Origin of the sequence: Streptomyces apocyni, assembly GCF_009739465.1 — a bacterium.
In the GTDB taxonomy this organism is placed as follows: domain Bacteria; phylum Actinomycetota; class Actinomycetes; order Streptomycetales; family Streptomycetaceae; genus Streptomyces; species Streptomyces apocyni.
The window spans coordinates 1-115,343 of sequence record NZ_WHOM01000045.1; the positions used below are offsets into that span (position 1 = coordinate 1).

98 protein-coding genes and 1 tRNA gene (1 of these 99 running past the window's edge) are annotated in these 115,343 nt (G+C 69.8%); 75 read left to right on the top strand and 24 right to left on the bottom strand.

Features of this window, described 5'->3' with window-relative positions; genetic code table 11:
* From GCN81_RS10075 to GCN81_RS10140, 14 genes are all read left to right on the top strand, one after another.
* On the top strand, positions 1-1,795 hold a 1,795-nt coding region (locus tag GCN81_RS10075; protein WP_231626594.1), incomplete at its 5' end, for a peptidoglycan D,D-transpeptidase FtsI family protein.
* Positions 1,796-1,807: 12 nt separating this feature from the next.
* Positions 1,808-3,550 (top strand): UDP-N-acetylmuramoyl-L-alanyl-D-glutamate--2,6-diaminopimelate ligase, encoded by a 1,743-nt coding sequence (locus GCN81_RS10080; RefSeq protein WP_407697958.1) that lies wholly within the window; start codon positions 1,808-1,810, stop codon positions 3,548-3,550.
* A gap of 4 nt (positions 3,551-3,554) precedes the next feature.
* Positions 3,555-4,967 carry a UDP-N-acetylmuramoyl-tripeptide--D-alanyl-D-alanine ligase gene (locus tag GCN81_RS10085; RefSeq protein ID WP_156723874.1) on the top strand — a complete coding sequence of 471 codons (1,413 nt, stop codon included), beginning with the start codon at positions 3,555-3,557 and terminating at the stop codon, positions 4,965-4,967.
* Positions 4,964-6,034 carry a phospho-N-acetylmuramoyl-pentapeptide-transferase gene (mraY, locus tag GCN81_RS10090; protein ID WP_156723876.1) on the top strand — a complete coding sequence of 357 codons (1,071 nt, stop codon included), beginning with the start codon at positions 4,964-4,966 and terminating at the stop codon, positions 6,032-6,034. Before GCN81_RS10085 ends, mraY begins: the two co-directional genes overlap by 4 nt.
* Positions 6,031-7,497 (top strand): UDP-N-acetylmuramoyl-L-alanine--D-glutamate ligase, encoded by a 1,467-nt coding sequence (gene murD, locus GCN81_RS10095; protein WP_156723878.1) that lies wholly within the window; start codon positions 6,031-6,033, stop codon positions 7,495-7,497. Before mraY ends, murD begins: the two co-directional genes overlap by 4 nt.
* Before the next feature lie 10 nt (positions 7,498-7,507).
* Positions 7,508-8,911: a putative lipid II flippase FtsW gene (ftsW, locus tag GCN81_RS10100; protein ID WP_407697960.1), complete on the top strand. Its 1,404-nt coding sequence runs from the start codon at positions 7,508-7,510 to the stop codon at positions 8,909-8,911.
* A gap of 6 nt (positions 8,912-8,917) precedes the next feature.
* Complete coding sequence (gene murG / locus GCN81_RS10105) at positions 8,918-10,012, top strand: undecaprenyldiphospho-muramoylpentapeptide beta-N-acetylglucosaminyltransferase (RefSeq protein ID WP_156723882.1); 1,095 nt, start codon at positions 8,918-8,920, stop codon at positions 10,010-10,012.
* 14 nt (positions 10,013-10,026) lie between these two features.
* A complete protein-coding gene (locus GCN81_RS10110) occupies positions 10,027-10,824 on the top strand; it encodes a cell division protein FtsQ/DivIB (RefSeq protein WP_156723884.1) in 798 nt (265 codons plus the stop codon).
* Between the two features lie 285 nt (positions 10,825-11,109).
* Complete coding sequence (ftsZ, locus tag GCN81_RS10115) at positions 11,110-12,327, top strand: cell division protein FtsZ (protein ID WP_156723886.1); 1,218 nt, start codon at positions 11,110-11,112, stop codon at positions 12,325-12,327.
* An 11-nt stretch (positions 12,328-12,338) separates the two neighbouring features.
* Positions 12,339-13,070 carry a peptidoglycan editing factor PgeF gene (pgeF, locus tag GCN81_RS10120; protein WP_156723888.1) on the top strand — a complete coding sequence of 244 codons (732 nt, stop codon included), beginning with the start codon at positions 12,339-12,341 and terminating at the stop codon, positions 13,068-13,070.
* A 6-nt stretch (positions 13,071-13,076) separates the two neighbouring features.
* Positions 13,077-13,796, top strand: coding sequence for a YggS family pyridoxal phosphate-dependent enzyme (locus tag GCN81_RS10125; RefSeq protein WP_156723889.1), 720 nt, complete (start codon positions 13,077-13,079; stop codon positions 13,794-13,796).
* Between the two features lie 121 nt (positions 13,797-13,917).
* Positions 13,918-14,532, top strand: coding sequence for a cell division protein SepF (locus GCN81_RS10130; RefSeq protein ID WP_156723891.1), 615 nt, complete (start codon positions 13,918-13,920; stop codon positions 14,530-14,532).
* A 53-nt stretch (positions 14,533-14,585) separates the two neighbouring features.
* A complete protein-coding gene (locus GCN81_RS10135; protein ID WP_156723893.1) occupies positions 14,586-14,876 on the top strand; it encodes a YggT family protein in 291 nt (96 codons plus the stop codon).
* Between the two features lie 52 nt (positions 14,877-14,928).
* Positions 14,929-16,116, top strand: a complete 1,188-nt coding sequence (locus GCN81_RS10140; protein ID WP_156723895.1) for a DivIVA domain-containing protein — start codon at positions 14,929-14,931, stop codon at positions 16,114-16,116.
* A 215-nt stretch (positions 16,117-16,331) separates the two neighbouring features.
* Here GCN81_RS10140 and ileS read toward each other — a convergent pair whose 3' ends face one another.
* The gene (ileS, locus tag GCN81_RS10145) at positions 16,332-19,478 is read right to left on the bottom strand and encodes an isoleucine--tRNA ligase (protein ID WP_156723898.1); all 3,147 of its coding nucleotides are present in this window, start codon (positions 19,476-19,478) and stop codon (positions 16,332-16,334) included.
* Positions 19,479-20,064: 586 nt separating this feature from the next.
* Here ileS and GCN81_RS10150 point away from each other — a divergent pair.
* The 5 genes from GCN81_RS10150 (at position 20,065) to GCN81_RS10170 (ending at position 24,441) form a co-directional block, all read left to right on the top strand.
* Positions 20,065-21,150 carry a TraR/DksA family transcriptional regulator gene (locus GCN81_RS10150; RefSeq protein ID WP_156723900.1) on the top strand — a complete coding sequence of 362 codons (1,086 nt, stop codon included), beginning with the start codon at positions 20,065-20,067 and terminating at the stop codon, positions 21,148-21,150.
* 79 nt (positions 21,151-21,229) lie between these two features.
* Positions 21,230-21,799 (top strand): signal peptidase II, encoded by a 570-nt coding sequence (gene lspA, locus GCN81_RS10155; protein ID WP_156723902.1) that lies wholly within the window; start codon positions 21,230-21,232, stop codon positions 21,797-21,799.
* Between the two features lie 60 nt (positions 21,800-21,859).
* Positions 21,860-22,804, top strand: coding sequence for an RluA family pseudouridine synthase (locus tag GCN81_RS10160; protein ID WP_156723904.1), 945 nt, complete (start codon positions 21,860-21,862; stop codon positions 22,802-22,804).
* Complete coding sequence (locus tag GCN81_RS10165) at positions 22,801-23,259, top strand: GNAT family N-acetyltransferase (RefSeq protein ID WP_156723906.1); 459 nt, start codon at positions 22,801-22,803, stop codon at positions 23,257-23,259. The genes GCN81_RS10160 and GCN81_RS10165 overlap by 4 nt, the downstream gene beginning before the upstream one ends.
* A gap of 162 nt (positions 23,260-23,421) precedes the next feature.
* Positions 23,422-24,441, top strand: a complete 1,020-nt coding sequence (locus GCN81_RS10170) for a glycoside hydrolase family 5 protein (RefSeq protein ID WP_407697959.1) — start codon at positions 23,422-23,424, stop codon at positions 24,439-24,441.
* 62 nt (positions 24,442-24,503) lie between these two features.
* Here the strand turns inward: GCN81_RS10170 and GCN81_RS10175 are convergent, their stop codons facing one another.
* A complete protein-coding gene (locus tag GCN81_RS10175) occupies positions 24,504-25,604 on the bottom strand; it encodes a mechanosensitive ion channel family protein (protein WP_156723910.1) in 1,101 nt (366 codons plus the stop codon).
* Positions 25,605-25,634: 30 nt separating this feature from the next.
* Between GCN81_RS10175 and GCN81_RS10180 the strand changes: the two genes are divergently transcribed.
* Positions 25,635-26,207, top strand: a complete 573-nt coding sequence (locus tag GCN81_RS10180) for a dienelactone hydrolase family protein (RefSeq protein WP_156723912.1) — start codon at positions 25,635-25,637, stop codon at positions 26,205-26,207.
* Between the two features lie 52 nt (positions 26,208-26,259).
* Here the strand turns inward: GCN81_RS10180 and GCN81_RS10185 are convergent, their stop codons facing one another.
* The 6 genes from GCN81_RS10185 to GCN81_RS10210 form a co-directional block, all read right to left on the bottom strand.
* Complete coding sequence (locus tag GCN81_RS10185; RefSeq protein WP_197287555.1) at positions 26,260-27,855, bottom strand: serine/threonine-protein kinase; 1,596 nt, start codon at positions 27,853-27,855, stop codon at positions 26,260-26,262.
* Between the two features lie 78 nt (positions 27,856-27,933).
* Positions 27,934-28,902: a zinc metalloprotease gene (locus GCN81_RS10190; protein WP_156723914.1), complete on the bottom strand. Its 969-nt coding sequence runs from the start codon at positions 28,900-28,902 to the stop codon at positions 27,934-27,936.
* Between the two features lie 373 nt (positions 28,903-29,275).
* On the bottom strand, positions 29,276-30,922 hold the full coding sequence (locus tag GCN81_RS10195) for an alkaline phosphatase D family protein (protein WP_156723916.1): 1,647 nt from the start codon (positions 30,920-30,922) through the stop codon (positions 29,276-29,278).
* Positions 30,923-31,012: 90 nt separating this feature from the next.
* Positions 31,013-31,807, bottom strand: a complete 795-nt coding sequence (locus GCN81_RS10200) for a DsbA family protein (protein WP_156723918.1) — start codon at positions 31,805-31,807, stop codon at positions 31,013-31,015.
* Between the two features lie 68 nt (positions 31,808-31,875).
* A complete protein-coding gene (locus tag GCN81_RS10205; protein ID WP_197287556.1) occupies positions 31,876-32,577 on the bottom strand; it encodes a hypothetical protein in 702 nt (233 codons plus the stop codon).
* Between the two features lie 55 nt (positions 32,578-32,632).
* Positions 32,633-33,982 (bottom strand): DUF2252 domain-containing protein, encoded by a 1,350-nt coding sequence (locus tag GCN81_RS10210; protein WP_156723921.1) that lies wholly within the window; start codon positions 33,980-33,982, stop codon positions 32,633-32,635.
* 200 nt (positions 33,983-34,182) lie between these two features.
* Here GCN81_RS10210 and dnaE point away from each other — a divergent pair, with 200 nt between their 5' ends.
* On the top strand, positions 34,183-37,722 hold the full coding sequence (gene dnaE, locus GCN81_RS10215; protein ID WP_156723923.1) for a DNA polymerase III subunit alpha: 3,540 nt from the start codon (positions 34,183-34,185) through the stop codon (positions 37,720-37,722).
* Positions 37,723-37,817: 95 nt separating this feature from the next.
* Here dnaE and GCN81_RS10220 read toward each other — a convergent pair whose 3' ends face one another.
* Positions 37,818-37,997 carry a hypothetical protein gene (locus GCN81_RS10220; RefSeq protein ID WP_156723924.1) on the bottom strand — a complete coding sequence of 60 codons (180 nt, stop codon included), beginning with the start codon at positions 37,995-37,997 and terminating at the stop codon, positions 37,818-37,820.
* Between the two features lie 253 nt (positions 37,998-38,250).
* On the opposite strand from GCN81_RS10220, the gene GCN81_RS10225 reads away from it, so the two are divergent.
* The 4 genes from GCN81_RS10225 (at position 38,251) to GCN81_RS10240 (ending at position 42,533) form a co-directional block, all read left to right on the top strand.
* Positions 38,251-39,558, top strand: a complete 1,308-nt coding sequence (locus tag GCN81_RS10225; RefSeq protein ID WP_156724422.1) for an NYN domain-containing protein — start codon at positions 38,251-38,253, stop codon at positions 39,556-39,558.
* A 147-nt stretch (positions 39,559-39,705) separates the two neighbouring features.
* Complete coding sequence (locus tag GCN81_RS10230; RefSeq protein ID WP_156723926.1) at positions 39,706-40,677, top strand: ABC transporter ATP-binding protein; 972 nt, start codon at positions 39,706-39,708, stop codon at positions 40,675-40,677.
* 274 nt (positions 40,678-40,951) lie between these two features.
* Entirely contained in the window at positions 40,952-41,785 is an 834-nt protein-coding gene (locus GCN81_RS10235) for an ABC transporter permease (RefSeq protein ID WP_156723928.1), read from the top strand.
* A gap of 67 nt (positions 41,786-41,852) precedes the next feature.
* Positions 41,853-42,533 carry a DUF2567 domain-containing protein gene (locus GCN81_RS10240; RefSeq protein ID WP_156723930.1) on the top strand — a complete coding sequence of 227 codons (681 nt, stop codon included), beginning with the start codon at positions 41,853-41,855 and terminating at the stop codon, positions 42,531-42,533.
* Positions 42,534-42,671: 138 nt separating this feature from the next.
* Here GCN81_RS10240 and ybaK read toward each other — a convergent pair whose 3' ends face one another.
* The 4 genes from ybaK to GCN81_RS10260 form a co-directional block, all read right to left on the bottom strand.
* Positions 42,672-43,208: a Cys-tRNA(Pro) deacylase gene (gene ybaK, locus GCN81_RS10245; RefSeq protein WP_156723932.1), complete on the bottom strand. Its 537-nt coding sequence runs from the start codon at positions 43,206-43,208 to the stop codon at positions 42,672-42,674.
* A 17-nt stretch (positions 43,209-43,225) separates the two neighbouring features.
* On the bottom strand, positions 43,226-43,975 hold the full coding sequence (locus tag GCN81_RS10250; RefSeq protein WP_156723934.1) for an LON peptidase substrate-binding domain-containing protein: 750 nt from the start codon (positions 43,973-43,975) through the stop codon (positions 43,226-43,228).
* Positions 43,976-43,997: 22 nt separating this feature from the next.
* Positions 43,998-45,041, bottom strand: coding sequence for a hypothetical protein (locus GCN81_RS10255; RefSeq protein ID WP_156724424.1), 1,044 nt, complete (start codon positions 45,039-45,041; stop codon positions 43,998-44,000).
* Positions 45,042-45,198: 157 nt separating this feature from the next.
* Positions 45,199-46,761, bottom strand: coding sequence for an oxidoreductase (locus GCN81_RS10260; protein WP_156724425.1), 1,563 nt, complete (start codon positions 46,759-46,761; stop codon positions 45,199-45,201).
* Positions 46,762-47,139: 378 nt separating this feature from the next.
* On the opposite strand from GCN81_RS10260, the gene hisD reads away from it, so the two are divergent.
* The 8 genes from hisD to hisF are packed head-to-tail and all read left to right on the top strand — an operon-like array spanning position 47,140 to position 52,945.
* On the top strand, positions 47,140-48,480 hold the full coding sequence (gene hisD, locus GCN81_RS10265) for a histidinol dehydrogenase (RefSeq protein WP_156723936.1): 1,341 nt from the start codon (positions 47,140-47,142) through the stop codon (positions 48,478-48,480).
* Positions 48,459-49,640, top strand: a complete 1,182-nt coding sequence (locus GCN81_RS10270) for a histidinol-phosphate transaminase (RefSeq protein WP_156723938.1) — start codon at positions 48,459-48,461, stop codon at positions 49,638-49,640. The genes hisD and GCN81_RS10270 overlap by 22 nt, the downstream gene beginning before the upstream one ends.
* Entirely contained in the window at positions 49,637-50,230 is a 594-nt protein-coding gene (gene hisB / locus GCN81_RS10275; protein WP_156723940.1) for an imidazoleglycerol-phosphate dehydratase HisB, read from the top strand. The genes GCN81_RS10270 and hisB overlap by 4 nt, the downstream gene beginning before the upstream one ends.
* Positions 50,231-50,234: 4 nt before the next feature.
* The gene (locus GCN81_RS31810; protein ID WP_197287557.1) at positions 50,235-50,399 is read left to right on the top strand and encodes a hypothetical protein; all 165 of its coding nucleotides are present in this window, start codon (positions 50,235-50,237) and stop codon (positions 50,397-50,399) included.
* Positions 50,396-51,049, top strand: a complete 654-nt coding sequence (hisH, locus tag GCN81_RS10280) for an imidazole glycerol phosphate synthase subunit HisH (protein WP_156723942.1) — start codon at positions 50,396-50,398, stop codon at positions 51,047-51,049. The genes GCN81_RS31810 and hisH overlap by 4 nt, the downstream gene beginning before the upstream one ends.
* Complete coding sequence (gene priA, locus GCN81_RS10285; RefSeq protein ID WP_156723943.1) at positions 51,049-51,774, top strand: bifunctional 1-(5-phosphoribosyl)-5-((5-phosphoribosylamino)methylideneamino)imidazole-4-carboxamide isomerase/phosphoribosylanthranilate isomerase PriA; 726 nt, start codon at positions 51,049-51,051, stop codon at positions 51,772-51,774. The genes hisH and priA overlap by 1 nt, the downstream gene beginning before the upstream one ends.
* Positions 51,771-52,190, top strand: a complete 420-nt coding sequence (locus tag GCN81_RS10290; RefSeq protein WP_156723945.1) for a RidA family protein — start codon at positions 51,771-51,773, stop codon at positions 52,188-52,190. The genes priA and GCN81_RS10290 overlap by 4 nt, the downstream gene beginning before the upstream one ends.
* Complete coding sequence (hisF, locus tag GCN81_RS10295; protein WP_156723947.1) at positions 52,187-52,945, top strand: imidazole glycerol phosphate synthase subunit HisF; 759 nt, start codon at positions 52,187-52,189, stop codon at positions 52,943-52,945. The genes GCN81_RS10290 and hisF overlap by 4 nt, the downstream gene beginning before the upstream one ends.
* Positions 52,946-53,004: 59 nt before the next feature.
* Here hisF and GCN81_RS10300 read toward each other — a convergent pair whose 3' ends face one another.
* A complete protein-coding gene (locus GCN81_RS10300; protein ID WP_156723948.1) occupies positions 53,005-53,904 on the bottom strand; it encodes a ketopantoate reductase family protein in 900 nt (299 codons plus the stop codon).
* Positions 53,905-54,023: 119 nt separating this feature from the next.
* Between GCN81_RS10300 and GCN81_RS10305 the strand changes: the two genes are divergently transcribed.
* The gene (locus tag GCN81_RS10305) at positions 54,024-54,611 is read left to right on the top strand and encodes an ArsR/SmtB family transcription factor (RefSeq protein WP_156723950.1); all 588 of its coding nucleotides are present in this window, start codon (positions 54,024-54,026) and stop codon (positions 54,609-54,611) included.
* 10 nt (positions 54,612-54,621) lie between these two features.
* Entirely contained in the window at positions 54,622-55,869 is a 1,248-nt protein-coding gene (locus GCN81_RS10310; RefSeq protein WP_156723952.1) for an MFS transporter, read from the top strand.
* Positions 55,870-55,909: 40 nt separating this feature from the next.
* Here the strand turns inward: GCN81_RS10310 and GCN81_RS10315 are convergent, their stop codons facing one another.
* A complete protein-coding gene (locus tag GCN81_RS10315; RefSeq protein ID WP_156723954.1) occupies positions 55,910-56,545 on the bottom strand; it encodes a TIGR03085 family metal-binding protein in 636 nt (211 codons plus the stop codon).
* A 128-nt stretch (positions 56,546-56,673) separates the two neighbouring features.
* On the opposite strand from GCN81_RS10315, the gene hisI reads away from it, so the two are divergent.
* The 18 genes from hisI to GCN81_RS10400 all read left to right on the top strand — a co-directional run bounded on the left by hisI (position 56,674) and on the right by GCN81_RS10400 (position 77,208).
* Positions 56,674-57,042, top strand: a complete 369-nt coding sequence (hisI, locus tag GCN81_RS10320) for a phosphoribosyl-AMP cyclohydrolase (RefSeq protein WP_156723956.1) — start codon at positions 56,674-56,676, stop codon at positions 57,040-57,042.
* 11 nt (positions 57,043-57,053) lie between these two features.
* The gene (locus tag GCN81_RS10325; protein ID WP_156723959.1) at positions 57,054-58,553 is read left to right on the top strand and encodes an anthranilate synthase component I; all 1,500 of its coding nucleotides are present in this window, start codon (positions 57,054-57,056) and stop codon (positions 58,551-58,553) included.
* A gap of 79 nt (positions 58,554-58,632) precedes the next feature.
* Positions 58,633-59,079 carry a GNAT family N-acetyltransferase gene (locus tag GCN81_RS10330; RefSeq protein ID WP_156723961.1) on the top strand — a complete coding sequence of 149 codons (447 nt, stop codon included), beginning with the start codon at positions 58,633-58,635 and terminating at the stop codon, positions 59,077-59,079.
* Positions 59,080-59,134: 55 nt separating this feature from the next.
* Complete coding sequence (locus GCN81_RS10335; RefSeq protein ID WP_156723963.1) at positions 59,135-59,788, top strand: TIGR02234 family membrane protein; 654 nt, start codon at positions 59,135-59,137, stop codon at positions 59,786-59,788.
* A 207-nt stretch (positions 59,789-59,995) separates the two neighbouring features.
* The gene (locus GCN81_RS10340; protein WP_156723965.1) at positions 59,996-60,223 is read left to right on the top strand and encodes an HGxxPAAW family protein; all 228 of its coding nucleotides are present in this window, start codon (positions 59,996-59,998) and stop codon (positions 60,221-60,223) included.
* Between the two features lie 327 nt (positions 60,224-60,550).
* Positions 60,551-60,943 (top strand): DUF2752 domain-containing protein, encoded by a 393-nt coding sequence (locus tag GCN81_RS10345; protein ID WP_231626646.1) that lies wholly within the window; start codon positions 60,551-60,553, stop codon positions 60,941-60,943.
* A 167-nt stretch (positions 60,944-61,110) separates the two neighbouring features.
* Positions 61,111-61,920: an indole-3-glycerol phosphate synthase TrpC gene (trpC, locus tag GCN81_RS10350; protein WP_156723967.1), complete on the top strand. Its 810-nt coding sequence runs from the start codon at positions 61,111-61,113 to the stop codon at positions 61,918-61,920.
* Between the two features lie 7 nt (positions 61,921-61,927).
* Entirely contained in the window at positions 61,928-62,083 is a 156-nt protein-coding gene (gene trpM / locus GCN81_RS31815) for a tryptophan biosynthesis modulator TrpM (RefSeq protein ID WP_197287559.1), read from the top strand.
* A 347-nt stretch (positions 62,084-62,430) separates the two neighbouring features.
* On the top strand, positions 62,431-63,672 hold the full coding sequence (gene trpB / locus GCN81_RS10355; RefSeq protein WP_156723968.1) for a tryptophan synthase subunit beta: 1,242 nt from the start codon (positions 62,431-62,433) through the stop codon (positions 63,670-63,672).
* A gap of 8 nt (positions 63,673-63,680) precedes the next feature.
* Positions 63,681-64,502, top strand: coding sequence for a tryptophan synthase subunit alpha (trpA, locus tag GCN81_RS10360; protein ID WP_156724429.1), 822 nt, complete (start codon positions 63,681-63,683; stop codon positions 64,500-64,502).
* A 101-nt stretch (positions 64,503-64,603) separates the two neighbouring features.
* Positions 64,604-65,377 (top strand): DsbA family protein, encoded by a 774-nt coding sequence (locus GCN81_RS10365; RefSeq protein WP_156723970.1) that lies wholly within the window; start codon positions 64,604-64,606, stop codon positions 65,375-65,377.
* A gap of 125 nt (positions 65,378-65,502) precedes the next feature.
* Positions 65,503-66,513: a prolipoprotein diacylglyceryl transferase gene (gene lgt / locus GCN81_RS10370; RefSeq protein ID WP_156723972.1), complete on the top strand. Its 1,011-nt coding sequence runs from the start codon at positions 65,503-65,505 to the stop codon at positions 66,511-66,513.
* A gap of 166 nt (positions 66,514-66,679) precedes the next feature.
* The gene (locus GCN81_RS10375; RefSeq protein WP_156723974.1) at positions 66,680-67,411 is read left to right on the top strand and encodes a VIT1/CCC1 transporter family protein; all 732 of its coding nucleotides are present in this window, start codon (positions 66,680-66,682) and stop codon (positions 67,409-67,411) included.
* A gap of 303 nt (positions 67,412-67,714) precedes the next feature.
* The gene (gene gltB / locus GCN81_RS10380; RefSeq protein WP_156723976.1) at positions 67,715-72,295 is read left to right on the top strand and encodes a glutamate synthase large subunit; all 4,581 of its coding nucleotides are present in this window, start codon (positions 67,715-67,717) and stop codon (positions 72,293-72,295) included.
* Entirely contained in the window at positions 72,288-73,748 is a 1,461-nt protein-coding gene (locus GCN81_RS10385; protein WP_156723978.1) for a glutamate synthase subunit beta, read from the top strand. Before gltB ends, GCN81_RS10385 begins: the two co-directional genes overlap by 8 nt.
* 295 nt (positions 73,749-74,043) lie before the next feature.
* On the top strand, positions 74,044-75,348 hold the full coding sequence (locus GCN81_RS10390; protein WP_156723980.1) for a sugar ABC transporter substrate-binding protein: 1,305 nt from the start codon (positions 74,044-74,046) through the stop codon (positions 75,346-75,348).
* Positions 75,349-75,361: 13 nt separating this feature from the next.
* Entirely contained in the window at positions 75,362-76,357 is a 996-nt protein-coding gene (locus tag GCN81_RS10395; RefSeq protein WP_156723982.1) for a carbohydrate ABC transporter permease, read from the top strand.
* Positions 76,354-77,208 carry a carbohydrate ABC transporter permease gene (locus GCN81_RS10400; protein ID WP_156723984.1) on the top strand — a complete coding sequence of 285 codons (855 nt, stop codon included), beginning with the start codon at positions 76,354-76,356 and terminating at the stop codon, positions 77,206-77,208. The genes GCN81_RS10395 and GCN81_RS10400 overlap by 4 nt, the downstream gene beginning before the upstream one ends.
* Before the next feature lie 69 nt (positions 77,209-77,277).
* Here the strand turns inward: GCN81_RS10400 and GCN81_RS10405 are convergent, their stop codons facing one another.
* Positions 77,278-78,207, bottom strand: a complete 930-nt coding sequence (locus GCN81_RS10405; RefSeq protein ID WP_156723986.1) for a chitosanase — start codon at positions 78,205-78,207, stop codon at positions 77,278-77,280.
* Between the two features lie 168 nt (positions 78,208-78,375).
* Between GCN81_RS10405 and qcrB the strand changes: the two genes are divergently transcribed.
* From qcrB to GCN81_RS10425, 4 genes are all read left to right on the top strand, one after another.
* Positions 78,376-80,109 (top strand): cytochrome bc1 complex cytochrome b subunit, encoded by a 1,734-nt coding sequence (qcrB, locus tag GCN81_RS10410; protein ID WP_156723987.1) that lies wholly within the window; start codon positions 78,376-78,378, stop codon positions 80,107-80,109.
* Positions 80,110-80,150: 41 nt separating this feature from the next.
* Positions 80,151-80,831, top strand: a complete 681-nt coding sequence (locus GCN81_RS10415; RefSeq protein ID WP_156723989.1) for a TetR family transcriptional regulator — start codon at positions 80,151-80,153, stop codon at positions 80,829-80,831.
* 208 nt (positions 80,832-81,039) lie between these two features.
* A complete protein-coding gene (locus GCN81_RS10420; RefSeq protein WP_009715709.1) occupies positions 81,040-81,243 on the top strand; it encodes a cold-shock protein in 204 nt (67 codons plus the stop codon).
* 192 nt (positions 81,244-81,435) lie between these two features.
* The gene (locus GCN81_RS10425; protein WP_156723991.1) at positions 81,436-83,112 is read left to right on the top strand and encodes a DEAD/DEAH box helicase; all 1,677 of its coding nucleotides are present in this window, start codon (positions 81,436-81,438) and stop codon (positions 83,110-83,112) included.
* An 81-nt stretch (positions 83,113-83,193) separates the two neighbouring features.
* Here the strand turns inward: GCN81_RS10425 and GCN81_RS10430 are convergent, their stop codons facing one another.
* Both GCN81_RS10430 and GCN81_RS10435 read right to left on the bottom strand, forming a co-directional pair.
* Entirely contained in the window at positions 83,194-84,105 is a 912-nt protein-coding gene (locus GCN81_RS10430; RefSeq protein WP_156723993.1) for a tyrosine-protein phosphatase, read from the bottom strand.
* 215 nt (positions 84,106-84,320) lie between these two features.
* The gene (locus tag GCN81_RS10435) at positions 84,321-84,737 is read right to left on the bottom strand and encodes a VOC family protein (RefSeq protein ID WP_156723995.1); all 417 of its coding nucleotides are present in this window, start codon (positions 84,735-84,737) and stop codon (positions 84,321-84,323) included.
* A 116-nt stretch (positions 84,738-84,853) separates the two neighbouring features.
* Here GCN81_RS10435 and GCN81_RS10440 point away from each other — a divergent pair, with 116 nt between their 5' ends.
* On the top strand, positions 84,854-85,531 hold the full coding sequence (locus GCN81_RS10440) for a TetR/AcrR family transcriptional regulator (RefSeq protein WP_156723997.1): 678 nt from the start codon (positions 84,854-84,856) through the stop codon (positions 85,529-85,531).
* 13 nt (positions 85,532-85,544) lie between these two features.
* Here the strand turns inward: GCN81_RS10440 and GCN81_RS10445 are convergent, their stop codons facing one another.
* A complete protein-coding gene (locus tag GCN81_RS10445; RefSeq protein WP_156723999.1) occupies positions 85,545-86,450 on the bottom strand; it encodes a hypothetical protein in 906 nt (301 codons plus the stop codon).
* Between the two features lie 163 nt (positions 86,451-86,613).
* Here GCN81_RS10445 and GCN81_RS10450 point away from each other — a divergent pair, with 163 nt between their 5' ends.
* The 6 genes from GCN81_RS10450 (at position 86,614) to pyk (ending at position 95,057) form a co-directional block, all read left to right on the top strand.
* A complete protein-coding gene (locus GCN81_RS10450) occupies positions 86,614-86,961 on the top strand; it encodes a chorismate mutase (RefSeq protein ID WP_156724001.1) in 348 nt (115 codons plus the stop codon).
* An 88-nt stretch (positions 86,962-87,049) separates the two neighbouring features.
* Complete coding sequence (gene pepN / locus GCN81_RS10455) at positions 87,050-89,548, top strand: aminopeptidase N (protein ID WP_156724004.1); 2,499 nt, start codon at positions 87,050-87,052, stop codon at positions 89,546-89,548.
* A 227-nt stretch (positions 89,549-89,775) separates the two neighbouring features.
* Positions 89,776-91,233 (top strand): pyridoxal phosphate-dependent decarboxylase family protein, encoded by a 1,458-nt coding sequence (locus GCN81_RS10460; RefSeq protein WP_156724006.1) that lies wholly within the window; start codon positions 89,776-89,778, stop codon positions 91,231-91,233.
* On the top strand, positions 91,230-92,684 hold the full coding sequence (locus GCN81_RS10465) for a lysine N(6)-hydroxylase/L-ornithine N(5)-oxygenase family protein (protein ID WP_156724008.1): 1,455 nt from the start codon (positions 91,230-91,232) through the stop codon (positions 92,682-92,684). Before GCN81_RS10460 ends, GCN81_RS10465 begins: the two co-directional genes overlap by 4 nt.
* A 78-nt stretch (positions 92,685-92,762) precedes the next feature.
* Complete coding sequence (locus GCN81_RS10470; protein ID WP_156724009.1) at positions 92,763-93,506, top strand: SIMPL domain-containing protein; 744 nt, start codon at positions 92,763-92,765, stop codon at positions 93,504-93,506.
* A 120-nt stretch (positions 93,507-93,626) separates the two neighbouring features.
* On the top strand, positions 93,627-95,057 hold the full coding sequence (gene pyk, locus GCN81_RS10475; protein WP_156724011.1) for a pyruvate kinase: 1,431 nt from the start codon (positions 93,627-93,629) through the stop codon (positions 95,055-95,057).
* Here pyk and GCN81_RS10480 read toward each other — a convergent pair whose 3' ends face one another.
* Both GCN81_RS10480 and GCN81_RS10485 read right to left on the bottom strand, forming a co-directional pair.
* Positions 95,058-95,840, bottom strand: a complete 783-nt coding sequence (locus tag GCN81_RS10480) for an RNA methyltransferase (RefSeq protein WP_156724013.1) — start codon at positions 95,838-95,840, stop codon at positions 95,058-95,060.
* A gap of 109 nt (positions 95,841-95,949) precedes the next feature.
* Positions 95,950-96,024: transfer RNA gene (locus GCN81_RS10485), tRNA-Leu, on the bottom strand.
* Positions 96,025-96,124: 100 nt separating this feature from the next.
* On the opposite strand from GCN81_RS10485, the gene GCN81_RS10490 reads away from it, so the two are divergent.
* The 6 genes from GCN81_RS10490 (at position 96,125) to GCN81_RS10515 (ending at position 103,401) form a co-directional block, all read left to right on the top strand.
* Positions 96,125-96,778: an ANTAR domain-containing response regulator gene (locus GCN81_RS10490; protein ID WP_156724015.1), complete on the top strand. Its 654-nt coding sequence runs from the start codon at positions 96,125-96,127 to the stop codon at positions 96,776-96,778.
* Positions 96,779-97,730: 952 nt separating this feature from the next.
* Positions 97,731-98,981: a branched-chain amino acid ABC transporter substrate-binding protein gene (locus tag GCN81_RS10495; RefSeq protein WP_156724017.1), complete on the top strand. Its 1,251-nt coding sequence runs from the start codon at positions 97,731-97,733 to the stop codon at positions 98,979-98,981.
* A gap of 122 nt (positions 98,982-99,103) precedes the next feature.
* The gene (locus GCN81_RS10500) at positions 99,104-100,033 is read left to right on the top strand and encodes a branched-chain amino acid ABC transporter permease (protein ID WP_156724019.1); all 930 of its coding nucleotides are present in this window, start codon (positions 99,104-99,106) and stop codon (positions 100,031-100,033) included.
* A gap of 5 nt (positions 100,034-100,038) precedes the next feature.
* Complete coding sequence (locus tag GCN81_RS10505) at positions 100,039-101,826, top strand: branched-chain amino acid ABC transporter permease (RefSeq protein WP_156724020.1); 1,788 nt, start codon at positions 100,039-100,041, stop codon at positions 101,824-101,826.
* A 7-nt stretch (positions 101,827-101,833) separates the two neighbouring features.
* Positions 101,834-102,688 carry an ABC transporter ATP-binding protein gene (locus GCN81_RS10510; RefSeq protein WP_156724022.1) on the top strand — a complete coding sequence of 285 codons (855 nt, stop codon included), beginning with the start codon at positions 101,834-101,836 and terminating at the stop codon, positions 102,686-102,688.
* Positions 102,685-103,401 carry an ABC transporter ATP-binding protein gene (locus tag GCN81_RS10515; RefSeq protein WP_156724024.1) on the top strand — a complete coding sequence of 239 codons (717 nt, stop codon included), beginning with the start codon at positions 102,685-102,687 and terminating at the stop codon, positions 103,399-103,401. The genes GCN81_RS10510 and GCN81_RS10515 overlap by 4 nt, the downstream gene beginning before the upstream one ends.
* A 109-nt stretch (positions 103,402-103,510) precedes the next feature.
* Here the strand turns inward: GCN81_RS10515 and GCN81_RS10520 are convergent, their stop codons facing one another.
* Both GCN81_RS10520 and GCN81_RS10525 read right to left on the bottom strand, forming a co-directional pair.
* Positions 103,511-103,999, bottom strand: coding sequence for a PaaI family thioesterase (locus GCN81_RS10520; protein WP_156724026.1), 489 nt, complete (start codon positions 103,997-103,999; stop codon positions 103,511-103,513).
* A gap of 103 nt (positions 104,000-104,102) precedes the next feature.
* On the bottom strand, positions 104,103-106,385 hold the full coding sequence (locus GCN81_RS10525; RefSeq protein ID WP_156724028.1) for an FdhF/YdeP family oxidoreductase: 2,283 nt from the start codon (positions 106,383-106,385) through the stop codon (positions 104,103-104,105).
* Between the two features lie 133 nt (positions 106,386-106,518).
* On the opposite strand from GCN81_RS10525, the gene polA reads away from it, so the two are divergent.
* From polA to GCN81_RS10550, 5 genes are all read left to right on the top strand, one after another.
* Positions 106,519-109,254, top strand: a complete 2,736-nt coding sequence (polA, locus tag GCN81_RS10530) for a DNA polymerase I (protein WP_156724030.1) — start codon at positions 106,519-106,521, stop codon at positions 109,252-109,254.
* A gap of 67 nt (positions 109,255-109,321) precedes the next feature.
* Complete coding sequence (locus GCN81_RS10535) at positions 109,322-109,750, top strand: hypothetical protein (protein WP_156724032.1); 429 nt, start codon at positions 109,322-109,324, stop codon at positions 109,748-109,750.
* 187 nt (positions 109,751-109,937) lie between these two features.
* Complete coding sequence (locus GCN81_RS10540; RefSeq protein ID WP_156724034.1) at positions 109,938-111,860, top strand: lytic transglycosylase domain-containing protein; 1,923 nt, start codon at positions 109,938-109,940, stop codon at positions 111,858-111,860.
* A gap of 154 nt (positions 111,861-112,014) precedes the next feature.
* Entirely contained in the window at positions 112,015-112,152 is a 138-nt protein-coding gene (locus GCN81_RS10545; RefSeq protein WP_156724036.1) for an SPW_0924 family protein, read from the top strand.
* A gap of 72 nt (positions 112,153-112,224) precedes the next feature.
* On the top strand, positions 112,225-113,217 hold the full coding sequence (locus GCN81_RS10550) for a DUF3068 domain-containing protein (RefSeq protein WP_156724038.1): 993 nt from the start codon (positions 112,225-112,227) through the stop codon (positions 113,215-113,217).
* A 24-nt stretch (positions 113,218-113,241) separates the two neighbouring features.
* Here GCN81_RS10550 and hrpB read toward each other — a convergent pair whose 3' ends face one another.
* On the bottom strand, positions 113,242-115,343 hold the 3' portion of the coding sequence (gene hrpB, locus GCN81_RS10555; RefSeq protein WP_156724040.1) for an ATP-dependent helicase HrpB. Its footprint extends 469 nt past the window's final position; only the last 2,102 of its 2,571 coding nucleotides appear in the window; the start codon falls outside the window, past its right edge; its stop codon occupies positions 113,242-113,244.

Sequence of the window (115,343 nt, forward strand, 5' to 3'; positions counted from 1 at the left end):
CCGGCTCAGGCTGATGGGCGTGGCGATCACCCTGGTGATGCTCGCCTTCGTCGTACGGCTGCTCCAGGTGCAGGCCGTCGACGCCAGCGAATACGCGGCCAAGGCGGAGCAGCACCGCTACCTCAGCCAGCCGCTGGCCGCCAGGCGCGGCGAGATCACCGACCGCAACGGCGCCCAGCTGGCGGTCAGCGCCGACGCCTACGACATCACCGCCGACCCCTCGATGTTCACGCCGGAGGCCACCGGCGTCCCAGACGCCCCGGACCAGGCCGCCGCCCTGCTCGCCCCGATCCTGGACCGCGACGCCGCGGACGTGACCCGCCAGCTCAAGAAGAAGCGCAGCCGGTACGCGGTACTGGCCCGCAGGCAGACCCCACAGGTCTGGCAGCAGGTCAAGGAGCTGAAGGCCACGCTGGCCACGAAGGCCGCGAAGACGGGCGGCACCAGCGTGCTCGCCGGTGTCTTCCCGGACCCGAGCAGCAAACGTGTCTATCCCAACGGCGACCTCGCCGCCGGGATACTGGGCTGGGTCAACGCCGAGAACAAGGGCGGGGGCGGCCTGGAGGCCCAGCTCAACACCGAGCTCGCGGGCAAGGACGGCAAGATCACCTACGCCCAGTCCGGCGGCCGCCGGGTACCCACCGCGGGCAGCAGCGAGACCCCGGCGGTCCCCGGCTCCGATATCGAGCTGACCATCGACCGCGACATCCAGTGGTTCGCCCAGCAGGCCATCGAGAAGCAGGTGAAGGCCTCCAAGGCCGACCGCGGCTACGTGGTGGCCCAGGACACCCGTACCGGCGAGATCCTGGCCCTGGCCAACGCCCCCGGCTTCGACCCGGGCGACCTGTCGAAGGCCAACCCGGCGAACCTGGGGAACGCCGCGCTGCACGACGCCTACGAGCCTGGTTCCACCAGCAAGCTGATCTCGATGGCCGCGGTCCTTGAGGAGGGCGTCGCCAGCCCGGGCACCCATGTGACCGTGCCCAACCGGCTGCATGCGGGCGACCGGGAGTTCAGGGACGATATCGACCACCCGACCTGGTACCTGACGCTCAGCGGTGTGCTGGCCAAGTCCAGCAACATCGGCACCATCCTCGCCACCCAGCAGCTGGGCAAGACCCAGCGGGAGGCCAACAAGGTCCTCTACACGTATCTGCGCAAATTCGGCATCGGCAGCCCCACCGGGCTCGGCTTCCCCGGCGAAACCCCGGGCATTCTCGCCAAGCCCGAGAAGTGGTCCACCTCCCAGCAGTTCACCGTGCCGTTCGGCCAGGGCTACTCGCTCAACGCCGTCCAGGCCGTCTCGGCGTACTCGACCGTCGCCAACGACGGCGTACGCGTGGCACCCACACTCGTACGCGGCACCAAGGGCCCGGACGGCCGCTTCACCCCGGCGCCCGAGCCGAAACAGACCCGGGCGGTGAGCAAGAAGACCGCGCGGACCCTGTCCAAGATGCTGCAGTCCGTCGTGGACGACGACCAGGGCACCGGCAGCAAGGCGAAGATCCCGGGCTACCGGGTCGCGGGCAAGACCGGTACGTCCAACCGGGTAGACCCCAAGACCGGCCGGTACAAGGGCTACACCTCGTCCTTCGCCGGGTTCGCCCCCGCCGACAAGCCGCGGATCGCCGTCTACTGCGCCGTCCAGAACCCGACCAAGGGCAACTACTTCGGTGGCCAGATCTGCGCCCCCATCTACCAGCAGGTGATGGAGTTCGCGCTGAAGACCCTGCAGGTCGCCCCCTCCGGCAGCAAGGCCCCCGGCCTGCCGGTCACCTTCGATCCGGAAGACTGAGCTCGCACTGCCGTGACGACGATCACCCCGCAACCCGGGAACCCCACCCCGCCCCCGGCATCCCCGACGACGCCAGGACCCACCGCGGACCCCGCGACGATCCAGCCGGACGCCGAAGGCGGGCTCCCATTTCGCCCCCCGCACGCCCCGCCGGGTACGCTCACCGCCGTGCCCCACGCTGATCAGTCGCAAACCACCCAGAAGGACGCTCCCGTGACGTACCCGGGACCGCCCAGGCCGGACCAGGTCGCCGCGCGCAGCCTCGCGGACCTCGCCGAGGAGCTGGGCGTCGACGCCCCGGGATCGGCGGAGGTCACCGGCATCACCCACGACTCCCGTGCGGTGCGCCCCGGTGATATCTACGCCGCCCTGCCCGGTGCCCGCTTCCACGGCGCCGACTTCGCCGCGCAGGCCGCCGACCTCGACGCGGCCGCGATCCTCACCGACCCGGCCGGAATCGACCGCGCCGCCGTGACCGGACTGCCGGTCCTGGTGGTGGGCGACCCCCGTGGCCGGATGGGCGAACTCGCCGCGACCATCTACGGGCATCCGGGCCGGGACCTGCTCCAGATCGGCATCACCGGAACCTCAGGCAAGACCACCACGGCGTACCTCATCGAGGGCGGCCTACAGGCCGCGGGCCGCGCCACCGGCCTGATCGGCACCGTCGAGATGCGCATCGGGGACGAGCGCATCAAGTCGGAGCGCACCACCCCGGAGGCCACCGACCTGCAGGCGCTGTTCGCGGTGATGCGCGAGCGTGGCGTCGACTCGGTGGCGATGGAGGTGTCCAGCCATGCCCTGGTGCTCGGCCGGGTGGACGGTTGCGTCTTCGACGTCGCCGTCTTCAACAACCTCAGCCCGGAGCACATGGAGTTCCACTCCGACATGGAGGACTACTTCCAGGCGAAGGCACAGCTCTTCACCCCGAAGCGGTCCCGGCTCGGGGTCATCAACCTCGATGACGAGTACGGGCGCAGGCTGCTGAAGGAGGCGACCGTGCCGGTCGTCAGCTTCTCCGCCGAAGGCCACCCGGACGCCGACTGGCGCGCCGACGCCGTCGAGGTCGGACCGATGGACAGCACCTTCACGGTGCTTGGCCCGAAGGGCGAGCGGATCACCGCGAAGTCCCCGCTGGCCGGTCCCTTCAACGTCGCCAACACGCTCGCCGCGATCGTCTCGCTGGCCGCCGCCGGGATCGACCCGCAGACCGCCGCCGACGGGATCGCCGCCGTCCCCGGCGTGCCAGGACGCCTGGAGCGGGTCGACGCGGGGCAGCCGTACCTCGCCGTCGTCGACTACGCGCACAAGACCGACGCCGTCGAATCCGTGCTGCGCGCCCTGCGCAAGGTCACCGAGGGCAAGGTGCACATCGTGCTCGGCTGTGGCGGCGACCGCGACCAGACCAAACGCATGCCGATGGGTGCCGCCGCCGCACGGCTGGCCGACACCGCCGTACTGACCTCGGACAATCCGCGCTCCGAGGACCCGCTGTCGATCCTCGCCACGATGATCGCCGGTGCCGCCGAGGTGCCGGTCCACGAACGCGGCGACGTCCAGGTCTTCGAGGACCGGGCCGCCGCCATCGCCTCGGCCGTCGCCCGCGCCCAGCCCGGCGACACGGTGCTGGTGGCGGGCAAGGGCCATGAACAGGGCCAGGACATCAACGGGGTTGTCCGCCCCTTCGACGACCGCGACGTGCTGCGCGAAGCCATCCAGGCCCGCCGCAAGGCCACCGAGAACAACCGGGGATGAAGCTGTGATCGCCCTCTCCCTCGCCGAGATCGCCTCCCTCGTCGGCGGGCAGCCGCACGACATACCGGACACCGGCCGCCTGGTTACCGGATCCGTGGTGATCGACTCCCGACGGGTCGAACCCGACGGACTGTTCGCCGCCTTCGCGGGCGCACAGGTGGACGGCCACGACTACGCCGAGCGCGCCATCGCGTCCGGGGCCGCCGCGGTGCTGGCCACCCGGCCCGTCGGGGTACCCGCGATCGTGGTGCCCGACGTCACCGAGGCACTCGGCGCCCTGGCCCGAGCCGTCGTCGCCCGCCTGGGCACCACCCTGGTCGCGCTCACCGGATCGGCCGGCAAGACCTCCACCAAGGACCTGATCGCCCAACTCCTGGAGCGCAAGGCCCCCACCGTGTGGACCCCTGGCTCCCTCAACAACGAGATCGGCCTGCCGATCACCGCGCTGTGTGCCACCGAGGACACCCGGCACCTGGTTCTGGAGATGGGCGCCCGCGGCGTCGGCCACATCCGTTACCTCACGGGCCTGACCCCGCCCAGCATCGGCGTCGTACTCAACGTCGGCACCGCCCACATCGGCGAGTTCGGCGGCCGCGAGCAGATCGCCGAGGCCAAGGGCGAGCTGGTCGAGTCCCTCCCGGCCGACGGCGTCGCCGTATTGAACGCGGACGACCCGCTCGTACGCGCCATGGCCACCCGGACCAAGGCCCGGGTGCTCCTCTTCGGAGAGGCCGACGACGCCGACGTACGCGCCGAGAACGTCCGCCTCACCGAGCAGGGACGTCCGACCTTCACGCTGCACACACCCTCCGGGTGTAGCGCCGTGACCTTGCGCCTGTACGGTGAGCACCACGTGTCGAACGCGCTTGCCGCGGCCGCCGTCGCCCATGAGCTGGACATGTCCGTGGACGAGATCGCCGTGGCGCTCTCCGAAGCGGGAAACCTGTCCCGTTGGCGGATGGAGGTCACCGAGCGCCCAGACGGTGTGACGGTCGTCAACGACGCCTACAACGCGAACCCCGAGTCGATGCGAGCCGCGCTGCGCGCGCTCGTGGCCATGGGCAAGGGACGCCGTACGTGGGCGGTGCTCGGAGAGATGGCCGAGCTCGGTGACGAGGCGCTCGCCGAGCACGACGCCGTCGGGCGGCTGGCCGTCCGGCTCAATGTGAGCAAGCTCGTCGCGGTCGGGGGCAGGGAAGCGTCCTGGCTGCAACTGGGCGCATACAACGAGGGTTCGTGGGGTGAGGAGTCGGTGTACGTGTCCGACACACAGGCGGCTGTCGACCTACTGCGCGGTGAACTGCGTCCAGGGGACGTCGTACTCGTGAAGGCTTCCAGGTCGGTGGGCCTGGAGCGGGTCGCCGCCGCGTTGCTCGAGAGCACGTCCGGCGCTGAGGGGCAGGTCTCCGGCCGATGAAGCAGATCCTCTTCTCGGGTGTGATCGGGCTTTTCCTGACCCTGGTCGGCACCCCGCTGCTGATCAAACTGCTGGCCAAGAAGGGCTACGGCCAGTACATCCGGGACGACGGCCCGCGTGAGCACGCCAGCAAGCGCGGTACGCCGACGATGGGTGGTATCGCCTTCATCCTGGCGACAATCATCGCGTACTTCGCCACCAAGCTGATCACCGGCGAGTCGACCACGTACTCCGGCCTGCTGGTGCTCTTCCTGATGGCGGGCATGGGTCTGGTCGGCTTCCTGGACGACTACATCAAGATCATCAAACGGCGTTCGCTCGGCCTGCGGGCCAAGGCGAAGATGTCCGGACAGCTGATCGTCGGCATCACCTTCGCGGTACTCGCGCTGCAGTTCGCGGACAGCCGCGGCAACACCCCGGCCTCCACCAAGCTCTCCTTCGTCACCGACTTCGGCTGGACGATCGGCCCGGTGCTGTTCGTGATCTGGGCGCTGTTCATGATCCTGGCGATGTCGAACGGTGTGAACCTCACCGACGGCCTAGACGGACTGGCCACCGGCGCCTCCGTGATGGTCTTCGGCGCCTATACGTTCATCGGCGTCTGGCAGTACCAGGAGTCCTGCGCCAACGCCACGACCCTCACCAACCCGGCGGCCTGCTTCGAGGTACGCGACCCACTCGACCTCGCGATCGTCGCCTCGGCCCTGATGGGCGCCTGCTTCGGCTTCCTGTGGTGGAACACCTCGCCCGCCAAGATCTTCATGGGTGACACCGGCTCCCTCGCACTCGGCGGCGCGCTCGCCGGACTCGCCATCACCTCCCGCACCGAGCTGCTGCTCGCCCTGCTCGGCGGCCTCTTCGTCCTGATCACCATGTCCGTGGTCATCCAGGTCGGCTCCTTCCGGCTCACCGGAAAGCGCGTCTTCCGGATGGCGCCACTCCAGCACCACTTCGAACTCAAGGGGTGGTCCGAAGTCCTGGTCGTGGTCCGCTTCTGGATCATCCAGGGCATGTGCGTGATCGTCGGTCTCGGTCTCTTCTACGCAGGGTGGGCGGCCGACAAGTGACGTCCTGGGCAGGCCAGCAGATCACCGTCGCCGGACTGGGCGTCAGCGGCATCAGCGCCGCCCGCGCCCTGGCCGGCCTCGGCGCCACGGTCACCGTCGTCGACGGCGCCGACAGCGACACCCACCGTACGAAGGCCGCCGCGCTGGAGGCCGACGGCATCGGCGTCCGCCTCGGGGACGCGCACACGCTCCCCAAGGGCACCGACCTGGTGGTCACCTCGCCCGGCTGGCCGCCGTCGAGCCCCCTGTTCGCCGCGGCCGCCGAGGCGGGCGTGGACGTGGTGGGCGATGTCGAGATCGCCTGGCGGCTGCGGGGCCCTGCCGCCGCGCCCTGGCTCGCGATCACCGGCACCAACGGCAAGACCACCACCACCCAGATGCTCGCCTCGATCCTGGCGGCGGCCGGTCTGCGCACCCTGGCCGTCGGCAACATCGGCACCCCGATCATCGACGTGGTGCTCGAAGACAAGGCTGTGCGCGAAGCGCGATCCGTTGAGGGTGGTGGTGGGCGACGGGAGGGCGAGCCGTACGACGTCCTGGCCGTCGAACTCTCCAGCTACCAGCTGCACTGGGCGCCCTCGCTGCGCGCCCACTCGGCGGCCGTGCTCAACCTCGCCCCCGACCACCTCGACTGGCACGGCTCCATGGAGGCGTACGCCGCGGACAAGGGCCGTATCTACGCGGGCAACCAGGTCGCCTGCGTCTACAACGTCGCGGACCCGGCCACCGAGGACCTGGTCCGCGAGGCCGACGTCGAAGAGGGCTGCCGTGCGATCGGGTTCACCCTCGGCACTCCGGGCCCCTCCGAACTGGGCGTCGTGGACGGCATCCTGGTCGACCGCGCCTTCGTCGCCGACCGCCAGAAGCAGGCACAGGAGCTCGCCGAGGTCACCGACGTCAACCCGCCGGCCCCGCACAACATCGCCAACGCCCTCGCGGCCGCGGCCCTCGCCCGCGCCTACGGAGTCGAGCCCGCCGCCGTACGCGACGGACTGCGGAACTTCCGGCCGGACGCCCACCGCATCGAGCACGTCGCGGACGTGGCCGGAGTCGCGTACGTCGACGACTCCAAGGCCACCAACACCCATGCGGCCGAGGCGTCCTTGGCCGCGTACGAGTCGATCGTGTGGATCGCCGGTGGCCTCGCCAAGGGCGCGACCTTCGACGAGCTGGTACGGAAGTCCGCGAAGCGGCTGCGCGGCGCGGTGCTGATCGGCGCCGACCGCGCGCTGATCCGCGAAGCCCTCGCGCGACACGCCCCCGAGGTCCCGGTGGTGGACCTCGACCGGACCGACACTGGGGCGATGTCGGCGGCGGTCCAGGAGGCCGCGCGGCTCGCCGGTCCAGGGGACACCGTGCTGATGGCCCCGGCCTGTGCCTCGATGGACATGTTCGTCAACTACAACAAGCGCGGCGAGGCGTTCGCCCAGGCAGTAAGCGAACTCGGGTCCGCGAGCGCCTGACGCGGGCCGTCTGCGCCTGGCGTGGGCGCCGGGTCATTCGGGAGGGACCGTGAGATCGTCGGCAGCGGCCAAACGCCCCGCGCCCCGCGGCGGGCAAGGCGGGCGCGGCAGTACGGCGAGCGCACCGCGCCCGTCGCGCCCGCGGCGCCCACCGCGCCAGAACCCGGTGCGGCAGCTGCACCACCGGCTGCGCAAGGCCTGGGACCGGCCGCTGACCGCGTACTACCTGATTCTCGGGTCCAGCCTGCTGCTGCTCGTCCTCGGCCTGGTGATGGTGTATTCCTCGTCACAGATCGAGGCCCTGCAACTGAACCTGAGCTCCTCGTATTTCTTCCGCAAGCAGTTCATCGCGGCCGCGCTCGGCACCGTACTGTTGCTGGTCGCCATGCGGATGCCGGTCAAGCTGCACCGGGCGCTGACCTACCCGCTGCTCGCGGTCACGGTCTTCCTGATGGTGCTGGTGCAGGTGCCCGGGATAGGGCAGGAGATCAACGGCAACCAGAACTGGCTCCAGCTGGGCGGCCCCTTCCAGCTCCAGCCCAGCGAGTTCGGCAAGCTGGCTCTGGTGCTGTGGGGCGCTGACCTGCTGGCCCGCAAGGGCGACAAGCGGCTGCTGAACCAGTGGAAGCACCTGCTGGTGCCGCTGGTTCCGGTCGCGTTCGTGCTGCTCGGCCTGATCATGCTCGGCGGCGACATGGGGACCGCGCTGATCCTCACGGCGATCCTCTTCGGTCTGCTCTGGTTCGCCGGGGCGCCGCCGCGGCTCTTCGCCGGTGTGCTGACCGTGGCCGGACTGATCGCCTTCATCCTCGTCCGCACCAGCCCGAACCGTATGGGGCGGCTGTCCTGCGTCTTCGCCACCGACCCGGGACCCGGCGACCAGTGCTGGCAGGCGGCGCACGGTATCTTCGCCCTGGCCTCCGGCGGACTCTTTGGTTCCGGTCTTGGTGCAAGTGTGGAAAAATGGGGTCAACTTCCCGAGCCGCACACCGACTTCATTTTCGCCATCACCGGCGAGGAGCTGGGTCTGGCGGGGACGCTGTCGGTACTCGCCCTGTTCGCGGCTCTAGGCTATGCGGGTATCCGCGTGGCCGGACGCACGGAGGACCCCTTCGTGAGGTATGCCGCGGGAGGTGTGACGACCTGGTTCACGGCTCAGGCCGTGGTCAACATCGGTGCGGTGCTCGGCCTGTTGCCGATCGCCGGTGTCCCGCTCCCGCTGTTCTCCTATGGGGGTTCCGCTCTGCTGCCGTCGATGTTCGCCATCGGGCTGCTGATCGCCTTCGCGCGTCAGGAACCCGCGGCGCGAGCAGCGCTCGCCATGCGGTCGTCCGCCTCCGGAAAGAAGCGGGCAGCGGTGAGATGGAACACGATGAGACGGCGCGTCAAGGCGCGACCGTCCGGAGAGCGGTGAAATTCGGTGCATGTCGTACTCGCCGGCGGGGGGACCGCCGGCCACATCGAGCCAGCGCTCGCCCTCGCGGACGCCCTGCGCAGGCAGGACCCGACCGTGGGAATCACGGCTCTCGGTACGGAGAAGGGCCTGGAGACCCGGCTGGTCCCTGAGCGCGGCTATGAACTCGCGCTCATCCCCGCCGTACCGCTGCCCCGCAAGCCCACCCCCGAGCTGATCACCGTCCCGGGACGGCTGCGCGGCACCATCAAGGCCGCCGAGCAGATCCTGGAGCGGACCAAGGCGGACTGTGTGGTCGGCTTCGGCGGCTATGTGGCGCTGCCGGGCTATCTGGCCGCCAAGCGGCTCGGTGTGCCGATCATCGTCCACGAGGCCAACGCGCGCCCGGGCCTCGCCAACAAGATCGGCTCCCGGTACGCGGCAGGGGTCGCCGTCTCCACACCCGACAGCAAGCTGCGCGACGCCCGGTACATCGGCATCCCGCTGCGCCGCACGATCGCGACCCTGGACCGGGCGGCCGTACGCCCCGAGGCCCGCGCCGCCTTCGGCCTCGACCCCGGCCTGCCGACGCTGCTGGTGTCCGGCGGCTCACAGGGCGCCCGCAGGCTGAACGAGGTCGTCCAGCAGGTGGCGCCGGTCCTCCAGCGCTCGGGCATCCAGATCCTGCACGCGGTCGGCCCGAAGAACGAGATGCCGCGCGTGGACAACATGCCCGGTATGCCGCCCTACATCCCGGTACCGTACGTGGACCGGATGGACTTCGCGTACGCCGCGGCCGACATGATGCTCTGCCGCGCGGGCGCGATGACCGTCGCCGAACTCTCCGCCGTCGGGCTGCCGGCCGCCTACGTACCGCTGCCCATCGGCAACGGCGAACAGCGGCTCAACGCCCAGCCGGTGGTCAAGGCCGGTGGTGGACTGCTGGTCGACGACGCCGAGCTCACCCCTGAGTGGGTGCAGCACAACGTGCTGCCGGTGCTCGCCGATCCGCACCGGCTGTACGAGATGTCCCGCGCCGCATCGGAGTTCGGCCGCCGGGACGCCGACGACCTCCTCGTCGGCATGGTGTACGAGGCGATTGCGGCACGCCACAGGGCGTGAGAAGGCAGGGGAGCGTGGCCGGACCCACCACCGCCGAGCGCGGTGCGCGCAAGCGGGAAACCGAACCGGCCCACCCGCCCCGGCCCCCGCGGCGACGGCGGCTGCGGCTGCCGTCGCCGCGTGCCCTCGTCGTCCTCCTCGTCGTGCTGGCCCTGTTCGGCGGGGGCGCTGGCTGGGCGCTCTACGGTTCGCAGTGGCTGCGGGTTGAGCGGGTGGGCACCTCTGGCACACAGGTGCTGACGCCCGAGGAGGTGCGGGAGGCCGCCGCGGTCCCGGTCGGGGCCCCGCTGATGTCTGTGGACACGGATCTGATCGAGGCCCGGCTGCGACGCGAGCTGCCGCGTATCGACTCGGTGGACGTGGTGCGTTCCTGGCCTGATGGAATCGGCCTGAAAGTGACGGAACGTGAGCCGGTTCTGGTGCTGCGCCGGGGCGGCGAGTTCATCGAAGTGGATGCCAAGGGAGTGCGGTTCGCCACGGTCGCGCGTGCCCCCAAGGGGGTCCCGGCCGTGGAATTGGCGGCAGGGCGCTCTCCGAGTCTGCACCGGTTTGGCACCGGACGGCTGGTGCGGGAAGCGGTGCGGGTGACCGGTGACCTGCCAGCCGCTGTCGCCCGTGACATCCGTACCGTCAAAGTCCGTTCATATGACTCCATCTCGCTGGAGTTGACCGGGGGCCGTACCGTCGCCTGGGGGAGCGGCGAGAACGGCGCCGCGAAGGCGGCCAGCCTCACCGCCCTGATGAAAGCCGTGCCCAAGGCCCGTCACTTCGACGTCACCGCCCCCACCGCCCCTGCGGCATCAGGGAGTTGACGCACATTCGTGCTGACCAGCACCCTGGTTGGTCAGCGCAACGGCTGATCACATAGGGTGAAAAGAAAAACGGGAGGTTCGGCGTGTTCGTTGAACGTGCGCCACTTGTCGACTTAGTGTCCTGTTCGGAAGGGTCAGACGAAGCCCAGCAACAGACGCACTGGTAACCCTAAACTTCAGCGTTAGGGTTCGGGTCGGCGTTCGGACCGTCCCAATCGGCATCAGTCGGCGCGGCGCTCACAGAGCGCGGCGACGACACGTAACTCGAGGCGAGAGGCCTTCGACGTGGCAGCACCGCAGAACTACCTCGCAGTCATCAAAGTCATCGGTGTCGGCGGCGGTGGTGTCAATGCCATCAACCGGATGATCGAGGTCGGTCTCAAGGGCGTCGAGTTCATCGCTATCAACACCGACGCCCAGGCTCTGTTGATGAGCGACGCCGACGTCAAACTGGACGTCGGCCGTGAACTCACCCGCGGACTCGGCGCCGGAGCCAATCCGGGCGTCGGCCGCAAGGCCGCCGAAGACCACCGCGAGGAGATCGAGGAGGTCCTCAAGGGGGCCGACATGGTCTTCGTCACCGCCGGCGAAGGCGGCGGTACCGGCACCGGCGGCGCCCCGGTCGTCGCCAACATCGCCCGCTCGCTCGGCGCCCTGACCATCGGTGTGGTCACCCGGCCCTTCACCTTTGAGGGCCGCCGCCGCGCCAACCAGGCCGAGGACGGCATCGCGGAACTCCGCGAAGAGGTCGACACCCTCATCGTGATCCCGAACGACCGGCTGCTGTCCATCTCGGACCGCCAGGTCAGCGTTCTTGACGCGTTCAAGTCCGCGGACCAGGTACTGCTGTCGGGTGTGCAGGGCATCACCGACCTGATCACCACTCCCGGTCTGATCAACCTCGACTTCGCCGACGTCAAGTCGGTCATGTCCGAGGCCGGTTCGGCGCTCATGGGCATCGGATCGGCGCGCGGCGACGACCGCGCCGTGGCCGCGGCCGAGATGGCGATCTCCTCGCCGCTGCTCGAAGCGTCCATCGACGGCGCCCGCGGGGTTCTGCTCTCCATCTCCGGTGGGAGCGACCTCGGCCTCTTCGAGATCAACGAAGCCGCCCAGCTGGTGAGCGAGGCCGCCCACCCGGAGGCGAACATCATCTTCGGCGCGGTCATCGACGACGCACTCGGTGACGAGGTCCGGGTGACGGTCATCGCCGCCGGGTTCGACGGCGGACAGCCACCGTCCAAGCGGGACAACGTCATCGGGTCGACCTCCACCAAGAGGGACGAGCCCGCACCCGTACGAGCCGCCGACGCACGCCCGTCCTACGGGGCGCTCGGCAGCGTGACCGCGCGCGACGACGCGCCGCTTCCCGAGGCCGACCCCGAGCCGGCGCCGGTGAGTGAGCTCCCCTCGACGCAGGCCACGCCGCCGCAGGTTCCGCCGGCCCGCCCGTACCAGGACAGCCAGGCCGAGGAACTGGACGTTCCGGACTTCCTGAAGTGATACCGAGCTCCTTGACCGCCACGCACGACACCGCGAGCGGCGCCCACTTCGCCTTCACCGACCGGTGGGGCGGGGTGAGCGCCGTTCCGTACGAGGAACTCAACCTCGGCGGCGCGGTCGGCGATGATCCGGCGGCGGTGCGGACCAACCGTGAACGCGCCGCCGCGTCACTGGGAATCGACCCGGCCCTGGTCGTCTGGATGAACCAGGTACACGGACGCGAGGTCGCGGTCGTGGCGGGACCCTGGGCCGCGGACGCCGAACTTCCGTCCGTCGACGCCGTGGTGACCGCGCGACGTGGCCTCGCCCTCGCCGTACTCACCGCGGACTGCACTCCCGTTCTGCTGGCCGACCCGGTCGCGGGCGTGGCGGGTGCCGCGCACGCGGGGCGGCCCGGCCTGGTGGCCGGGGTCGTCCCCGCCGCCGTCGAGGCGATGGTGGACCTGGGCGCCGAGCCGTCCCGGATCATCGCCCGTACCGGACCCGCGGTCTGCGGTCGCTGCTATGAAGTGCCGGAGGCCATGCGAGCCGAGGTGGCCGGGGTGGAGCCCGCGGCCTACAGCGAGACGAGCTGGGGAACGCCAGCGGTCGATGTGACCGCGGGAGTGCACGCTCAGCTCGACCGGCTCGGGGTACGCGACCGGCGGCAGTCGCCGGTCTGCACGCTGGAGTCCGCTGACCACTTTTCGTACCGCCGCGAGCAGACCACCGGTCGACTCGCGGGCTATGTCTGGCTGGACTGATCGGGAATGACGGACCGTAAGGCAGAACTCGCCAGAAATCTGGCGAAAGTAGAGGAGCGCATCGCGACCGCGTGTGCGGCGGCGGGGCGCAAGCGGGAAGAGGTGACCCTGATCGTGGTCACCAAGACCTACCCGGCGAGCGATGTGCGGATTCTCTCGGAACTCGGGGTGCGCGACGTCGCCGAGAACCGTGACCAGGACGCCGCCCCCAAGGCCAGAGAGTGCGCGGATCTGCCACTCACCTGGCACTTCGTCGGCCAGTTGCAGACCAACAAAGTGCGTTCCGTGGTGGGTTATGCCGGATTGGTGCAGTCGGTCGACCGCCCCAAGCTGGTCTCCGCTCTCTCCGCCGCGGCGGTCGCGGCCGAGCGCGAAGTGGGGTGCCTGGTGCAGGTCGCCCTGGACGCGGAAGTGGGCGGCCGGGGTGCGCGCGCGGGCGTGGCACCCGACGGAATCGAGGAGTTGGCCCGGCTCGTGGACGAGGCCCCGGGACTGCGGCTCGACGGTCTGATGACGGTCGCCCCGCTCACCGGACCGTACGCGGGGCGCCAACAGGCGGCGTTTGAGCAGCTAATGGAATTCTCAACCCACCTGCGCGCGGCCCACCCGGCTGCGAACATGGTCTCAGCAGGGATGAGTGCGGACCTCGAACAGGCCGTGGCGGCCGGGGCGACACATGTGCGCGTCGGCAGTGCGGTACTCGGAGTCCGACCCAGGCTCGGGTAACGTCGCCAAGCAAGTCGGACCACAGCAGAAAATATGGTCATTTCCGCTGATAGGCGGGGATATCCAGTGGATCGCGGGCACTTGGTGGCAGGCGAATCCCACAGAGCGGAGGACTCAGAGTATGGCCGGCGCGATGCGCAAGATGGCGGTCTACCTCGGCCTCGTGGAGGACGACGGTTACGACGGCCGGGGCTTCGACCCCGACGACGAGTTCGAGCCTGAGCTGGACCCGGAGCCCGAGCGGGACCGCCGACGGCACGAGCCGTCACACCAGCAGCTGTCGCAGGACGAACCGGTACGTAAGGTGCACACGCCAGCGCCCCGCGACCCGATTCCGCTTCCGGCGGAAACCGGACGTCCCGCACGTATCGCCCCCGTGGCATCCATCACACCCGAACGTCACAGCCTGGAGAAGAACGCACCGGTGATCATGCCCAAGGTCGTGTCCGAGCGGGAGCCCTACCGCATCACCACATTGCACCCCCGGACGTACAACGAGGCCCGTACCATCGGGGAACACTTCCGTGAGGGCACTCCGGTGATCATGAATCTCACGGAGATGGATGACACGGATGCGAAGCGACTTGTCGACTTTGCCGCCGGTCTGGTCTTCGGACTGCATGGCAGCATTGAGCGGGTGACGCAGAAGGTGTTCCTGTTGTCGCCTGCTAACGTCGATGTCACGGCGGAGGACAAGGCCCGTATCGCAGAGGGCGGGTTCTTCAACCAGAGCTGAGACGCAGTACCGGATCAACAGAGTTTGAGGCAGGGGAGAGGGAAGCGCGAGTCATGGGCGTTGTCTGGGAAGTGCTCTACATCGCGCTGATGTGTTTCCTGATTGTCCTGATTTTCCGGTTGGTCATGGACTACGTCTTTCAGTTCGCCCGCTCATGGCAGCCAGGCAAGACGATGGTGGTCGTTCTTGAGGCCACCTACACGGTCACTGATCCACCACTCAAGCTTCTGCGGCGGTTCATCCCGCCGCTGCGTCTCGGGGGCGTGGCGCTAGACCTGTCCTTCTTCGTACTGCTGATCATCGTCTACATCCTGATCTCCGTCGTAAGCGGACTTCCGAGGTGACTGTGGACGATACGGTCTTGCCGAGTGCCGATGACTACGTTGAGGTGAAGAGATGCCGTTGACCCCCGAGGACGTGCGGAACAAGCAGTTCACAACCGTCCGCCTCCGAGAAGGCTATGACGAGGACGAGGTTGATGCCTTCCTCGACGAGGTCGAGTCCGAGCTGACCCGACTGCTCCGCGAGAACGAGGACCTGCGCGCCAAGCTGGCCGCCGCGACCCGTGCCGCCGCGCAGAACCAGCAACAGGGCGGGATGCGCAAGCCGCCCGAACAGCAGCAGCAGGACCAGCGGCCAGGCGCCCCGGTGCCCGCCGCAATATCGGGCCCGCAGCCGGTTCAGCCGCAGCAGCACCCGATGGGCGGCCCGCCCCAGCTGCCCGGCGGTGCGCCGCAGCTGCCTCCGGGCCCTGGTGGCCAGCAGCAGGGTCAGGGCGGCCCGATGCAGGGCGGTCCCATGCAGCAGCAGGGCGGCCCCATGCAGGGCGGCCCGATGCAGCAGCAGGGTGGCCCCATGCAGCAGGGCGGCCCGATGCAGGGCGGCATGCAGCAGCACGGCGGCCCGCAGCTGCCGCAGCCCGGCCAGGGCCCCGGTGGCGACAGTGCCGCGCGCGTGCTCTCGCTGGCGCAGCAGACCGCCGACCAGGCGATCGCTGAGGCCCGTTCCGAGGCCAACAAGATCGTGGGCGAGGCCCGTTCGCGTGCCGAAGGCCTCGAGCGTGACGCGCGCGCCAAGGCTGACGCCCTGGAGCGGGACGCGCAGGAAAAGCACCGCGTCGCGATGGGCTCCCTGGAGTCCGCCCGCGCCACGCTGGAGCGCAAGGTCGAGGACCTGCGTGGCTTCGAGCGCGAGTACCGCACCCGCCTGAAGTCGTACCTGGAGAGCCAGCTGCGTCAGCTGGAGACCCAGGCCGACGACTCGCTGGCCCCGCCGCGTCAGCCGGCGGCCGCGTCGCTGCCGTCGTCCTCCTCGATGGCTCCGGCCGGTGCCGGTGCACCCTCGATGGGCGGCCACACGATGGGCGGCAACCAGTCCATGGGCGGTAACCAGTCCATGGGGGGTAACCAGTCCATGGGCGGCCACGGAGGTACCTCCGGCGGCGGCAACTCGTACGGCAGCCAGCAGCAGATGGCTCCGGCGATGACCCAGCCGATGGCGCCGGTGCGGCCGCAGGCCCCGCAGCCGATGCAGCAGGCTCCGTCGCCGATGCGCGGCTTCCTCATCGACGAGGACGACAACTGACCCCACCCGCGCGGACAGCGCGCGTGTAGCGTCGGCGCTCAGGGCCGGGCCCGGAACTCCTTGTTCCGGGCCCGGCCTTTTTGCTTGGCGTACACCTTTGCTTGACGTACATCTGCGCCCACGCACACAACGCCGAAGGCCCGCGCCGGCCCGATCGACCTGATCGGGTGGCGCGGGCCTTCGGCGTGACCGAAAGGAGGTGCTACGGGCTACGGCTACCGCGCCTCGGCCTTGCGGAGGCGGAAGGTGAGCCCGAGCGGCGCGTCCGTGAACGGCTCTCCGTAGCTGTCGTCGCCCTCGCCGGTGGCGAAGTCCAGGGCGAGTACCTCGTCGGAGATCAGACCGGCGTGCTCGGCGAGCGCGGCCGCGGTCGCCTCCTCGGTGGCCGACCACCGCACCGCGATGCGGTCCGCGACGTCCAGGCCGCTGTTCTTACGGGCCTCCTGGATCAGCCGGATCGCGTCCCGGGCCAGGCCCGCGCGGCGCAGCTCCTCGGTGATCTCCAGGTCGAGGGCGACCGTGGCGCCCGAGTCCGAGGCCACCGACCAGCCCTCGCGCGGGGTCTCCGTGATGATCACCTCGTCCGGAGCGAGGGTCACCGTCTCACCGTCGACCTCGACCGACGCCGTTCCCGCGCGCAGCGCGAGCGACAGCGCCGCCGCGTCGGCGTTCGCGACGGCCTTGGCCACCGCCTGGACGCCCTTGCCGAAACGCTTGCCCAGGGCCCGGAAGTTGGCCTTGGCGGTGGTGTCGACCAGCGAGCCGCCCACCTCGGAGAGCGAGGCCAGCGAGGAGACGTTCAGCTCCTCGGCGATCTGCGCCCGGAGCTCCGCGCCGAGCGCCTCGAAGCCACTCGCCCCGACCAGCGCGCGGGACAGCGGCTGGCGGGTCTTGACGCCCGACTCGGCGCGCGTCGCACGCCCCAGCTCGACCAGCCGCCGTACCAGCGCCATCTGCTGGGAGAGCTCCGGGTCGATCAGCGACGGGTCGGCCACCGGCCAGCTCGACAGGTGGACCGACTCCGGGGCGTCCGGGCTGACCGGCACGACCAGGTCCTGCCAGACCCGCTCGGTGATGAACGGGGTGAGCGGGGCCATCAGCCGGGTGACCGTCTCGACGGCCTCGTGCAGGGTGCGCAGGGCCGCCTTGTCGCCCTGCCAGAAGCGGCGACGGGAGCGGCGGACGTACCAGTTGGAGAGGTTGTCGACAAAGCCGGAGAGCAGCTTGCCCGCGCGCTGGGTGTCGTACGCCTCCAGGGCCTCGGTGGTCTGCTCGACCAGGGCGTTCAGCTCGCTGAGCACCCAGCGGTCGAGCAGCGGGCGCTCGGCCGGGGCTGGGTCGGCCGCGCTCGGCGCCCAGGTCGACGTACGGGCGTACAGGGCCTGGAAGGCGACCGTGTTCCAGTACGTCAGCAGGGTCTTGCGGACGACCTCCTGGATGGTGCCGTGCCCGACGCGCCGGGCCGACCACGGGGAGCCGCCCGCCGCCATGAACCAGCGGACCGCGTCGGCGCCGTGCCGGTCCATCAACGGGACCGGCTGCAGGGTGTTGCCCAGGTGCTTGGACATCTTGCGGCCGTCCTCGGCCAGGATGTGGCCGAGGCAGACGACGTTCTCGTAACTCGACTTGTCGAAGACGAGCGTGCCGACCGCCATCAGCGTGTAGAACCACCCACGCGTCTGGTCGATGGCCTCCGAGATGAACTGCGCCGGGTAGCGGCTCTCGAAGAGCTCCTTGTTCTGGTGCGGGTAGCCCCACTGCGCGAACGGCATCGAGCCCGAGTCGTACCAGGCGTCGATGACCTCGGGCACGCGCGTCGCGGTCGACGAGCACTGCGGGCAGTCGAAGGTGACGTCGTCGATGTAGGGGCGGTGCGGGTCGAGCGCGGACTGGTCGGTGCCGGTGAGCTCGCTCAGCTCGGCGCGGGAGCCGACGCAGGTGAGGTGGTCCTCCTCGCAGCGCCAGATGGGCAGCGGGGTGCCCCAGTAGCGGTTGCGGGACAGCGCCCAGTCGATGTTGTTGTTGAGCCAGTCGCCGAAGCGGCCGTGCTTGACCGACTCGGGGAACCAGTTGGTCCGCTCGTTCTCCTCAAGGAGCCGGTCCTTGACCGCTGTGGTGCGGATGTACCAGGACGGCTGCGCGTAGTAGAGCAGCGCGGTGTGGCAGCGCCAGCAGTGCGGGTAGCTGTGCTCGTACGGCGTGTGGCGGAAGAGCAGGCCGCGCGCGTCGAGGTCCGCGGTCAGCTGTTCGTCGGCCTTCTTGAAGAAGACGCCGCCGACCATGGGAACGTCATCGTCGAAGGTGCCGTCGGGGCGGACCGGGTTCACCACGGGCATGCCGTACGCCCGGCAGACCTTGAGGTCGTCCTCACCGAAGGCGGGGGCCTGGTGGACCAGACCGGTGCCGTCCTCGGTGGTCACGTACTCGGCGTTGACGACGAAGTGCGCCTCGGCCTCGAAGGGGACCAGTTCGAACGGCCGCTGGTAGCTCCAGCGCTCCATCTCGGCGCCGGTGAAGCTCTGCCCGGTGGTCTCCCAGCCCTCGCCGAGCGCCTTCTCGACCAGCGGTTCGGCGACGACGATCTTCTCGGTGCCGTCGGTGGCGACGACGTAGGTGACTTCGGGGTGCGCGGCGACGGCGGTGTTGGAGACCAGCGTCCAGGGGGTGGTCGTCCAGACCAGCAGGGCGGCCTCGCCCGCGAGGGGGCCCGAGGTGAGCGGGAAGCGGACGAAGACCGAGGGGTCGACGACCGTCTCGTAGCCCTGGGCCAGCTCGTGGTCGGAGAGGCCGGTGCCGCAGCGCGGGCACCAGGGGGCGACGCGGTGGTCCTGGACCAGCAGGCCCTTGTTGAAGATCTCCTTCAGCGACCACCAGACGGATTCGATGTACTCGGGGTTCATCGTCCGGTAGGCGCCGTCGAGGTCGGTCCAGTAGCCCATACGGGTCGTGAGCTCAGCGAAGGCGTCGGTGTGCCGGGTCACGGACTCACGGCACTTGTCGTTGAACGCGGCGATGCCGTACGCCTCGATGTCCTTCTTGCCGTTGAAGCCGAGCTCCTTCTCCACGGCGAGCTCGACCGGCAGGCCGTGACAGTCCCAGCCCGCCTTACGGGCTACGTGGTAGCCGCGCATGGTGCGGAAGCGGGGGAAGACGTCCTTGAAGACGCGGGCCTCGATGTGGTGGGCGCCGGGCATGCCGTTCGCGGTGGGCGGTCCCTCGTAGAACACCCACTCCGGGCGGCCTTCGGACTGCTCCAGGCTCTTGGCGAAGATCTTCTGCTCGTCCCAGAAGTCGAGCACGGCGTGCTCGAGGGCGGGCAGGTCGACCTGGGCGGGCACCTGGCGGTACTGCGGCGTCGTCATTCGCGTATTCCTCCGACGGGCTGCTGCCTTCCGTCGGAGGGACGAGAGCCGGTCGCCGTACGGCGCGCTCCCGCGGTACCACCCTCCTTGGCCCGCCGGCGCGGGTGTGCCGGTGAGCCCCCTCATTGGGGTCGCGATGCCGGGTCTACTGGCCGTGGGCTGACTGCCGTGGCGTTCTTCCGGCGGCTCCGGGGTGATCTTCACCTCCGCGCTCGCCCCCGGGCTCACACCGTCCCCGGGTCGCTCTGGGCTGCGTACGGACGCTACTCGTCCCCATCCATGCCTGTTCGCTCCGCCCAGTGTACGGGGCTTAGCGCGCGTCGGCCGACCGGTTTTCCCGCGCTGGGTGAGGGCGGCCGGGCTGCGTTCGGTGACCCGAATGGGCATACGTGGCCCGGCGGACCTGGGCTCGCGGTTCCTGGCGGATTACCGGGCGGGGAGCTGGGCACAACGGATGCAGGCCCGTTGTGCGGTACCTGTGGGCGGGCGAATCGGGCGGCGTGCCCCGTTGCCGCGAGCCTGGAGTCGACTTATCGTCCCAGCACGATTCGCGTGCAAGATCACAATTTGTGAAGGGGCCGCGGCCATGGTGGCGAAAAAGACCGCCGGACACAGTTCGGCGTCCGCCAGATCGACCGGTTCCACCGGTTCCGGTTCCGGCTCAGGTTCCAGTGGTGCCTCGGCCAAGGACGTGGGCGGCAAGAAGACCACGGCCGCGGCGAAGAAGACCTCGTCGAGGTCGACCGCGGCGGTTCGGAAGACAACGGCGACCGGGCAGGCGGCGGCGGAGCAGGCGGCCGCCGCGCCGAGGAAGAGCACGGCGAAGAAGGCGACGGCGAAGAAAACCGCGACCCCGAAGGCCACGGCGAAGGCGACGGCGGCGAAGAAGGCGACGACCAAGAAGGCTACGACCAAGAAAGTCGCGGCTAAGAAGAGCGCGGCCGAGAAGGCCCCAGCCAAGGCCGTGGCGAGTAAGAAGGCGACCGCGGAGAAGGCGGCTCCGACGAAGGCCGCCGCGTCTCAGACGGCGGCCACCAAGACGGGCGCGGCGAAAGAGAGCACGGCCAGGGGGGCGTCGGCTCGGGAGAAGGGTGCGGGTTCGGGGAAGAAGGGTGCTGCCAGGAAGACGGCCGCGTCCGGGACCGAGGTCGCGGCGCGGGCCGCGGAGGAGACGGGAGCCAAATCGGTGGTTGCGAAGAAGACTCCGGGTACGGCGACGGCGGCGGACAAGGAGACCGGTGGCGTGCCCAAGGCGCGGGCCGCGGCGACCGAGCCGGGCGAGCTCGCGGTCCGTCCAGGCGAAGACCCCTGGACCCCCGAGGAGGTCGCCGAGGCCCGAACCGGGCTGATCGACGAGGCGGAGCGGCTGCGTACCGAGATCGGCAGCGCCGAGGAGGCGCTGGCGCGTCTGATGCGGGACTCGGGAGACGGCGCGGGCGACGACCAGGCCGACACCGGCACCAAGAACATCACGCGTGAGCACGAGCTGGCGCTCGCGGCCAACGCCCGCGACATGCTCCAGCAGATCGAGCGGGCCATCGGACGGCTTGACGCGGGTACGTACGGCCTCTGCGAGCACTGCGGCAAGCCGATCGGCAAGGCACGCATCCAGGCCTTCCCGAGCGCGACCCTGTGTGTGGAGTGCAAGCAGAAGCAGGAACGGCGCTCCTGACCGCGCTCCTGAGTCTCGGTGACCTTACGTGTGTGTCGTACCCTCATCCTCAGTCGGGTATCGAGGTTGAGGGATTTACGTGGCAGAGGCGGAGCGCATCATCAGTACGCCGGACATCCCTGAGGCGGCAGGCGCGGAGCCGTCGGAGCCGTCCGCGCCGAAGGGACACCGGCGGATCGCCGTGCTGCTCGGCGTGGCCCTGTTCGCGTACCTGCTGGACCTCGGCAGCAAGATCCTGGTGGTCACCAAGCTGGAGCACCACGAGCCGATCGAGGTGATCGGCGACTGGCTGCGGTTCGAGGCGATCCGGAACGCGGGCGCCGCCTTCGGCTTCGGCGAGGCCTTCACGGTGATCTTCACGGTGATCGCGGCGGCGGTGATCGTGGTGATCATCCGACTGGCCCGCAAGCTGTACAGCCTGCCGTGGGCGATCGCGCTCGGCCTGCTGCTCGGCGGCGCGCTGGGCAACCTCACCGACCGGATCTTCCGGGCGCCCGGTGTCTTCGAGGGCGCTGTCGTCGATTTCATCGCACCCAAGGGCTTCGCCGTCTTCAACCTGGCGGACTCGGCGATCGTGTGCGGTGGCATCCTGATCGTGATCCTGTCGTTCCGCGGCCTGGACCCGGACGGCACGGTCCACAAGGACTGACGTAACTGACGCAGAGGACTGGCGTACGAGAACACCTTGCGCGTCCGGCATACTCGTCAGGTGAGCACCCTTCCCGAGAACCGGTCCCTGCCCGTGCCCGACGGCCTGGAGGGCGAGCGCGTCGACGCCGCCATCTCCCGCATGTTCGGCTTCTCTCGTACGAAGGCCGCCGAGCTGGCAGCGACGGGAAAGGTGCTGGTCGACGGGGCCGCGGTCGGCAAGTCCGAGCGCGTGCACGGCGGGGCCTGGCTTGAGGTGGAGCTGCCGCAGGCGGCGCCCCCGGTGCAGATCGTCGCGGAGCCGGTCGAGGGCATGGAGATCGTGCACGACGACGACGACATCGTGGTGATCGTCAAGCCGGTCGGCGTCGCCGCGCATCCGAGCCCCGGCTGGAGCGGCACCACGGTGATCGGTGGCCTCGCGGCCGCCGGATACCGCATCTCGACCTCGGGCGCCGCCGAGCGCCAGGGCATCGTGCACCGACTCGACGTGGGCACGTCGGGCCTGATGGTGGTCGCCAAGTCGGAGCGGGCGTACACCTCGCTCAAGCGGCAGTTCAAGGAGCGCGTGCCCGAGAAGAAGTACCACACGCTGGTGCAGGGCCACCCGGACCCGATGAGCGGCACCATCGACGCCCCGATCGGACGCCACCCGCAGCACGACTACAAGTGGGCCGTGACCGCCGAGGGCAAGCCATCGGTCACCCACTACGACCTGATCGAGGCCTACCGCGCGGCGTCCCTGCTCGACGTGAAGCTGGAGACCGGCCGTACCCACCAGATCCGCGTGCACATGGCCGCCCACCGCCACCCGTGTGTCGGCGACCTCACCTACGGCGCCGACCCGACGCTGGCCAAGCGGCTCGGCCTGACCCGGCAGTGGCTGCACGCCGTACGGCTCGGCTTCGAGCACCCCGCCGACGGCCAGTGGGTCGAGTTCGAGAGCGGCTACCCCGCGGACCTGCGGGAGGCGCTGGACGCGATCGCCGAGGAGACCTACGGGTGACCCAGCCGTCGTACGAGGTCCGGGTCGTCGATTCGCCCGCCGACCGCGAGGCGTGCTTCACGGTCCGTAAGGCGGTCTTCGTCGTCGAGCAGCGGGTGCCCGAAGAGCTGGAGTACGACGCGTACGACAGCGACGCGAGCACCGCCCATGTGGTCGCCGTAGGCCAGGACGGCCCGCTGGGCGCCGGGCGGCTGCTCGTCGGCCCCGAGGGGTACGGGCCCGAGACCGGCAAGCTGGGGCGGCTCGCGGTGCTGGAGTCCGCGCGCGGCCTCGGCGTGGGGGTCGCCCTGGTGCGGGCCATCGAGACCGAGGCGGCCCGTCGTGGCTGCGCCGAGGTCGTGTTGTACGCGCAGACGTCGGCGCTCGGCTTCTACACGCGCCTGGGGTACGAGGCGTACGGCCCGGAGTTCCAGGAGGCGGGCATCCCGCACCAGGCGATGCGCCGCGCTCTCTGACGTCCTGCGGCTCTCTTGACCCTGGCGGGGTGCGCCCAAAGATAGTTAGGAAAGTTTCCAGTCAGTCTTGACGCTAACCGGAAACAACCCTAACTTTCACCCAGGTCCATCCCCCCACCTCCCCCCACGGAGTCAGCGATGAGACGTCAGCACAGTACTGTCATGTCCATGCTTATAGGGCTTCTGATGGTCGCCCCCCTAGCCCTGGCGGGACCCGCACACGGCAGCTCCTCCCACACCTCACCCAGCAGCTCCTCCAGCAGTTCCCCCACCACCCCCCACGGCCGCCTCAAGGTCTGCGGCACTCAGCTCTGCGGCGCGAACGGGCGGCCCGTCCAGCTCACCGGTATGAGCACCCACGGCACCCAGTGGTATCCGCACTGCGTCACCGACAAGTCCCTCGACGCGCTCGCCTACGACTGGCGGGCGGACGTCCTGCGCGTCTCGACCTACGTCCAGGAAGGCGGCTACGCGACCGACCCGGCGAAATTCACCGCCCGCGCCCAGCGGTTCGTCGACCAGGCGCACCGCCGCGGGATGTACGCGATCATCGACTGGCACATGCTCAGCCCCGGTGACCCGCACTACAACACCGGCCGCGCCAAGACCTTCTTCCGCGAGATGGCCCGCACGTACCGCGACAACCCGGGCGTGCTCTACGAGATCGCCAACGAGCCCTCCGGCGTCAGCTGGTCACGCATCAAGTCCTACGCCGAGGAGATCATCCCGGTGATCAGGGCCGAGGACCCGGACGCCGTGGTGCTCGTCGGCACCCGGGCCTGGTCCTCGTTCGGCGTCTCGGAGGGCGGCGGCGAGTGGGAGGTGGTCAACAACCCGGTGCGGGCCAGCAACATCATGTACACCTTCCACTTCTACGCGGCCTCGCACCGTGGGGCGTACCTGGCGGCCCTTGACCGGGCGTCGAGCCGACTGCCCGTGTTCGTCACGGAGTTCGGTACGCAGAACTACGCGGGCGAGGGCGCCAACGACTTCGCGATGTCGCAGCGCTACCTCGACCTGATGCGGAGCAAGAAGATCTCCTGGGTCAACTGGAACTACTCCGACGACCACCGCTCCGGAGCCGTCTTCAAGACCGGCACCTGCGACAGGGACACCACCTGGACCGGCACGTCGGTGCTGAAGCAGGCCGGGGTCTGGGTCCGCGGAAAGCTACGTCAGTAGCCGTACGCCACCCGTACGCGACCCGTACGCGAGCCGGACGCGACCCGTACGCGCGTCCCGCCCTAGCCCCTGCCGGTGAGCGGGGGCTCTGGCGCGGGGTGCTCCGGGTGGTAGTCGGCCGGGGGCACGGCCGCGGGGGAGGTGGCGATGCGGGGGAGGGCGTACGGGTGGTGCTCGGCGAGCCAAGCGATGAGTTGTTCGCGGACCGTCACCCGTACCGTCCAGATGTCGTCCGGATCCTTCGCCGTGGCCACCGCGCGGACCTCCATCGTGCTCGGCGTGGTGTCCGTGACGGCCAGGCTCCAGGCGCGGCCGTCCCACGCCGGGCAGTCGCGCAGGACGGCGTGCAGCTTCTCCCGCATCTCGTGCACGGGCGCGTTGTGGTCCAGGTGGAAGAAGACCGAGCCCGTGATCTGGGGGCCACCGCGTGACCAGTTCTCAAAAGGCTTGCTGGTGAAGTACGACACCGGCATCGTGATCCGCCGCTCGTCCCAGGTGCGTACCGACAGGAACGTCAGCGTGACCTCGTCGATCGTGCCCCACTCGCCGTCCACCACCACGGTGTCCCCGATCCGCACCATGTCGCCGAACGCGATCTGGAATCCGGCGAAGAGGTTCCCCAGGGTGGACTGGGCGGCGACACCGGCGACGATGCCGATGATGCCCGCCGACGCCAGCATCGAGGTGCCGAGCGTCCGCATCCCCGGGATGGTGAGCAGCATCGCGGCCGCCGCGACCACGCCGACCACCGCGGTGACGATCCGCATGATCAGGGTCACCTGGGTCCTGACCCGGCGGACCCGGGCCGGATCGCGGCTCTGGGTGGCGGCGTATCTGGCGTAGGTGGACTCGACCGCCGCGGAGGCGATCCGGATCACCAGCCAGGCGCTCGCGGCGATCAGGACGAGGGTGAGGCTCTGGCCGATCCCGGCCTTGTGATCCTGTATCAACTCCCATTTGGTCTGCCGGTACGTTCCCCGGAGCAGCGCGGTCAGCACGACCACCTGAAGCGGGAGACGGCAGCGGCGCAGCAGATCCCACAAGGGCGTTTCCGGGTGCCGGCCGTCGGCCCGGATCAGCAGGCGGTCCACCAGCCAGCCGAGTACCAGAGTGACGACCAGTGAGCCACCGAAGACGATCAGTGGGCGCAACACGTTTTCCATGGGACCGACCGTAGCTGGCACCATGGGCGCATGAACATCATGCTCTTCCACTCCGCCTACGGCCTGCGGCCTGGCGTGCACGCGGCGGCCGAGCGACTGCGCGCGGCCGGTCACGAGGTGCACGTTCCCGACCTGTATGACGGGCGGAGCGCCCAGACCGTCGAGGAGGGCATGAAGATCAAGGACGAGATCGGTTCGGACGAGCTGCTCAAGCGCGCCGTGCTGGCCGCTGCGCCGCACTCGGACGCCGGTCTGGTCTACGCCGGGTTCTCGCTCGGCGGTTCACTCGCGCAGAACCTCGCCCTGGGCGACGAGAAGGCCCGCGGGCTGCTGTTGCTGCACGGTACGTCGGACATCGCCGAGGACGCGGCGGTCGACGAGCTGCCGGTGCAGTTGCATGTCGCCGACCCGGACCCGTTCGAGCCGGACGACTGGCTGAACGCCTGGTACCTGCGGATGCGGCGGGCTGGAGCCGACGTCGAGGTCTACCGCTACCGGGGCGCCGGACACGTCTACACCGACCCGGACCTGCCGGACTACGACGCGGAGGCGGCCGAGGAGACCTGGCGGCTGGCGCTCGGGTTCCTGGACTCGCTGGACTAGGTCCTGTCGGTCCTGTGGTCCTGTCGGTCCTGTCCAGGTAGGGGCTCGGGTGCTAGGTGCGGGTGCAGCCCCTGGCTACCGGGGCCGCCGGGTCGCAGACGTACTGGCGGTCGGCGGCGCTGTGGCTGATGTACCGGCCGACGCACTGGTTGTTGGTGCCGAGGCCCTGGCCGCGGCACCAGTCGATCGCGGCGTTCCCGTCGCCGAAGCCGGGGCGGTAGAGCATCCAGTAGCCCGGCCGCAGTGAGGCGTAGTCGCCGCTGTCGAGGTACCGCACGCCGTCGATGCCCTTGGCGCGCAGTGCCGTGATGGCCTTCTCGCGCGCGCCGGGGCCCTTGCTCTGGTCGACGGAAGCGAGTTGGGCGACCCAGGTGTCGGCCACCTGCTCGGCGGGTGGGGGTGCTTGGGTGGTCGGGTCCGGGTCGGGGTCCTTGGTGGGATCCGGGGCCTTGGTGGGTTCTGGGGCGGGCCCCTGAGTGACCGTCGAGGTGGAGGCGGTGGCTTCCCTGGTCGGGGCCGTGGGTGAGCTCGTCCGGTCGCCGCCCTTGTCGTCCCCTGCCTGGTCATCGGCGCCCCCGCGCAGCGCGAACACCACCGCTGTCGCGGCCACCACGGCGACGGCCACCGCGATCGCCGCGACGATCACGGGCGTACGGCTACGGGGCCCGGGGTGCGGATGCGGATGAGGCGCCGTCGGCCCGGGCGTCGGGGCCCCGGACGCGGTGGGGCGCGGGCTGTCCAGCTGGGTCGGGGGCGGTGGCGGGGGCGGCGGGGGAGCGTACGCGGTCTGGGTCGGCTGCGCCCATGGCTCCTGCGCCTGCCCACCCGAATCGACCTGGGCCAGCATCGTGTCCAGCCGTTCGGCGTCGGGCCGGGCCGCCGGGTCCCGTACCAGCAGGGCACTCAACACCGGGGCGAGCGGCCCGGAACGTACCGGCGGCGGCACCGGCTCATCCAGGACCGCCGCGAGCGTGGCGAGCGTGGTGGCGCGGCGCAGCGGGCTGACGCCCTCCACGGCCACGTACAGCACCAGGCCGAGCGACCAGAGGTCGGATGCCGGGTCGGTGTCGACGCCACGGATGCGCTCAGGGGCGATGTACTCGGGCGAGCCGATCAGGTCGCCGGTCGCGGTGAGCGAGGCGGAGCCCTGGAGGGCGGCGATGCCGAAGTCGGTGAGGACGGCCGAACCGTCGTCGCGGAGCATGATGTTGGCGGGCTTGACGTCGCGGTGGTGGATGCCCGCCGCGTGCGCCGCGCGGAGCGCGGACAGCACCTGACGGCCCATCCTGGCCGCGTCCACCGGTGGCAGCGGTCCCTGGCCGAGCCGGTCCTGGAGGTTGTGCCCGGGCAGGAGCTCCATCACCAGCCACGGATGCTCAACGCCCTCGCCCGCCTCGACGATGTGATGGATCGTCACCACATGGGGGTGGTTGAGCCGGGCCAGCGATCTGGCCTCGCGCAACACCCGCTCTCCGAGCCCGGCGCGCACGTCGGCGGTCAACGCCGGGTCCGGTGGCCGGACTTCCTTCAGGGCGACCTCGCGGTGCAGCACGGTGTCGCGAGCCCGCCACACCGTCCCCATGCCACCGCTGCCGAGCCGCCGCAGCAGCTCGAACCGCCCGTCGATGATCTCGCCGGGTGTGCTCACGTTCCCCGATCCCTCAAATCCCTCTACCCTGCCCGCGTACTCCAGGCAGGGTAGAGGGTCGTGGCCGGGGGGCGCGCGTCAGCTCCCGCGGTAGGCCGTCCAGTGGTCCTGCATCCGCTGGGCCTGGCCCGCGGTGAACTGGTACATGCAGGCGTCGTAGGTGTAATCCATGAAGTTGTGGATCGGGTCGACGCCCGCCTTGCGCTTGCAGCTGTCCCGGCCCTCGGGGCACTCGTACGCGGGGCTCTTCTCGGGGGCGGTGTCGCTCACGTAGTCGCCCTTGCCGTTACAGCCGCCCTGGAAGGTGTGGTAGAGGCCCATCCAGTGGCCCACCTCGTGGGTGCCGGTGTCGCCCTCGTTGTAGTTGCCCGCGGTGCCGCCGGGCAGCGAGGTGTCCAGGACGACCACGCCGTCCATCTCCGGGCTGCGCTCGTAGGAGTCGGGGAAGGTGGCCCAGCCGAGCAGGCCGTCGCCGAGGTCGGCGGTGTAGAAGTTCAGCGCGTCGGGGCCGCCCTGACGCAGCGTGGACTTCATCTCCTTCTCCTCGGTGGAGCCGTACGCGAGGCCGTTGTACCAGGAGGCGTTGTCGGTGTAGGTGGTCGCCTCCAGCGAGAACTGGAAGCCGGAGTCGGCGTTGCCGTCGCCCTGGCCGCCGAAACCCTCGTTCAGGACGGCCAGCTGCTTGCTGATGTCGGTCGAGGTGAGCTTGCCGTTGGTGCCGTCGTGGATCACATGGAAGTAGACCGGGATCGTGACGGTCGTGGCGGCGGAGACGTCGAACGCTCGGTTGCTCGAACGCGCCTTGTCGAGCTTTTTCTTCAGGTCGGCGTTCATCGCCTTGGCCTTGGCCGCGGTGATGTCGTTGGGCTCGTTCGCGTGGTCGACGTGGCCGTCGTGGCCGTCGCGACTGGGCTTCGCCTTACGGGCGGAGGAGACGCCCTCGTCGTCGCACGCGTCATCGGCGTGGGCGGCACTGCTGGCGGGTGCGGCGCTCGCGTGTCCCGTGGGGGCGGACAGCGGGGCGGCAAGTGCCAGGGTTCCGGCCATGATTGCCGTGCCGAACAAGCGTCTGCCCAGACGTGGGGATATGCGGGCAAAGTGGCGCATAGTGACTCCTCGCGGACGCGGTCGGGGAGGGATTTCCTCACCGCCGCGGCGAGATTACGTGCCCATGTCAGATGTGAGGGAGGAACGATCAGGCCCAATCAAACGTGAGGTGAATCGGGCCAACGGGGAGAAAATTTGAGGCATCAATCAGTGTTTGAAAGATGGCTGAAACGCAGAAGGCCACCAGGGCGGGTGGTGTGTCCGCATTGGTGCCGCGAACGAACACCACGCGCCCCGGTGGCGTGATCTCTCGGTAACAGGCGCGATCATGGCCAAAATTGATAGGTGGATCCGCCGGTTGACCGGTTCGTGGCTAGTGCACCGGCTGGTGGACGCGCTCCATGCGCTGCGTTCCGGTGCGCGTCCGGTACGAGCGCGCCCACTCGGCGGTCGCGCCGGGATCGGTCCGGTCGGACAGGACGTAGTAGTCCATCTGCGCGTGCGCCGGGGTGACGTCCAGGACGCCGTAGCCGTGCGAGTCCATGTCCAGCCACTTCACATGGCGGTTGGCCGCCTTGATCGCCGTCGACGCGGCGAGTGAGACGGTGTGCGGCGGTACACCCAGGATCTCGTCCAGGTTGTCCGAGGTCACCGAGGTGACCACGAACTCCGTCGCCGCTGACCGCGACAGCGGATAGGTCGCGGCCTTCACCGGCAGGTCGTTGGCCCAGGCCATGTGGATGTCGCCGCTCAGGAAGACGGTGTCCCGGATGGCGTTCTGCTCCAGGTGCGCCAGGAGTTCCTCGCGGTCGGCGGTGTACCCGTCCCACTGGTCGGTGTTGACGGCCAGGCCCTGGGTGGGCAACCCCAGCAGCTTGGCCAGCGGCTTGAGTACGTACGCGGGCAGCGAGCCGAAGGCCAACGGCGAGATCATCACCGAGGTGCCGACCAGCTTCCACTGCGCCGAGGACGTGCTCATGCCCTGCTTCAGCCAGTTGAGCTGAGCGCGGCCCGCGATCGAACGCTCGGGTGAGTCCACGTCGCCGCTGCCGACCTTGGCCTGTTCGGAACGGAACGACCGCAGGTCCAGGAGATGAAGATCGGCCAGCTTGCCGTACCGGATGCGGCGGAAGACCGTGCCCTCCGTGGCGGTGCGCACCGGCATCCACTCGAAGTAGGCCTGCTTGGCGGCGGCCATCCGCGCGGCCCAGTCGCCCTCGGTCCCGGGGGTGTGGTTCTCGGCCCCGCCGGACCAGGCGTCGTTGGCCAGCTCGTGGTCGTCCCAGATCGCGACGACCGGGTGGCGGGCGTGCAGGGCCATCAGGTCGGGGTCGGTCTTGTACTGGCCGTGCCGGGCGCGGTAGTCGGCGAGCGTGATGATCTCGTGCCGCGGCTCGTGCTCCCGTACGACGTCCTCCGGCTCCGGGTAGCCGCCGGTCTCGTACTCGTAGAGGTAGTCGCCCAGGTGCAGGACCGCGTCCAGGTCGGCGCGGGCCGCCAGGTGCCGGTACGCGGAGAAGTACCCGGCCTCCCAGTTCGAGCAGGAGACCACGCCGAAGCGGACTCCGTCCGTGGCGGCGTCGTGCGCCGGTGTCGTGCGGGTGCGGGCGATAGGCGAGTGCGTGTCACCGGCCCGGAAGCGGAAGTAGTAGTCGGTCGCCGGGCTGAGGCCCCGTACATCAGCCTTGACGGTGTGGTCGGAGGCGGCCTTCGCGGTGGTCGAGCCGCGGGCCACCACCTTGGTGAAGGACTTGTCCTCGGCTATCTCCCAGTCCACCGTGACGTCGGGGCCCTTGCCGGAGCCGGGTACCGCGTCGGGGGTGGGAGTGATCCGGGTCCACAGCAGGACACCGTCGGGGAGCGGATCGCCGGAGGCGGCGCCGTGCAGGAAGGCCGGGCCTTGTGCGGCTTCGGCGGAGTGGGCGAGTGGGGCGGCCACCAGCGAGGCGGTGGCCGCGGTCGCCGCGGCGGCCTTGACGACCGTGCGGCGGCTGGGAGTTGTGTGGAGTCTACTGGTCACGGCCGATCATATTACTGATCGGTAGTGCAGGTGAAAGGGCGGGCGACAGAAGTGAGTTCGCCCGCCCTTCTCTCAAGCTGCCTCCGTGGGCTACTTCTTGAGCGCCGCGTCGATCGTGCTCTTGTACTGTTCCAGGCTCTGCGGGGTCTCCAGCTTCTCGCCGTCCATCTTGAGGGTGGGAGTGCCCTGGACGTCGCTCTTGCTGAACTTGTCCGACATGTTCAGCGCCCACTTGTCGAAGGTGCCGTCCTCGACGTCCTTCTGGAACGCGCTGTTGTCCTTGAGCGCGGGGACCTCGTTGGCGATCTTGAGCAGGTACGCGTCGTCCTTGAACTTGTCGTCGCTCTCCTCGGGGTGGTTCTCCTTGGAGTAGAGCGCGGCCTTGAAGTCGAAGAACGCGTCCTGGCTCACGTTGAGGGCGGCGCCCAGGGCGCTGAGCGCGTTCTTGGAGCCTTCGCCGCCGAGGCCGTTGTCGAGGAAGGTGGCGCCGATGAACTGGACCTTGTACTTCCCGTCCTTGACGTCCTTGTGCATCTGTTCCCCCGCCGTCTGCTCGAAGGTGGCGCAGACCGGGCAGCGGGCGTCCTCGTACAGCTCCAGGGTCTTCTTGGCGTCCTTCTCGCCCAGGACGACCGTGGTGCCGTCCTTGCCCGTGGCGCCCGCGGGCGAGACCAGCTCGTTGTTCTTGGCCTCTTCCCAGTAGGTGGGCTTGTTGGCCTGCACGATCGCGTAGCCGATGCCTCCGGCGACCGCGAGGACACCGACGACCGAGGCCGCGACGACCAACTGGCGCCGCATCTTGTCCTTCTTGGCCTGGCGCTCGCGCTCGGCGCGCAGCCGCTCGCGTGCCGCCTGCTTCGCCGCCTGGCTGTTGCGCTTGCTCATGGTGGAGTACTCCGTGCTTCGTCTGTGACGTGGATGTCGATGGGGGATGGCCGTGCTCTCGGGCTCGCTCAGGCGAGGGCGGAGCACGGCGGTCCACGCCGTCCGACGGAGTGGGTCAGCAGCCGTATGGGCGCGCTCGGCGTACGGGGCGCGGGGCGCGGTGTGCGGCGGGTCGCCGCGCGGGGGGCCAGGACGACCGCGAACGCGATCAGCAGCGGGCGGAAGGCGAAGGCCCCCACCGCGCGCACCAGCTGGGTGAGCGCGCTCTCGCCGTGCCGCAGCCAGCCCGCGGCGAGCAGCCCGACGCCCAGGTGCGCGCCGAGCAGCAGCCAGGCGGTGGCGGGATCGGCGCTCGCCAGGAGCTCGGCGGCGGGGCGCTGCCCGCCGGTCACCTGGGCCAGCGAGGCGCCCACCTCACCGCCGCCGCACAGCACGTCGAGACCGAGCGCGCGCAGCGGTCCGGCGACGGGACCGCCCGCCGCGCCGTAACAGACGTGCTGGCCGGTGGTGAAGACCGTGTCGGCGGCCAGCTCCAGTGGGATCAGCAGGGCGGCGATCCGCCAGTAGCCTCGCTCGCGCCCGGCCAGCAGATACGCGAGGACGAAGACCCCGGCGGCCACCGCGGCGACGGTGGTCAGCGGGAGCGGTGCCTGGGACAGCAGCACATGGGACGCGGCGGACAGCGTCACGACCAGGGCCGTGAAGAGCGCCGCCCGCAGCACCCGCAGCTGCGTTCCCGAGATGTCGTCCATCGACGCAGAGTGTGCCATGTCGGTAGGTAAGCACCTCCTCAAGGGGCGCTGTGAGCTCCCACCAGAGGGGGCCCTAAAGGCCCGGAATCCGGTCGTTACGGAACAGGTCGACGAAGATCTGGTGGTCCTCGCGGGTCCGCGCCCCATAGCGGTGCGCGAACTCCACCAGGTGCCCGGCGAAGGAGTCCTCGTCGGCCGCGATCGCCGCGTCGATCGCGCGCTCCGCGCGGAACGGCACCAGGTCCGAGTGCGCCTCCTCGTCGTCCGCGACCGCGTGCAGGGCGGCGGTGGCCCGGCCCAGGTCCCGCACCAGTGCGGAGATGCGCTCGATGTCGTCGATCACCGACCAGTCCAGGCGCACGGCGTACGGCGAGATCTCGGCGACCAGCTGGCCCGCGCCGTCCAGCTCGGTCCAGCCCAGCCAGGGGTCGGGGTGCGCCTGGAGGGCGCGCTGCGCCGCCACCGCACGGTGGCCCTCGTGTGCGAAGTGGGCGCGGATCGCGGGGTCCGTGATGTGCTGCGCGACGGCCGGGGTGCGGGCCTGCCGCAGGGAGATCACGACGTCGTTCTCGAAGGCGTCGCTGTGTCCTTCCAGCAGGATGTCGTACGAGGGCCGCTCCGCGAAGCCGCTGCCGCTGCCGCCGATCGCTACGCCGCTGCCACGGCGGCCCACCACGTCCTTGACGCGGTACGAGTCCGGGCGGGTCAGGCTGGACTCGGGAAGCGTCTCCAGATAGCCGTCGAAGGCGGCGAGCACCTTGTACCGCGTCGCCGCGTCCAGCTCGATGGCGTCCGCGCCGGGCGCGAAGCGGCGCTCGTGCTCCCGGATCTCCGTCATCGAGTCGAGCAGGGCGACCCGGCTGCGGGAGCGCGCCGTACGCAGCACGTCGAGCACCGGGCCCTCGGCGGTGTCCAGCGAGAACGGCGGCACCTCGTCGGTCTTGGCGCCGGTCGCGAGGTCGTGGACGCGCTCGCGGTAGGCGGTGGCGTAGTCCCGTACCAGCTCGGTGATCTGCTCGTCGCTGAGCGCCTTCTCGTATCCGATGAGGGCGACCGAGGCCGCGAAGCGGCGCAGATCCCAGGTGAACGGGCCGACGAAGGCCTCGTCGAAGCCCTGGGCATGGAAGATCAGTCGGCCCTGGCTGTCCAGATAACTGCCGTAGCTCTCCGCGTGCAGATCGCCATGGATCCACAGCCGCGCTGTGCGGTCGTCCAGATACGGGCCGCCGTGCCGCTCGCGGTCCAGCTCGCGGTAGAACAGGCAGGCCGCGCCACGGTAGAAGGCGAAGGGGGAGGCCGCCATCTTGCGGAACCTGGCCCGGACGGCGTCTGGGTCACTCGCCAGGAGCTCGCCGAAGGTGGCGCTGAACGCGGCGAGGATCTGCTCACCGCGTTGCTGGGCGGTGAGCTGCGAGAGCGACATCGCGGGGTGCCTCCTGGTGCGGGCTGGGGTTGGGGCGGGGCTCGGGCCTGCGGCGGCCTGACGCGGTACCTCACGGACGGGTGTTCTGCCCCGGTGAACGTGCGACGGCGGCGGTGAGTGCCCGCGGAGTGTCAGTGGCCCCCCGTAGACTTCGAAGCTGTTTCCCCCACCCGCCGCGAGCTTTCCCGGAGGCCTCCGTCGTGACCAAGCCGCCCTTCACGCACCTGCACGTCCACACCCAGTACTCGCTGCTGGACGGTGCCGCGCGGCTCAAGGACATGTTCAAGGCCTGCAATGAGATGGGCATGTCGCATATCGCCATGTCCGACCACGGCAACCTGCACGGGGCGTACGACTTCTTCCATACGGCGAAGGACGCGGGGGTCACGCCGATCATCGGCATCGAGGCGTATGTGGCGCCCGAGTCGCGGCGCACCAAGCGCAAGATCCAGTGGGGTCAGCCGCACCAGAAGCGGGACGACGTCTCGGGTTCCGGTGGCTACACCCACAAGACGATCTGGGCACACAACAGCACCGGCCTGCACAACCTCTTCAAGCTCTCATCGGACGCGTACGCCGAGGGCTGGCTGCAGAAGTGGCCGCGAATGGACAAGGAGACCATCTCCCAGTGGTCCGAGGGCCTCATCGCCTCCACCGGCTGCCCCTCCGGTGAGCTGCAGACCCGGCTGCGCCTCGGGCAGTACGAGGAGGCGCGCAAGGCGGCGGCCGAGTACCAGGACATCTTCGGCAAGGACAAGTACTTCCTGGAGCTGATGGACCACGGCATCGAGATCGAGCGCCGGGTCCGCGACGACCTGCTGAAGATCGGCAAAGAGCTGGGCATCCCGCCGCTGGTCACCAACGACTCGCACTACACGTACGCGCACGAGTCGACCGCCCATGACGCGCTGCTGTGCATCCAGACCGGCAAGAACCTCTCCGACCCGGACCGCTTCCGCTTCGACGGCACCGGGTACTACCTGAAGTCCACGGACGAGATGTACGCCATCGACTCCTCGGACGCCTGGCAGGAGGGCTGCCGCAACACTCTGCTGGTCGCCGAGCAGGTCGACACCTCCGGGATGTTCGAGAAGCGCGACCTGATGCCGAAGTTCGACATCCCGGACGGCTTCACCGAGGTCACGTGGTTCCAGGAGGAGGTCCGCCGCGGCATGGAGCGCCGCTACCCGGGCGGCGTCCCGGACGACCGCCAGAAGCAGGCCGAGTACGAGATGGACATCATCATCCAGATGGGGTTCCCCGGGTACTTCCTGGTCGTCGCCGACTTCATCATGTGGGCCAAGAACAACGGCATCGCGGTGGGCCCGGGCCGTGGTTCCGCGGCCGGTTCGATCGTGGCGTACGCGATGGGCATCACCGACCTCGACCCGATCACCCACGGACTGATCTTCGAGCGGTTCCTCAACCCCGAGCGCGTCTCGATGCCCGATGTCGACATCGACTTCGACGAGCGCAGGCGCGTCGAGGTGATCCGGTATGTGACGGAGAAGTACGGCGCCGACAAGGTCGCCATGATCGGCACCTACGGCAAGATCAAGGCCAAGAACGCGATCAAGGACTCCGCGCGCGTCCTCGGCTACCCGTACGCGATGGGCGACCGGCTCACCAAGGCGATGCCCGCCGACGTCCTGGGCAAGGGCATCGACCTCAACGGCATCACCGACCCGACCCACCCGCGGTACAGCGAGGCGGGCGAGATCCGGGCGATGTACGAGAACGAACCAGACGTGAAGAAGGTCATCGACACCGCCAAGGGCGTCGAGGGCCTGGTCCGGCAGATGGGTGTGCACGCGGCGGGCGTGATCATGTCCAGCGAGACCATCACCGACCACGCGCCGGTCTGGGTGCGGCACACCGACGGCGTGACCATCACGCAGTGGGACTACCCGCAGTGTGAGTCGCTCGGCCTGCTGAAGATGGACTTCCTGGGCCTGCGCAACCTCACCATCATGGACGACGCCGTCAAGATGGTGCGGGCCAACAAGGGCGTCGACCTGGAGATGCTCTCGCTCCCGCTCGACGACCCCAAGACGTACGAGATGCTCTGCCGCGGCGACACGCTCGGTGTCTTCCAGTTCGACGGCGGCCCGATGCGCTCGCTGCTGCGGCTGATGAAGCCCGACAACTTCGAGGACATCTCCGCCGTCTCGGCCCTCTACCGTCCCGGCCCGATGGGCATGGACTCGCACACCAACTACGCGCTCCGCAAGAACGGCGCCCAGGAGATCACGCCGATCCACAAGGAGCTGGAGGAGCCCCTCAAGGAGGTCCTCGGCCTCACCTACGGCCTGATCGTGTACCAGGAGCAGGTGCAGAAGGCCGCCCAGATCATCGCGGGCTACTCACTCGGCGAGGCCGACATCCTGCGCCGCGTGATGGGCAAGAAGAAGCCCGAGGAACTGGCGAAGAACTTCGGCATCTTCCAGGCGGGCGCCCGCAAGAACGGCTACTCGGACGAGGCGATCCAGGCCCTGTGGGACGTCCTGGTGCCGTTCGCCGGATACGCCTTCAACAAGGCGCACTCCTCCGCGTACGGCCTGGTCACCTACTGGACCGCCTATCTGAAGGCGAACTACCCGGCGGAGTACATGGCCGCGCTGCTCACCTCGGTCAAGGACGACAAGGACAAGTCGGCCGTGTACCTCAACGAATGCCGCCGTATGGGCATCAAGGTCCTGCCGCCCAATGTGAACGAGTCCGAGCAGAACTTCGCCGCGCAGGGCGACGACGTGATCCTCTTCGGCCTCTCCGCGGTCCGTAACGTCGGTACCAACGTCGTCGAGTCGATCATCCGCAGCCGCAAGGCCAAGGGCAAGTACGGTTCCTTCCCCGACTACCTCGACAAGGTCGAGGCCGCCGCCTGCAACAAGCGCACCACCGAATCGCTCATCAAGGCGGGCGCGTTCGACACCATGGGGCACACCCGTAAGGGCCTCACCGCCCAGTACGAGCCCATGATCGACAATGTGGTGCAGGTCAAGCGCAAGGAGGCCGAGGGGCAGTTCGACCTCTTCGGCGGCATGGGTGACGAGGCGGCCGACGAACCCGGCTTCGGACTCGACGTGGTGTTCTCCGACGACGAGTGGGACAAGAGCTATCTGCTCGCCCAGGAACGCGAGATGCTCGGCCTCTACGTCTCCGACCACCCGCTGTTCGGCCTGGAGCACGTCCTGTCCGACAAGGCCGACGCCGGGATCGGACAGCTCACCGGCGGTGACTACTCCGACGGCTCGGTGGTCACCATCGGCGGCATCATCTCCGGCCTCCAGCGCAAGATGACCAAGCAGGGGAACGCCTGGGCCATCGCCACCGTCGAGGACCTGGCGGGCTCCATCGAGTGCATGTTCTTCCCGGCCACCTATCAACTGGTGTCCACCCAACTCGTCGAGGACGCCGTCGTCTTCGTCAAGGGCCGCCTCGACAAGCGCGAGGACGTCCCCCGCCTGGTCGCCATGGAACTCCAGGTCCCGGACCTGTCGAACGCGGGCACCAACGCGCCGGTGATCATCACCATTCCGGCGGTCAAGGTCACCCCGCCGATGGTCAGCAGGCTCGGCGAGGTCCTCGGCCACCACAAGGGCAACTCCGAGGTGCGGATCAAGCTCCTGGGCGCCCGGAAGACCACGGTGCTCCGGCTCGACCGGCACCGGGTGCAACCGGACCCGGCGCTCTTCGGTGACCTCAAGGTGCTGCTCGGCCCGTCCTGCCTGGCGGGCTGACGGTGTCAAGCGTCGAGGGGCGCGTCCGGTGTGGACGCGCCCCTCGACGCATGGTGACTGCATAGCGGGCGACGGTGACCGCGGCGCGGCCCGTCTCAGTTATGGCCGAACTTCTTCGACTTCTTGCTGTGCTCCCCGAAGTCGCCGGTCCTGGTGCGGGGTTCGGACGGCGCGTCGGATGCCGAGGGCTGGGCCTGCTCCGCGCCGCGCTGCTCGTGCTGCTGCGCGAAGCGATGCGAATCGCCACCCTTCTTGCGGTGCTTTTGCTTGGCCATGGTGACTGCCTCCTGAGGGGGAACTAGGGGCCAGGGCCTGCACCAGATTCACACAGGTCGACAAAGCGCGCATTTCAGAGAATTACCGTGCGTAATAAGGCCCGACGGAGAGCGATTCACCGTTACGCCACGCCGAAGATCCAGTTCCGGCCGTTAACCCTCGCGCCGTCGGGCAGACTCGAAGGTAACCCGAAGGAAACCCGCTCCCGACGCGTGAAATTCGTCAGAGCCCCAGGGAAAGAGGGTGGAACGCATGGACCGCTGCGTCGTCCTGGTGGACGCCGGCTATCTGCTGGGCGCCGCCGCGAGTCTTCTCGCCGGGGAACCCTCACGGTCACGGATCACCGTCGACCACGCGGCGCTCATCCAGGGGCTGCGGGAGCGCGCCGAGTCGGACACCGCTCAGCCACTGCTGCGGATCTACTGGTTCGACGGCGCGCCCGACCGGGTCCCCCAGCCCGAGCACCGCAGGCTCCGGGTGATGTCCCGGGTGACCGTACGGCTGGGCGCGCTCACCCGCAGCGACGGACGGTGGGCGCAGAAGGGCGTGGACGCCGCGATGCACGCCGAGCTCACCGAGCTGGCCCGTAACCGTGCCTGCTCCGACGTGGTCCTGGTGACCGGCGACGGCGATCTGCTGCCCGGCCTGATGTCCGCCAAGGAACACGGCGTCGCCGTCCACCTCTGGGCCGTACAGGCCGCCGACGGCGACTACAACCAGTCCGAGGACCTGGTCGCCGAGGCCGACGAACGCCGGGTGCTCGACCGGGCCTGGATCACCAAGGCGGTACGGGCCAAGGAACTCACCGGCGCCTGCGCGCCGCAGCCCGCGACCCGCCCGGAGATCGCCGCGATCCTCTCTGCGCCGCTGCCCGAGTCCGCGCTGGCCGCCGCCGAGCGCGCCCCCGAGGAACGCCACGCGGCACCGAACGGCGCGGCGCACACCGGGCACACCGCGCACACGGGGCATACCGGCCACACCACACGCGCCGAGCATGACGGAACCGAGCACGACGGCGCCGCGCACGACGGAACCGACCGCCCCGCGTCCAAGGGCGTACCCACCCCCAAGGACCTGGCCGCCCTGCGCAGCCCCGCTCCGCACGCCGCCCCGCAGCCCACCCCCCAGCAGCCGGCCAACGCCACCCTGCGCTGGTCGTCCGAGAAGGGCTGGGTCGAGCGCCCGGGCCCGGCCCCGGACCCCGCCGACATCGCCGCGCTGCCCACCCTGGCCCAGCTGACCACGGCCGAGCAGCGCTGGGCGGACCGTGAGGAGGACATCACCACCGTCGGCGGCGACCCGTACGAGGTCGGGCAGGTGTTCGCCCGCCGCTGGATGGCCCGGCTCGGAGACCCCGCCGGGCTGCAGAAGCTGTCAACCATGTACCCGCGCATCCCGCACCGCGTCGACGGCGAACTGCTCCGCTACGCCGCGCGCTTCGGGCTGCTCGCCCACAAGGACGACCAGATCGACGAGCACGACCGCTATGCGATCCGGGCCGGGTTCTGGCGCGAGATCGATGTCCGTACGGCGGCGGAGCCCGCCCCCGCCGGGGAGTGACCCGGGGGCGGGGCAGGCCCCACGGCCTGCCTGGGGCTCCCTGAGGCGGCCCCCCGCGGGAACTTTCGGCTCCCGGAACCCGTAGGCTCGTCCCTCGTGGATACACGCACAGGACCCACAGGATCTTCGGCACACGGTGATGACACCGTGTGCCTCGTGCGTGACCTGGTCAAGACCTATCCCGCGACGCGCGGCAGGCGCGGGGTGCCCGCGACGCCCGAGGTGCGGGCCACCGATGGTGTGACCCTCGACGTCCGGCGCGGGGAGGTCTTCGGACTGCTCGGGCCCAACGGCGCCGGGAAGTCCACCCTCGTACGCCAGCTCACCGGCCTGATGCGGCCCGACGCAGGACGCGTCGAGATCCTCGGGCACGACATCGTGCGCCACCCGGAGCGGGCCGCCCGCCTCCTCGCCTACCTCGGTCAGGAGACGACCGCGCTCGACGAACTCACGGTGGCCCTGGCCGCCGAGACCACCGGACGGCTGCGCGGCCTCGACACCCGGCGCGCCCGGTCCGAGCGGGACATGGTCATCGACGAGCTGGGGCTCGGCGACATCGCCGGACGCCCCCTGAAGAAACTCTCCGGCGGACAGCGGCGGCTCGCCTGCTTCGCCACCGCGCTGGTGGGGGAGCGGCCCCTGTTGGTGCTCGACGAGCCCACCACCGGTATGGACCCCGTCGCACGCCGCGCGGTGTGGGCCGCCGTGGACCGGCGCCGCGCGCGGCACGGCACCACCGTGCTGCTCGTCACCCACAACGTCATCGAGGCCGAGACGGTCCTGGACCGCGTCGCCGTACTGGAGACCGGCCGGGTCATCGCCTGCGACACCCCCGCGGGGCTCAAGGACGAGGTCGCCGGTGAGGTGCGGCTCGAACTCGTGTGGCGCGAGCGGGCCCCGCTCGACGTGCCCGAGGTCGCCGCGCTGCGCGCCTTCGCCGAGGAGACCGGACGGCACTGGTCGCTGCGGCTCGCCCCGGACGAGGCGCGGGCCGCGGTGGCCGCCGTCACCGGCGGCGAGGCGTTCGCCGCCCTGGACGACTTCACCCTGGCCACGCCGAGCCTGGAGGACGTCTATCTCGCGCTCGGCGGCCGTACGAAAGGTCTGGTGAAGGCGTGACGCTAGGGGCTGTCCGGCGGATCAGGCCGGGCTGGGCGTGCGGTGCGTTGTCGGTGCTGGTGAGCGGGGCGTGGTGCGTGCAGCTGCAAGGCGGAGGATTGAGGCATCGCGGAGCGATGGTGATTGACGACAACGCCGCGGATGGGCGTGCCACGCCCCGCGACCCCGGCATGATCCGCCGGACAGCCCCTAGGGGCGACGGAGTCGTGAGTGGTGGCGTGGTGAGTGGCGTCGTGGGCGGCGGAGGGTGCGGAGCGGACAGGAGCAGCGTGAGGTGAGTCTCGTACGTCTTCCAGCCGCGACCGACACCAGACGGCGGCCGTCCGGCGACGCGGTGCCCGGGTCCCGTGGCGCGGCCCCGCTGGCGCCGCGCGCCCGGCTGCTGCCCGCGCTCGGGGCCGTGTACCGGGCGCAGCTCTCACGGGCCCGGGTCGCCCGGATTCCGCTGCTCTTCGTCGCGACCTTCCAGTCCATCGGGATCATGGTCCTGATGCGCGGCGTGGTGGACGGCGGCGCTGAGGCGCGCGCCGTGGTCGCCGGTTCCTCGGTCCTCGTCGTGGCGTTCGTGGCGCTCAACCTGCTCGCCCAGTACTTCGGCCAGCTACGGGCGGGCGGCGGACTCGACCACTACGCCACGCTGCCCGTACCGCCCGCGTCCGTGGTGCTCGGCACCGCCGCCGCGTACGCCTCCTTCACCGTGCCGGGAACGGCCGTGACAGCCGTCGTCGGCAGCGTGCTGTTCGGGCTGCCGCTCACCCACCTGTGGGTCCTTATCGCGGTGATCCCGCTGGCCGGTGCCGCGCTCGCCGGGCTCGGCGCGGCGCTCGGGCTGCTCGCGCCCCGGCCCGAGCTGGCCACCCTGCTCGGCCAGCTGGGCATGTCGGCCGCGCTGCTGCTCGGGGTGCTGCCCGCCGACCGGCTGCCGCTGCCCCTCCAGTACGCGCGTGACCTGCTGCCCTCCACGTACGGCGTCGAGGCCTTCGCCCGCACCTTCGGCTCCCAGCCGCACTGGCCCGCCGTCGCGCTCGACCTCGCGGTCTGCGCCGCCGTCGGCGTCGTCTCACTGGCCGTCGCCACCTGGGCGTACCGCCGCGCGGCCGTACGGTGATCGCGTTCGGGGCGCCCGATCGGTGGGCTGATCCCAGGTACTGCCCGCGACCTGGCACGATGGCAGGGTGACCGCACCGTTGACGCCGCCCCACCAGCCGCCCCCGGACCACCAGCCTCCGGACGAGCCGCCCCCGGGCCAGCCGCACGACCCGTGGCAGGCCCCGCCGCCCGGTGCGGCCGTGACCCCGCCGTCGCACGAGGACCCGGGGCCCGGCATGAAGGTCGAACTGCGGGAGGCCGTGCTGATCGTGGTGGCGGTGGCCGCCGTGGGTGGTTCGCTCCTCGGACTGCTGTGGTCGTGGCTGGCGCCGAGGGTGCCGCTGATCTCGGACGGCGAGGCCGTCTTCCTGCGGGACAACGAGGGTGAGCAGGCGATCGGCGCCGACGGCACGTTCATCCTGCTGGCGCTTGTCATCGGGCTGGTCAGCGCGGTGCTGGTCTTTCTGCTGCGCAAGCGCGGCGGGGTTCCGCTGGCGGTCGGCCTGATGCTCGGCGGGCTGCTCGGCTCGGTCGTCGCCTGGCGGTTCGGGATCTGGCTGGGCCCCGGCGGCGACGTGGTCGAGCGCGCCAAGGATGCGGGGGCGGGGGTGCCCTTCGACGCCCCGCTGAAGCTACACGCGAAGGGCGCGCTGCTGGCCTGGCCGATCGTGTCGATGGCCGCGCTGATGGCGCTCATGGCGGCGTTCGGGCCGCGCGACCCGGAACCACCGGGGTATCTGCCGCCGCAGCCGCCGCAGGAGCCCTAGGCGGGACGGCGCCCGTGGTTCGCTCGGCCCTTCCTGACCCGCCACTTCCGCTTGCGTGTCCTCTTCGACATGCTCAGGTGCTTAGTCGAAGCAGGGCACTTCGTCGAGGTGTCGCGCAGGCCAACTACGGGTGAGGCGCTAGAGACGGCCGATCGGCGCCAGTACCGCGTCCGTGAGCCGCGCCAGGTCACCCGGTGCCAGCTCGGCCTCCAGACCGCGGCGGCCCGCCGAGACGCAGATCGTCTCGTGCGCGGTAGCCGACGCGTCCAGCACCGTCGGCAGCTTCCGGCGCTGGCCGAGCGGGGAGATGCCGCCCCGCACATATCCCGTACTGCGCTCAGCGGCGGCCGGGTCCGCCATCGCCGCGCGCTTGCCGCCGACGGCCGCGGCCAGCGCCTTGAGGTCCAGCGAGCCCGCGACGGGAACCACGGCGACGGTGAGCGAGCCGTCCACCTCGGCGAGCAGCGTCTTGAACACGCGCTCGGGCGCCACGCCCATCGCCTCGGCCGCCTCGTCGCCGTACGAGGGGTGCGCCGGGTCGTGCGCGTACGTGTGCAGGGTGTGCGGCGTGCCCGCGGCGCTGAGCGCGACGGTGGCGGGCGTCCCACCGGACTGTGCCTGCTTCTGCTTCTGCTGCTTCTTCGCGTTCTTCGGGTTCTTCGGGTTCTTCGCCAACGTGATCGGGCCTTACGTCAGTTGAGACTGGTCGGACCCCGGGTCAGCTCGACCGCGGGCAACGACGGCAGGTTACGGATCACCGCGGTCTCCGAGCGAAGGAGTTTCAGCTCGTCCCGCAGCCGGGACGCGGTGTCCGGGGCCTGTAGCAGCCGCTGCCGGGTCGGCGTGTCCAGCACCGCGGCCGCGGCGACCAGGTACGACACCACGGACGGCTCGTCCGGCAGCTCCGTACCCGTCGACAGCGACCGCTCACGCGCACCGGCCAGGCGCTTCTGGTAGGCGCGGAAGGCGCGCAGGACCCCCTCGGCGAGTGCGCCCGCGTCGTCCCCCGGCTCCTCGTCGAGTTCCTCGAGCTCGGCCGTCAGATACTCCCCGGACGCGTCGACGGACAGCAGCCGGACGCGGGTGGTGCCGGTGGCGAGCACCTCGAACTTGCCGTCCGCGTGTTCGCGCAGCGTCGCCGCCTCCGCGATGCAGCCCACCTGGTGGAAGGCCTTCATCGGGTCGTCGCCGAACCCGGCGGCGGGACCGCGCTCGACGGTCGTGGTCGGGTCGGGCATGCCGGGCGCCGCCGGGGCGACCTCGAGGCCGTCGCGGATCGCGACGACCGCGAAGCGGCGCGGCTCGTCGGAGTCGTCGGGTGCGGCCTTCAGCAGGTCGCGCATCATGGCGCGATAACGCTCCTCGAAGACGTTCAGCGGCAGCACGAGCCCCGGGAACAGCACGGTGTTCAGCGGGAAGAGTGGAAGTCGGACGGTGGTCACGAGGCCGAAGCCTAATCGCCCCTCAGGGTGGTCCGGGGCGGCGGAGTCCGATCCGGCGGCGCAGTGGGGTCATGGCGGCCACCTGGAGGCGTACGCCGTCGCGCACTTCGAGGAAGTGGCCGAGCGGATCGCCAGAGAGCAGATTCCAGGGGAAGGACGTCGCGTACGGGCCGATCAGCCGCAATTGCTCCAGCGCGTCGGCCGGGCGGCCCAGGCGCACCAGGACGTAGGCGAGGAGGTTGCGTACCTCCGCGGGATACGGGTCGGCCCGCTCGTACGCGTCCGAGAGGGCGATCGCCCGGTCCGCCGCCGCGTCCAGCCGCTCGGTCGGTACGGCGGCGCTCGCGCCCGCGCTCCCGCCCCCGCTCCCGCCCCCGCCCGGGTCCTGCAGGAAGGCGAAGGCCGCGCGCACCGGGAGCGCCTGCACCAGGGAGCCCGGCAGGGCGTCGGCCGCCGCGCGTTCGGCGAAGTCGAAGCAGCCGCGGTGTGAGCCGTACCAGGTGGCGGAGAGGTACTGCAGGGCGGCCGCGTGGCAGCCGTAGTGGTGCGGGGAGCGGCGCACGGCCTCCGCCCACAGCTCGTCGAAGACGGCGTACGAGGCGCCCGCGCCCCGCGCGTGATCCAGGGCGATGCGCCAGGGCACCGGGTCACGGGGCGCGGCGTCCGCGGCGACGGCGACCAGCGGGGCGACCTCGCGCAGCAGCGTGGCGCGGGCGGGGGACTCCCAGCCGCGCCGCATCGCGAGCTCCGCCCTGAGGAGGGCCACATCCGGGTCGAGCGGGGCCTCCGCGCGCCACTGCGTGAGCCACTCGGGACGACGGCGGGCGAACGCGGTCAGACCCAGCACATAGCGGTCGCGGTTCTCCCACTCGGCGGCCTCACGACTGGCGGCGAGCAGCTTCGCGGCCGGGCCGTGGTCGCCGTGCGCCGCCGCCCTGAGCGCCGGGGCGAGCCGTTCGTCCGGCGCGTCGAGCAGGACGTCGCTGTCGGCGGTCAGCGCCTCCGCGAGCCGCGGAGCGTGCCTGATCATCCGGGTCGTCCGCGTGAGCGCGCGCAGCAGGACCATGACGTGGGTCCCTCCCTTGCGCCTGGTGGTTCCGTCCATCCTTCGATGCTTGCGGTGACAAGACGGCGTGCGGACGGCGAGGGTTGTGGGCCCCCGGATAACGATTCGGCCCACCGCCGGTACACGGCCCCGGGTCCGCAGAGACCGGAGACGCCCCCTAGCTGCGGCGTAGGAGGCGCGTCGCGCCCGCGGCGACCGTCGTGGCCAGGACCCAGCCGAGGAGGACCAGGCCCGCCGAGGTCCACTGCCAGTAGCCCGTCATCCGCCACTCGCCCTCCTGGCCCAGGTTGATCACCGGGATCAGCAGGTCCAGGGCGTACAGCGAGGCGCTCCAGGCCGGGCCCTCGTCAGGCCGCAGTTCCGCGGGCTGGTGGCGGGAGAAGGCCACCGCGCCCGCCGCCCACAGCGCCGCCATCCACACCGCGGCGCGCCCCGGCCGATACCCGTACGCGACCGTCCAGTCCTGTACGTACCCCCAGAGCTTGCCCGCAAGCGGCAGGGTCTCGCGGCGGCGGCGCTGTTTGGCGAGCAGTACCTCGCGCGCGTCCGCGTCCTCGCCGCTCTGCCGCAGCACCGTGGCCAGCTTCTCGTAGGGCTCCGGGCTGTACTCGGGTGTGGCCGCCTCCACCCAGGCCAGCCGCTCGTTCAGCGGGAACCTGCCGGTCGGGATGAGGATCTCGTAGCTGAATCCGGCCATCCGCAGACCACCCGGCCCCGGCCAGCTGGCCGCGCTGTCGATGAGGTTGGTCACCTTCGCGCCGTTCAGGACCACCACGCCGCGCGTCGGCTTCTCCCCGAGAAAGCGCAGCTCCGGGGTCTGGATACGGCGTAACGACACCTCCTGCTCAGGCTCCAGGGTGAAGCTGGCCTGTGACAGGTCGAGCGCGTCGCCGATCCGGCCGTCGTCGAGCCGCATCCCGCCGTGGCACTCGAAGCGGCGCACCCGCACCCCCCGGGCCGGGGTCGCCCCACCCGTCGCGATGGGATTGGCGACCGCGGCGGGCGTCAGATACAGCGTGTGCTCGACGGTCAGCTGCGGGGCGTTGAGCGCGCGCTCCCCGTACGGATGCGCGAGCCGACTGCCGCGCAGGCTGAGCGAGCCCCCGACCTGCGCGCCGCGCAGACTGATCTCACCGTCCGCCTCCAGCAGCTCGGCATGCAGGTCCTGGCCCACGGTGAGACCGTCGCCCAGCACCGCGTGATCGCGCTGGTCGCGATGGAGTACGGCCTGGCTGAGTAACAGGTCCGTGCCGATCTGGGCGTCGGCCAGCCGGATGCCGCGGTGGACGTGGCAGCGCGGCAGATGCAGATCGCCCTCGGTGCGCAGCCGGGCCGCCTCCAGCCGGGGGATCGAGCAGTTCACCAGCCGCAGCGTGGTGAACCGGCTCTCCGGCAGCAGCACCTCGTTCTCGAAGCGGCAGCCGGTCAGCTCCACATACGGCGTCACCGTGCCGCCCGCGACATCGAGGGTGCCGGTGATCTGCACCCCGCGGAGCTTCACCGCCGAGACCCGCCCGCGCAGCGCGGGCGGCCCGTCCAGCAGCAGCAGCGCGACGACCCGGGCCCGCACACTGCGCTCGGGGCCCCAGCGGCGGCCACCGTGTGGATCGTCCAGGTCATGGTCCCCCACGGTCAGGTCGTAGCGGCTGCCGTTCTGGAAGGCCTGCCACATGAACCGCTCGGTGGCGGTCAGCCCGAGGTCCTCCGGTGGATCGCCCATGTGCCTGTCGACCACGGCGGTCGTCCCCTCCCCGTTTCGTCCGGTGTCTCCTCGTCCGGTGTCTCCGTTTCCGGGTTCATGCCCGCTCGGTGACCAGGCGAACGCTAGGGCCTGTCCGGCGGATCAGGCCGGGCTGGGCGTGCGGTGCGCTGGCTGTGCTGGTGAGCGGGGCTTGGTGCGTGCAGCTGCAAGGCGGAGGATTGAGGCGACGCGGAGCGTCGGTGATTGACGACAACGCCGCAGATGCGCGTGCCAAGGCTCGCGACCCCGGCATGATCCGCCGGACAGGCCCTAGGTGATGAAGGTTGCCTTCCGGTGCGTGTATCAGCCAGTGATACGGGCGACCGGCGTGCGTCGGCCGTCTGCGAGAATTAACCCGTGATCTCGCGAATCGACCTGCGTGGCGACCTCCTCCCCGAGGGTGGAGCCCTGCGCGACCTGCTGCCCCGTGCCGACTTCGACGTCGCGGCCGCCCTGGACAAGGTGCGGCCCATCTGCGAGGACGTGCATCATCGGGGCACGGCGGCGCTGATCGACTACGCGGAGAAGTTCGACGGCGTACGCCTGGAGCGCGTACGGGTCCCGGCCGCCGCCCTCGCCGACGCCCTGGAGCGCCTCGACCCCACGGTCAGGGCCGCCCTGGAGGAGTCCATCCGACGGGCCAGGCTGGTCCACCGCGCCCAGCGCCGCGCCCCGCACACGACCGAGGTCGTTCCCGGCGGCACGGTGACCGAGAAGTGGGTTCCGGTCGACCGCGTCGGCCTGTACGCGCCCGGCGGACGCTCCGTGTACCCGTCCTCCGTGATCATGAACGCGGTTCCGGCACAGGAGGCCGGTGTCCCGTCCATGGCGCTGGCATCCCCGCCGCAGGCCGACTTCGACGGTCTGCCGCACCCGACGATCCTGGCCGCCTGCGCGCTCCTCGGCATCGACGAGGTGTACGCGGTGGGCGGAGCCCAGGCCGTCGCCATGTTCGCGTACGGCACCGAGCGCCCCGGCGACCCCGACGGCTGCGCCCCGGCCACCATGGTCACCGGCCCCGGCAACATCTGGGTCGCCGCCGCCAAGCGCTACTTCACCGGCAAGATCGGCATCGACGCCGAAGCGGGCCCGACCGAGATCGCGATCCTCGCGGACTCCACCGCCGACCCGGCGCACGTCGCCGCCGACCTCATCAGCCAGGCCGAGCACGACCCGCTGGCCGCCGCCGTACTGGTCACCGACTCCGTGGACCTCGCCGACGCGGTCGACAAGGAGCTGGCGCCCCAGGTCGCCGCGACCAAGCACATCGACGACCGGATCATCCCCGCGCTCAAGGGACGCCAGTCCGCGACCGTCCTGGTCGACGGCATCGACGAGGGCCTGAAGGTCGTCGACGCGTACGGCGCCGAGCACCTGGAGATCCAGACGGCCGACGCGCCGACGGTCGCCGAGCGGGTCCGCAACGCCGGCGCGATCTTCGTCGGCCCGTACGCCCCCGTCTCGCTCGGCGACTACTGCGCGGGCTCCAACCACGTCCTGCCCACCGGCGGCTGCGCCTGCCACTCGTCAGGCCTGTCCGTGCAGTCCTTCCTGCGCGGCATCCACATCGTCGACTACACGCGCGACGCGCTCGCCGATGTCGCCCACCACGTCGTCACACTCGCCGAGGCCGAGGACCTGCCCGCGCACGGCGCCGCGATCAAGGCGAGGTTCGGATGGAAGGTTCCCGGTCAGTGAGGCCCGTACGTATCGACGACCTGCCCATCAGGGACGAGCTGCGCGGCAAGTCCCCCTACGGCGCGCCACAGCTCGACGTCCCCGTCCAGCTCAACACCAACGAGAACCCGTACCCGCTCCCCGAGCCGCTCGTCGAGCGCATCGCCGAGCGGGTCCGCGAAGCCGCCCGCGGCCTCAACCGCTACCCCGACCGGGACGCGGTCGAGCTCCGCACCGAGCTGGCCCGCTACCTCACCCGTACCGGTGGCCACCCGCTCACCCTGGCCCACGTCTGGGCGGCCAACGGCTCCAACGAAGTCCTCCAGCAACTGCTGCAGACCTTCGGCGGCCCCGGCCGCACCGCCATCGGCTTCGAGCCCTCGTACTCGATGCACGCGCTGATCTCGCGCGGCACCGGCACCGGCTGGATCTCCGGGCCCCGGCACGACGACTTCACGATCGACGTGGCCGCCGCCCAGCAGGCGATCACCGAGAACGCACCGAACGTCGTCTTCATCACCTCACCCAACAACCCCACCGGCACCGCCGTCGAGGCCGACACCGTCCTCGCGCTGTACGAGGCCGCCCAGGCGGCCGGGCCCGCGCTGGTCGTCGTCGACGAGGCGTACGTCGAGTTCAGCCACCGGCCCTCGCTGCTGCCCCTGCTCGAAGGCCGCCCGAACCTGGTCGTCTCGCGCACCATGTCCAAGGCCTTCGGCGCCGCCGGGCTGCGGCTCGGCTATCTGGCCGCCGACCCGGCGGTCGTGGACGCCGTACAGCTGGTGCGCCTGCCGTACCACCTGTCGGCCGTCACGCAGGCCACCGCGCTGGCCGCCCTGGAGCACACCGACACGCTGCTCGGGTATGTCGACCAGCTCAAGAAGGAGCGGGACCGGCTGGTCACCGAGCTGCGCGCGATCGGCTGCGAGGTGACCGACTCCGACGCCAACTTCGTGCAGTTCGGGCGGTTCGACGACAGCCCCACCGCCTGGCGGCGGATCCTCGACCACGGAGTCCTGGTCCGTGACAACGGCGTACCGGGATGGCTGCGGGTCACCGCGGGCACCCCGGCCGAGAACGACGCGTTCCTTGACGCGGTACGCGCACTGATGACGGATCGCGGTACCGACCGCAGCACGGAACGCAGCACAGAACGCAGCAAGAGGGAGCAGAGCGCATGAGCCGCATCGGCCGTGTTGAGCGCACCACCAAGGAGACCTCCGTCGTCGTCGAGATCAACCTCGACGGCACCGGAAAGGTCGACGTGTCGACCGGAGTCGGCTTCTACGACCACATGCTGGACCAGCTCGGGCGGCACGGCCTCTTCGATCTGACGGTCAAGACCGAGGGCGACCTGCACATCGACTCGCACCACACCATCGAGGACACCGCCCTCGCCCTCGGCGCCGCCTTCAAGCAGGCGCTCGGCGACAAGGTCGGGATCTACCGCTTCGGCAACTGCACCGTCCCGCTGGACGAGTCGCTCGCCCAGGTGACCGTCGACCTCTCCGGGCGCCCCTACCTGGTGCACACCGAGCCCGAGAAGATGGCGCCGATGATCGGCGAGTACGACACCACCATGACCCGGCACATCCTGGAGTCGTTCGTCGCCCAGGCGCAGGTCGCGCTGCACGTCCACGTGCCGTACGGACGTAACGCCCACCACATCGTGGAGTGCCAGTTCAAGGCGCTGGCCCGGGCCCTGCGCTACGCCAGCGAGCGTGACCCCCGCGCGGCCGGAATCCTCCCGTCCACGAAGGGCGCGCTGTAAATCCATGAACGGTCTGTCCACCGCACTGATCTTCTTGGGGCTCTTCTTCCTCGGCGGAGTGATCTCCTTCATCAAGCAGAAGCAGTCCACGAGCCTGATCGTCCTGGTGTCGATCGGCGCCGCGATGTGCCTCGGCGCGGGCATTCTCCAGCTGGAGGCGTTCCAGTGACCACGTCCGCCACCAAGTCCAAGCGCGTCGTCGTCTTCGACTACGGCTTCGGGAACGTACGCTCCGCCGAGCGTGCCCTGGCCCGGGTCGGCGCCGATGTCGAGATCACCCGCGACTACGAGAAGGCGATGAACGCCGACGGGCTCCTGGTCCCCGGTGTCGGCGCCTTCTCCGCCTGTATGCAGGGGCTGCGCGAGGCGCGCGGCGACTGGATCGTCGGGCGCCGGCTGTCCGGCGGCCGCCCGGTGATGGGCATCTGCGTCGGCATGCAGATCCTGTTCTCGCGCGGCATCGAGCACGGCGTCGAGGCCGAGGGCCTGGACGAGTGGCCCGGTACGGTCGGCCCGCTCAAGGCGCCGGTCGTCCCGCACATGGGCTGGAACACCGTCGACGCGCCCGCCGGGTCCCAGCTCTTCGCGGGCCTGGACGCCGACGCCCGCTACTACTTCGTGCACTCCTACGCGGTCCACGACTGGTCGCTGGAGATCACCAACCCCGCGATGCGCGCCCCCAGCGTCAGCTGGACCACGCATGGCGAGCCCTTCGTCGCGGCCGTCGAGAACGGCCCGCTGTGGGCCACCCAGTTCCACCCCGAGAAGTCCGGCGACGCCGGAGCCCAGCTGCTGACCAACTGGATCGGAACGCTCTGATGTCCAAGCTCGAATTGCTTCCCGCCGTCGACGTCCGCGACGGCCAGGCCGTCCGCCTGGTGCACGGCGAGTCCGGTACGGAGACCTCCTACGGCTCCCCGCTGGAGGCGGCCCTCGCCTGGCAGCGCTCCGGCGCCGAGTGGCTGCACCTGGTGGACCTGGACGCCGCGTTCGGCACCGGCGACAACCGCGCCCTGATCGCCGAGGTCGCCGGGGCCATGGACATCAAGGTCGAGCTGTCCGGCGGCATCCGCGACGACGACACGCTCGCCGCGGCCCTGGCCACCGGCTGCACCCGGGTCAACCTGGGCACCGCCGCCCTGGAGACCCCCGAGTGGGTCGCCAAGGTCATCGCCGAGCACGGCGACAAGATCGCCGTCGGCCTGGACGTACGGGGCACGACCCTGCGCGGACGTGGCTGGACCCGCGACGGCGGCGACCTCTACGAGACTCTGGAGCGCCTCAACTCCGAGGGCTGCGCCCGCTATGTCGTCACCGACATCGCCAAGGACGGCACCCTGCAGGGCCCCAACCTGGAGCTCCTGAAGAACGTCTGCGCCGCCACCGACCGCCCGGTCGTCGCCTCCGGCGGCGTCTCCTCGCTGGACGACCTGCGGGCCATCGCCGCGCTTGTCCCGCAGGGCGTGGAGGGCTCCATCGTCGGCAAGGCGCTGTACGCCAAGGCGTTCACGCTGGAGGAAGCGCTGGAGGCAGTGTCGTCATGACGTCCGATGCGGGTGCCAGTTCTGCCATCCGGCGGGTGCAGAGCGGCAGCCCCTGGGAGGAGTCCTTCGGGTTCGCCCGCGCCGTCGCGGCGGGTGACCGGGTCGTCGTCGGCGGCACGACCTCGTTCGAGGGCCATGTGCTGCACGGCGAGGGCGACCCGTACGAGCAGGCCAGGGTGGCGTTCACCAACGCCCTGGACGCTCTGGGCGAGTTCGGGCTCGGGGCGGACTCGGTCATCCGCACCCGCATGTATCTGACCCACGCGCGCGACGTCGACGCGGTCGGGCGGGCGCACGGCGAGGTCTTCGACTCCGTACGTCCCGTGACGACCATGGTCGTCGTGTCCGGCTTCGTCGACCCGCGCATCCTGGTCGAAGTGGAAGTCGAAGCATTCCGAGGAGCACAGCAGCCATGACCCTGGCGGTACGAGTCATCCCCTGCCTGGACGTGGACAACGGCCGGGTCGTCAAGGGCGTCAACTTCCAGAACCTGCGGGACGCGGGCGATCCCGTCGAGATGGCCAAGGTGTACGACGCCGAGGGCGCCGACGAACTCACCTTCCTGGACATCACGGCGTCCTCCGGCGACCGGGAGACCACCTACGACGTGGTGCGCCGCACCGCCGAGCAGGTCTTCATCCCGCTGACCGTCGGCGGCGGCGTACGCAGCGCCGACGACGTCGACAAGCTGCTGCGCGCGGGCGCCGACAAGGTCGGCGTGAACACGGCCGCGATCGCCCGCCCCGACCTCATCCGGGAGATCGCCGAGCGCTTCGGGCGACAGGTCCTGGTGCTGTCGGTGGACGCGCGCCGTACCGAAGGCGGCGGGTCCTTCGAGGTGACGACCCACGGCGGACGCCGGGGCACCGGCATCGACGCCGTCGAGTGGGCCCACCAGGCCGCCGAGCTGGGCGCGGGCGAGATCCTGCTCAACTCCATGGACGCGGACGGCACCAAGGACGGCTACGACCTCGAGCTGATCTCGGCGGTTCGGGCGCAGGTCACCATCCCGGTGATCGCGTCCGGGGGAGCGGGGCGGCTGGCCGACTTCCCGCCCGCGATCGCGTCCGGCGCCGATGCCGTACTCGCCGCGTCCGTCTTCCACTTCGGCGACCTGCGGATCGGCGAGGTCAAGCAGACGCTGCGCGCGGCGGGCCACCCGGTGCGCTGACGAGGTGACCGTGCCGTCTGCCCCGGGGGTCTGCGTCTCGGGGCAGACGGCACGGTGGTTCAACCACCCAGCGCCGCCACCAGCTTCGCCGTCACCGGCACATCGACCCCCTGCCGCGCGGCCTCGCGCAGCAGCGCCCCGCCGATCGCGTCGACCTCCAGCGGCCGCCCCGCTGCGGCGTCCCGCTGCATCGAGGACCGCATGCCCTCCGGGGCTTCGTCGAGGAACGCGAGTACAGCGTCGGTGTCGACCTCCGCGCCGATCCCGTCCGCGACCTGCTTGAACTCCTCCAGTACCGCGAGAAGTTCGCTCCGGTGCGCGTCGCGCACGCCGCCGATCGGCACCTCGTACCGCGTCGTGAGCAGCGCCAACGGCAGCAGCATCGACAACTTGCCCCAGAGCATCGACCGCTCGCTGTGACACAGGGTGGTGGCGAAACCGGCCGCGTCCAGAACGTACGCGAGCGCCTCCACGCGCGCGTGGGGCGCGGTGTCGCTGGCCACCTCGACCCGGGCGAACGGCGTCGCGTGCTCGATGACGCCGGGCGCGGTGCGGGTCGACTCGGCCCGGATGGTCCCCGGCACCACCTGCTGGGCCGGATAGCGCTCGCGCAGCACGGCGGGGTGCTCGACGCCGTTGAGCAGCGGCATCAGCAGCGCGTCACCGACGACGTGCGGCGGTACGCGGTCGAGCGCGGCCCTTAGCGCGGTCTCCTTGGGCGCGACGATCACCGCGTCGACGGACTCCCGCAGCCGCGTGTCCGCCTCCACCGGCACGGTGAAGTCGCCGAACTTCCCGCTGCGCAGGGTCAGCCCCTGCTCGTTGAGCGCGGCGGCGGTCTCCTCGCGGGCCAGACAAATAACCCGGTGACCAGCGCGGGCCAGAAGAGCGGCGGCGAGACCACCGATACCGCCGGGCCCGAGCACGGCCACGGTCCAGGGTGCGGAGTTCTTGATCATGCCAGCAGGCTGCCAGAAATTCATTCACGGCGGGGCCCCGTTGCCGCTACGTGAGACACGCCACGATGAATCGTGCAGTTTTTATTGCGCAATATTTCTTTCGTATCTACGGTGTGCGCATGGCCGATCACCAGACCCGCAGGATCACGGACCTCGGCACCCTCAAGGCCCTCGGGCATCCGCTGCGCATCCAGCTCTACCGCGCGCTCTTCGTGGCCCGCACCGCCACCGCCTCGCAACTCGCCGAGCAGGTCGACGAGGCCGTCTCGCTGGTCAGCTACCACCTGCGCAAGCTGGCCGAGCACGGCCTCATCGAACCGGCCGAGCCCCAAGGTGCCGACGGGCGTGAGCGATGGTGGCAGCCCGCTCAGGAGACCGTCACCATCCGCCACGAGGACGTCAGGAACGCGCCAGAGAAGCTGGCCGCCCAGTCCGCCGTCCGACACCTCTACTTCGAGCAGCGAGTAGACCTCTTCAAGCGGCATCTCGCCGAGACCGAGTCCTGGGACGCCTCCTGGCGCACCGCCGTCGTCGACTCCGAGTACCTCCCCCGACTCACCGCGGACGAACTCAAGGAACTGGGCGACGCGTTGCACGCCCTGATCAAGAAGTACGACGCCCGCGCGCGGGCCGCCGAAGCGGCTGGCGACACCGAAGGGCGCGAGAACGTCGCGGTGCACCTGTACGGCTTCCCGTTCCGGACCTGAGAGGACTTCCGTGGCCACCACCCACACCGGCCCGGCCGCGCCCGCCACCGAGCGACCCGCCCACCGGGACGGTAACGTCCTGCGCTGGCTGGGCGGTTACACCACCTCGACGGCGGGCGACGCCCTCTACTTCCTCGCCCTCGCCTGGGCTGCGGCTCGCGAGGGCAGTGCTACCCAGGCCGGTCTGGTGCTCGCCGTCGCCGCCGTACCGCGCGCCCTGTTCATGCTCGGTGGCGGGGTCATCGCCGACCGCTATGGGCCGCGCCGGATCGTCATCGCCAGCGACGCCGTACGCTGCCTGGTCGTCCTCGGCGTCGCCGCCCTGCTGCTTCTCGCCACGCCCGGCATCTGGCTGCTCGTCGCACTGGCCCTGGTCTTCGGCGTCGTCGACGCGCTGTTCCTGCCCGCCGTCGGCGCCCTGCCGCCGCGTATCACCACACCGGGCCAGCTCGCCAGGGTCCAGGGCATGCGGGGGATCGCGGCCCGGATCGCGCTGATCACCGGGCCGCCGCTGGGCGGACTGCTGCTCGCGCTTGGCGGCTCGGCCGCGGCGTTCGGCGCGGCTGGTGTGCTCTTCGCCGTGTCGCTCCTGCTCTTACTCGCCGTACGGGTCCGGCCAGGGCCCGTGCGGGACGGGGGAGAGGGGCGTACGGCGTGGCGTCAACTCGGGGACGGGCTGCGGTACATCCGTCGCCACCCGGTACTCGCCCCGCTCGTCGCCGCGACGGCGGTCGCCGAACTGGGCTTCGCCGGGCCCGGCAACATCGGCCTGGTTCTGCTCGTCCAGGAGCGGGGCTGGAGCGCCGCGGCGTTCGGCTGGATCATCGCCGGGTTCGGCGGGGGCGCGGCGGCCGCGTCGCTGTTGATCGCCGTGCGCGGGCGGATACCGCGCGCCGGGGCCGTGCAGGCCTGGGCGTGGCTGCTTGGCGGCTGCGCGCTCACCGGGGTCGCCCTCGCGCCGACGGTGCCGCTCGCGGTGGCCGCGAGCGCGGCGGTGGGGCTGGTGCTTGGCCTCGTCGGTGCCCTGGTCGGGGCGCTGCTGCAAACCTCGTGCGACCCCGCCTACCTGGGCCGGGTCACCTCGGTCTACACCCTCTGCGCACTGGGCCTGTCACCGCTGACGTATCCGGTGGTGGGCGCCGCGATCGGCGCCTGGGGCACCACGCCGGTGTTCGCCGCCGGGAGCGCGCTCTGTGCGGTCGGTGGTCTCGCCGGGCTGCTGTTCGCCCCGCTGCGCCGGGCAGAACTGCCGCGCTGAGTGCGCCCCGTACCGCCGCTGCGTACCGCCGCTTCGCGCGTCAGAGACCGAGCTGCTTCGCGCCGTGCAGCTTCTCGATGGCGTCCTTGTCACCCTCCTGCTGCACATCCGCCACGTCCTGCCGCCCGAAGGCGAACATCGTCAGCTCGCCCGGCTCACCGGTCACCGTGACGACCGGGGTGCCCTTGTGGCCGACCGCCGTCTGGCCGTTCGGGCGGCGCAGCACCAGACCGACCGGAACGCCCCGGCACAGCACCCGGGCCGCCTTCTCCAGCCGGGACCACAGAGCTTCGCTGAAGACCGGGTCAAGCTCGCGCGGCGTCCAGTCCTCCTGGGCGCGGCGTACGTCCTCGGCGTGCACATAGAACTCGACGGCGTTCGCCGCCTCGTCCACCTGCTTCAGGGCGTACGGGGAGAAGCGCGGCGGTCCCGTACGGATGAGCTGGATCAGCTCCTCGTACGGCTTCTCGGCGAACTCGGCCTGCACCCGCTTCAGCCGGTCGGCCAGCGCCTTGATGAGGATTCCGCCCGCGGCGTCCGCGCGTCGTTCGCGCACCACCACATGCGCGGCCAGATCCCTGGTGTTCCAGTCATCGCACAGGGTCGGGGCATCAGGTCCGGCCGCCTCCAACAGATCGGCGAGGAGCAGCCGTTCACGCTTCGCATGGGTCGACATGACCGCAAGCCTACGACCGTACCGCCCGGTCTGCCACGCCGCCACGCCTCAACGCCGGTGTGCCGCTGACGGTGTCCGCTGAGTGGACATCGCCCTGTGGCGCCCGACCCATCGCGCACAATGGGCACATGACCAGCACGCCCTCACAGTCGAGCCACCTGGACCCGGAGATCGCCGCGCGCCTCAAGCGCAGCGCCGACGGGCTCGTCCCCGCCATCGCCCAGCAGTACGACACCGGCGAGGTGCTGATGCTGGGCTGGATGGACGACGAGGCCCTGCATCGCACGCTGACCAGCGGGCGCTGTACGTACTGGTCGCGCAGCCGCGGCGAGTACTGGGTCAAGGGCGATACGTCCGGCCACGTCCAGCACGTCAAGTCGGTCGCCCTGGACTGCGACGCGGACACCGTCCTGGTCAAGGTCGACCAGGTCGGCGCCGCCTGTCACACGGGGGCCCGTACCTGCTTTGACGTCGATGTGCTGCCGCTCGGTCAGTAGGGTCGGCTGCCATGGATCTCGAGACCTTCCGCAAACTCGCCAGCGACCGCCGTGTCATCCCCGTCAGCCGACGGCTCCTCGCCGACGGTGACACGCCCGTAGGCCTCTACCGCAAGCTGGCCGCGGAGCGCCCCGGCACCTTTCTGCTGGAGTCGGCGGAGAACGGCCGCTCCTGGTCCCGCTACTCCTTCATCGGCGTACGCAGCGCCGCGACCCTGACCGAGCGGGACGGCCAGACGCACTGGGAGGGCACCCCGCCCGTCGGCGTCCCCGTCGACGGCGACCCGCTGGCGGCCCTGCGCGCCACCGTCCAGGCCCTGCACACCCCGCATGACCTGGTCGGGGACAGCGCGGACGGACTGCCGCCGTTCACCGGCGGCATGGTCGGCTATCTCGGGTACGACATCGTGCGCCGCCTGGAGAAGATCGGCCCCGGCGAGCGGGACGACCTGAAGCTGCCCGAGCTGACCATGCTGCTCACCAGCGACCTCGCCGTACTCGACCACTTCAGCGGCTCGGTCGTGCTGATCGCCAACGCCATCAACCACAACGACCTGGAGACCGGCGTCGACGAGGCGTACGCGGACGCGATCGCCCGGCTCGACGCCATGCAGGCTGATCTCGCCCGCCCGGTGCCCCAGCAGCCCGCGGTGCTGCCGCCGTCTGAGCTGCCGGAGTTCTCCGCCCTGTGGGGTGGCGCGGACTACCAGGCGACCGTCGAGGACATCAAGGAGCGCATCCGCGCGGGCGAGGCCTTCCAGGTGGTGCCGTCCCAGCGCTTCGAGGCGCCGTGTCACGCCAGCGCCCTCGACGTCTACCGGGTCCTGCGGGCCACCAACCCCTCGCCGTATATGTACCTCTTCCGCTTCGACGGCTTCGACGTGGTCGGGTCAAGCCCGGAGGCGCTGGTCAAGGTCGAGGACGGGCGCGCGATGGTGCACCCGATCGCCGGGACCCGGCCACGCGGCGCGACCCCGCGCGAGGACGCCGAGCTGGCGGACGAACTGCTCGCCGACCCCAAGGAGCGCGCCGAGCACCTGATGCTCGTCGACCTCGGACGCAACGACCTCGGGCGGGTCTGCGAGCCGGGCTCCGTCGAGGTCGTCGACTTCATGTCCATCGAGCGGTACTCGCATGTGATGCACATCGTCTCCACCGTCACCGGCAAGGTCAGCGAAGACCGCACGGCCTTCGACGTGCTGACCGCCTGCTTCCCCGCGGGCACCCTCTCCGGCGCCCCCAAGCCCCGGGCGATGCAGATCATCGACGAGGTGGAGCCTTCACGGCGCGGCTTGTACGGCGGCTGCGTCGGCTATCTGGACTTCGCGGGCGACTCCGACACCGCCATCGCCATCCGCACCGCCCTGCTCCGCGACGGCACCGCGTACGTCCAGGCCGGGGCGGGCGTTGTCGCCGACTCCGACCCGGTCGCCGAGGACACCGAGTGCCGCAACAAGGCGGCGGCGGTGCTGCGCGCGGTGCACACGGCTGGGCGCCTGTACGACGCGTAGATGCGTAGACGCGCGGCAGCCCGGCAGTCCGGCAGTCCGGCAGGCCAGCCTCCCGTACGCGCGTGCGAAACTCTGCGCCATGACGCATGATCACACCGCTGCGAAGCTGAGCATCGGCCACGGTGACCCCGAGCTCAGCGAGTCCCTTTCCAACGGCCTGGACGCGTTCAACTTCCCGGCCACCGGGACCACCGCGGCCGACCAGACCGAGCTGTCGGTGAAGGCCGTGGACGCCGCCGGGAAGCTCATCGGAGGGCTGGCCGCCTGGACCTGGGGCGGGCTGCTCGGCATCGACATGCTCTGGGTGCGCGAGGAGAGCCGTAAGGACGGCTGGGGGAGCAAGCTCCTGCTGGCCGCGGAGGAGGAGGCGATACGGCGCGGCTGCGACCGCGCCTGCGTCTCGTCCTTCACCTTCCAGGCCCCGGCGTTCTACGAGCGCCATGGATACGCCGAGACCGGCAGGACCCTGGGTATTCCCGGCGACGCCGAAGACGTCCACCTGTACAAGACGCTCACACGGGACTGACCAGGCGCTGACCCCGGGCCGCAGGTCACCCAGCGCGGTGATGGATAGTGGAGGGGTGACTTCAGCCGTACCGCAGCCAGCCGTACCCCAGCCCCGACCGACCACACAGCCACCCGCCCGTGAGCGCGGCGGCCGGCGCAGCCTCGCCGCCGCGCTGCTGCTCGGCGCCGTCGGCGCCACCGTGGTGCTGCTCTCGACCCGGCAGACCTGGTCCGAGGGCGCGGCCGCGACCGCGGGCGGCGCCCTGGATGTGATCGCCAAGGGCAGCGATGTCACCGGGGCCCCAGCGGCGCTGGCCATCGTCGGCCTCGCCGCCCTGGTCGCGGTCTTCGCGGTCCGCAGAGCAGGCCGGTACCTGGTGTCCGGGCTGCTCGCGCTGAGCGGCGCGGGCATCATGGCGGCGGCGCTGAACGGCGCGGGCGACAGCGCCGCGCTGGACGAGCAGGCCGCCACCACGACGGGCGACGCCGGGGCCACCGCCGCCGGGATCGCCCACACCGCCTGGCCCTACGTTGCCGCGGGCGGCGGACTGCTGATCCTCTGCGCCGGAGTGCTCGCCCTGTGGTTCGGCGCGCGCTGGCCCGCGATGTCCGGGCGGTACGAGCGCGGGGGCGCGGCGGCCGCGAAGCGCCGCGCCAAGGCGCCGGACCCGGACCGCCCCGAGGACCTCTGGAAGGCCCTCGACCGGGGCGAGGACCCCACGGGCTAGGCCCACCCCACCGGCCAGGACCCCACCGGCCAGGACCCCACCGGCTAGGGCCCGGGCAGCACGTCCCGGCGTGCGGCGGCACCTGATCGGCACCTGATCCGGACGTGATCCGGACGTGATGCGGATGACAGGCCCCCGGCGTCCCGCACTCCATAGCGTGCGGGACAATAGCCGGGAGCGTTCGACTTTTACTACGAGGAGCACGTCATGGCGGGCACTAGCCACGGACACACCCCGGCCGCCTGGACCGGTGTCATCATCGCCTTCATTGGTTTCTGCGTTTCCGGAGCCTTCATGGTGATGGCCAACCCGGTCGGTTTCTGGGCCGGACTGGCGATCGTCCCGCTGGGCGGTGTGGTCGGGATGATCATGCGTGCCGCCGGTCTCGGCCAGCCGAAGCCGGTACGGGCCCAGGTGGCGGCCGCGGAGAGCTGACCCCCTCCTCGTAGGCTGTCCCCGCACTGCGAAGCAGTACGGAAGGGGCGGAACCGGACTACCGGTTCCGCCCCTTCCGCGTTCACCGGTTCCGCGTTCACCGGGGCTGTCCCGGGGGCAGACCGCGCGCCCAGCGACGGGCCGGGGCACAATGCACGGGTGAACGCAAACCACGCAGCGGGCCACGCGGCCGTGAGCCAGGGAGGCCCCGAAGCCACACCGGTCCCGCCGGTCCCGCCGGTCCCGCCGGTCCCGCCGGTCCCGCCGGTCCCGCCGGTCACACCGGTCCCGCCAGTCCCGCCGGACCCGCCCCGCGGTCCGCTCGCGGTGACCCGGTGGCTGCTGGTGCCTGTGGGAACGCTCGGCGCGGTCGTCGCCGCCTTCGCCTACGTGGGCACGGTGGACCCGAACGAGCCCGGCCACTACCCCGCCTGCCCGCTGCTGGCGCTCACCGGAATCCTCTGCCCCGGCTGCGGTGGGCTCCGTAGCGCCCACGCCTTCGCGAACGGAGACATCCCGACGGCGCTCGGCGCCAACGCGTTCGCCGTCGCGGGCTTCGCGGCCTTCGCCGTGATCTGGGTGCTGTGGATGGCACGCGCCGCGCGCGGGCGACCGCTACGGATCGCGCTGCGCAACGCCCACCAGTGGAGCATCGGCGCGGTGCTGCTGGTGTTCAGTGTCGTACGCAATCTGCCCTTCGGTGCCTGGCTGGCGCCGTAACGAAGCAACGTCCACCAAGTGGGACTGGCGTCAACCGGATGCGAATCCTTCGCTCCCCTGCGGATACCATCGCAGTGGTCATCGGGTCACCTGGTCAGACAGGGTCCCGACCGATCTGATCCAGTCCGATCTGTTTCAGTCCGCTGTCAGGGAAGGGGGCCGCTCGCGTGAGTGTGCTCGACGAGATCATCGAAGGCGTGCGCGAGGACCTCGCCGAACGGCAGGCGCGCGTCAGCCTCGACGAGCTCAAGGAGCGTGCGGCGAAGGCCCCCCAGGCCAAGGACGCACTCGCCGCACTGCGTGGCGACGGCGTCAAGGTCATCTGTGAGGTCAAGCGCTCCAGCCCGTCCAAGGGCGCGCTCGCCGCGATCGCCGACCCGGCCGCCCTCGCCGCCGACTACGAGGCCGGCGGCGCCACGATCATCTCCGTCCTCACCGAGCAGCGCCGCTTCGGCGGCTCGCTCGAGGACCTGGAGGCGGTCCGCGCCCGGGTGGACATCCCGCTGCTCCGCAAGGACTTCATCGTCACCGCGTACCAGCTGTGGGAGGCCAGGGCGTACGGCGCCGACCTCGTCCTGCTGATCGTGGCGGCCCTCGACCAGCCCGCCCTCGTCTCGCTCGTCGAGCGCGCGGAGTCCATCGGGCTCACGCCGCTCGTCGAGGTGCACGACGAGGAGGAGGTCGAGCGGGCGGTCGCGGCCGGGGCGAAGATCATCGGCGTCAACTCCCGCGACCTGAAGACGCTGAAGGTCGACCGCTCGACGTTCTCCCGGGTCGCCCCGGAGATCCCGGCGGGCATCATCCGGATCGCCGAGTCCGGCGTCCGGGGCCCGCACGACCTGATCGCGTACGCCAACGACGGGGCGGACGCCGTGCTGGTCGGCGAGTCCCTGGTCACCGGGCGCGACCCGAAGGCCGCGGTGGTCGACCTGGTCGCGGCGGGCGCCCACCCCGCCCTCCGCCACGGGCGGAGCTGACCCCACGATGCCCATCGCCGCCCGCCTCGCCCCCGGCTGCCGCCCACGCGGCTGCCGGGCCCCGGCGCGGCGTGTGCACGGGCGCCGGGTCCGCTACGTGATCGGCTCCGAGCCGGGCCAGGTCAACGGGATGCGATGGCGCCGGGAAGTCGCGTGCGGGTAGGGGTTTCCTTTTCCCCCACCCCGCCCTTTCCCGTAACTGGGGCTCCGCCCCAGACCCCGGTCCTCAAACGCCGGACGGGCTGGATTGTCGCCCGGGACGGGCTGAGATCTTCAGCCCGTCAGGGGGGTACCTCCCGCTCGAGCGAAGCCGAGAGTGGGGGAGCTTGAGGACGAGCCCGAAGCGCGATCCGGGGGTCTGGGGGCTTGCCCCCCCCACGCGGCGAAGCCGCAAATGTCGCAGTCGGGAAGGGGCGGGATGGGGTGGGGTGAAAGAAGCCTCCTCACCCGCGGCGCGCACCCTCAGCTACTCGTGACCACGTCAACCCACGCCACGTAGGAGCATCTCGCATGCCCAGCGAATTCTTCATCCCGGACCCGGAGGGTCAGGTCCCCAGCGCCGAAGGGTACTTCGGCGCATTCGGCGGCAAGTTCATCCCGGAGGCCCTCGTCGCCGCCGTGGACGAGGTCGCCGTCGAGTACGACAAGGCCAAGGCGGACCCCGCGTTCGCGGCCGAACTCGACGACCTGCTCGTGAACTACACCGGCCGCCCCAGCTCCCTCACCGAGGTCCCCCGCTTCGCCGAACACGCGGGCGGGGCCCGGGTGTTCCTCAAGCGCGAGGACCTCAACCACACCGGCTCACACAAGATCAACAACGTACTTGGCCAGGCGCTGCTCACCAAGCGCATGGGCAAGACACGCGTGATCGCCGAGACCGGCGCGGGCCAGCACGGCGTCGCCACCGCCACCGCCTGCGCCCTGTTCGGCCTCGAGTGCACCATCTACATGGGCGAGATCGACACCCAGCGCCAGGCGCTGAACGTCGCCCGGATGCGTATGCTCGGCGCCGAGGTCATCGCGGTCAAGTCCGGCTCCCGTACCCTCAAGGACGCCATCAACGAGGCGTTCCGTGACTGGGTCGCCAACGTGGACCGCACCCACTACCTGTTCGGGACGGTCGCCGGGCCGCACCCCTTCCCGGCCATGGTGCGCGACTTCCACCGCGTCATCGGCGTCGAGGCCAGACGCCAGATCCTGGACCGGGCCGGACGCCTGCCGGACGCCGCCGTCGCCTGCGTCGGCGGCGGCTCCAACGCCATCGGCCTCTTCCACGCCTTCATCCCCGACGCCGACGTACGCCTGATCGGCTGCGAGCCCGCCGGGCACGGAGTCGAGACCGGCGAGCACGCGGCGACCCTGACCGCAGGCGAGCCCGGCATCCTGCACGGCTCCCGGTCCTACGTCCTCCAGGACGAGGAGGGCCAGATCACCGAGCCGTACTCGATCTCAGCCGGCCTTGACTACCCGGGCATCGGCCCCGAGCACGCCTACCTCAAGGACAGCGGCCGCGGCGAGTACCGCGCGGTCACCGACGACGCGGCGATGCAGGCCCTGCGCCTGCTGTCGCGCACCGAGGGCATCATCCCGGCCATCGAGAGCGCCCACGCGCTGGCCGGAGCGCTGGAAGTCGGCAAGGAGCTGGGCAAGGACGGGCTGCTCGTGGTCAATCTGTCCGGCCGTGGCGACAAGGACATGGACACCGCCGCCCGCTACTTTGGGCTGTACGACGGGGAGGGCGACGCCAAGTGAGCAGCACCATGAGCGGCGGCGGGAACATCCAGCTGCTGAGCGACACACTCGCCCAGACGAAGGCCGAGAACCGGGCCGCGCTGATCGCCTACCTCCCGGCGGGCTTCCCGACGGTCGACGGCGGCATCGCGGCGGCCACCGCGGTCCTGGAGTCCGGCGCAGACATCGTCGAGATCGGCCTGCCGCACAGCGACCCGGTGCTCGACGGCCCGGTCATCCAGACCGCCGACGACATCGCGCTGCGTGGCGGCCTGAAGATCGTCGACGTCCTGCGCACGGTCCGCGAGGCGCACACCGCGACGGGTAAGCCGGTCCTCGTCATGACGTACTGGAACCCGATCGACCGCTACGGCGTGGAGCGATTCACCGCCGAGCTGGCCGAGGCGGGCGGCGCGGGCTGCATCCTGCCCGACCTGCCGGTCCAGGAGTCCGCGCAGTGGCGCGAGCACGCCGAGAAGCACGGCCTGGCCACGGTCTTCGTGGTCGCGCCGAGCAGCAAGGACGAGCGCCTGGCGAAGATCACCGAGGCGGGCTCCGGCTTTGTCTACGCCGCCTCGCTGATGGGCGTCACCGGCACCCGTGAGTCGGTCGGCGCGCAGGCCGCTGACCTGGTGCGCCGCACCCGGGCCACTACCGACCTGCCGGTCTGCGTCGGGCTCGGCGTGTCCAACGCCCGCCAGGCGGCCGAGGTCGCGGGCTTCGCCGACGGCGTGATCGTCGGCTCCGCGTTCGTCCAGCGGATGCTGGACGCCCCGGACGAGGCCGCGGGCCTGGCGGCGGTCCGCGCGCTCGCGGGCGAGCTCGCCGACGGCGTACGCAGGGACAGCTAGGCGTACGGGTCGTATGTGCGGGTCATCCGTACGGGTCATCCGTACGAGTGGACCTGGGACCGGGGAGGCACGCTGGTGCCTCCCCGGTTCGTTTGCGGGATGTGAGTGAGAACAGTCATGAGGGAAAGCGCACCGCCCGCGAGCGGCTGGCGATGGAGCGCGAGAAGCACAAGGCGCAGGAGAAACGGCGCCGCACGCTGATCGTGGCCGCGGCGGTGGTGGGTGTCCTGGGCCTGGCCGCCGCGATCGGGGTGATCGCCGCTGGCGGCGACGACAAGAAGGACACCTCGGGTCCCGTGGTCGCCCCGGCGGGTGCGAGCGGTGAGGACAGCCTCGTGATTCCGGTCGGAGAGGACGCCGCCCCGGCGACCCTCACCATCTGGGAGGACTTCCGCTGCCCGGCCTGCGCCCAGTTCGAGCAGGCATACAACCCCACGATCGACGAGCTCACCGACCAGGGGAAGCTCAAGGTCGAGTACCGCCTCGCCACGATCATCGACGGCGGCTTCGGGGGTCAGGGCTCGCTGCGCGCGGCCAACGCCGCGGCCTGCGCCCAGGACGCCGGGAAGTTCAAGCCGTACCACGACGTCCTCTTCGAGAACCAGCCAGCGGAGGCGGACGACGCCTTCGCCGAGAACAGCAAACTGATCGAGCTCGCGGGCAAGGTAGACGGCCTCGACACCACCAGCTTCCAGAGTTGCGTCAACGACGGCACCCACGACAGCTGGGCCGCCAAGTCCAACGACGCCTTCCGCGAGGGCGGCTTCCGGGGCACCCCGACCGTGCTGCTCGACGGCGAGGACATCTTCGGGGACCAGCAGAACCCGCTCACGCCCGAAAAGCTGAAGCAGATGGTCGAGGACGCGGCCGGGTAGCCGGGCCGAAGGGGCTGCGCGGAGGCACCTGCGCTGAGGGACTGCGCCAAGGGATACCCGTTACGCAGCCGTAAGGCGGGCTGAATGCCACACACCGGGCCCGGCACGGTAGCGTCGACATCGCCATGGAAATCCTTGCCTTCATTCCCAGTCCGTCCCAGGGCGAGATCGCCCTCTTCGGCGTGCCTCTGCGCGGTTACGCGTTCTGCATCATCCTCGGCGTCTTCGCCGCCGTCTGGCTCGGCGGGCGGCGCTGGGTCGCCCGCGGCGGCCAGGTCGGCACGGTCGCCGACATCGCTGTCTGGGCGGTGCCCTTCGGCCTGGTCGGCGGTCGGCTCTACCACGTCATCACGGACTATGAGCTGTACTTCAGCGAGGGCCGTAACTGGGTCGACGCCTTCAAGATCTGGGAGGGCGGCCTCGGCATCTGGGGCGCCATCGCGCTCGGCGCGCTCGGCGCCTGGATCGGCTGCCGCCGCCGCGGCATCCCGCTGCCCGCCTACGCCGACGCGATCGCGCCCGGTATCGCCATCGCCCAGGCGCTCGGCCGCTGGGGCAACTGGTTCAACCAGGAGCTGTACGGCCGGGCCACGGACCTGCCCTGGGCGCTGGAGATCACCCGCTCCGACGGCGGCCGGGTCCCCGGCACGTACCATCCGACCTTCCTCTACGAGTCGCTGTGGTGCATCGGCGTCGCCCTCCTGGTGATCTGGGCGGACCGCCGCTTCAAGCTGGGGCACGGAAGGGCCTTCGCCCTGTACGTCGCGGCGTACTGCGCGGGGCGCGGCTGGATCGAGTACATGCGGGTCGACGACGTTCAGATGAACGACGTCCTCGGGCTGCGCCTGAACGTCTGGACCTCGATCGTCGTCTTCACCCTCGCCGTCGCGTACATGGTCGTGTCCGCCCGACTGCGGCCAGGCCGCGAGGAAGTCGTGGAGCCGGTCACGGACCATCCCACCGAGGCAGAGGCAGAGGCAGAGGCAGACGACGGCGAGTCGGCGTCCAGCGACGCGGGCACCGCCGATGACACCGCCGACACCACCAAGCCCACGGACCTGACCAAAAAGGCCGACCCCGACGAGCCGAAGGCGCAAACGTCGGACGGCGAAGCCAAGTCGATCAACAAGGCCTAACGCCTCCAGCAACGGCCATGGGCCCCCGCCAGACCACGGTCAGGCGGGGGCCTTCGCGCGTCGCTGAGGGGCCCTCAACTCCCGGTAAGCCAGGCCTTCCTTGCTGGCGAGAGCCATTTTTCGCGCGTAGGTTCGATCGCGGATACAGGCGAACGAGGGGGCCAGAATGTCGATCATCGACAACGAGGCGGAGCTGCATGCGGCGCACCGCGACAACCACACGCACCGCGATGTGAACGGTGGCTGGCTGCGCCCGGCCGTCTTCGGTGCGATGGACGGTCTGGTCTCGAATCTGGCCCTGATGACCGGTGTCGCGGGCGGCTCGGTCTCGCAGCAGACCATCGTGCTCACCGGACTCGCCGGACTCGCGGCCGGGGCGTTCTCGATGGCCGCGGGGGAGTACGTCTCGGTCGCCTCGCAGCGCGACCTGGTCCAGGCCGAGCTGGACATCGAACGCCGTGAGCTGCGTAAGCACCCCAAGGACGAGATGAAGGAGCTCGCCGCGCTCTACGAGTCCCGTGGTGTCGAGCCGAAGCTGGCCCGTGAGGTCGCCCGGCAGCTGTCCAGGGACCCGGAGCAGGCCCTGGAGATCCACGCCCGCGAGGAGCTCGGCATCGACCCGGGCGGCCTGCCCTCGCCGATGGTGGCCGCGGTGTCGTCGTTCGGTGCCTTCGCGCTGGGCGCGATCCTGCCCGTGCTGCCGTATCTGCTGGGCGCGGGCGCCCTGTGGCCCGCCGTGCTGGTGGCGCTGATCGGGCTGTTCGTGTGTGGTGCCGTGGTGTCCCGGGTCACGGCGCGAAGCTGGTGGTACAGCGGGCTGCGGCAGCTCGCCCTGGGTGGCGCGGCGGCGGGTGTGACGTACGCCCTGGGCACGGCCTTCGGTGCGGCCCTAGGATGAACCACCTGTGGGTCTATACAGGTCCCTGCATAACTAGTCGTTACTCGGCGGTTTCGATTCCTTAATCGCCGGGCATGAGCCGTAAGCGCCGCGGGCAATGACGCTCGCTCGCCATGGGCCGACGGTCATCGACCTGTCCGCATTGGTCCTCACCCACCGCTATGAGCGGTGTCCACATGATGGAACGAAGTATCCGGTTTCCGAGATTCGCTTCATCATGTAACCTGCACGAAATTTTGATCCCTGAGGGCCAACGTCGTCCCTCGGCACTGCACATCTGCCACGACGACGACGGGAGAGCCGATGCGTTCCGACGCCTGGTCGCCCATGGACGGTCGCCCTGCTCAGCAGGGGCTGTACGACCCCCGTAACGAACACGACGCCTGTGGTGTCGGGTTCGTGGCCACCCTGACCGGTGTTGCCAGCCACGAGCTGGTGGAGCAGGCGCTGACCGTACTGCGCAATCTCGAGCACCGCGGCGCCACCGGCTCCGAGCCCGACTCGGGCGACGGCGCGGGCATCCTGCTCCAGGTCCCGCACGCCTTCCTCACCGAGGTCAGCGACTTCCCGCTGCCCGAGGCCGGCGCCTACGCCGTCGGTATCGCCTTCCTGCCGCAGGACACGGCCGCCGACGCGGTCGCGACGATCGAGGCCATCGCCGCCGAGGAGGGACTCGACGTCCTCGGCTGGCGCGAGGTGCCCGTCGCCCCCGAGCTGCTCGGCGCCTCCGCCCGCTCGACGATGCCGGAGTTCCGCCAGCTGTTCGTCGCCGACGGCGCCAGCACCGGCATCGCGCTCGACCGCAAGGCGTTCGCGCTGCGCAAGCGCGCCGAGCGCGAGGCCGGGACGTACTTCCCCTCGCTCTCCGCCCGCACGATCGTGTACAAGGGCATGCTGACCACCGGCCAGCTGGAGCCCTTCTTCCCCGACCTCTCGGACCGCCGCTTCGCGTCCGCGGTCTCGCTGGTCCACTCGCGGTTCTCGACGAACACCTTCCCGAGCTGGCCGCTGGCCCACCCGTACCGCTTCGTCGCGCACAACGGCGAGATCAACACGGTCAAGGGCAACCGCAACTGGATGAAGGCCCGCGAGTCCCAGCTTGTCTCCGACCTCTTCGGCAGCGAGCGCGACATCGAGCGGGTCTTCCCGGTCTGCACCCCCGACGCCTCCGACTCGGCCTCCTTCGACGAGGTCCTCGAGCTGCTGCACCTCGGTGGCCGGTCGCTGCCGCACAGCGTGCTGATGATGATCCCCGAGGCCTGGGAGAACCACGCCTCGATGGACCCGGCACGCCGCGCCTTCTACCAGTACCACTCCACGATGATGGAGCCCTGGGACGGCCCCGCCTGCGTCACCTTCACCGACGGCACCCAGGTCGGCGCGGTCCTGGACCGCAACGGCCTGCGCCCCGGCCGCTACTGGGTCACCGACGACGGCCTGGTCGTCCTCGGCTCCGAGGTCGGCGTCCTCGACATCGACCCGGCCAAGGTCGTCCGCAAGGGCCGTCTGCAGCCCGGCAAGATGTTCCTCGTCGACACCGCCGAGCACCGCATCGTCGAAGACGACGAGATCAAGGGCGAACTCGCCGCGGCCGAGCCGTACCAGGAGTGGCTGGAGGCCGGGGAGATCCAGCTCGGCGACCTGCCCGAGCGTGAGCACATCGTGCACACCCACGCCTCGGTCACCCGCCGCCAGCAGACCTTCGGCTACACCGAGGAAGAGCTGCGCATCCTGCTCACGCCGATGGCCAAGACCGGCGGCGAGCCGCTCGGCTCCATGGGTACGGACACCCCGATCGCGGCCCTGTCCGAGCGCCCCCGGCTGATCTTCGACTACTTCACCCAGCTGTTCGCGCAGGTCACCAACCCGCCGCTGGACGCCATCCGCGAGGAGCTCGTCACCTCGCTGCACTCCTCGCTCGGCCCGCAGGGCAACCTGCTCGACCCGACCGCCGCGTCCTGCCGCAGCGTCACGCTGCCCTTCCCGGTGATCGACAACGACGAGCTGGCCAAGCTCATCCACATCAACGCCGACGGCGACATGCCCGGCATGACGGCCGCCACGCTCTCCGGCCTCTACCGGGTCTCCGGCGGCGGCGACGCGCTGGCCGCCCGGATCGAGGAGATCTGCGCCGAGGCCGACGCCGCCATCGAGGGCGGCGCCCGGCTGATCGTGCTCTCCGACCGGCACTCGGACGCCGAGCACGCGCCGATCCCCTCGCTGCTGCTCACCGCGGCCGTGCACCACCACCTGATCCGCACCAAGCAGCGCACCCAGGTCGGCCTGCTGGTCGAGGCGGGCGACGTCCGCGAGGTGCACCACGTAGCGCTGCTCATCGGCTACGGTGCCGCGGCCGTCAACCCGTACCTGGCCATGGAGTCCGTCGAGGACCTGGTCAGGGCCGGAACGTTCCTGCCGGGCAGTGAGCCCGAGCAGGCCATCCGCAACCTGATCTACGCCCTCGGCAAGGGCGTGCTGAAGGTCATGTCCAAGATGGGCATCTCGACCGTCGCCTCCTACCGTGGCGCGCAGGTCTTCGAGGCCATCGGCCTGGACCAGGACTTCGTCGCGAAGTACTTCAACGGCACCACCTCCAAGCTGGGTGGCGTCGGCATCGACATCATCGCCAGCGAGGTCGCCGCCCGGCACGCCAAGGCCTACCCGGCCTCCGGCGTCCCCTCCGCGCACCGCGCCCTCGACATCGGCGGCGAGTACCAGTGGCGCCGCGAGGGCGAGCCGCACCTGTTCGACCCCGAGACGGTCTTCCGGCTGCAGCACGCGTCCCGCAACCGCCGCTACGACGTCTTCAAGCAGTACACGGACCGGGTCAACGAGCAGTCCGAGCGGCTGATGACGCTGCGCGGCCTGTTCGGCTTCAAGGCTGGCGAAGCTGCCGGTACGGGCCGCCAGCCGATCTCCATCGACGAGGTCGAGCCCGTCTCGGAGATCGTCAAGCGCTTCTCCACCGGCGCCATGTCGTACGGCTCCATCTCCCAGGAGGCGCACGAGACCCTCGCCATCGCCATGAACCAGCTGGGCGGCAAGTCCAACACCGGTGAGGGCGGCGAGGACGCCGAGCGCCTGTACGACCCGGCGCGCCGCTCGTCCATCAAGCAGGTCGCCTCCGGCCGCTTCGGTGTGACCAGCGAGTACCTGGTCAACGCGGACGACATCCAGATCAAGATGGCCCAGGGCGCCAAGCCCGGCGAGGGCGGCCAGCTGCCAGGACACAAGGTCTACCCGTGGGTCGCCAAGACCCGGCACTCCACGCCTGGCGTCGGCCTGATCTCGCCGCCGCCGCACCACGACATCTACTCCATCGAGGACCTGGCTCAGCTGATCCACGACCTCAAGAACGCCAACCCGGCGGCACGTATCCACGTGAAGCTGGTGTCGGAGGTCGGCGTCGGCACGGTCGCCGCGGGTGTCTCCAAGGCGCACGCGGACGTGGTCCTGATCTCCGGACACGACGGCGGTACGGGCGCCTCGCCGCTCACCTCGCTCAAGCACGCGGGCGGCCCCTGGGAACTCGGCCTCGCCGAGACCCAGCAGACCCTGCTGCTCAACGGCCTGCGCGACCGCATCGTCGTACAGACCGACGGCCAGCTCAAGACCGGCCGTGACGTGGTCATCGCCGCGCTCCTCGGCGCCGAGGAGTTCGGCTTCGCCTCCGCGCCGCTGGTCGTCTCCGGCTGCATCATGATGCGCGTCTGCCACCTGGACACCTGCCCGGTCGGCATCGCCACCCAGAACCCGGAGCTGCGGAGTCGCTTCTCCGGCAAGGCCGAGTACATCGTCAACTTCTTCGAGTTCGTCGCCGAAGAGGTCCGCGAGATCCTCGCCGAGCTCGGCTTCCGCTCCATCGAGGAGGCCGTCGGCCACGCCGAGCTGCTCGACACCGACCGTGCCGTCAGCCACTGGAAGACCCAGGGCCTGGACCTGGAGCCGCTGTTCCACGTCCCGGACCTCCCGGACGGCGCCGTACGCCACCAGCTGATCGAGCAGGACCACGGCCTGGAGAAGGCGCTCGACAACGAGCTGATCAAGCTCGCCGCCGACGCGCTGGCCGCCAACTCCGTCGAGGACGCGCGGCCCGTACGCGCCCAGGTCGCGATCCGGAACATCAACCGGACCGTCGGCACGATGCTCGGCCACGAGGTCACCAAGAAGTTCGGCGGCGCGGGCCTGCCCGACAACACCATCGACATCACCTTCACCGGCTCCGCGGGCCAGTCCTTCGGCGCCTTCGTGCCGCGCGGTGTGACGCTGCGCCTGGAGGGCGACGCCAACGACTACGTCGGCAAGGGCCTCTCCGGCGGCCGCCTCGTCGTCCGCCCGGACCGTGGCGCCGACCACCTCGCCGAGTACTCGACCATCGCGGGCAACACCATCGCCTACGGCGCGACCGGCGGCGAGATCTTCCTGCGCGGCCGGGTCGGCGAGCGGTTCTGCGTCCGTAATTCCGGTGCCACGGTCGTCTCGGAGGGCGTGGGCGACCACGGCTGCGAGTACATGACCGGTGGCCACGCGGTGGTGCTCGGCGAGACGGGCCGTAACTTCGCGGCCGGTATGTCCGGTGGCGTCGCGTACGTGATCGACCTCGACCTGGACCAGGTCAACTCCGGCAACGCCGCGGCCGTCGAGAGCCTCGACGCCACGGACCAGCAGTGGCTGCACGACGTGGTGCGCCGCCACCAGGAGGAGACCGGCTCCACCGTCGCCGAGAAGCTGCTCGCCGAGTGGGACACGGCCGTGACCCGCTTCAGCAAGATCATCCCCAGCACCTACAAGGCAGTGCTCGCCGCCAAGGACGCCGCCGAGCGAGCCGGACTCCCGGAGTCCGAGATCACCGAGAAGATGATGGAGGCGGCGACCCATGGCTGACCCGAAGGGCTTTCTGAACCACGGCCGTGAGGTCGCCCAGACCCGCCCCGTCCCCGAGCGGCTCCGGGACTGGAACGAGGTCTACGTACCCGGCTCCCTCCTGCCGATCATCTCCAAGCAGGCCAGCCGCTGCATGGACTGCGGCATTCCGTTCTGCCACAACGGCTGCCCGCTCGGGAACCTGATCCCTGAGTGGAACGACTACGCCTACCGCGAGGACTGGCAGGCCGCGTCCGAGCGCCTGCACGCGACGAACAACTTCCCGGAGTTCACCGGCCGCCTGTGCCCGGCTCCGTGTGAGTCGGCGTGCGTGCTCGGCATCAACCAGCCTGCCGTCACCATCAAGAACGTCGAGGTCTCGATCATCGACAAGGCGTGGGACAACGGCGACGTGGCGCCGCAGATCCCCGAGCGCCTGTCCGGCAAGACCGTCGCCGTCATCGGCTCGGGCCCCGCGGGCCTGGCCGCCGCGCAGCAGCTGACCCGCGCCGGTCACACGGTCGCCGTCTACGAGCGCGCCGACCGCATCGGCGGCCTGCTCCGCTACGGCATCCCCGAGTTCAAGATGGAGAAGGTGCACATCAACCGGCGCATCGAGCAGATGCGTACGGAGGGCACCAAGTTCCGTACCGGCATCGAGATCGGCCGCGACCTGAACGCGACCGACCTGCGCAAGCGCTACGACGCCGTGGTCATCGCCGCCGGTGCCACCACCGCCCGCGACCTGCCGGTCCCCGGCCGCGAGCTGGGCGGCATCCACCAGGCGATGGAGTACCTGCCGCTCGCCAACAAGGTGCAGGAGGGCGACTACGTGACGCCCCCGCTCACCGCCGAGGGCAAGCACGTCGTGGTCATCGGCGGCGGCGACACCGGCGCCGACTGCGTGGGCACCGCCCACCGCCAGGGCGCCGCGTCGGTCACCCAGCTGGAGATCATGCCCAAGCCCGGCGAGGACCGCCCGGCCCACCAGCCCTGGCCGACCTTCCCCATGCTCTACAAGGTCACCTCGGCCCACGAGGAGGGCGGCGAGCGCGTCTACTCCGTCTCGACCACCCACTTCGAGGGCGACGAGGACGGCAACGTCAAGGCCCTCCATCTCATCGAGGTGGAGTTCAAGGACGGCAAGCTGGAGCAGAAGCCCGGCACCGAGCGGGTCATCCCGGCTCAGCTGGTCACCCTCGCCATGGGCTTCACCGGCACCGACACCGAGAACGGCCTGGTCCAGCAGTTCGGCCTGGAACTCGACGCGCGCGGCAACATCGCCCGAGACGCCGATTTCCAGACAAACGTCCCCGGCGTGTACGTTGCAGGTGACGCGGGCCGTGGCCAGTCGCTGATCGTCTGGGCGATCGCCGAAGGCCGCTCGGCGGCTCGCGGCGTCGACCGCCTGCTGACCGGAGCCAGCGACCTCCCGGCCCCGATCCGCCCCACGGACCGTTCCCTGACGGTCTGACCGCTCGACCCGGTACTCGACGAGTACCCCTTGACGTTCCGTACAACGAAGTGCGGACCTGACGCGGCGCCCGCCCTTGTCCCCGACCGGACTGGGTGGGCGCCGCGGCGTTTTCCCGGCAGGAGTCGGCCGGTCCCGTCTCAGGCGTTGCGTGTGGCGCAACGGGTGTTGTAGGTGTTGCGTCTGTCGCAATGCTCATTACGGTTCGGCACGCCGCCCCCAATGGGTCTAGACCGCCCCTCGATGCTGTGACCACAATCACTCACCAAGGACACCCACCGAAGAGGGGGCTGGCATGAAGCGACGTGTCATCGCGGCAGTAGGAATCGGCATGACGCTCGGACTGACCGCGACGGCCTGCGGCGGCGATGACTCGGGCGACAAGGCCAAGGGAAACGGCAGCGGCAAGGGCAAGACCCTCACCGTATGGATCATGGAGGGGACCAACCCCGACCCCGAGCCGTTCTTCAAGGAAGCCGCCGCCGCCTTCAAGAAGCAGACCGGCGCCAGCATCAAGGTCGAGTACCAGCAGTGGGCCTCGGCGCAGAAGAAGTTCACCACCGCCATCGAAGGCGGCAAGGACCAGGTCCCCGACGTCGCCGAGGTCGGCACCACCTGGGTGCCGCAGTTCGCCGAGACCGGGGCGCTCGTGGACGTCACCGACAAGGTCAAGGAATCCGGGCTGAGCGACGACCTCGTCGCGGGGCTCCAGGACGCCGGCACCCTGGACGGCAAGCAGTACGGCATGCCCTGGTACGCGGGCGTCCGCAGCATCGTCTACCGCACGGACGTCTTCGACAAGCACGGCCTCAAGGCCCCGACCACCTGGAAGGAGCTCCAGGCCACCGCCAAGACGCTCAAGGAGAAGGAACCAGGCATGGTCGCCTTCCCCGTCGCGGGCGGCGCCGAGATGTTCGCCGCACCCTTCGTGTGGGGCGCGGGCGGCGAACTGGCCGTCGAGGAGGGCGGCCAGTGGAAGTCCGCCATCAACTCCGCGGACGCCGTCAAGGGCATCGCGTACTACACCGGCCTCGCCACCAAGGACAAGGTCTCCCCGGCCAAGGTCAACACCTGGACCGAGAAGGAGGTCGGCGACGCCTGGAACAAGGGCCAGATCGCGATGGCCGTCGGCGGCAACTGGACACCCAAGGCGATCATGGAGGGCAATCCGGACCTCAAGGGCAAGCTGGCCGCCGTGCCGATCCCCGGCCAGACCGGCGGAATGAGCAAGTCCTTCCTCGGCGGGTCCTACCTCTCCACCTTCCAGACCGACCAGCAGGACCTGGCCTGGGAGTTCGTGAAGATGCTGACCACCGGCGAGTTCGCCACCAAGTGGGCCGAGCAGACCAACTACTTCCCCGGCCAGAACTCCGAACTGGAGAAGGTCGCCGCCCAGAAGGACCCACTGGTCGAACCGTTCGCCCAGCAGATGATGGAGGCGGGCGCGACCGTCCCCAAGACCAAGGCCTACGGCGAGATCCAGGCCTCCAAGGTCATCCCGCGCATGGTCCAGTCCATCCTGAACGGCAAGGCGAACGTCCAGCAGGCCGCCGACAAGGCGGCCAAGGAAATGGACGCCATCTTCGCCAAGGACAAGTAAGAGCGGCGCGCCGGTGAAGGACACACTCACCCGCGGCGGCCCGGACCCCCAGACCCGCCGCCCCCCTCCAGTCCAGCCACCCGCCCCCGACACCCCGGCCCGCCGCCGCAAACGGCTGATCACCCGCACCCGGCCCTGGCTGCTGCTCGCCCCCGCCCTGCTCGTACTCGCCGGGCTGCTGCTCTGGCCGATGATCCAGGTCGGCAAGCTGTCGCTCCAGGAGTACGAGGTCAGGTTCGGCGGGGGAGTCGGAACGTACATCGGCCTCGACAACTACGCGGAGCTGGTCTCCAGCGAGCTGCTGTGGAAGACCGTCCTGCCCAACACGGCGTTCTTCGCGTTCGCCTGCGTCGGGCTCACCGTCGCCCTCGGCACCCTGGTGGCGCTGCTGCTGAACCGCCTCGGCACGACCTGGCGGCTGATCTGCTCGCTGGCGATCATGGCGGCCTGGGCGATGCCCGCCGTCACCGGCACCTATGTGTGGATCTGGCTCTTCCAGCCGGGGGACGGCCTGTTCAGCCATCTCGCCGAGGGTCTTGGCCTGATCGACCCGGAGACCACCAACTGGTTCACCCAGCGGCTGCCGTTCTACGCGATCGCGACGCTCAACGTCGTCCACCACGGCTTCCCGTTCGTCGCCATCACCGTGCTCGCCGGGCTGCTGACCATCCCCAAGGAGCTCTACGAGGCAGGCATGATCGACGGCGCCAACGCCTGGCAGCGGTTCTGGCAGATCACCGTGCCGACCATCAGGCCCGTCTTCCTCGTGGTGACCATCCTCTCCACGATCTGGGACTTCAAGGTCTTCACCCAGATCTTCCTGATGCCAGGCGGCGACGGCTCCAATCCCGACGTCTTCAACCTCGGCGTCTACTCGTACATCGAGGCCTTCGCCGAGAACGACTACGGAACGGGTGCGGCCGCGGCGGTCCTGCTCACCCTGCTGCTCCTGGCGATCACGATCGTGTATATCCGCACGCTGTTCCGACAGGGGGAGGAGGACCTGTGACCACCCGCACTCGCTCTCGCACTCGCACGCGCACGACCCCGGCGGCGCGCTTCGGGCTCGGGGTCGCCGTTGCCGCCCTGCTCGTCTTCGCGCTCTTCCCCGTCTACTGGATGGTCTCCACCGCCCTGGACCCCAAGGCGCTCACCCGTGGCGCGGACCTGCTGCCCAGCGGAGTCAGCTTCGAGCACTTCACGTTCGCCTTCGAGAAGGGCAACTTCGGAACGTATCTGCTGAACTCGGCGATCGTTGGCTTCGGCACCATCCTGGGGGCCGCGCTGCTGTCGCTCTTCGCGGCCGTGGCGGTGGCCCGGTTCAAGTTCCGCTTCCGTACCTCCGTCCTGCTGATGATCCTCATCGTGCAGATGGTGCCGCTGGAGGCGCTGGTCATCCCGCTGTTCATCCAGATGCGTGACTACGACCTGCTGGAGAGCCTGCTCGGGCTGAGCATCGTCTACATCGCGCTGTCCCTGCCGTTCGCGATCTGGACCCTGCGCGGGTTCGTGGCCACGGTCCCCAAGGAGGTCGAGGAGGCCGCCTACATCGACGGCGCGTCGTGGTTCCGGATGTTCCGGTCGGTGCTGCTGCCGCTGGTGGCGCCCGGACTCGTGGCCACCTCGATCTTCGCCTTCATCACGGCGTGGAACGAGTTCGTCTTCGCGTACACGTTCATGAAGAGCAGCGACAACTACACGGCGGCGGTGGGGATCTTCCAGTTCTTCGGGGAGAACTCCACGGCCTGGGGTCCGGTCATGGCCAGCTCGACGCTGGTCACCGTGCCGGTGATGATCTTCTTCATGATCGTCCACCGCAGGCTCGGCTCCGGACTCGCCGCGGGAGCGGTGAAAGGGTGAAGGGCTGAGCCAGGTGGGGAGCAGCCGCCCCGGGGACGTACGCCCAGTCCCCGGGGCGGTCAGGCTCTCTTACGGAACCCGGAAGGTGTCCCCGTACATCTCCCACGTCAGCGGCGTCTTCAGCTCCAGGTTGCCGTCGCGCAGGAACACCCGCTGCGCGTTGTCGATCCGGCTGGTGTCGCGCTGCGACGTGCGCTTGGCCTGCTTGATCACGTCGCGCCGGATGTCGAGGAACGCCTCCAGGTACGCCTTCTCGTCGCCGCCCGCGGCCTTGGTGTCGGCCTTCTTCATCGCGGCCCTGCGGATGCTGTAGAAGCCCGACTCGTCGGCGCCGGGGCCGTGCTGCAGCATGGCGTCGAAGTACATGAACTGGCCGAGCGTGCCGAGGCCGTCGATCTTCGCGATCCGTACGGCGGGCTTGAAGTAGAGCCGGTCCAGGGCGGCGTCCTGCGCCTTGCGCATGGCGGGCTTCTCCGCCTCGTCGGCCCAGGCCTCCGGGTAGTCCGGGTCCAGGCCCTCGTGCGAGTCCGAGCCGTTCACCTCGCGCAGCGCGGGCAGGTAGCTGGCGAGTTCGTTGTCCGGCTGCTCCTTGGTGTACGCCTTGACGAGGGCCAGCATGTCGTTGGTGCCCGAGCAGAACCCGGCGATGCCCGCGCAGTAGCCCGCGCCCTCGCCGCTGTCGCTGATGGACCCGTACATCTCCTGCCAGTCGAGCGCGGAGCCGTGCGCCGTGGACACCAGCTGGAGGGCGAGCTCCCGCTTGTCCGGGGCCGCGAGGCCCGGCGGCAGCTTGGCGATGCGCTCGTCGAGGGCGTCGCTTTCGGCCGTCTTCTTGTCCCGCTCCCAGTCCGCTGTTCCGCCCGTTCCGCCTGTTTCGCTCTGACCGGATTCCTTGTTCTTTGACCGGAAATCATCCGATCCCGAGCTGGGTCCCCAGAGGAAGACGGCAAGGGTCGCTAGCGGAGCGATAGCGAAAAACAGGCAACTGGCACGCTTCATGCCGCACAGCGTAAGGCTCAGGTGAACGCTTATGGCGCAGGGATCGCCGTCAGGCGCCGCCACACCGAGAGGGAACGCGCCGGTGTGGGGCCCCACGCCTTTACGCTCAGGTTCTGCTGGCAGCCGCGGCCGCCCTTCCTCCGCTGGACGGGCCTGAAAGGGGACCGGATGAGCGCACCCACCGACCGCACCCCCGCGACCGACCGCCACGAGCGACCCGCCAAAGGCGAGCGACCCGCCAAAGGCGAGCGACCCGCCAAAGGCGAGCGACCCGCCAAAGGCGAGCGACCCGCCAAAGGCGAGCGACCCGCGAAAGGCGAGCGGCTGGCCGACTGGGCCGACGGCCGCCTCGGCATCCACACACTGGCCAAGTCCCAGATGCGCAAGGTCTTCCCGGACCACTGGTCGTTCATGCTGGGCGAGATCTGCCTCTACACCTTCCTCATCCTGATCCTCACCGGCGTCTACCTCACCCTGTTCTTCGAGCCCAGCAGCGCCGAGGTCATCTACGACGGGGTGTACACGCCACTCAACGGCGTCCAGATGAGCAGGGCGTACGAGTCCACCCTCGACATCAGCATGGAAGTGCGCGGCGGACTGCTCATCCGGCAGATCCACCACTGGGCCGCTCTGGTCTTCGCCGCCGGACTGCTGGTGCACATGATGCGGGTCTTCTTCACCGGCGCCTTCCGTAAGCCGCGCGAGCTGAACTGGCTCTTCGGCTGGACGCTCCTGATGCTCGCCCTGCTCACCGGCCTCACCGGGTACTCACTCCCCGACGACCTGCTGTCCGGCACTGGGGTGCGCTTCGCGCAGGGCGCGATCCTGTCGATCCCGGTGGTGGGGACGTACGTCGCCTTCTTCCTCTTCGGCGGCGAGTTCCCCGGATCCGACATGATCCCGCGGTTCTTCATGTTCCACGTCCTGCTGCTGCCCGGGATCATGCTCGGCCTGGTGACCCTCCACCTGATCCTGGTCTTCTACCACAAGCACACCCAGTTCGCGGGCCCCGCACGGTCGGAGAAGCGGGTGATCGGCGCGCCCTTCATGCCCGTCTACGTTGCCAAGGCGGGTGGCTTCTTCTTCCTGGTGTTCGGGGTGCTGGCGATGACCGCCGCGCTCGTCACCATCAACCCCGTATGGAACCTCGGCCCCTACCGGCCCGACATGGTCTCCACCAACGCCCAACCCGACTGGTACCTGGGCTTCTCCGAAGGGCTGATCCGGGTGATGCCCGCCTGGGAGATCAACGCCTGGGGCCACACCCTGCAACTGGGCGTCCTGATCCCGTTCTCGCTCTTCCCGCTGATCATGATGGCGATCGCCGCCTACCCGTTCTTCGAAGCCTGGGTCACCGGCGACAGGCGCGAACACCACATCCTCGACCGCCCGCGCAACGCTCCCGTCCGCACGGGCCTGGGAGTCGCCTGGCTCACGCTGTACGGGGTCCTGCTGATCGGCGGCGGCAACGACCTGTGGGCCACCCACTTCCACCTCGCGATCGGCGACATCACCTGGTTCGTGCGGATCGCCTGCTTCGCCGGACCCGTACTGGCCTTCTACGTCACCAAACGGATCTGCATCGCCCTACAGCAGCGGGACCGCGACAAGGTCCTGCACGGGCGGGAGGCGGGCATCATCAAGCGCTTGCCGAACGGCGAGTTCATCGAAGTCCACACACCCCTGCCCCAGGACCAGTTGTACACCCTCACCTCCCACGAGCAGCGCACCCCCCACGACCCCGGACCACTGGTCGACGAGAACGGTGCCCCGCGCCGCCTCAAGCGCTCCGAACGACTGAGGGTGCGGCTCTCGCGCGCGATGTACGGGCCCGCCGCGCACGTCCCCAAGGTCACGGCGGAGGAGTACCGCGAGATCACGGAGGGACAGCCGCACCACTGAGCGCGCTAGGCCCGGCCCGCTTCGGGGCGGACAATGGGCCCGTGCCGAACAGCAGCAAGCCGACCAGCAAGCCGACCAGCAAGCCGACGAGCAAGCCGACCAGTAAGCCGACGAGCGAGCCGACCCGTCAGCGCCGCCGTGAGCTCCTCGCCGCCGCCGCCGAGGTGTTCGCCGCCCACGGCTACAACGCCACCACCGTGCGGAAGATCGCCGACGAGGCCGGGATGCTCGCGGGCAGCCTGTACTACCACTTCGACTCCAAGGAGGCGATCCTCGACGAGATCCTCGCCAACTTCCTGGGCGAGCTCTGGGAGGGCTATGACGCGGTGCTCGCCGCGGACCTTGGCCCCCGGGAGACCCTGCAAGCCCTGGTCACCGAGTCCTTCCGGGAGATCGACCGGCACCGCGCCGCGGTCGCCATCTACCAGAAGGAGTCCCACCACCTCGCCGAGCAGCCACGCTTTCGCTACCTCGTCGAGTCGCAGCAGAAGTTCGAGAACGCCTGGCTCGGCACCCTGGAGCGCGGCGTCGCCGCCCGCGCCTTCCGTGCCGACCTGGACGTACGGCTCACCTACCGCTTCGTCCGCGACACGGTGTGGGTCGCCGCCTCCTGGTACCGGCCGGGCGGCCAGCACAGCCCCGAGGAGATCGCTCGCCAGTACCTGTCGATGGTCCTGGAGGGCATCGCCGTGCCGGCAACCCCCGCGACACATGAGACCTAGGCCTCATCGCGTAGCCAGATCCCGAGATCGTGCTATGGTTGCCGTGTTGCAGTTTTGGTACCCATGAACTTTATGTGCGCCTGACGGGAATGTTCCTCAGGCGCATTATTGTTTTCCGGCTTCTCCGGTGATGATGGGGCTCAATGCGGCGACGAGGAACTCGTAAAGTGCGGGTTCCGGATCTGCCCCATTTATTTAGGAGAATGACATGGCTACTGGCACCGTGAAGTGGTTCAACTCGGAAAAGGGTTTCGGCTTCATCGAGCAGGACGGCGGCGGCGCTGACGTCTTCGCCCACTACTCGAACATCGCCACCCAGGGCTTCCGTGAGCTGCAGGAGGGCCAGAAGGTGACGTTCGACGTCACGCAGGGCCAGAAGGGCCCGCAGGCGGAGAACATCGTCCCGGCCTAATCGTCCGGACGCGTATCTCGCAGCCGGGGCTCGCACCTACACGGTGCGGGCCCCGGTTTCTGCTGTCCAAAGACTCAGGAGCGTACTGAGGCTTTGACCGGGCTCGCGGCGCCCGGCTACGCACATCTGCCGCGCTGGCCCCTGTGGGCCGTCCGCAGATCTTCAGTACCCCCCGAGGGAAGGCAACACCGCATGAGCAGCTCCGCACGTCCTGTCCGCGCCCGGAACTCCGCCCCCCGACGCGCACCCGGAAGCCCAGGTCAGCGCCAGGGCCAGGGCCAGGGCCAGAGCCAGGGGCAGGGGCAGGGCGGCCGTGGCCGCAAGGGGCCCGCCAAGCGTTCGATGCCCCCGCAGGGCGAGTTCGCCATGCCGGAGACCGTCGTCCCCGCACTGCCCGCCGTCGAGGCGTTCGACGACCTCGACATGCCCGCCGCGCTGCTCAAGACCCTCGCCGCCCAGGGCGTCACCGAGCCCTTCCCGATCCAGGGCGCGACCCTGCCCAACTCACTCGCGGGCCGCGACATACTCGGCCGCGGCCGCACCGGCTCCGGCAAGACCCTCGCCTTCGGCCTCGCCTTGCTGGCCCGTACGGCCGGGCGGCGCGCCGAACCCAAGGCGCCGCTCGCCCTCGTCCTCGTACCGACCCGCGAACTGGCGCAGCAGGTCACCGACGCGCTCGCGCCGTACGCCACGTCGGTGCAGCTGCGGCTGACCACCGTGGTCGGCGGCATGTCGATCAGCAAGCAGGCCGGATCGCTGCGCCGCGGCGCCGAGGTGCTGGTGGCGACACCCGGACGGCTCAAGGACCTCATCGACCGTGGCGACTGCCGACTCGACCAGGTCGCGATCACCGTCCTGGACGAGGCCGACCAGATGGCTGACATGGGCTTTATGCCGCAGGTGACCGCGCTGCTCAAGCAGGTCGAGGAGGGCGGCCAGCGGATGCTGTTCTCGGCCACCCTGGACAAGAACATCGACCGGCTGGTGAAGATGTTCCTCGACGACCCGGTCGTCCACTCCGTCGACCCGTCCGCGGGCGCGGTCGTCACCATGGACCACCACGTCCTGCACGTCCAGGACGAGACCGACAAGAAGGTCGTCGCCACCCGGATCGCGGCCCGCGACGGCCGGGTCATCATGTTCGTCGACACCAAGCGGGCGGCGGACCGGTTCGCCAAGCGGCTGCTCGCCAGCGGCGTACGGGCGGCCGCGCTGCACGGCGGGCGCTCCCAGCCGCAGCGCAACCGGACCCTGGACCAGTTCAAGAACGGGCAGGTCACCGCGCTGGTCGCCACGAACGTCGCGGCACGCGGCATCCACGTCGACGACCTCGACCTGGTCGTCAACATCGATCCGCCAATCGACCACAAGGACTACCTGCACCGCGGTGGGCGCACCGCGCGCGCCGGTGAGTCCGGCAGCGTCGTCACGCTCGTACTCCCCGAGGAGAAGCGGGAGATGACCCGGCTGATGTCCCACGCGGGCATCACCCCGCAGACCGCCCGGATCAGGTCCAGCGACGAGGAACTGACCCGCATCACCGGTGCCCGCGAGCCCTCGGGCGTACCGGTCGCCATCGAGATCCCCCAGCCCGCGCAGCCGCAGCAGCGCGCGAAGGCGGGTACGTCGTCGGCGTCGCGTCGGCCCAGGGGACGGCGCGGCAGCGGCGGTGGCGGCGGTGGCCAGGCGGGCCAGGGCCAGAGCCGGAGCACAGGCCAGGGCGGCCAGGGCCGCGCGCAGGGCTCCGGCCAGGCTGGTCAGGGCCGCCCTGCCCAGGGTGCGGCTGGCCAGGGCAGCGGCGGCGGCCGGGCGCGCCGTGGCCGTATCGGCGGCGGGGCGCAGGGCGGCGGACGGCGCGCGGCGGCGTAGCCGTACTCGTTCTCCGTACGGGACAGGTCCTGGGGGAGACGCCCCCAGGCCCTGGCTAGGGCCTGATCCGCCGGACAGGACCTAGTCGATCAGGCGGAAGTGCAGGGACAGCAGCGTGCGGGTGGACAGGGACAGGCCGTCCCTGAGGTAGCCACGCAGGCCGCCGAAGTCCCGTTCGGCCTGGTCGAGTGCCGCCTCGAGGTAGCTGGCGCGGACCTCCTGGACCGGGATCAGGAGGTCCGGGTTCTCCATCAGGCCGAGGTCGCGCACGACCTCGCGGGTGTGCCGGTCCGCCTCCGCGCGGAAGACGTTGGAGAGCAGGAAGTCGTGCCGCGCGATGCTCTCGGGAACGCCCAGGGTGCGCAGCAGGACGTAACTGGTCCAGCCGGTACGGTCCTTGCCCGACGTGCAGTGGTACAGCAGCGGCCCGCGCACCCCGCCCGCCAGGTCCCGCAGGGTCTCGGCGAACTGCGCGCGGTTGGCCGGATCGGTGACGAAGGCACGGTAGATGGCGCGCATCAGCTCCTCGCCGCGCCCACCGCCCAGCGCCTCCTCCTGCCGTACCGGGTCGGCCGAGCCGATCACGGACAGCAGGTGCGCGTAGAGCCCCAGGTCGCTGACCGGTCTGGCCACCGAGGTCAGGCCGGGCGGCAGCCGGTCGGGGCCGTTCTGGTCGACCTCGAAGGGCAGCCGGAAGTCCACCACACGCGCCAGGCGGAGCCCGGCGATCGTGTCGACGTCGGCGTCGGTCAGCTTGCCGAGCTCGTCGGCGCGCAGCGCCATCCCGTACCGCACGCGGCCGCTTCCGTAGGTCCGGTAGCCGCCCAGGTCGCGGACATTGACCGCTCCCTCCAGTGGGATGTGCCGTACGGCCTTCGGGGCGCTGGGCGGTCGTCGCGAGTGTGCCACCGCCTGCGGGGCGATGGCCGCCGTGGCGATGGCGGTAGCGCCGGTAGCGGCGGTGCTCAGCAGAGCGCGTCTGGACAGGTGCATGGCGGAACTCCCATGCGGGGGAGGGGAATCGCCCTGGTGTTGGCAGGGCGCGTTGCGTGAGCGTTTTGGCCGGATCTGGCATCGACCTAACGTTTGTTTGGCGGGAAGATAGCAGCCCTCACCGAAGGAGGGGAGAGGCGTGCGCCGCGGTTACTCAGCCGCGGTAGCGGGGCGGTGTGTGGAGCGGTCGGCGCCGAGGCCCGCCACGCAAAGCCCTACTCCGTGGTGAACTGCTCGGCGAACTCGGCGGAGGGCTCGATCGGTGTGATGACGTCGATGAGGACGCCGCCCGGATCGGCCACGATGAAGTGCCGCTGCCCGAAGTCCTCACTGCGCAGATCACGTACGGGCCGCAGCGGGCCGCGCACCACGAGCCGCTCCCACTCCGCGTCCACGTCCGCCACCTCGAAGTTCAGAAGCAGGCCCCGCACGGGGGCGCGGTAGGCCTCCGGCAGGGTCGGGTGGGTGGGGTCGAGCAGGGCGAGCTCGTACTCCGGCGGGCCAGGGCGCCGCAGACTGACGTACCAGTCAGCCTCGAACGTCGTCTCGAACCCCAGCAGTCCGGTGTAGAAGTCCCGGGACTCCCGCAGGCGTGGAGCGCAGATCACGGGATACATGCTGGTCAGTTTCATGAAACCCCCTACGCATACCGATGGTATGTCAACGTGCCGCTACGCTATTCGCATACCAGTGGTAGGTCAAGGGTGGCGGCGAGACGCGGCCAGACGCGGCGAGAACGGGGCGGACGATGACGCGGAGCACCGGCACCAGGTCAGCACAGCGCGAGCACACCCGACAGGTCCTGCTACGCGAGAGCCGACGCCTGTTCGCGACGCTCGGCTACGGCGAGGTCGGCCTCGCCGAGATCGTCCGCGCGGCCGGGGTCACCAAGGGCGCGCTCTACCACCACTTCGACGGCAAAGCGGACCTGTTCCGTACCGTCCTCGAACAGGTGCAGCAGGAGGTGGGCGAGCAGGTCGCCCGCGCCGCCGAAGCCGAAGCCGACCCCTGGGACCAGCTGACCGCGGGCTGCCAGGCCTTCCTCACCGCCAGCACCGACCCCGACATTCAGCAGATCATGCTCATTGACGGCCCCGCCGTCCTCGGCTGGCGCGCCTGGCGCGCCCTGGACGAGGCGGCCTCCGCCAGACACCTCGCCGAACAGCTCACCGTACTGATCGACCAGGGCGTGATCGAGCCGCAGCCGGTCGCGCCCCTGACCCACCTGCTGTCGGGCGCGATGAACGAGGCGGCACTCTGGCTGGCCGCATCGAAGACCACCACCGGACCCACCGAACCCGCGGATGCCGCCAAACCCGCCAAACCCGCCGGACCCGCCAAACCCGCCGGACCCGCTGAACCCACCGACCTCGCCGACACCCAGCGCGCCCTCTCCCGGATGCTGCGCTCCCTACGCGCCGAGTGACACCCCTCCCACCTCAGGTGTCGCACTCCAGCACCGTCCGGCACAACCCACACCGCGCCCGCACCCGGCCACGCACCGGCACCCTGATCCGCTGCTGACACGTAGGGCACGGAAAAGAGACCCGCAGCGGCGACCGGCCGTCGACGTCGAAGGCGTACCGGCCAGACGCCCCGACCGCCGCCGGACCAGGCATCTGGTGCTCCATCGCGTACCGGCGGTCCTTCGCATAGCGCCGCCGCCCCGACCAGCCCGCACCAGCCAACGGCGGCTGCTGCTCGTCACGGCGCGCCAGCGCCGCCCCCTTCGTATACGCCGTATACGCCTGCGGACTGGTGAACCAGATCCCCGGATCCTCACCAAACTCCCGAGCCCGCTTCGCCAGCACGTACCCGAACTCCTCCGGCGTCAGATAACCCAGCTTCTGCGAGGAAGCACCGTCCTCACGGAACGCGTCGAGCAGCAGCCAGCCCGCACCCAGATACGTGGTCGCCGTGTCGGTCAGGATCTCGTTGTCCCGCGTCCCGGCGAAGCCGAGGCCCAGGCGATGCAGATACACATGCATCACCTCATGCGCCAGCGCCGCACCGATATCCCGGCGATGACGCCGGAAGCGCTCGTTCAGCTCGATGAAGTACTCCGGACCCGCCGCCAACTCGACATACGCCGCATGCTCCATCTCCCGGAAGCTGACGATCATCCGGGCATCCGGCAGCCGCAGATGCCGCACCATCGTCCCAGCCACCCGCTGCACCCCCAGATGCAGATCATCCACACCGGAAAACGCCACGTCAGCCGGGGCGACACTGGTGGCGAAGGAACGGATCGTGTCGCACGAGAGCCGCTCGTAGAGCGCCGTGATCGCCGACCGCACCGTGTCCAGATGCGGATAACCGTGCTCGACCGGTCCGCCGTTCGCCACCCGTACACCCCCTCAAGCTCGTCACCACATCGGCCAAGGACCTTCCACTGTACGAGGGCCCCCTGACACTCCGAGCCGTACGGCCCAGGCCCCCGCGCCGCACCCGCGAGCGCTGATCCACGCCCACCAGAACGAGGGAACAGGTCAAGTAGGCTCATCCGCCATGACCAGCAACACTCACCCCACCGACGCGTCCGTACGCGCCGAACTGGCCCGGCTGCGCGACAGCATCGACAACATCGACGCCGCCGTCGTCCACATGCTCGCCGAACGCTTCAAATGCACCCAACAGGTCGGCCACCTCAAAGCCGCACACCGCCTGCCCCCGGCCGACCCCACCCGCGAAACCGAACAGATCGCCCGCCTGCGCAGCCTCGCCGAGAACGCCAAACTCGACCCCGCCTTCGCCGAGAAACTCCTGAACTTCATCATCGCCGAGGTCATCCGCCACCACGAGACCATCGCCGACGAAACAGCACCCAAGACACCCCCCACACCCGCAAGCCCCTAACCCCGCAAGCCCCTAACCCCGCACCACACGGGCCACGAACCCACACCCGGGACTGTGCCGCACCCCGCCCATCAGGCAGCATGCTCCCATGTCCGTTCTGACGCGCGACGAAGCGCAGACCCGAGCCCGACACCTCGACATCCACCGGTACGAGGTCGACCTCGACCTCACCGGTGGCGACGACACCTTCACCTCGCGCACCGCCATCCACTTCACGGCCCACGCGGACACCGACACCTTCGTCGAGCTCAAGCCCGCCACCCTGCGCACCGCCACCCTCGACGGACAACCCCTCGACCCGGCCACCCTCGACGGCGCCCGCCTCCCCCTCAACGGCCTCACCGCAGGCCCCCACGAACTCCGCGTCGACGCCGACATGCGCTACTCCCACACCGGCGAAGGCATGCACCGCTTCACCGACCCCGTCGACGGCGAAACGTACCTCTACACCCAGCTCTGCATGGACGACGCCCAACGCGTCTTCGCCGCCTTCGACCAGCCCGACCTCAAAGCCGTCTTCGCCTTCACCATCACCGCACCCCCCACCTGGACCGTCCTCGGCAACGGCATCGCCACCCCCACCGGCAACGGCCACTGGACCATCGCCGACACCCCCCGCATCTCCACCTACCTCGCCGCCATCGCCGCCGGCCCCTACCACTCCGTACACACCGAACACCGCGGCCTGCCCTTCGCCCTCCACTGCCGCCGCTCACTCGCCCCCCACCTCGACGCCGACGCCGACGAAATCCTCACCCTCACCCGCGCCTGCTTCGACCGCTACCACGAGAAATTCGACGAGCCCTACCCCTTCGACTCCTACGACCAGGCCTTCGTCCCCGAATTCAACGCCGGCGCCATGGAAAACCCCGGCCTCGTCACCTTCCGCGACGAATTCATCTACCGCTCCGCCGTCACCGCCACCGAACGCCAAACCCGCGCCATGGTCATCGCCCACGAAATGGCCCACATGTGGTTCGGCGACCTCGTCACCCTCCAATGGTGGGACGACATCTGGCTCAACGAATCCTTCGCCGAATACATGGGCTACCAAGTCACCTCCGAAGCCACCCACTTCACCCACACCTGGACCGACTTCGGAGTCGCCCGCAAAAGCTGGGGCTACGACGCCGACCAACGCCCCTCCACCCACCCCGTCGCCCCCGACCCCCACCTCGTCCCCGACACCGCATCCGCCCAACTCAACTTCGACGGCATCTCCTACGCCAAGGGCGCATCCGCCCTACGCCAACTCGTCGCCTGGCTCGGCGAAAAAGACTTCCTCACCGGAATCAACACCCACTTCGCACGCCACAAATTCGCCAACGCCACCCTCGCCGACTTCATCGACTCACTCGCCGACGCCACCGACCGCGACGTCCACGCCTGGGCCGACACCTGGCTAGGCACCACCGGCGTCGACAAACTCACCCCCCAACCCAGCGAAACCGAAGGCCACTGGCACCTCACCGTCCACCAAGACGGCAACCGCCCCCACCGCATCACCATCGGCACCTACGACCGCGACCTCGTCGACCCCCACCACCTCATCCCCCGCAAACCCCTCGAACTCGACCTCCCCCAAAACGAAACCAGCATCACAACCCTCCCCGGCCGCCGCCCCGACCTCATCGTCCTCAACGCGGACGACCTCACCTACGCCAAAATCCGCTTCGACGACACCTCCTGGAACACCCTCAAACAACACCTCTCCGCACTCCCCGACCCCCTCACCCGCGCCGTCGTCTGGAACGCCCTACGCGACGCCGTACGCGACAGCGAACTCCCACCCGCCGCCTACCTCGAAGCGGCCCGCGCCCACCTCCCCCACGAAACCGACCTCGCCCTCGTCCAAGGCGTCCTCACCTTCGCCACCACCCACATCGCCGACCGCTACACCACCCCCGAACACCGCCCCACCGCCCTCGCCACCCTCACCGACCTCTGCCGCGACCTCATCCGCCGCACCGAAGACGGCACCAACCCCGGCCTACGCCTCACCGCCGTACGCCACCTCATCAGCGCCGCCAGCCAACCCGACACCATCCGCGACTGGTTCGACAACGGCACCGTCCCCGGCGGCCCCGAACTCGACCCCGAACTCCGCTGGCGCATCCTCACCCGACTCGCCGTACTCGGCGCCATCGACGACGCCGTCATCGACGCCGAACTCCTCCAAGACCCCAGCGCCACCGGCCAAGAAGGCGCCGCCCGCTGCCGCGCCGCCCTCCCCGACCCCGAAGCCAAACGGCAAGCCTGGGCCGACATGTTCCACACCGACCAACTCTCCAACTACCTCTTCACCGCCACCGCACAAGGCTTCTGGCAACCCGAACAACTCGACCTCGTACGCCACTACATCCCCCGCTACTACCCCGACGCCATCGCCGTCGCCGCCCGCCGCGGACCCGCCATCGCCGACGCCGCAGGCCGCTGGGCCTTCCCCGCCGTCGCCGTCACCACCGAAACCCTGCACCTCGGCGAAACCTGCCTCACCGACGCCGACCCCAGCCCCACACTCCGCCGCAAACTCATCGACCAACTCGACGACCTGGCACGCGCACTACGCGTACGAGACGCCTCCTAGAGCCGCGGCCGCCAGACCGGCTTCAGACACCCACCGCCACTGCCACCGCCTAGCACAGAGCCACCACCCGGCCCCCACTCCGCGCTCACGGAGTGGGGGCCGATAACACTTTCGGGTTCAGATCGTTGAGCTGACCGGGCGCGTCACCCCACACGCGGACAGGCTGGCGCCCCAGCACGCATCAGCAGGTGCCCGCCCGGCACCACGCGCACCCGAAGGACACCGCCATGAGCAACGCCCCGCCCCTCTCCGGAGGCACCACAGGCCCCACCGCCCTGCGGCCCCTGCTCAGCACCGTCCTCGACGCACTCCAAGACGGCGCACACAGACGCCACGGCCCCCTACCCGCCGGCGGCCCCGCCACCATCACCGCACACGTACGCAGCACCCTCGGCCCCGTACTCCCCGAACACGGCACCGGCGCCGAAGACGCCCTCCACACCCTCGTACGCCTCCTCACCGAAGGCGCCGCCGACCCCGCCGAACCCCACTGCGTCGCCCACCTCCACTGCCCACCCCTCGCCGTCGCCACCGCCGCCGACCTCGCCGCCTCCGCCCTCAACCCCTCCATGGACTCCTGGGACCAAGCCCCCGCCGCCTCCGCACTCGAAACCCTCGTCACCCACGCACTCGCCACCGAAATCCACCCCGACGGCACCGCCGACGCCCTCGTCACCACCGGCGGCACCGAAGCCAACCAACTCGCCCTCCTCCTAGCCCGCGAACAAACCCGCCACCTCCCTCACCCCGTACACCTCATCACCGGCGCCAACGCCCACCACTCCCTGCACCGCGCCGCCTGGCTCCTCGGCCTCCCCACCCCCACCACCCTCCCCACACCGGGCGGAACCCTCGACCCCGCCGCCCTCCACCACACCCTCACCGCACTCCCCGGCCCCCACCTCGTCGCCGCCACCGCAGGCACCACCGACGCCGGACTCATCGACCCACTCCCCGAAATCGCCGCCCTCTGCCACCAACACGGCGCCCGACTCCACATCGACGCCGCATACGGCGGCGGCCTCCTCTTCAGCACCACCCGCCACACCCAACTTCACGGCCTCCACCACGCCCACACCGTCGCCCTCGACCTCCACAAACTCGGCTGGCAACCCGTCGCCGCCGGACTCCTCGTCGTACGCGACCCCGGGGAAACCACCCTCCTCGCCCACCAAGCCGACTACCTCAACGCCGACGACGACACCGAAGCAGGCCTCCCCGACCTCCTCAGCCGCTCCCTACGCACCACCAGACGCCCCGACATCCTCAAAACCGCCGTCACCCTCCGCGCACTCGGCCGCACCGGAATCGGCACCCTCGTCGACACCGTCTGCACCCTCGCCACCCACTTCGCCCACCACATCAACCAACACCCCCACTTCGAGCTCTACGCCCCACCCACCATCAGCACCGTCCTGTTCCGCCCCACCGACGCCGACGACCACCACATCGCCCACACTCGACGGCAACTCCTCACCGAAGGCCAGGCCGTACTCGGCCGCGCCCGCATGGACGGCCGCCTCTGGTTCAAAGCCACCCTGCTCAACCCCCACACCACCACCGACGACCTCGCCGAACTCCTCAAACACATCGAAGCCACGCACATCGAAGCCACGCACAACGACGCAACACGCAACGCAGCAACGCACACGCAGCAGTTCGCGGAAGGAAGCACAGCCCGATGACCGCACCACACCCCACCAGCACCGCCGCCACCACCACCCAACCCGCCCAAACCCCCCACGACCTGGTCGGCATCGGCATCGGCCCCTTCAACCTCTCCCTCGCCGCCCTCGCCCACGACCTACCCGAACCCCTCACCACCGCCTTCTACGAACAACGCCCCACCTTCCACTGGCACCCAGGACTCCTCATCGACGGCGCCACCCTCCAAGTCCCCTTCCTCGCCGACCTCGTCACCCTCGCCAACCCCGCCAGCCCCTGGACCTTCCTCGCCTACCTCCGCACCATCGACCGCCTCTACCCCTTCTACTTCGCCGAGCGCTTCCACATCCAACGCAGCGAATACGACGCCTACTGCCGCTGGGTCAGCGACCAACTCCCCGGACTCCACTTCAGCCACCAAGTCGACGCCATCCGCTGGAACCACGAACGCGCCCTGTTCGAAGTCGACTTCACCCAAATCGACACCGAAGGCGAAGCCGAAGCCCTCGGCCGCACCTACACCCGCAACGTCGTCATCGGCGCAGGCACCACCCCCTACATCCCCGAACCCCTCAAACCCCTAGCCGACGCCCCCACCGTCCCCGTCATCCACGCCGCCGACTACCTCCACCACCGCGAACGCCTCCTCGCCGCCGACCACATCACCGTCATCGGCTCCGGCCAATCCGGCGCCGAAGTCTTCCTCGACCTCCTCAAACACCGCCCCGCAGGCCGCGAAAAGCTGCACTGGCTCGCCCGCACCGAAGCCTTCGCACCCATGGAGTACTCCAAGCTCGGCCTCGAACACTTCACCCCCGACTACACCCACTACTTCCACGCCCTGCCCCAAGCCCAACGCGACCGGCTCATCCCACAACAGTGGCAACTCCACAAAGGCATCGACACCGACACCATCACCGCCATCCACCACGAGCTCTACCAACGCACCCTGCACGGCGGCTGGCCCGACACCGTCCTCACCCCCGGCGTCACCGTCCGCACCGCCGGACGCGTCGCCAACACCCAAGTCGAACTCCACCTCGAACACATCCAACAAGGCACCCGCACCCGCCTCACCACCGACGCCGTCGTCCTCGCCACCGGCTACCGCGAACGCCCCCTGGACCACCTACTCGCCGGACTCGACCCCTACATCCGCCGCGACAGCGCCGAACGCCCCCGCATCGACGAGCAATACCGCCTCACCCTCGACCCCGCCATCACCGGAACCCTCTACGTCCAAAACGCCGAACGCCACACCCACGGCGTCGGCGCCCCCGACCTCGGCCTCGCCGCCTGGCGCAGCGCCACCATCCTCAACACCCTCACCGGCACCAACCCCTACCCCCTGCCCAAGCGCACCGCCTTCACCACCTTCGGCCTCACCCAGCACGAAGCCCCGGCCAGCCGCGACCAAGCCAGCACCACGGCCGAACAACGCGCCAGCAACCTCGTACAACTCAAGGGCTGACAGCCAGGCGAGTGCCACAGTGGACCGGGACACCGCGCGACGCACCCCCAACCCACCGCCGAGGGAGCCCACCCACCCATGAACCACCCCGAGAGCCAACCCGCACCCCCCGTGCCCCACGGCACCCCCGACGCACCCCGCGTCTCCGTCCGCGGTGAAGCCCACCTCGAAGTCGACCCCGAAATCGCCCGCATCACCATCACCATCACCACCCGAGGCACCGACCGACGCACCACACTCGACGACCTCACCCGCCGCAACACCGCCGCACTCGACCTCGTAAAAACCTACGGAGAAGCCATCGACAAACTCGAAACCGGCTCCTACTCCGTCACCCCCGAACTCACCAAACACGGCCGCGGCGACCGCGTACGCGCCTACCGCGGCCACGTCGACATCCACGCCGAAATCAGCGACTTCACCGCACTCGGAGAACTCACCACCCGCATCGCCGACCTAGAACTCACCCACGTCAACGGCCCCCGGTGGGCCCTACGCCCCAACTCACCCGCCCACCGCGAAGCCCGCCGCCGCGCCGTACAAGAAGCCGTCCAACGCGCCCGCGAGTACGCCGAAGCCCTCGGCACCCACCTCGACGCACTCATCGAACTCGCCGACACCGGCGCCGAGAACGCCACCCCCTACGGCCCCTACGGCCCCTACGGCACGGAGGCCATGCCCGCCGCAGGAGGCGGCATGCGATCCGTGGCCTACTCACCCGAAGAGGCCGACGCCGCCGCACCACTCGACCTCTCCCCGCAACGCCAGACCGTCTACGCCCAGATCAACGCCCGCTTCACCATGGCACCACCACGCCTCTGAATGCTCATCAGAGCGCCCCTGCGCACAATTCAACACTTGTCAATAACCCTTCACCCAAAGATGGTTGAGTCGTCACGCCCGACCAATTCGCTACCCATCGGTAAGCCCTAGGCTCGAAACATGCGCCGAGCGAAAATCGTCTCCACCCTGGGCCCAGCCACCGACTCATACGACCAGATCAAAGCCCTAGTACAAGCGGGAATGGACATCGCCCGCTTCAACCTCAGCCACGGCACCTACACCGAACACGAAACGCGCTACCAGCGCGTACGCGAAGCCTCCAACGAAACCGGCCGCGGCGTCGGCATCCTCGCCGACCTACAAGGCCCGAAGATCCGCCTCGGCCGCTTCACCGAAGGACCCGTACTCCTTGAACGCGGCGACACCTTCACCATCACCGTCGAAGACGGCACCCCAGGCGACCGCCACACCTGCGGCACCACCTACCCCGGCCTCGCCGCCGACGTCACCACCGGCGAACGCATCCTCGTCGACGACGGCAAAGTCACCCTCGAAGTCACCGACGTCAACGGCCCCCGCGTCACCACCACCGTCATCGAAGGCGGCATGGTCTCCGACCACAAAGGCCTCAACCTCCCCGGCGTCGCCGTCTCCGTCCCCGCACTCTCCGAAAAGGACGTCGAAGACCTCCGCTGGGCCCTGCGCATCGGCGCCGACATCATCGCCCTCTCCTTCGTCCGCAGCGGACGCGACGCCGCCGACGTCCACCGCGTCATGAAGGAAGAAGGCCGCCGCGTCCCCGTCATCGCCAAGATCGAAAAACCCCAGGCCGTCGAGCACATCGACGACATCGTCGCCGCCTTCGACGGCATCATGATCGCCCGCGGCGACCTCGGCGTCGAAATGCCCCTCGAAGACGTCCCCATCGTCCAAAAACGCGCCATCAAACTCGCCAAACGCAACGCCAAGCCGGTCATCGTCGCCACCCAGATGCTCGACTCCATGATCGACAACTCCCGGCCCACCCGCGCCGAAGCCTCCGACGTCGCCAACGCCGTTATCGACGGCACCGACGCCGTGATGCTCTCCGGCGAGACCAGCATCGGGAAATACCCCATCGAAACGGTCCGCACGATGGCCCGCATCGTCGAATCGGCGGAAGAGGACATCCTCGCCAAGGGCCTGCCCCCACTCACCGAACGCAACAAACCCCGCACCCAGGCGGGCGCGGTCGCCCGAGCCGCCGCCGAAATCGGCGACTTCCTCGGCGCCAAGTTCCTGGTCGCCTTCACTCAATCCGGCGACACGGTGAAGCGCCTCTCGCGCTACCGCTCCCCAATCCCGCTGCTCGCCTTCACCCCGGACCCCGCGACGCGCTCGCAGCTCAACCTCACGTGGGGCGTGGAGACGTACCTCGGCCCTCATGTCGACTCGACCGATGCGATGGTCGCGCAGGTGGACGAGCACCTGCTCAAGATCGGCCGCTGCGAACGGGGTGACATCGTGGTGATCACGGCGGGGTCCCCACCAGGGGTGCCGGGCTCGACGAACCTGGTTCGCGTGCATCACATCGGGGATGCGGTGCGTTAGCTAGTACTTCGGCCCGATGTGGGCGTCCATCAGGGCGACGGATGCCTTGCGGGCGACGGAGACGTTCAACGGGTCACTGCCTCGGGCCAGCATCGTCCACTCGACGCCGACCTTCGCCATGGTGTCGGTGCACAGCTTGCGGATGTCGTCGGACTTGTTCGTGAAGAAGTACCGGGGGTACTCGTAGCGCTTGCGCTCACCGGCGACCATGCGGGTGGTCCAGTTGGTGATCCGGCATCCGTCGGAGTGGATCAGTCCCCGGATGAACTCCCAGGGGTGGGCGTCGACGATGTCCTGCTGCCAGGGATCGAGCACGATGGCCCGCTCGTGCTTCTTGGCGGGCCCGTGCTGCGGGAAAAGGCAGGGCCAGTGTCGGCTGTAGCCGGTCACTGCGACGTAGCCGACCGCCTGTACCCGGGCTGCCTTGTTGCTGGGGTTCGCTGTCTGAACGGCTGTCACGCAGGCGTCGATGAGCCCCGGCCAGGCGTCAGCGCATGCGATGCGGAGGTAGTAGCCACCGCACGCGGTGGGGCTGATGCAGCCGTCTCCGAGGTAGAGGCCGAGTAGGTAGGAGTACGCCGCAGGATCTCCAGGCCACTCTGGCGCGGATTGGCAGCGGCAGCAGGGCCTGATCTGCGGGAGCATGCGCGGGAGCGGCTCGATACGTGTCTGCCAGGAGCGGATCGCGGCTCTAGATATGCCGGTTTGTTTGCTGACGGAGTTCAAGCTGCGCCCCTGGGCGACGAGTGCGAGAGCCCGCTTGCGCGTGTCGACGTCGTACATGCGGTCGAGCTTGCGTCGATCACTCTGCCGCAAGGGCCGCATCGTGATGCGTTCACACGATCACGTGAACATCAACCATTCTCACGTGACCTTGGAATTGCAGGAAAAGTGCCCCGGGTGGGACTCGAACCCACACTGTATGGTGTTTGAGACCATCGTCTGCTGCCAATTGGACTACCGGGGCCCAAGGAATCGAAGGTCATCTTCGATCCGCTGCCTGACCACCATACCGCAGCTAGGTAGGCTCATGGCAGCTGCAACCTGCCCCGCACCAAGGAGCCCCCGTGACCGCCCCCGAGTCGCCCCAGCCCGCCGCCGACGACGACCAGTCGCACGTGCCCCCGCTGACGACCCGCGTCGTCATCGCCGAGGATGAGGCGCTGATCCGCCTCGACCTCAAGGAGATGCTTGAGGAAGAGGGGTACTCCGTCGTCGGCGAGGCGGGCGACGGCGAGCAGGCCATCGCGCTGGCCCGTGAGCACCAGCCGGACCTGGTGATCCTGGACGTGAAGATGCCCGTCCTGGATGGGATCTCGGCGGCGGAGAAGATCACTGAGGAGTCGATCGCTCCGGTGCTGATGCTCACCGCGTTCTCGCAGCGGGATCTGGTGGAGCGTGCCCGGGACGCGGGTGCGATGGCGTACCTGGTGAAGCCGTTCAGTAAGGGTGACGTCGTTCCGGCGATCGAGATGGCCGTGTCGCGGTACACGGAGCTGAAGGCGTTGGAGAAGGAGGTCGCGGACCTCTCGTTGCGGCTGGAGACGCGGAAGCTGGTGGATCGGGCGAAGTCGATCCTGCAGACGCAGTACGGGTTGTCGGAGCCTGCTGCGTTCCGGTGGATTCAGAAGACGTCGATGGATCGTCGGCTGTCGATGCAGCAGGTCGCGGAGGCGGTTATCGAGGACGCTGAGGAGAAGAAGGCGGCGAAGGGCGAGTAGTTCTGCCTGAGTTGGTGGGTTCCGGGGCGTTGTGGGGGGCGTGTGCCGGGGGCTAGCTTCGGGGGATGGGTGGCATTGGCCCGGTGGAGCCGGGTCTGGGTACGGAGCCCACGGAGTTGGTGACGGGTCAGGCGCGCCGGGATGGCGGTGCCTGGCCCGTTGTGCGTGGGTGGTGGGTGGGGTTGTCGGCGTGGGGGCGTCGGGGGTGGGTGGCGGCCGTGTTGGCGGTGGCTTTGGTCGCGGCTGGTGTGGCGGTGTGGGTGGTGCGTCCGGGGCCTGTTGAGGAGCCGTTGGTTCCGTACCCGTTACACCTTGTGTCGGTGGTGTATGGCGGGGTTGTGGTTCCGGTCGGGGGTGGGGCTGGGGGTGCTGATGCTGGTGGGGGTGGTGGGCGTTTCGCTTTTTCGGTGACTTTTAGGGCGTTGCCGGGGTCTTCTGTGGTGGTGGAGGATGTGCGGCAGCCTTCTGAGGGGTTGTCGTTGGCCTTGGAGGCGCGTACGCCTTTCGTCCTTAATCCGGACAGTCCGCGTGAAGTGCGCATTGCTATGCGCGTGCGTGATTGTGACATTGCGCCACGGAATGTCAGGCTCCCTTTCTTGAAAGTGACGCTGCGTAATGTGCGCGCGGTGCAGACGCATAGCTTCATCCTGGGATCGGCGTATGCGAATGATCTTGCTGAGGCGGTGTCGAGGGCCTGTCCTGATGGGGCTCGTGGGTAGGGGGTCATCCTGCCCCTTCTCAATATGTGGACTTTTCGGGTGCGCGATATTGCCCCCTTTGTGACCAGGGTCATAACAAGAGCGTCACAGCATGGCCTTCACCTCTCCTCCACGCACACCTGTCCCCTTAGAGTCACGCCCAGTCACCGCGCCACCGGAATCCGACTCACTCGGTCTCCAGCGCGTACTCGGTGCTCCACGAGGGGTTGCCGTGCCAGGTGAAAGGACTGATCGTGCGTCACCGTTCCTTGCTCATACTCACCACTGCGGTTACCGCGGGGGCCCTTACTCTGTCGGCCTGCGGGTCTCGCGATGACGGCGGCAATGAGGGGGGCGGTGACGGCAAGAAGAAGACCACTGTCGTCATCGGCCTCAGCGCGCCGCTGACCGGCGACCTGTCCAGTCTTGGTCAGGGCATCAAGAACTCTGCGGATCTCGCGGTGAAGACGGCCAACAAGACCAACGAGGTCGAGGGGGTCGAGTTCAAACTGCAGGCCCTGGACGACGCGGGCCAGGCCGGTACGGGTCAGCAGAACGCCACCAAGCTGGTGGGCGCCAAGGATGTCTACGGAGTGCTTGGCCCGCTGAACTCGCATGTTGGCGAGGCCATGTTGAAGACGCTGGGCAGCGCGAACCTGGCCCAGTTGTCGCCCGCGAACACGGCTCCGCAGCTGACTCAGGGGCCGAACTGGTCCAAGGGTGACAAGAAGCGTCCGTTCGACACGTACTTCCGTACGTCGACGACCGATGCCGTGCAGGGTCCGTTCGCCGCGCAGTACGTCTACAACGAGTTGAAGTACAAGAAGGCCTTCATTCTCGACGACAAGAAGACGTATGGTGCGGGTCTGGCGAAGACCTTCAAGGAGGAGTTCGTCAACCTCGGTGGCAAGGTCGTGCAGAGCGACAGCGTCAACCCCGAGGACCGGGACTTCTCGTCGATCGCGACGAAGATCAAGAACTCGGGTGCCGACTTCGTCTACTTCGGTGGTGAGCACCCGGCCGGTGCGCCGCTGACGGACCAGATCACCAAGTCGGGGGCGAAGATCCCGCTGGTAGGTGGTGACGCGCTCTTCAGCGACGACTACATCGACCTGTCGAACAAGAACTCCGAGGGCGACATCGCGACGTCGGTCGGGGCTCCGCTGGAGACGCTGGACACGGCCAAGAAGTTCATGAAGGACTACGAGGCGCAGAACTACGACGACCCGTTCGGCCCGTTCGGTGGCTACTCGTATGACGGGACCTGGGCGATCATCCAGGCCGTGAAGGCGGTTGTCGAGGGTAACGACGGCAAGGTGCCGGGCGACCTGAAGGACGCGCGTAAGAAGATCACCGAGGCGCTGCAGAACGTGAAGTTCGACGGCATCACGGGTGAGGTCGGCTTCGACGAGTTCGGTGACACGACGAACAAGCAGCTGTCGGTGTACCAGGTCAAGAAGGGCAAGCACGTGCCGGTGGAGACGGGCACGTTCGAAGAGAAGTAGTACGTCGGAAGTAGTACTCCCGGGCTGATCGCCCGAACAGCAACGATCCTGCTGCTGCGCGGGGGCGCAAACAGCGCCCCCGCGCAGTCGTATATCTGACCACTCTCCCCGGAGGCCCCCCGGTGCAAGATTTGCCGGAGCAGCTTGCTAACGGCCTGGTTCTCGGTGCGATGTATGGACTCATCGCGATCGGTTACACCATGGTCTATGGCATAGTCCAGCTCATTAACTTCGCCCATGGCGAGATATTCATGATCGGTGGCTTTGGCGCGCTGACTGCGTGGCTGATTCTGCCGGACGGTACGGCGTTGATGGTCGCGCTGCCGGTCATGATTCTTATGGCCGTGGCGTGCTCGGTCCTTGTTGGTGTTGGTGCTGAGCGTTTTGCCTATCGGCCGTTGCGTGGCGGTCCCCGACTGGCGCCGTTGATCACGGCGATTGGTCTGTCGATCGCGTTGCAGCAGGCTATTTGGGCCTTCTATCCCGATGCGAAGAAGGATCTGACGTTTCCGCAGTTCGCGGGCGGTCCTGTGGAGATCGGTAGCCTGCTTCTGCAGCGGGGCGAGATCTTCCTGCTGATCGCTGCTCCGCTGTGCATGATCGCGTTGGCGCTGTTTGTGTCGAAGACGCGTACGGGCCGGGCGATGCAGGCGACGAGCCAGGACCCGGATACGGCCAAGTTGATGGGTATCAACACGGATCGCATCATCGTGACGGCGTTTGCGATTGGTGCGGCGTTCGCGGCGATCGCCGCTGTGGCTCATGGGTTGAAGTTTGGTCAGATCGGCTTCCGTATGGGCTTTATCGCGGGGCTGAAGGCGTTCACGGCGGCTGTGCTGGGTGGCATCGGCAATATTTACGGCGCCATGATCGGTGGTCTGGTGCTGGGCTTCGCTGAGGCTCTGGCTACTGCTTATATCGAGTTTGTTCCTGGCATGTCGCAGTTCGGTGGTGGCGCCTGGAAGGATGTGTGGGCCTTCGCGCTGCTCATCCTGGTGCTGCTGTTCCGGCCTCAGGGTCTCCTGGGCGAGCGCGTTTCGGATCGGGCGTGATTGGTATGACGACTCAGTCCTCTCAGTCCCCTCAGCCGTTGCAGCCCCCTCTGGTTCCGTTGCCTGCGGCTGGTGCCCGGTTGGCGGCCATGGGTGCGGCGGTGGCCACGTTCGCGTCCACGTTCCTGGCGTGGACCTGGACGGACGAGTTTCCGGGGAATCTGACGGTCACGGGGTATCCCGGTGGTCTGCAGGTGCTCACGCTGGTGGGTTCCGTACTGACGCTGTTGTTCCTGCTGGCGGGGCTCGGTGTGCGCGGGTTGCGCTGGTTGACGCCGGGCGGGAGTACGAGCTCGGCGTTGATGTTGGCGCTGGGTACGTTCGCGACGACCTGGTACACGGTTGCGGCCATTGCCTGGCAGTTGGGCGGCTTGGCGAATCTGGAGCCTGGTGGGTTTGTCGCGGCGGTGGCTTCGCTGCTGCTGGTGCTCTCGGTTCTTGGTCTGCCGGCCGATATGCCGTTCGATGAGGAGCATCCGCCCGCTGGTGTCCTGGCGCGTTTTCGGCATGTGCTGAAGGCGCCTGAGCCGGGTCCGGCGATGGTGTTGCCTTCGTGGGCCGAGGTGTTGTTGGTGTGCGCGGCGTGCGGGGTGGGCCTGACGGTCTTCACGTATGGCATTGGGGCTGAGGCGGAGGGTTTTGTCGGCTTCCTGATCCTGACGGGCTTTGCTGCCGCGGGTGCGTATCGCGCGGGTCTGATGCGGCGGGTGTCGTCGCTGACGCACAAGTACCGCAATGTGGCGTTGACGGCGGCGTTCTTCTCAGCGGCGCTGTTCCCGTTCACGCAGGACAGTGACGCGTACACCTCGGTGGCTGTGAGCATTCTGATCTTCGCGACGGTCGCGGTGGGTCTGAATGTCGTGGTGGGTCTGGCGGGTCTGCTGGACCTTGGCTACGTGGCGTTCCTCGGTGTGGGTGCGTACACCGCGGCGTTGGTGTCGGGTGCGCCGACGGCGGCGCTGGGTGTGCAGTTCCCGTTCTGGGCGGCGGTGCTCACGGGTGCTGTGGTCTCCATGATCTTCGGTGTGATCATTGGTGCGCCGACGCTGCGGGTGCGTGGTGACTATCTGGCGATTGTGACGCTGGGCTTCGGTGAGATCTTCCGTATCGGCATGCAGAACCTGGATGGCCAGTCGGGTCCTGACCTGACCAATGGCCCCAACGGCATTCCGGGTGTTCCCGACCTGAAGATGTTCGGGTTCGACTTCGGTGAGTCGCATACGATTCTGGGCTTCGAACTGGGCCGGTTCGCCAACTACTACCTGTTGATGCTGCTGTTCACGGCGGTCATCGTGATGGTGTTCCGGCGTTCGGACAGTTCTCGTATCGGCCGTGCCTGGGTGGCGATCCGGGAGGATGAGACCGCGGCGAGTGCCATGGGTATCAATGCCTTCCGGCTGAAGCTGCTGGCGTTCGCGCTGGGCGCGACGCTGGCGGGTGTGGCGGGTACGGTGCTGGCGCATGTCGAGTACGGAGTCCACCCTGACGGGTACAAGTTCGTGCACGCGGTGCCACCGAACTCGGCGTTCCTGCTGGCCGCGGTGATCCTCGGCGGTATGGGTACGTTGAGTGGTCCGCTGATCGGGGCGGCGCTGCTCTATCTGATTCCCAACAAGCTGCAGTTTATGGCGGATTACCAGCTGCTGCTGTTCGGTATCGCGCTGGTGCTGCTGATGCGTTTCCGTCCGGAGGGTCTGGTCGCGGACCGTAGGAAGCAGATGGAGTTCAAGGAACCAGATCAGGTGGACGCCCCCACTCATGGTGGCGGCCTCGATACCAAGACGGGGGTGTAGGGCCGCCATGACCAGTGACACCATTACCAGCACCACGGTGCTTGACGCGCGCGGCGTCACGATGCGCTTTGGCGGTCTTACCGCTGTCGGCGGCGTCGATCTCACCGTCAACGAGGGCGAGATCGTCGGTCTGATCGGCCCGAACGGCGCTGGGAAGACGACGTTCTTCAATTGTCTGACGGGGCTGTACATCCCCAGCGAGGGGCAGGTGAGTTACAAGGGAAAGGTGCTGCCGCACCGTTCTCATCTGGTGACGCAGGCCGGAGTGGCGCGGACGTTCCAGAACATCCGGCTCTTCGCCAACATGACGGTGTTGGAGAACGTGCTGGTCGGTCGCCACACCCGTACGAAGGAGGGGTTGTGGTCTGCGCTGCTGCGTACTCCGGGCTTCAAGAAGGCTGAGCGGGCTTCTGAGGAGCGGGCTATGGAGCTTCTGGAGTTCACGGGGCTCGCGGCGAAGCGGGACACGCTGGCTCGTAACCTTCCCTATGGCGAGCAGCGGAAGCTGGAGATCGCTCGTGCGTTGGCGAGTGATCCGGGTCTGTTGCTGTTGGACGAGCCGACGGCGGGTATGAATCCGCAGGAGACCAGGGCCACTCAGGATCTGGTGTTCGCGGTGCGTGATCAGGGCACCGCGGTGCTGGTCATCGAGCACGACATGCGTTTCATCTTCAACCTGTGCGACCGGGTGGCTGTGCTGGTGCAGGGGGAGAAGCTGGTCGAGGGTACGCCTGCGCAGGTGCAGAGTGACGAGCGGGTGGTCGCGGCGTATCTCGGTACTCCCTTTGAGGGGGCGCCGGGTGCTGACGAGGCGGCTGAGGTCGCGCAGGCTGAGCAGCGTACGGAAGGGGACGACCAGTGACCGCGCTTTTGCAGGTTGAGGATCTCAAGGTCGCCTACGGCAAGATCGAGGCCGTGAAGGGTATCTCCTTCAGTGTCGAGGCGGGGCAGATTGTCACGCTGATCGGGACGAATGGCGCGGGTAAGACGACGACGCTGCGGACGTTGTCGGGTCTGCTGAAGCCGTCCGGCGGGAAGATTTTCTTCGATGGGCAGCCGTTGAATGGTGTGCCCGCGCACAAGATCGTTTCGATGGGTCTGGCGCATTCGCCGGAGGGTAGGCGGATCTTTCCTCGGCTGACGATCGCGGAGAATCTGCAGCTCGGTGCGTTTCTGCGGCGTGACCCGGCGGGCATCGAGCGGGACATCCAGCGGGCCTATGAGCTCTTTCCGATTCTGGGGGAGCGTCGAAGGCAGGCAGCGGGCACGTTGTCGGGTGGTGAGCAGCAGATGCTGGCTATGGGGCGTGCGTTGATGTCTCAGCCGAAGTTGCTGATGCTGGATGAGCCGTCCATGGGTCTGTCGCCGATCATGATGCAGCGGATTGTGGAGACCATCGGCGAGTTGAAGGCGCAGGGAACCACGATTTTGCTGGTGGAGCAGAACGCCCAGGCCGCGCTGTCGCTGGCGGACGAGGGGCATGTCATGGAGATCGGGAAGATCGTTCTTTCTGGTTCGGGGCAGGATCTGCTGCATGACGAGTCGGTGCGTAAGGCGTATCTCGGCGAGGACTGAGGTGCCCTTCGCGTCCGGGTAGTTGAGAGGCCCGCGCCCCCTTTTGGGGGTGCGGGCCTCTTCGCATGCTGTGCTGTGGTGTGAAGGTGTGCGGGGCCGGGGCGGGGCGTCAGTCGGCTTGGCGGACGCGGGCCTCGTCGCTGGGGTTGATGTCGCGGAGGAGGCAGGTGAGGCGGGCGGTGCAGACGCGCTTGTCGTTCTCGTCGGTGATGACGATTTCGTACGTGGCGGTGGTGCGGCCGCGGTGTACGGGGGTGGCGACGCCGGTGACTAGGCCGGAGCGGGCGCCGCGGTGGTGGGTGCAGTTGAGGTCGACGCCGACGGCGATCTTGTTGACGCCGCCGTGCAGCATGGAGCCGACGGAGCCGAGGGTTTCGGCGAGTACGGCGGAGGCGCCGCCGTGCAGCAGGCCGTAGGGCTGGGTGTTGCCCTCGACCGGCATGGTGCCGACGACGCGGTCCGCGGAGGCCTCGATGACCTGGACGCCCATGCGGGTGCCGAGGTGGCCCGCGGAGAAGAGTGCGGGCAGGTCCACGCCGAGTGTGGCGTACTCGTCGATGACCTCTTGCGGGAACTTCACGTGATGTTGCTCGCCCATGGGGCACGGCTCCGATCGTCGTCGTTCGTTGACGTGTGCACCGTTCCTATCAGGTCGCTGAGCGGACGCTTAGACCGGGCTGACGGTTAGGCCGGGCTGACCGTTAGGCCGGGCTGGTTGGTTCCAGGCGTACGACGATGGACTTGCTGGTCGGGGTGTTGCTGGTGTCGGCGGTCGCGTCCAGGGGGACCAGCACGTTGGTCTCCGGGTAGTACGCGGCGGCGCAGCCGCGGGCCGTGGGGTAGTGCACGACGCGGAAGCCGGGGGCGCGCCGTTCGACGCCGTCCGTCCACTCGCTGACGAGGTCAGCGTAGCCGCCGTCGGGCAGGCCGAGCTGGTCCGCGTCGGTGGGGTTGACCAGGACGACGCGGCGGCCGTTCTTGATGCCGCGGTAGCGGTCGTCGAGGCCGTAGATGGTGGTGTTGTACTGGTCGTGGGAGCGCAGGGTCTGCAGGAGCAGCCGGCCTTCGGGGAGCTCGGGGTGGGTGACGGGGGCGGCGGTGAAGTTGGCCTTGCCGGTGGCCGTGGGGAAGCGGCGTTCGTCGCGTGGGGCGTGCGGGAGGGTGAAGCCGCCGGGGTGCGCTACGCGCGCGTTGAAGTCCTCGAAGCCGGGGATGACGCGGGCGATGCGGTCGCGGATGGTGGCGTAGTCCTTCTCGAACTCTTCCCAGGGGGTGTGGCTGGTCTCGCCCAGGACGCGGCGGGCCAGTCGGCAGACGATCGCGGGCTCGGACAGCAGCTGCCCGCTGGCGGGCTTCAGGCGTCCGCGTGAGGCGTGCACCATGCCCATGGAGTCCTCGACGGTGACGAACTGCTCGCCGCTGCCCTGGAGGTCCCGCTCGGTGCGTCCGAGGGTGGGCAGGATCAGGGCGCGGGCGCCGGTCACGGTGTGTGAGCGGTTGAGTTTGGTGGAGACGTGGACGGTGAGGCGGGCGCGGCGCATCGCGTCTTCGGTGACGTCGGTGTCGGGGGATGCCGCGACGAAGTTGCCGCCCATGGCGAAGAAGACCTTGGCCTGGCCGTCCCTGAGGGCGCGGATGGACCGTACGACGTCGAGGCCGTAGTGGCGGGGCGGGGCGAAGCCGAACTCCTTCTCCAGGGCGTCCAGGAACGCCGGGGCGGGGCGCTCGAAGATGCCCATGGTGCGGTCGCCCTGCACGTTGGAGTGGCCGCGGACCGGGCAGACACCGGCGCCGGGGCGGCCGATGTTGCCGCGCAGCAGCAGGAAGTTGACGACCTCACGGATGGTGGGGACGGCGTGCTTGTGCTGGGTGAGGCCCATGGCCCAGCACACGACGGTGCGCTGGGATGCCAGGATCATCCGCAGGGCCTGTTCGATGGCGGTGCGGTCCAGGCCGGTGGCGGTGAGGGTGTCGTCCCAGTCGGCGGCCAGGGCCGCTTCCTTGAAGGCGTCGAAGCCGTGCGTGTGCTCGGCGATGAACTCCTCGTCGACCGCGCCCTGGGTCTCCAGTATGAGCTTGTTCAGCAGGCGGAACAGGGCCTGGTCGCCGCCGAGGCGGATCTGCAGGAAGAGGTCGGTGAGGGCGGTGCCCGCTCCGGCGAGGCCCTTGGGAGTCTGCGGGTTCTTGAAGCGCTCCATGCCCGCCTCGGGCAGCGGATTGACCGTGATGATCTTCGCGCCGGATGCCTTGGCGCGCTCCAGGGCGGAGAGCATCCGGGGGTGGTTGGTGCCGGGGTTCTGCCCGGCGACGATGATCAGGTCCGCCTGGTAGAGGTCATCGAGCAGGACGCTGCCCTTGCCGACGCCGATGGTCTCGGTGAGCGCGGAGCCCGAGGACTCGTGGCACATGTTGGAGCAGTCGGGCAGGTTGTTCGTGCCGAACTCGCGGGCGAAGAGCTGGTAGAGGAACGCCGCTTCGTTGCTGGTGCGGCCCGAGGTGTAGAAGAGCGCCTCGTCGGGGGAGCCGAGTGCGGCCAGCTCGTCGGCGATGATGTCGAAGGCGCGCTCCCAGGGCACCGGCTCGTACTGGTCAGCGCCCTCGGCGAGATACATGGGGTGGGTGAGCCGCCCCTGCTGGCCCAGCCAGTACCCGCTGCGCCGGGCGAGGTCGGACACCGGGTGGGTGGCGAAGAAGTCGCTGGTGACCCGGCGCAGGGTGGCCTCTTCGGCGACGGCCTTCGCGCCGTTCTCACAGAACTCCGCGCGGTGGCGGTGCTCGGGCTCGGGCCAGGCGCAGCCGGGGCAGTCGAAGCCGTCTTTCTGGTTGACCTTGAGCAGGGTGAGCGCGGTACGGCGCACGCCCATCTGCTGCTGTGCCATCCGCAGCGTGTGACCGACGGCGGGCAGCCCGGCGGCCGCGTGCTGCGGCGCTTCGACCTGGGGCGCGTCCTGGACGGGGTCGCCTGAGGGGGGCTTGCCTGTCATGCTCGGTCTCCTTCGACCAGTACCTGAGCCAGCGTGGAGTGGTGTGTCCGATACTCCCACGGGGCTACGACAGTGGCCGGGCACCGCGGTGGAGCGGAGCTGGTTGTCAGTGGGGCGTGGGAGTATCGGACGCGTGGCAGAAACAGCATCGAACAAGACTGAGAACGCGACCGTGGCGACCTCCGGCAAGCGCCCCCGCCTGATGCTCATGGACGGGCATTCGCTGGCGTACCGGGCGTTCTTCGCGCTGCCCGCGGAGAACTTCACCACGGCGTCCGGCCAGCCGACGAACGCCGTGTACGGCTTCGCGTCGATGCTGGCGAACACCCTGCGGGACGAGGAACCCACTCACTTCGCGGTGGCCTTCGACGTGTCCCGCAGCACCTGGCGCTCGCAGGAGTTCGCCGAGTACAAGGCGAATCGCTCCAAGACGCCGGACGAGTTCAAGGGGCAGGTGGAGCTGATCGGTGAGCTGCTGGACACGATGCGTGTCGAGCGGTTCGCGGTGGACGGCTTCGAGGCGGACGACATCATCGCCACGCTCGCCACGCAGGCCGAGGCGGCGGGCTTTGACGTGCTGGTCGTCACTGGTGACCGTGACGCGTTCCAGCTGGTCAGCGACCATGTGACCGTGCTGTACCCGACCAAGGGCGTCTCCGAGCTCACCCGCTTCACCCCGGAGAAGGTGCAGGAGAAGTACGGCCTCACCCCGGCGCAGTACCCGGACTTCGCGGCCCTGCGCGGCGACCCGTCCGACAACCTCCCGGGCATCCCCGGTGTCGGTGAGAAGACCGCCGCGAAGTGGATCAACCAGTTCGGTTCGTTCGCGGACCTGGTGGAGCGCGCGGACGAGGTCAAGGGCAAGGCGGGGCAGAACTTCCGCGACCACATCGAGGCGGTGAAGCTGAACCGCCGGCTGACCGAGATGGTCCGCGAGGTGGAGCTGCCCCGGGGTGTCGAGGACCTGGAGCGCGCGGGCTACGACCGCAAGGCGCTCGCCGTGTTCCTGGACACCCTGGAGATCCGCAACCCCTCGCTGCGTGAGCGGCTGCTCGCCGTCGACCCCGGGGCGGCGGAGGCGGCCGATGAGGCGCCGCCCGCCGCGGGTGTGGAGCTGGACCCCGCGGTGCTGGGCACGGGGGAGCTGGCGCCCTGGCTCGCCGAGCACGGCGCCGTGGTGCTCGGCCTGGCCGCCGTCGACTCCTGGACGCTGGGCAGCGGCTCGGTGACCGAGGTGGCGCTCGCCACCGCCGAGGGGCCCGCCGCCTGGTTCGAGCCCTCGCACCTCGACCAGGCCGACGAGAACGCCTTCGCGGCCTGGCTCGCCGACGCCGACCGGCCCAAGGTCCTGCACAACGCCAAGAACGCCATGCGGGTCTTCGCCGAGCACGGCTGGACCATCGACGGCATCGTGATGGACAGCGCGCTCGCCGCGTATCTGGTCAAGCCGGGCCGCCGCTCCTTCGCGCTAGACGCGCTGTCCCTGGAGTACCTGGGCCGGGAGCTCGCCCCCGCGGCCGCGGCCGACGGGCAGCTCGCCTTCGGCGCGGACGACGCGGCCCAGGCCGAGTCGTTGATGCTTCAGGCCCGTACGATCCTCGACCTGGGGACGGCCTTCGGCGAGAAGCTCCAGGAAGTCGGCGCGGCCGACCTGCTGCGGGACATCGAGCTGCCGACATCGGAGCTGCTGGCCCGCATGGAGCGGCACGGCATCGCGGCCGACCGGCCCCATCTGGAGGCCATGGAGCAGCTGTTCGCGGGTGCCGTCCAGCAGGCGGTGAAGGAGGCGCACGCCGCGGCGGGGCACGAGTTCAACCTGGGCTCGCCCAAGCAGCTCCAGGAAGTCCTCTTCGGTGAGCTGGGTCTGCCCAAGACCAAGAAGACCAAGACCGGTTACACCACGGACGCGGACGCGTTGGCCTGGCTCGCCACCCAGACGGACAACGAGCTGCCGGTCATCATGCTGCGCCACCGCGAGCAGGCGAAGCTCCGGGTCACCGTCGAGGGCCTGATCAAGACCATCGCCGCGGACGGCCGCGTGCACACCAGTTTCAGTCAGATCGTGGCCGCGACCGGACGCCTGTCCTCCACCGACCCCAACCTGCAGAACGTTCCGGTGCGCACCGACGAGGGCCGGGCCATCCGCCGCGGCTTCGTGGTGGGTGAGGGCTACGAGTCGCTGATGACGGCGGACTACAGCCAGATCGAACTCCGGGTGATGGCGCACCTCTCCGAGGACGAGGGCCTCCTGGAGGCCTTCACCTCGGGAGAGGACCTGCACACCACCGTCGCCTCGCAGGTGTTCGGCGTCGAGCGGTCCGCGGTCGACGCCGAGATGCGCCGCAAGATCAAGGCCATGTCGTACGGCCTGGCCTACGGCCTGTCGGCGTTCGGGCTCTCCCAGCAGCTGAACATCGAGGCGGCCGAGGCCCGTGCCCTGATGGACACCTACTTCGAGCGGTTCGGCGGGGTACGCGACTACCTGCGCCGGGCCGTCGACGAGGCACGCGCCACCGGCTACACCGAGACGATGCTGGGCCGCCGCCGTTATCTGCCCGACCTCAACAGCGACAACCGCCAGCGCCGCGAGGCGGCCGAGCGGATGGCGCTCAACGCCCCGATTCAGGGGACGGCGGCCGACATCGTCAAGGTCGCCATGCTCCGGGTCGACCGGGCGCTGCGGGAGGCGAAGCTGACCTCGCGGGTGCTCCTCCAGGTGCACGACGAAATCGTGCTGGAGATCGCCCCCGGTGAGCGGGCCGCGGTCGAGGAGATCGTGCGCCGCGAAATGGCGGCCGCGGTGCGGCTGAGGGCACCGCTGGACGTGTCGGTGGGTGTCGGCGCGGACTGGGAGTCGGCCGCGCACTGACCGTGCGGACACCCGGTTGGACCCCGTGCTCGTGCTGGGGCGGGTGGGCCGGGGCAGCGTGGCAGTCATGGCACTTCGCATACGCCGCTACTGGCGGCCCGCCGTCGCGGCGGCGGTCGCTTCGACGCTGATCGGCCCGATATCCGTGGCGGAGGTTCGGTCGGGGCGTCGTGCCGCGACCTGCCGCTCCGCCCGTGACCCCGATCTGGCCGCCCGGATGTCCCACGACATCCGGGCGGCTCTGTCGTTCCGTGGCCTGTCCCCGCGTGGCACCGCCCCGCTCGACCCGCCCGACGACCGCGGCGACCTGTGGTGCGCGCCCCACGACCGTGGCCGTCTCGGCACGGCGAGCGTCGCCAGGGTGCTGATCGTCGAGACGCTGCTGCGGTACGCCGAGGAGCTGCGCCGCTGGCTCGTCCGGTTCCGCACGCGCGGCATCCCGCCCATGATCATGGCGTCGGACGGCCCCGTCACCGTCCGCCCGTACAGCCGATGAGGCGACCCCTCCGGTACGAGCCGTGCCCGGCGCGGTCCACGGCTGTGTAACGGTGGCGAACCCGTACCCACCAAAGGAGGGAGAAAGCGGACAGGAAGCGCTGTCTGCGCGGCGGAAGTTGTCGTAGGGTCACCTGCGTCAGCACGCTGGGGAGCGTGCCGCCGTCGCACGGGAGGGGACCACACGTATGGCAGCGGTATTCGGCCGTCGACTCCGCAAGGGAACCGCGACGGCCGCGGTGGCCGCGGCCGCGATCGCGGCCCTGTCCGGCTCGCAGGCTCCCGGACTGACCGATACCGCGCAGGGCAGAGAGCCCGCCACGTCGACCGAGCCGTCGCCCGACGGCTCCGACGCTGGCGATTCCGCCACCGGCGACTCCCCGTATTACACCGAACTGCCGCCCCTGGAAACGCCCGTGCCCGTGCCGTCGGACAAGGACACCGACGCGCCCATCGGCACCGGCGAGGCCGAGGCGGGCATACCCGCCACCGTCCTGGATGCGTACAAGAAGGCCGAGGCGGCGCAGCGCGAACTGCGGCCCGGCTGCAACCTCCCCTGGCAACTGCTCGCCGCGATCGGCAAGGTCGAGTCGGGCCAGGCACGCGGCGGCCGCGTCGACGCGAACGGCACCACCCTCTCGCCGATACTCGGCCCCGTACTCGACGGCAACGGCTTCGCCAACATCTCCGACACCGACGGCGGTGCGTACGACGGCGACACCACGTACGACCGGGCGGTCGGGCCCATGCAGTTCATCCCGTCCACCTGGGCGAGTTGGGGACGCGACGGAAGTGGCGACGGCAGGAAAGACCCCAACAACATCTACGACGCCGCGCTCGCCGCGGCCGCGTACCTCTGCGCAGGCGGCCGTGACCTGTCCGTGCAGGGTGATCTGCGCCAGGCGATCCTGAGCTACAACCGTTCCGAGGAATACCTCAACACCGTTCTGTCCTGGCTCGAGTACTACCGCAAGGGCACGCACCAGGTGCCGGACGGCAGCGGTGTGCAGCCGGAGCCGGGCAACCGCAGCGACAACAAGGGCAAGGGCGCGGGCGGCGGGAAGGGCCAGGGCGGCGGCAAGGGCCAGGGCGGCAGCACGCCGAGCCCGTCGCTGACACCTCCGGCCTCGTCGGGCGAGACCGGCAAGCCGGACCCTTCGCCCAGTCCCGACCCTTCGCCGAACAAGCCGAACAAGCCGGAAAAGCCGAAGAACCCCGACCCCGTGAAGCCCGTCGACCCGAGCACTCCGCCCCCGTCGCCGTCGCCGTCGCCGTCCCCGAAGCCGACGCCTGAACCGACGCCTGAGCCGACGCCGCCTCCCACCGAACCCGTCGAACCTGCCGACCGCGTGGCCGTTCTCAGGGACGCCGGTACCGGCACGCTCACCGCCACCGAAGGCAGCGAGTTCACCGCGCGGCCCAGCGTGCGGGCGCGCGGCGTCACGGGCGCGGGTGTGGCGAAGGTCCAGGTGAAGTTCGAGATCGTTGGTCCCAGCGACAGCGACAGCGACAGCGACAGCGACAGCGACAGCGAAGCCGACGGCGCCAGCGAAACCGGCACCGAAACCGGCACCGACGCCACCTTCGCCGAAGGCGCCACCAGCGCCACGGTCACCACCGACAGCGACGGCCTGGCCACCGCGCCGGTCCTGACGGCAGGCGAGCGGACCGGTGAGTTCACGATTCGCGCCTCGGTCGTCGGCCGTACGCTCAAGAGCGTCGAGTTCACCGCGACCGTCACCGCCCGCCAGGCGGACACCCTCGCCAGGACCAGCGACGAGGAAGAGCTGACCTGCGCACCCGGCGGCGAGTTCGCCGAAGTGGTCGAGGTGAAGGCGACCCTGGACGGCAAGGCCGCCCCGGGCGTCACGGTCACCGCCACCATGATCAAGTCCCTGGACGAGCCAGACGCGCGGGACGAGGACGACGGGGGCCCGTACTTCAAGGACGCCGACGGCAACCCCGTCCGCGCGCTGCGGGGCTTGAAGACCGACAGGGACGGCGTGCTGACCCTCCCGCAGATGTTCGCGGACGACACCGAGGGCACCTACCTGCTGCGCCTCAACGCCATCGGCGGCGGCACCCTGACAGTCGAGCTCACCGTCGGCTGACCGCGACGCCCGCCGGACACCGCCCCCGCACCGCACCGCACCGCCCCCGTCGCCAGCAGTGGCAGCGGGGGCGGTGCGACGTGTTCTCATCTCGCCCGGGCGTTGCTACGGTGCCCCAGCCCTGACGCCGTATCAGTTCTTCGGGAGGCCGAGTATGCGCGCCCTCATCGCCGCCGCCGTAGGTCTCGCGGCGGCGCTCGCCCTCGTCCTCACGGTCACGGCCATCGGCGCGCCCGCGGGCGAGACCTCGCCCAAGCCCCTGCTGACCACCGTGCCGCCGGAGAGTCCCTAGACCGCTGCGCCGCAGACCGAGCGCCACCCGTAGCCCAGCCACGCACCCACAGAACAGAAGGGGGCCGCCGCGATGCGCCGTAAGGCCAGCCTCGTCCTACTCGCCTTCGCCGTCTTCTTCGCCGCGCTCTCCCCGCTGCTGCGCTTCTATGCCTTTCCCCGGCTGGCGAAGATCCCACCGAGCCAGTACCAGGAGGCGGTGCTCGAGGCGAAGCCAGCGACGCTCATCGACTACGGCACCATGCAGCCGAAAGAAGTCGACAAGCTGTCGATCGTGCAGACCCTCAAGGGCAACGTCGAAGAGGCCGAGCGGATCGGCAAGCGCACCGGCCGCGATGTCGTCGTCTGGGACACCCTCGCCTACGCCGAGGGCCCCGACGGCAAGATGGTCTCCAAGATCCCCGAGCGCTACATCTTCGACGCGCACACTCAGGAACCCGTACACGACAAGACCGAGATGGCGGACGGTCACGAGGTCAAGCGCGAGGGCATCGAGTTCAAGTGGCCCCTCCTGACCGAGAAACGTGACTACGACTACTTTGACCTGCGGGTACGCAAGTCCGCGCCCATCCACTACAAGGGCACCCGGAACTTCCGTGGCCTGGAGGTCTACTACTTCGAGCAGACCATCCCCTGGACGCAGGTCGACTACCCGTCGGTCATGCCGGTCAAGGGCATCACCGCGAAGTCCCTCGCCGGAACCGGCACCAAACTCTGGTACACCACGGTCCGCAAGTTCTGGGTGGAGCCGGTCACCGGCGCGCCCGTGTACGGCGAGGAGATCCACGAGGAGGAGATGCGTGGCGGCACGCTGCTCGGTGACCGCGACAAGGTCACCGCGTTCGCCGGGCACGTCAAGATGCGCGAGGACTACATCAGGTCGACAGTCGACCTGGTCAAGTCCCAGCGCCAGCTGGTGCTGCTGATGACCAGCTACCTGCCGTGGGGATTCTTGGGACTGGGCATCACTCTGCTCGCGCTCGCCCTCTTCCTTGAGGCCCGCAGCCGCCGCCCCGACGGCCAGGACCCGGCGCGGCAGCCCGCACCCGACCCGGTCGAGGCGTAGCCGTCGCTTGTCGGCCGTCGCCTGTTAGCCGCGTCCGCCTGCCGCCCGGTTGGTGCGGCGGGTCGGCTTCGCCGTCGCCGGGTCTTCGGGCCAGGGGTGTTTCGGGTAGCGGCCGCGTAGCTCCGCCCGTACGCCCCGGTATCCGTCGCGCCAGAAGGACGCCAGGTCGGCGGTGACGGCCGCGGGACGCCCCGCGGGGGACAGCAGATGCACCAGCAGCGGTACGTCATCCGCGATCCGCGGAGTCTGGGCGAGCCCGAACATCTCCTGGAGCTTCACGGCCAGGACGGGCTGTTCGGGGTTGGCGTAGTCGACCCGGACGCGTGAACCGCTCGGCACCTCGATCCGCTCGGGTGCGAGCTCGTCCAGCCTGGCCGCGTCCCCCGTGGCCCAGGGCAGCAGGCGGCGCAGTGCCTGACCGGCGTCGACGCGGGCCAGGTCGGCCCGTTTGCGGGCCTTGGACAGTTCGGGTTCCAGCCACTCGGCTACGCGCGCGTGGAGCGCGTCGTCCGCCATAGAGGGCCAGGGCGCCCCGAGCCGCCCGTGCAGGAAGGCCAGCCGCTGGCGCAGCACCTCGGCGTCCGCGGTCCACCGCAGCAGCCTCCCTGCCCCCTCCTGCCGCAGACCGTCCAGCAGGGCCGCCCGCACCAACGCGGCGTCGGGCCGCCGAAGCGGCCGTACCGCCAGCTCCACGGCCCCCAGCCGCTCCACCTGGCGGGCTACGACGTCACCGCCCGCCCACACGACCTCCTCGCCCTCCGTGTACAGGGCGGCGGCGGTGCGCCGTGCGGTGTCCTCGTCAACGGGCGCGCCGAGGCGGACCCGCGCCCGCGCGGAGCCGACGGGCCGGTCGGCCACCGCGACGGCCAGCCAGGTCGCGCCGTGCAGTGGTGACCCGGCGCCCACCTCCGCCGCCGTCCCGGAGGCCATCAGAAACGCCCCCGCGCCCCGCGCCCGGGCCACCCGCTCCGGAAACGCGAGCGCGACGACCACCCCGGCGTCGTGCTCCTCGCTCCCAACCGGTCCACCCGGTCCACTCGGTCCACCCGGTCCGCCCACGGCCCCACCGCCACGGCCCTCGGTGGCGCGGCCGGTGAGGGCCGCGGTCAGGCGGCGTGTCTCCTTCTGCCAGCGTGCCCCGTACGCGTCGCCGCCCCGGCGGGCCGCGTGCCACGCCGCCACCAGATCGTCGCCGTACTCGCGGGGCGGCTCCTCGCTCAGCAGCGCCACCAGCTCCGCCGCGCGCCGGGCGCCGATCAGCTCCGCCCCGTCCAGCAGGGCGCGGGCCAGGCGCGGGTGCAGGCCGAGCCGGGACATCCGTACGCCCCGTTCGGTGACCCGGCCGGTCGCCGGGTCGACCGCGCCGATCGCGCTGAGAACCTCGCGCGCCGCCGCCATCGCCCCGCCAGGCGGCGGATCGAGGAGGGCGAGCCCGGACGCGTCCGGGTCGCCCCAGCACGCGGCCTGTAGCGCGAACGCCGCGAGGTCGGCCACCTTGATCTCCGGCGCGGGAAAGCGCGGCAGCTGACCGTCCTCCGCCTCCGCCCAGCACCGGTAGACCGCTCCCGGCGCCTCCCGCCCGGCCCGCCCCGCACGCTGCCGCCCGGCCGCCTGGGAGGCCCGTACGGTCGTCAGCGCGCTCAAGCCGCGGGCGTGGTCCGTACGGGGCTCCCGGGCGAGCCCTGAGTCGACGACGACCCGCACCCCGGGCACCGTCAGGCTGGACTCGGCCACGGCCGTCGCCAGCACCACCCGACGCCCCTGCCCGCCCGACAGCACCGCGTCCTGCACCGCGGCCGGGGCCCGCCCGTGCACCTGGAGCACCTCGACGCCGTCCAGCGCGCCCAGCTGACCCGCCACCCGGGCGATCTCGCCGACCCCGGGCAGGAAGCACAGCACGTCACCGGACCGCTCGGCGAGCGCCCGCCGTACCACCGACGCCACATGCGTGAGCAGCGCGGGGTCCACGCGCATCCCGTGCGGCGGCCGCACCGGGCGCGTGGGCGGCGCCCACACCACCTCCAGCGGATGCGTCACGGCCGCCGCCTCCACGACAGGCGCGTCGTCGAGCAGCCGCGCCCACCCCTGCGCGTCGGTCGTGGCGGACGCGGCCACCAAACGCAGCT

Bases quoted from the DNA above. Each gene is read 5' to 3' on its own strand.
- pepN (WP_156724004.1), top strand. From the start codon at position 87,050: ATGTCCGTTCTGACGCGCGACGAAGCGCAGACCCGAGCCCGACACCTC.
- GCN81_RS10305 (WP_156723950.1), top strand. From the start codon at position 54,024: ATGGCCGATCACCAGACCCGCAGGATCACGGACCTCGGCACCCTCAAG.
- GCN81_RS10140 (WP_156723895.1), top strand. From the start codon at position 14,929: ATGCCGTTGACCCCCGAGGACGTGCGGAACAAGCAGTTCACAACCGTC.
- pyk (WP_156724011.1), top strand. From the start codon at position 93,627: ATGCGCCGAGCGAAAATCGTCTCCACCCTGGGCCCAGCCACCGACTCA.
- GCN81_RS10290 (WP_156723945.1), top strand. From the start codon at position 51,771: ATGACGTCCGATGCGGGTGCCAGTTCTGCCATCCGGCGGGTGCAGAGC.
- trpA (WP_156724429.1), top strand. From the start codon at position 63,681: ATGAGCGGCGGCGGGAACATCCAGCTGCTGAGCGACACACTCGCCCAG.
- hisI (WP_156723956.1), top strand. From the start codon at position 56,674: ATGACCAGCACGCCCTCACAGTCGAGCCACCTGGACCCGGAGATCGCC.
- GCN81_RS10425 (WP_156723991.1), top strand. From the start codon at position 81,436: ATGAGCAGCTCCGCACGTCCTGTCCGCGCCCGGAACTCCGCCCCCCGA.
- GCN81_RS10525 (WP_156724028.1), bottom strand. From the start codon at position 106,385: ATGACAGGCAAGCCCCCCTCAGGCGACCCCGTCCAGGACGCGCCCCAG.
- GCN81_RS10210 (WP_156723921.1), bottom strand. From the start codon at position 33,982: ATGTCGCTCTCGCAGCTCACCGCCCAGCAACGCGGTGAGCAGATCCTC.
- GCN81_RS10430 (WP_156723993.1), bottom strand. From the start codon at position 84,105: ATGCACCTGTCCAGACGCGCTCTGCTGAGCACCGCCGCTACCGGCGCT.
- priA (WP_156723943.1), top strand. From the start codon at position 51,049: ATGTCCAAGCTCGAATTGCTTCCCGCCGTCGACGTCCGCGACGGCCAG.
- GCN81_RS10300 (WP_156723948.1), bottom strand. From the start codon at position 53,904: ATGATCAAGAACTCCGCACCCTGGACCGTGGCCGTGCTCGGGCCCGGC.
- GCN81_RS10540 (WP_156724034.1), top strand. From the start codon at position 109,938: ATGGCAGCGGTATTCGGCCGTCGACTCCGCAAGGGAACCGCGACGGCC.
- GCN81_RS10125 (WP_156723889.1), top strand. From the start codon at position 13,077: ATGACGGACCGTAAGGCAGAACTCGCCAGAAATCTGGCGAAAGTAGAG.
- GCN81_RS10520 (WP_156724026.1), bottom strand. From the start codon at position 103,999: ATGGGCGAGCAACATCACGTGAAGTTCCCGCAAGAGGTCATCGACGAG.
- GCN81_RS10180 (WP_156723912.1), top strand. From the start codon at position 25,635: ATGAACATCATGCTCTTCCACTCCGCCTACGGCCTGCGGCCTGGCGTG.
- GCN81_RS10260 (WP_156724425.1), bottom strand. From the start codon at position 46,761: ATGGGCGATCCACCGGAGGACCTCGGGCTGACCGCCACCGAGCGGTTC.
- GCN81_RS31810 (WP_197287557.1), top strand. From the start codon at position 50,235: ATGAACGGTCTGTCCACCGCACTGATCTTCTTGGGGCTCTTCTTCCTC.
- GCN81_RS10460 (WP_156724006.1), top strand. From the start codon at position 89,776: ATGAGCAACGCCCCGCCCCTCTCCGGAGGCACCACAGGCCCCACCGCC.
- GCN81_RS10470 (WP_156724009.1), top strand. From the start codon at position 92,763: ATGAACCACCCCGAGAGCCAACCCGCACCCCCCGTGCCCCACGGCACC.
- GCN81_RS10225 (WP_156724422.1), top strand. From the start codon at position 38,251: ATGGACCGCTGCGTCGTCCTGGTGGACGCCGGCTATCTGCTGGGCGCC.
- GCN81_RS10270 (WP_156723938.1), top strand. From the start codon at position 48,459: ATGGAAGGTTCCCGGTCAGTGAGGCCCGTACGTATCGACGACCTGCCC.
- GCN81_RS10385 (WP_156723978.1), top strand. From the start codon at position 72,288: ATGGCTGACCCGAAGGGCTTTCTGAACCACGGCCGTGAGGTCGCCCAG.
- GCN81_RS10150 (WP_156723900.1), top strand. From the start codon at position 20,065: ATGGTGGCGAAAAAGACCGCCGGACACAGTTCGGCGTCCGCCAGATCG.
- GCN81_RS10190 (WP_156723914.1), bottom strand. From the start codon at position 28,902: ATGGCCGGAACCCTGGCACTTGCCGCCCCGCTGTCCGCCCCCACGGGA.
- lgt (WP_156723972.1), top strand. From the start codon at position 65,503: ATGGAAATCCTTGCCTTCATTCCCAGTCCGTCCCAGGGCGAGATCGCC.
- GCN81_RS10255 (WP_156724424.1), bottom strand. From the start codon at position 45,041: ATGGTCCTGCTGCGCGCGCTCACGCGGACGACCCGGATGATCAGGCAC.
- trpM (WP_197287559.1), top strand. From the start codon at position 61,928: ATGCCCATCGCCGCCCGCCTCGCCCCCGGCTGCCGCCCACGCGGCTGC.
- GCN81_RS10325 (WP_156723959.1), top strand. From the start codon at position 57,054: ATGGATCTCGAGACCTTCCGCAAACTCGCCAGCGACCGCCGTGTCATC.
- GCN81_RS10505 (WP_156724020.1), top strand. From the start codon at position 100,039: ATGACGACTCAGTCCTCTCAGTCCCCTCAGCCGTTGCAGCCCCCTCTG.
- qcrB (WP_156723987.1), top strand. From the start codon at position 78,376: ATGAGCGCACCCACCGACCGCACCCCCGCGACCGACCGCCACGAGCGA.
- GCN81_RS10440 (WP_156723997.1), top strand. From the start codon at position 84,854: ATGACGCGGAGCACCGGCACCAGGTCAGCACAGCGCGAGCACACCCGA.
- GCN81_RS10390 (WP_156723980.1), top strand. From the start codon at position 74,044: ATGAAGCGACGTGTCATCGCGGCAGTAGGAATCGGCATGACGCTCGGA.
- GCN81_RS10205 (WP_197287556.1), bottom strand. From the start codon at position 32,577: ATGGCACACTCTGCGTCGATGGACGACATCTCGGGAACGCAGCTGCGG.
- hisF (WP_156723947.1), top strand. From the start codon at position 52,187: ATGACCCTGGCGGTACGAGTCATCCCCTGCCTGGACGTGGACAACGGC.
- GCN81_RS10200 (WP_156723918.1), bottom strand. From the start codon at position 31,807: ATGAGCAAGCGCAACAGCCAGGCGGCGAAGCAGGCGGCACGCGAGCGG.
- GCN81_RS10135 (WP_156723893.1), top strand. From the start codon at position 14,586: ATGGGCGTTGTCTGGGAAGTGCTCTACATCGCGCTGATGTGTTTCCTG.
- GCN81_RS10510 (WP_156724022.1), top strand. From the start codon at position 101,834: ATGACCAGTGACACCATTACCAGCACCACGGTGCTTGACGCGCGCGGC.
- GCN81_RS10315 (WP_156723954.1), bottom strand. From the start codon at position 56,545: ATGTCGACCCATGCGAAGCGTGAACGGCTGCTCCTCGCCGATCTGTTG.
- GCN81_RS10535 (WP_156724032.1), top strand. From the start codon at position 109,322: ATGGCACTTCGCATACGCCGCTACTGGCGGCCCGCCGTCGCGGCGGCG.
- GCN81_RS10550 (WP_156724038.1), top strand. From the start codon at position 112,225: ATGCGCCGTAAGGCCAGCCTCGTCCTACTCGCCTTCGCCGTCTTCTTC.
- GCN81_RS10175 (WP_156723910.1), bottom strand. From the start codon at position 25,604: ATGGAAAACGTGTTGCGCCCACTGATCGTCTTCGGTGGCTCACTGGTC.
- GCN81_RS10435 (WP_156723995.1), bottom strand. From the start codon at position 84,737: ATGAAACTGACCAGCATGTATCCCGTGATCTGCGCTCCACGCCTGCGG.
- gltB (WP_156723976.1), top strand. From the start codon at position 67,715: ATGCGTTCCGACGCCTGGTCGCCCATGGACGGTCGCCCTGCTCAGCAG.
- GCN81_RS10340 (WP_156723965.1), top strand. From the start codon at position 59,996: ATGGCGGGCACTAGCCACGGACACACCCCGGCCGCCTGGACCGGTGTC.
- GCN81_RS10130 (WP_156723891.1), top strand. From the start codon at position 13,918: ATGGCCGGCGCGATGCGCAAGATGGCGGTCTACCTCGGCCTCGTGGAG.
- hisB (WP_156723940.1), top strand. From the start codon at position 49,637: ATGAGCCGCATCGGCCGTGTTGAGCGCACCACCAAGGAGACCTCCGTC.
- GCN81_RS10450 (WP_156724001.1), top strand. From the start codon at position 86,614: ATGACCAGCAACACTCACCCCACCGACGCGTCCGTACGCGCCGAACTG.
- ileS (WP_156723898.1), bottom strand. From the start codon at position 19,478: ATGACGACGCCGCAGTACCGCCAGGTGCCCGCCCAGGTCGACCTGCCC.
- mraY (WP_156723876.1), top strand. From the start codon at position 4,964: ATGAAGCAGATCCTCTTCTCGGGTGTGATCGGGCTTTTCCTGACCCTG.
- GCN81_RS10480 (WP_156724013.1), bottom strand. From the start codon at position 95,840: ATGTACGACGTCGACACGCGCAAGCGGGCTCTCGCACTCGTCGCCCAG.
- GCN81_RS10220 (WP_156723924.1), bottom strand. From the start codon at position 37,997: ATGGCCAAGCAAAAGCACCGCAAGAAGGGTGGCGATTCGCATCGCTTC.
- GCN81_RS10330 (WP_156723961.1), top strand. From the start codon at position 58,633: ATGACGCATGATCACACCGCTGCGAAGCTGAGCATCGGCCACGGTGAC.
- GCN81_RS10545 (WP_156724036.1), top strand. From the start codon at position 112,015: ATGCGCGCCCTCATCGCCGCCGCCGTAGGTCTCGCGGCGGCGCTCGCC.
- GCN81_RS10170 (WP_407697959.1), top strand. From the start codon at position 23,422: ATGTCCATGCTTATAGGGCTTCTGATGGTCGCCCCCCTAGCCCTGGCG.
- trpB (WP_156723968.1), top strand. From the start codon at position 62,431: ATGCCCAGCGAATTCTTCATCCCGGACCCGGAGGGTCAGGTCCCCAGC.
- GCN81_RS10405 (WP_156723986.1), bottom strand. From the start codon at position 78,207: ATGAAGCGTGCCAGTTGCCTGTTTTTCGCTATCGCTCCGCTAGCGACC.
- GCN81_RS10375 (WP_156723974.1), top strand. From the start codon at position 66,680: ATGTCGATCATCGACAACGAGGCGGAGCTGCATGCGGCGCACCGCGAC.
- GCN81_RS10420 (WP_009715709.1), top strand. From the start codon at position 81,040: ATGGCTACTGGCACCGTGAAGTGGTTCAACTCGGAAAAGGGTTTCGGC.
- GCN81_RS10465 (WP_156724008.1), top strand. From the start codon at position 91,230: ATGACCGCACCACACCCCACCAGCACCGCCGCCACCACCACCCAACCC.